The organism is Paraburkholderia rhynchosiae (assembly GCF_002879865.1).
Classification (GTDB): Bacteria; Pseudomonadota; Gammaproteobacteria; order Burkholderiales; family Burkholderiaceae; genus Paraburkholderia; species Paraburkholderia rhynchosiae.
Genome location: NZ_PNXY01000020.1, coordinates 57,672 through 144,794, shown reverse-complemented (window position 1 = coordinate 144,794; position 87,123 = coordinate 57,672). Strand labels below are relative to the sequence as shown.

70 protein-coding genes and 6 pseudogenes (1 of these 76 cut by a window edge) are annotated in these 87,123 nt (G+C 60.1%); 19 read left to right on the top strand and 57 right to left on the bottom strand.

Translation table 11 applies throughout. The features are described from left to right. Nucleotides 1–117 (top strand): annotated as a pseudogene (locus C0Z16_RS25065) (IS5/IS1182 family transposase); the annotation flags it as partial. A 699-nt stretch (nt 118–816) separates the two neighbouring features. Further along, the gene (locus C0Z16_RS25060; protein WP_102634741.1) at nt 817–1,482 is read left to right on the top strand and encodes a GntR family transcriptional regulator; all 666 of its coding nucleotides are present in this window, start codon (nt 817–819) and stop codon (nt 1,480–1,482) included. Nucleotides 1,483–2,057: 575 nt separating this feature from the next. On the opposite strand, the gene C0Z16_RS25055 is transcribed toward C0Z16_RS25060, so the two are convergent. The 5 genes from C0Z16_RS25055 to C0Z16_RS25035 all read right to left on the bottom strand — a co-directional run bounded on the left by C0Z16_RS25055 (nt 2,058) and on the right by C0Z16_RS25035 (nt 6,340). Next, nucleotides 2,058–3,413 (bottom strand): MFS transporter, encoded by a 1,356-nt coding sequence (locus C0Z16_RS25055; RefSeq protein ID WP_102634763.1) that lies wholly within the window; start codon nt 3,411–3,413, stop codon nt 2,058–2,060. Nucleotides 3,414–3,508: 95 nt separating this feature from the next. After that, complete coding sequence (dctP, locus tag C0Z16_RS25050; RefSeq protein ID WP_244201360.1) at nt 3,509–4,585, bottom strand: TRAP transporter substrate-binding protein DctP; 1,077 nt, start codon at nt 4,583–4,585, stop codon at nt 3,509–3,511. Nucleotides 4,586–4,663: 78 nt separating this feature from the next. Then, a complete protein-coding gene (locus C0Z16_RS25045) occupies nt 4,664–5,161 on the bottom strand; it encodes a porin (RefSeq protein ID WP_102634740.1) in 498 nt (165 codons plus the stop codon). Between the two features lie 111 nt (nt 5,162–5,272). Further along, entirely contained in the window at nt 5,273–5,785 is a 513-nt protein-coding gene (locus C0Z16_RS25040) for a DoxX family membrane protein (protein ID WP_102634739.1), read from the bottom strand. A 60-nt stretch (nt 5,786–5,845) separates the two neighbouring features. Further along, nucleotides 5,846–6,340 carry a hypothetical protein gene (locus tag C0Z16_RS25035; RefSeq protein WP_102634738.1) on the bottom strand — a complete coding sequence of 165 codons (495 nt, stop codon included), beginning with the start codon at nt 6,338–6,340 and terminating at the stop codon, nt 5,846–5,848. Between the two features lie 421 nt (nt 6,341–6,761). On the opposite strand from C0Z16_RS25035, the gene C0Z16_RS25030 reads away from it, so the two are divergent. Continuing rightward, nucleotides 6,762–7,862 (top strand): porin, encoded by a 1,101-nt coding sequence (locus C0Z16_RS25030; RefSeq protein ID WP_244201359.1) that lies wholly within the window; start codon nt 6,762–6,764, stop codon nt 7,860–7,862. A gap of 812 nt (nt 7,863–8,674) precedes the next feature. Here C0Z16_RS25030 and C0Z16_RS25025 read toward each other — a convergent pair. From C0Z16_RS25025 to C0Z16_RS24950, 15 genes are all read right to left on the bottom strand, one after another. Further along, nucleotides 8,675–9,628 carry a Bug family tripartite tricarboxylate transporter substrate binding protein gene (locus C0Z16_RS25025; protein ID WP_102634736.1) on the bottom strand — a complete coding sequence of 318 codons (954 nt, stop codon included), beginning with the start codon at nt 9,626–9,628 and terminating at the stop codon, nt 8,675–8,677. 191 nt (nt 9,629–9,819) lie between these two features. Further along, nucleotides 9,820–10,008 (bottom strand): hypothetical protein, encoded by a 189-nt coding sequence (locus C0Z16_RS25020; protein WP_102634735.1) that lies wholly within the window; start codon nt 10,006–10,008, stop codon nt 9,820–9,822. Between the two features lie 14 nt (nt 10,009–10,022). Further along, complete coding sequence (locus C0Z16_RS25015) at nt 10,023–10,526, bottom strand: hypothetical protein (protein WP_244201358.1); 504 nt, start codon at nt 10,524–10,526, stop codon at nt 10,023–10,025. Nucleotides 10,527–10,850: 324 nt separating this feature from the next. After that, nucleotides 10,851–11,375 carry a hypothetical protein gene (locus tag C0Z16_RS25005; RefSeq protein WP_102634733.1) on the bottom strand — a complete coding sequence of 175 codons (525 nt, stop codon included), beginning with the start codon at nt 11,373–11,375 and terminating at the stop codon, nt 10,851–10,853. 57 nt (nt 11,376–11,432) lie between these two features. Next, nucleotides 11,433–12,569: a mandelate racemase/muconate lactonizing enzyme family protein gene (locus C0Z16_RS25000; protein ID WP_102634732.1), complete on the bottom strand. Its 1,137-nt coding sequence runs from the start codon at nt 12,567–12,569 to the stop codon at nt 11,433–11,435. Between the two features lie 103 nt (nt 12,570–12,672). Further along, nucleotides 12,673–14,016 carry an MFS transporter gene (locus tag C0Z16_RS24995; protein ID WP_244201357.1) on the bottom strand — a complete coding sequence of 448 codons (1,344 nt, stop codon included), beginning with the start codon at nt 14,014–14,016 and terminating at the stop codon, nt 12,673–12,675. Between the two features lie 45 nt (nt 14,017–14,061). Continuing rightward, nucleotides 14,062–15,633 (bottom strand): FAD-dependent oxidoreductase, encoded by a 1,572-nt coding sequence (locus tag C0Z16_RS24990; protein WP_244201356.1) that lies wholly within the window; start codon nt 15,631–15,633, stop codon nt 14,062–14,064. Nucleotides 15,634–15,668: 35 nt separating this feature from the next. Next, on the bottom strand, nt 15,669–16,736 hold the full coding sequence (locus tag C0Z16_RS24985; protein WP_244201355.1) for an aromatic ring-hydroxylating dioxygenase subunit alpha: 1,068 nt from the start codon (nt 16,734–16,736) through the stop codon (nt 15,669–15,671). Between the two features lie 243 nt (nt 16,737–16,979). After that, complete coding sequence (locus C0Z16_RS24980; protein ID WP_102634729.1) at nt 16,980–17,828, bottom strand: amidohydrolase family protein; 849 nt, start codon at nt 17,826–17,828, stop codon at nt 16,980–16,982. 44 nt (nt 17,829–17,872) lie between these two features. Then, on the bottom strand, nt 17,873–18,976 hold the full coding sequence (locus C0Z16_RS24975) for a zinc-dependent alcohol dehydrogenase (protein WP_102634728.1): 1,104 nt from the start codon (nt 18,974–18,976) through the stop codon (nt 17,873–17,875). A 25-nt stretch (nt 18,977–19,001) separates the two neighbouring features. Further along, on the bottom strand, nt 19,002–19,796 hold the full coding sequence (locus C0Z16_RS24970; protein ID WP_102634727.1) for an amidohydrolase family protein: 795 nt from the start codon (nt 19,794–19,796) through the stop codon (nt 19,002–19,004). Nucleotides 19,797–19,803: 7 nt separating this feature from the next. Next, nucleotides 19,804–21,057: a Rieske 2Fe-2S domain-containing protein gene (locus tag C0Z16_RS24965; RefSeq protein ID WP_102634726.1), complete on the bottom strand. Its 1,254-nt coding sequence runs from the start codon at nt 21,055–21,057 to the stop codon at nt 19,804–19,806. A gap of 55 nt (nt 21,058–21,112) precedes the next feature. Next, nucleotides 21,113–21,418: a hypothetical protein gene (locus C0Z16_RS24960; protein ID WP_102634725.1), complete on the bottom strand. Its 306-nt coding sequence runs from the start codon at nt 21,416–21,418 to the stop codon at nt 21,113–21,115. A gap of 8 nt (nt 21,419–21,426) precedes the next feature. Further along, the gene (locus C0Z16_RS24955; protein ID WP_102634724.1) at nt 21,427–22,614 is read right to left on the bottom strand and encodes an acyl-CoA dehydrogenase family protein; all 1,188 of its coding nucleotides are present in this window, start codon (nt 22,612–22,614) and stop codon (nt 21,427–21,429) included. Between the two features lie 70 nt (nt 22,615–22,684). After that, entirely contained in the window at nt 22,685–23,827 is a 1,143-nt protein-coding gene (locus tag C0Z16_RS24950; protein ID WP_102634723.1) for a WD40/YVTN/BNR-like repeat-containing protein, read from the bottom strand. A 277-nt stretch (nt 23,828–24,104) separates the two neighbouring features. On the opposite strand from C0Z16_RS24950, the gene C0Z16_RS24945 reads away from it, so the two are divergent. The 8 genes from C0Z16_RS24945 (at nt 24,105) to C0Z16_RS24910 (ending at nt 31,132) form a co-directional block, all read left to right on the top strand. Beyond that, complete coding sequence (locus C0Z16_RS24945) at nt 24,105–25,064, top strand: PDR/VanB family oxidoreductase (RefSeq protein ID WP_102634722.1); 960 nt, start codon at nt 24,105–24,107, stop codon at nt 25,062–25,064. 57 nt (nt 25,065–25,121) lie between these two features. Then, entirely contained in the window at nt 25,122–26,135 is a 1,014-nt protein-coding gene (locus tag C0Z16_RS24940; RefSeq protein ID WP_102634721.1) for an amidohydrolase family protein, read from the top strand. 27 nt (nt 26,136–26,162) lie between these two features. Then, nucleotides 26,163–27,161, top strand: a complete 999-nt coding sequence (locus tag C0Z16_RS24935; protein WP_102634720.1) for a DODA-type extradiol aromatic ring-opening family dioxygenase — start codon at nt 26,163–26,165, stop codon at nt 27,159–27,161. A 19-nt stretch (nt 27,162–27,180) separates the two neighbouring features. Then, nucleotides 27,181–27,843: an RraA family protein gene (locus tag C0Z16_RS24930; RefSeq protein WP_102634719.1), complete on the top strand. Its 663-nt coding sequence runs from the start codon at nt 27,181–27,183 to the stop codon at nt 27,841–27,843. Nucleotides 27,844–27,845: 2 nt separating this feature from the next. After that, nucleotides 27,846–28,523, top strand: a complete 678-nt coding sequence (locus C0Z16_RS24925; RefSeq protein ID WP_102634759.1) for an RraA family protein — start codon at nt 27,846–27,848, stop codon at nt 28,521–28,523. Then, nucleotides 28,520–29,188, top strand: a complete 669-nt coding sequence (locus C0Z16_RS24920) for a 4-carboxy-4-hydroxy-2-oxoadipate aldolase/oxaloacetate decarboxylase (RefSeq protein ID WP_102634718.1) — start codon at nt 28,520–28,522, stop codon at nt 29,186–29,188. Before C0Z16_RS24925 ends, C0Z16_RS24920 begins: the two co-directional genes overlap by 4 nt. Before the next feature lie 158 nt (nt 29,189–29,346). Next, the gene (locus tag C0Z16_RS24915) at nt 29,347–29,859 is read left to right on the top strand and encodes a flavin reductase family protein (protein WP_102634717.1); all 513 of its coding nucleotides are present in this window, start codon (nt 29,347–29,349) and stop codon (nt 29,857–29,859) included. Between the two features lie 88 nt (nt 29,860–29,947). Continuing rightward, nucleotides 29,948–31,132 (top strand): porin, encoded by a 1,185-nt coding sequence (locus tag C0Z16_RS24910; protein ID WP_102634716.1) that lies wholly within the window; start codon nt 29,948–29,950, stop codon nt 31,130–31,132. Nucleotides 31,133–31,181: 49 nt separating this feature from the next. Here C0Z16_RS24910 and C0Z16_RS24905 read toward each other — a convergent pair whose 3' ends face one another. Further along, nucleotides 31,182–31,832 carry a GntR family transcriptional regulator gene (locus C0Z16_RS24905; RefSeq protein WP_244201354.1) on the bottom strand — a complete coding sequence of 217 codons (651 nt, stop codon included), beginning with the start codon at nt 31,830–31,832 and terminating at the stop codon, nt 31,182–31,184. A 564-nt stretch (nt 31,833–32,396) separates the two neighbouring features. Here C0Z16_RS24905 and C0Z16_RS24900 point away from each other — a divergent pair. From C0Z16_RS24900 to C0Z16_RS24890, 3 genes and pseudogenes are all read left to right on the top strand, one after another. Next, nucleotides 32,397–32,562: pseudogene (locus C0Z16_RS24900) on the top strand (methyl-accepting chemotaxis protein); the annotation flags it as partial. A gap of 176 nt (nt 32,563–32,738) precedes the next feature. Further along, a complete protein-coding gene (locus tag C0Z16_RS24895) occupies nt 32,739–34,649 on the top strand; it encodes an FAD-binding monooxygenase (RefSeq protein ID WP_102634758.1) in 1,911 nt (636 codons plus the stop codon). A 20-nt stretch (nt 34,650–34,669) separates the two neighbouring features. Then, nucleotides 34,670–35,110, top strand: coding sequence for a MarR family winged helix-turn-helix transcriptional regulator (locus tag C0Z16_RS24890; RefSeq protein ID WP_102634713.1), 441 nt, complete (start codon nt 34,670–34,672; stop codon nt 35,108–35,110). A 402-nt stretch (nt 35,111–35,512) separates the two neighbouring features. On the opposite strand, the gene C0Z16_RS24885 is transcribed toward C0Z16_RS24890, so the two are convergent. The 6 genes and pseudogenes from C0Z16_RS24885 to C0Z16_RS24860 all read right to left on the bottom strand — a co-directional run bounded on the left by C0Z16_RS24885 (nt 35,513) and on the right by C0Z16_RS24860 (nt 42,221). Next, a complete protein-coding gene (locus C0Z16_RS24885; RefSeq protein ID WP_102634712.1) occupies nt 35,513–36,721 on the bottom strand; it encodes a vWA domain-containing protein in 1,209 nt (402 codons plus the stop codon). Then, a complete protein-coding gene (locus tag C0Z16_RS24880; RefSeq protein WP_102634757.1) occupies nt 36,718–37,626 on the bottom strand; it encodes an AAA family ATPase in 909 nt (302 codons plus the stop codon). The genes C0Z16_RS24885 and C0Z16_RS24880 overlap by 4 nt, the downstream gene beginning before the upstream one ends. Nucleotides 37,627–37,685: 59 nt before the next feature. Next, on the bottom strand, nt 37,686–40,049 hold the full coding sequence (locus tag C0Z16_RS24875) for a xanthine dehydrogenase family protein molybdopterin-binding subunit (RefSeq protein WP_102634711.1): 2,364 nt from the start codon (nt 40,047–40,049) through the stop codon (nt 37,686–37,688). 12 nt (nt 40,050–40,061) lie between these two features. Further along, the gene (locus C0Z16_RS24870; RefSeq protein WP_244201353.1) at nt 40,062–40,526 is read right to left on the bottom strand and encodes a (2Fe-2S)-binding protein; all 465 of its coding nucleotides are present in this window, start codon (nt 40,524–40,526) and stop codon (nt 40,062–40,064) included. Next, entirely contained in the window at nt 40,523–41,401 is an 879-nt protein-coding gene (locus C0Z16_RS24865; protein WP_102634710.1) for an FAD binding domain-containing protein, read from the bottom strand. Before C0Z16_RS24865 ends, C0Z16_RS24870 begins: the two co-directional genes overlap by 4 nt. A gap of 48 nt (nt 41,402–41,449) precedes the next feature. After that, nucleotides 41,450–42,221, bottom strand: a pseudogene (locus C0Z16_RS24860) (XdhC family protein). Between the two features lie 146 nt (nt 42,222–42,367). On the opposite strand from C0Z16_RS24860, the gene C0Z16_RS24855 reads away from it, so the two are divergent. Next, nucleotides 42,368–43,546 carry an AraC family transcriptional regulator gene (locus C0Z16_RS24855; protein ID WP_158244517.1) on the top strand — a complete coding sequence of 393 codons (1,179 nt, stop codon included), beginning with the start codon at nt 42,368–42,370 and terminating at the stop codon, nt 43,544–43,546. Nucleotides 43,547–43,863: 317 nt separating this feature from the next. Then, nucleotides 43,864–45,255: an aminotransferase-like domain-containing protein gene (locus C0Z16_RS24850; protein WP_102634708.1), complete on the top strand. Its 1,392-nt coding sequence runs from the start codon at nt 43,864–43,866 to the stop codon at nt 45,253–45,255. Here C0Z16_RS24850 and C0Z16_RS39370 read toward each other — a convergent pair. The 13 genes from C0Z16_RS39370 to C0Z16_RS24780 all read right to left on the bottom strand — a co-directional run bounded on the left by C0Z16_RS39370 (nt 45,210) and on the right by C0Z16_RS24780 (nt 64,377). Further along, a complete protein-coding gene (locus tag C0Z16_RS39370; RefSeq protein ID WP_102634707.1) occupies nt 45,210–46,499 on the bottom strand; it encodes a methyl-accepting chemotaxis protein in 1,290 nt (429 codons plus the stop codon). The genes C0Z16_RS24850 and C0Z16_RS39370 overlap by 46 nt on opposite strands. A 137-nt stretch (nt 46,500–46,636) precedes the next feature. Further along, complete coding sequence (locus C0Z16_RS24840; RefSeq protein ID WP_167403558.1) at nt 46,637–47,773, bottom strand: porin; 1,137 nt, start codon at nt 47,771–47,773, stop codon at nt 46,637–46,639. 144 nt (nt 47,774–47,917) lie between these two features. Then, on the bottom strand, nt 47,918–49,273 hold the full coding sequence (locus tag C0Z16_RS24835; protein ID WP_167403557.1) for a purine-cytosine permease family protein: 1,356 nt from the start codon (nt 49,271–49,273) through the stop codon (nt 47,918–47,920). A 142-nt stretch (nt 49,274–49,415) separates the two neighbouring features. Beyond that, on the bottom strand, nt 49,416–51,506 hold the full coding sequence (gene capA / locus C0Z16_RS24830) for a caprolactamase subunit alpha (protein WP_102634706.1): 2,091 nt from the start codon (nt 51,504–51,506) through the stop codon (nt 49,416–49,418). 9 nt (nt 51,507–51,515) lie between these two features. After that, the gene (gene capB, locus C0Z16_RS24825; protein ID WP_102634705.1) at nt 51,516–53,282 is read right to left on the bottom strand and encodes a caprolactamase subunit beta; all 1,767 of its coding nucleotides are present in this window, start codon (nt 53,280–53,282) and stop codon (nt 51,516–51,518) included. 635 nt (nt 53,283–53,917) lie between these two features. Further along, nucleotides 53,918–55,195: a 4-aminobutyrate--2-oxoglutarate transaminase gene (gene gabT / locus C0Z16_RS24815; RefSeq protein ID WP_102634703.1), complete on the bottom strand. Its 1,278-nt coding sequence runs from the start codon at nt 55,193–55,195 to the stop codon at nt 53,918–53,920. Nucleotides 55,196–55,942: 747 nt separating this feature from the next. Continuing rightward, nucleotides 55,943–56,269, bottom strand: a complete 327-nt coding sequence (locus C0Z16_RS24810; protein ID WP_102634702.1) for a type II toxin-antitoxin system RelE/ParE family toxin — start codon at nt 56,267–56,269, stop codon at nt 55,943–55,945. Between the two features lie 305 nt (nt 56,270–56,574). Beyond that, on the bottom strand, nt 56,575–57,126 hold the full coding sequence (locus tag C0Z16_RS24805) for a DUF421 domain-containing protein (RefSeq protein WP_208638641.1): 552 nt from the start codon (nt 57,124–57,126) through the stop codon (nt 56,575–56,577). A gap of 504 nt (nt 57,127–57,630) precedes the next feature. After that, nucleotides 57,631–58,962 (bottom strand): c-type cytochrome, encoded by a 1,332-nt coding sequence (locus C0Z16_RS24800; RefSeq protein ID WP_244201352.1) that lies wholly within the window; start codon nt 58,960–58,962, stop codon nt 57,631–57,633. 2 nt (nt 58,963–58,964) lie between these two features. Beyond that, a complete protein-coding gene (locus C0Z16_RS24795) occupies nt 58,965–59,441 on the bottom strand; it encodes a hypothetical protein (RefSeq protein ID WP_102634699.1) in 477 nt (158 codons plus the stop codon). Beyond that, the gene (gene ctaD, locus C0Z16_RS24790; protein WP_102634698.1) at nt 59,441–62,041 is read right to left on the bottom strand and encodes a cytochrome c oxidase subunit I; all 2,601 of its coding nucleotides are present in this window, start codon (nt 62,039–62,041) and stop codon (nt 59,441–59,443) included. The genes C0Z16_RS24795 and ctaD overlap by 1 nt, the downstream gene beginning before the upstream one ends. Nucleotides 62,042–62,051: 10 nt before the next feature. After that, entirely contained in the window at nt 62,052–63,116 is a 1,065-nt protein-coding gene (gene coxB, locus C0Z16_RS24785; protein ID WP_102634697.1) for a cytochrome c oxidase subunit II, read from the bottom strand. A gap of 523 nt (nt 63,117–63,639) precedes the next feature. After that, nucleotides 63,640–64,377, bottom strand: coding sequence for a DUF4396 domain-containing protein (locus C0Z16_RS24780; protein WP_244201351.1), 738 nt, complete (start codon nt 64,375–64,377; stop codon nt 63,640–63,642). Nucleotides 64,378–65,223: 846 nt separating this feature from the next. On the opposite strand from C0Z16_RS24780, the gene C0Z16_RS24775 reads away from it, so the two are divergent. After that, a complete protein-coding gene (locus C0Z16_RS24775) occupies nt 65,224–65,781 on the top strand; it encodes a hypothetical protein (protein WP_102634695.1) in 558 nt (185 codons plus the stop codon). Between the two features lie 249 nt (nt 65,782–66,030). On the opposite strand, the pseudogene C0Z16_RS24770 reads toward C0Z16_RS24775, so the two are convergent. Continuing rightward, nucleotides 66,031–67,671: pseudogene (locus C0Z16_RS24770) on the bottom strand (phospholipase C); the annotation flags it as partial. A gap of 832 nt (nt 67,672–68,503) precedes the next feature. Here C0Z16_RS24770 and C0Z16_RS24765 point away from each other — a divergent pair. Further along, the gene (locus tag C0Z16_RS24765; RefSeq protein ID WP_102634693.1) at nt 68,504–69,109 is read left to right on the top strand and encodes a hypothetical protein; all 606 of its coding nucleotides are present in this window, start codon (nt 68,504–68,506) and stop codon (nt 69,107–69,109) included. Nucleotides 69,110–69,413: 304 nt separating this feature from the next. On the opposite strand, the gene C0Z16_RS38945 is transcribed toward C0Z16_RS24765, so the two are convergent. The 3 genes and pseudogenes from C0Z16_RS38945 to C0Z16_RS24745 form a co-directional block, all read right to left on the bottom strand. Continuing rightward, nucleotides 69,414–69,665: a site-specific integrase gene (locus C0Z16_RS38945; protein ID WP_244201350.1), complete on the bottom strand. Its 252-nt coding sequence runs from the start codon at nt 69,663–69,665 to the stop codon at nt 69,414–69,416. 158 nt (nt 69,666–69,823) lie between these two features. After that, nucleotides 69,824–70,304, bottom strand: a pseudogene (locus tag C0Z16_RS24750) (ketopantoate reductase family protein); the annotation flags it as partial. A 188-nt stretch (nt 70,305–70,492) separates the two neighbouring features. Continuing rightward, entirely contained in the window at nt 70,493–71,416 is a 924-nt protein-coding gene (locus C0Z16_RS24745; RefSeq protein WP_407070699.1) for a sensor histidine kinase, read from the bottom strand. Nucleotides 71,417–71,708: 292 nt separating this feature from the next. Here C0Z16_RS24745 and C0Z16_RS39615 point away from each other — a divergent pair. Continuing rightward, nucleotides 71,709–71,862, top strand: a pseudogene (locus tag C0Z16_RS39615) (DDE-type integrase/transposase/recombinase); the annotation flags it as partial. Here C0Z16_RS39615 and iolG read toward each other — a convergent pair. The 13 genes from iolG to C0Z16_RS24670 all read right to left on the bottom strand — a co-directional run. Further along, a complete protein-coding gene (gene iolG / locus C0Z16_RS24730) occupies nt 71,863–72,885 on the bottom strand; it encodes an inositol 2-dehydrogenase (protein ID WP_102634692.1) in 1,023 nt (340 codons plus the stop codon). A gap of 190 nt (nt 72,886–73,075) precedes the next feature. After that, nucleotides 73,076–74,197, bottom strand: coding sequence for a porin (locus tag C0Z16_RS24725; protein WP_244201348.1), 1,122 nt, complete (start codon nt 74,195–74,197; stop codon nt 73,076–73,078). Between the two features lie 105 nt (nt 74,198–74,302). Then, the gene (gene iolB / locus C0Z16_RS24720) at nt 74,303–75,124 is read right to left on the bottom strand and encodes a 5-deoxy-glucuronate isomerase (protein ID WP_102634691.1); all 822 of its coding nucleotides are present in this window, start codon (nt 75,122–75,124) and stop codon (nt 74,303–74,305) included. Then, complete coding sequence (iolE, locus tag C0Z16_RS24715; protein WP_102634690.1) at nt 75,121–76,062, bottom strand: myo-inosose-2 dehydratase; 942 nt, start codon at nt 76,060–76,062, stop codon at nt 75,121–75,123. Before iolE ends, iolB begins: the two co-directional genes overlap by 4 nt. After that, complete coding sequence (gene iolD / locus C0Z16_RS24710; protein WP_102634689.1) at nt 76,059–77,963, bottom strand: 3D-(3,5/4)-trihydroxycyclohexane-1,2-dione acylhydrolase (decyclizing); 1,905 nt, start codon at nt 77,961–77,963, stop codon at nt 76,059–76,061. Before iolD ends, iolE begins: the two co-directional genes overlap by 4 nt. Beyond that, complete coding sequence (locus C0Z16_RS24705) at nt 77,960–79,924, bottom strand: bifunctional 5-dehydro-2-deoxygluconokinase/5-dehydro-2-deoxyphosphogluconate aldolase (RefSeq protein ID WP_102634688.1); 1,965 nt, start codon at nt 79,922–79,924, stop codon at nt 77,960–77,962. The genes iolD and C0Z16_RS24705 overlap by 4 nt, the downstream gene beginning before the upstream one ends. A 41-nt stretch (nt 79,925–79,965) precedes the next feature. Further along, the gene (locus C0Z16_RS24700) at nt 79,966–80,985 is read right to left on the bottom strand and encodes an ABC transporter permease (protein WP_102634687.1); all 1,020 of its coding nucleotides are present in this window, start codon (nt 80,983–80,985) and stop codon (nt 79,966–79,968) included. Nucleotides 80,986–81,057: 72 nt separating this feature from the next. After that, nucleotides 81,058–82,620, bottom strand: coding sequence for a sugar ABC transporter ATP-binding protein (locus C0Z16_RS24695; protein ID WP_102634686.1), 1,563 nt, complete (start codon nt 82,618–82,620; stop codon nt 81,058–81,060). 61 nt (nt 82,621–82,681) lie between these two features. Continuing rightward, complete coding sequence (locus tag C0Z16_RS24690) at nt 82,682–83,611, bottom strand: sugar ABC transporter substrate-binding protein (RefSeq protein WP_102634685.1); 930 nt, start codon at nt 83,609–83,611, stop codon at nt 82,682–82,684. Between the two features lie 127 nt (nt 83,612–83,738). Then, a complete protein-coding gene (locus C0Z16_RS24685; RefSeq protein ID WP_102634684.1) occupies nt 83,739–84,596 on the bottom strand; it encodes a TIM barrel protein in 858 nt (285 codons plus the stop codon). Between the two features lie 43 nt (nt 84,597–84,639). After that, nucleotides 84,640–85,638, bottom strand: a complete 999-nt coding sequence (locus C0Z16_RS24680) for a xylose isomerase (RefSeq protein WP_102634683.1) — start codon at nt 85,636–85,638, stop codon at nt 84,640–84,642. A 31-nt stretch (nt 85,639–85,669) separates the two neighbouring features. After that, complete coding sequence (locus C0Z16_RS24675) at nt 85,670–86,908, bottom strand: NAD(P)/FAD-dependent oxidoreductase (RefSeq protein WP_102634682.1); 1,239 nt, start codon at nt 86,906–86,908, stop codon at nt 85,670–85,672. 2 nt (nt 86,909–86,910) lie between these two features. After that, a protein-coding gene (locus C0Z16_RS24670; protein WP_102634681.1) for a non-heme iron oxygenase ferredoxin subunit crosses the window boundary here: on the bottom strand, nt 86,911–87,123 show its 3' portion. Its footprint extends 117 nt past the window's final position; the window shows 213 of its 330 coding nt (coding positions 118–330); its start codon lies beyond the right edge, outside the window; its stop codon occupies nt 86,911–86,913.

Genomic DNA, 87,123 nt, shown 5'->3' with positions numbered 1-87,123 from the left:
TTTCGCCGCCTTCGCACTCGATATGAGCGTCGTGCCGACATCCATGAAGGGCTCCTTAAACTCGCATGTTGCCTGATCTGCTGGCGAACGCTTCAGCGCTCGGACGACTCTTTTTGAAACATTCTCTAAGTCCAAGTTGACCAGTAAGACCTTGATACGGGCCAGTAGCGAGGGATGCCACTGGGTGTCGGCGACTAGCGACGAAGAAGGAAGGCCCGTGGCCGAGTCGCGCGTGAATGCCCAGATTGCCTTGCGGCGCCGCGGAGATCCTGCCTGGCTATGCGGGTGTGAGGATCCCAATCCGGCCGCAGGTTCAGGCAAGTTTGCTTTGGAGACAAACTCTTTCCGGAATCTAGCTCGTCTCTTGCGGCAACAAAGCAGGGTTTGTCCCGGAACACCGTCGCATTGGACGGCTTATCGGTTTTCTTTCTTCAAGCTCGATTCGGCTGCGCGTTGAAATGTTGCGCTACACGCAAGCGAGAAAATGATAATGCCACAGCTAAGCAAAGGGCCGGTCTCACTTGTAGGTTGCTTGGCCCACGGTGTATCGGTCGCCGGTAATTGACGGCGCGAGGAGGTCGATTTCGCACACGAGGTTAGGGACATTGATAAACATCGTTAGCCTGGATGGACCAAAAACGCTGATAGCCTCCAAACCGGAACGTAGCAGAGTTGCCCTTATAAGATGGCGAGGCTCCATTTCGACCCGTGCGCCGTTTTCAGGGGTGGGCCCCAGATCGCATACAATATGGAGGGAATTTGAACTGAGAGAACCGACAAACCAGGTCGGGCACGGCGAGCTATACGACGGCACAAGTGAGCAAAATCGAACTCGATGATATCGATCTTCCGGCGCAGATTGCTGATGAGGTGCGCAAGCTGATCAACAGAGGTGTCCTGTCGCCAGGGCAACAGCTGCGCCAATCGGAACTGGCGGACGGCTTTGGCGTCAGTCGCGTGCCTGTACGCGAGGCATTGAATCTGCTCGCAGCGTGGGGCGTGATCGTGCATGATCCGAACCGGGGATTTTTTGTTGGGCCCCTATCGTCGGATGAGGCGGCGCAGCTCTACCGCTATCGCTATTTGGTAGAGCGCGATTTGTTTCAATCAATAGAGTGGCCTGGTCGCAGTCAAACGGCCGCGCTCAATGCGATGCTTGCCAAGCTCGACGAGTACCTCGAAAGCCATCAGCGCGCCGAATGGCTTGATGAATACTACGCATTCTATGGGCTGCTCTTTGATCTTTCACCCCATAAAATCATACGCCGCGAAGCCCTGCGGTTGATTCGATTGACAGAGCGATACCGGGCACTAGCCACCGAGGCGCATCGGCCGGGCGAACGTCTGAAGGCGCATCTCGAGCACCGGCTCATGACTGCAATTCGCACCCGCGAGCGCGACAAAGTCATGCAGGTCTACGAACTTGAGCGAAAAAAAATAAACCAGTCGATACTGGCCGTGCTTGCCGCGCGCGGACTTTAAGCGTCACAACTTCGCGTTTACATCGGTAGACAGACTGTCGGTCAGTACATCACACGACGTCTATGAACGGTGAATGTAAATCCTCCAGTCATATTCCCAGGTCGGCATCATCCGAGCCCGGTTTGCTGAGTTACTGATCGCACTCGTTTTGCGTGACGTCGCTTCGTCACGTAGACGATTGACAGACGTGCTTTCTGTGACAGCAGGTTGCTTCGACGCACCGGCTCTACTTATTTTTCACCTCCGCCAATAGAAAATCAATCTATGCTCTCGAATTTTCTATGTATAAAACAAGCTTGATGACTGCCGAAGTAAGCCGCCATATCACGACCGTAGTCATTTTTAACTGGGCAATCGTTTTTCGACACTCCCCTTGAATGCTTCGACAAAGAAACGGCCGATGTTAACCTTTGATCGTCGTCGTACGAATTGAGATACGGGATAGTCGTCGAAGTGCGCTCCCGCGATACCTGATTGTCATTTTTTCGGGCATTCAATTTATGATCTCCCTGTGTCTATCCTGCTAGCGCAACTTGTCTTCGAGGTCGCAGACAAGTCGTCGCGCGTATTTTTTTCTATCGCAACTCCGCGCCTTCATCAGCCGCGAGTCGCGAGAATGCGAATGCTGACAGGCAGGTCAAAGCGCCGACGATGAAAAACGTCATCGGAAAGTCGTTTATCGTCAGATGATCCGCACCATGTCCATGAATGTGTGCCGTGACCGTCAAGCACGTTGCGCAAAGCGCGACGCCAAGACTAATCGACGTCTGTTGCATCATCGTTGAGAGCGCGGTTGCTTTGCTCATCAGATTCTTCGGCACGCCAGAGAAGCCAATCGTATTCATCGAGATCATTCCCAAGGCATTAACGACGCCCGCGATGAAGAGGACGGCGAACATGAAATAGCGTGGGGTCTCGCTCGTGAACAATCCATACGAGGCGAAGGTAGCGCCCGTGAATAGCGTAGCAAGGATCATGATCGGCCTGAATCCGATCGCGCGAATTGCATGCTGCATGATCGGACGTACGCCGAACGCCCCAACAGCCAACCATGCGCTCATCAGACCAGACTCAATCGGCGTGAATCCCAAGCCGAGTTGCAGCAGCAGCGGAACGACAATGGGAGAGGAGCCCACCGCGAGTCGAAGAGGAATACCGCCAATCGTCGCAGCGCGATATGCTTTGTATCGAAAGAGCTTCAGAGGAATGATGACATCGACACGTGCCCCGCCGTAGACAGCGTACGCGGCAAATGCCAGGACTCCAATGGCGGTGACGCACACAGTAGCGCTCATCGGCACCAAATTGCGACCGACCGTCTCAAGGCCACAGACGAGTCCAACAAGTCCAACGGCCATCAGAATGAACCCTGCAGCATCGAATCGATCGACGCTATCTGAGCGTGAGTCAGGTACGAACATCAGCGACAGAACTATGCCGAGAACACCAAACGGGATATTGAGTAAGAAGATCCAGCGCCACGATGCTACTGTGACGATGAAGCCGCCAAGAAGCGGCCCGATGACACGCCCGATGGCCCCGGGAACAGTGAACCAGACCATCGCGGCCACCAGGTGCGCTGCCGGAATACTACGCAGCAAAATCAGGCGCCCAACAGGCACCATCATCGCGCCCCCAAGGCCTTGCAAAACCCGAAACAGAACGATCTGAGTGATCGAGGTCGCGACGCCGCAGAGCGCGGATGCCAACGAGAAAATTGCGATCGCCGAACAGAATACGCGCCGGGTCCCGAATCGATCAGCGAGCCACCCACTCGCAGGCAGAAACAGCGCTAGGCTCAGAAGATATGCGGTGATGGCAAGGTTGAGATGCAGCGTCTCAACTTGTAGAGACGCTGAGATCGACTGCAGTGCCGTGCCAAGAATCGACGTGTCGAGGCTTTGCAGAAACATCGGCACGGCAACGATCATCGGAATCAACCGATAGTGCCTGAATACATATGGACTTGACGACTCCGAAATCTGTTCGGAGTCTCGCGTGTCATTGACTTCTGAATTTGTCTCAATCATCGGGCTGTCGAGAGTTTTGCTGTCTCACGTTGGTAGATGTCGAGAATTCCTCGATCGTAGTTGACGAAGAACCGCTTTCTGATCGGGTCAGTCAGTGCTTCCATTTTTGCAAGCTCTTCGGGCGAAACGTGATAGACCGTCATTCCGTGGCGTACGAGCTCGGCACAATCGGCTATCGCCTGTTCTCGAATCAGGTCACGTTCATAGCGCCCTGCCTCGACCGCAGCGTGTTGTAAAGCGTTCCGATCCCGAACCGTCAAGCTCTTCCACAGTGCTGAATTGGCAACTAGAGCGATCGCACTGTACGAATGATTCGTGACCGAGACGGCCGATTGCACGTCATACAGATGCCCGACCAGTATCTGTGAATAAAAGTTATCCTCAGCATTAACACGCTTGCTCTTCAGCGCATCGTAGAGTTCTGGATAAGGCAGTCCGACGACGTTTGCACGCAGTGCTTTGAACGTATCGACAAATGCCTCCGTGGGGATCACACGAACCGTTCTGTTTGTCAAGTCAAGCGCATGTATAAAGGGCTGGCCCGACGTCGTGATCTGTCGGAAGCCGTTTTCCCACCAGGCCAAACCGGTCAGCCCATGACCGTGGAGACGCGACATTAGCGTCTGGCCGAACGGTCCGTCGAGCAGCGCGTCCGCCTCTCGATTGCTGTGGACGATAAACGGCAGATCCATGAGTTCGAAGTTGCGATCCACATTGCGCAGCGCGGGCGTGACTAACAGCATCAGATCCGGAACACCAGCACCGCCCGCTTGCAACCTTTTGATCTGTACATCAGGCAAACCGGGGATCGTATTTCCGCTCACTCTGACAGCTAGATGACCGTCGCTTTGTGCGTTCACGAGCTCTGCGAATTTCTTCATGCCGCGCATCGTAGGCTGATCTGAAGAGAGGTCCGGTCGATATTCTGCGATCGTGAGCGTTCGAACAGCATCAGTCTGCGCAACGACGGGCTGCACGACACATAAAGACAAAAACAGCGCGACCGTGATATCGCTACAACTTTTCGTCAGCGGCCATCCTGATGTTAGACGGCGTGCAAATTTCTTCATCATGTCTTTCCGATATTCCCGGAATTCCTTCAATGCGAAAAAGCTACGCTGCCACGCTTTCACGCAGCAGCGCAGTTCACCTCACGCTACGTCACACCGAGATCGTGCGCCACGATCGTAGTTCAGGCCGGCAACGGTATAACTCGACGAGTTGGCCGTGTTTGCCGAACCGAACGAGTACGAGGTTTGAAGATTGAATCCGCCTATGCTCTTCGATTCATACCGAATGGTGCCCGGCAGACGGCCCGGATCGCGCTCGTTATTGTCAACGAAGGGACGCGGCTGGTCGGCAACCAAGGAGCCGAGAACAGACGCGGGCGCAACCAACATGACGTCGTAACGGTTCGCCCCGTTGTAATCTGCGGGCTCGATGAGACCCGTGTTGACAGTACCGAGCTTATGATCGGACATGCCGACGAATGCTCGACGACTAAACAGAGCCCCCGACGTGTGTGAGTCCGACTGACCGCTGCTCGCCAAAAAACCAGCTTCAACATTGAAGACGGCCTTTCTGCCACCGCCGGCATCTTCGCTGCCGATCAAGCTCCAGCGGTTGTCGTGAAGACCTGTGTACCGCACAGGACAGCAGCGACAGCGCTGCCACTGCTGTTGCCTGCGTAAAGATCTTCACCCCTTGAGTCTCCATCGTTGATTGACTCCGTATGCTCACTTCAACACCTGTCGAACAACTTAAGCGACGTCCGACTTGAAGATGGTGCCGAGTCTTCTACAATCGCTGATGCTTCCGACGGTTGCCTTGAATGTCATCATCGGCAAGTAGTAGCGGATGTACCAGACCATCAGAATCAGGTTCATGTAGAGGCAGCCTACGCCCATGTACGGGGTGAACATCTTGTCGAAGCGATGGTTCAGCACGATCGCGTTGTACCAGACGACGAACGACACCGGCAGAAGCATGAGCAAGCCAACTGGAACGAAGACGCCAAGAACCAGGGAGAGACCACCAAGGATTTCGCATGTCTTCACGATATGAAAGAAGTGCGTGTGAACCATCGTAACTAGCAGTTCGTTCGACGTAGGCAGGGTGCCGAACGGCTGCGGAAAGATTGGGGAGAAACCGAGAACTGTACGCCAGTAGCTTGTTCCACTGACACACATCCAGCCGCCGAGATACAAGCGACAGAATATGAGAATGGCCTTGCCCAGAAGCTGTAGCATCGATTTACGATCGTCGTTACTCATGAGTGTGTGCTTTCAAGTTTCGTTGTTTGTCCGAATCCGAAGATTTCGACGGAGATCCGATCAGTGCGCCGACTGCTGCGCAGCCACCGACGCGATCCGGTCGCGCCGTATGATCCATCCGGATCCGCTGAGCTCGAATATGTCGACGACGTCTTGTGCAGGCTGGTCACGCGTCGCGCCGATCGTGTGATAGACCGCAACGTCCATTCCTTCAACGATGACCTTCTTTACCTGATCCGGAATCGGTGCGCCGTCCTCGTGATCGATCGTGTGCGGCGCAGTATCGATCGCCTTATCGGAGAAGTACGTCTTGTACGCATCGACGCCCTTGCCTTGCGTATATGCCTCTTCCATGAACTCGTGAACAATATCACCCGGAAGCTTGCCCGTGCCTGCGTGCCAATGCCAGCGCGGATCCGAGTGCAGACCGTAAGCGATCCAGCCGATGAACACGAATCCGAGCACCGCTGTAGCGATGCGCCCGGGCGCGCTATCCAGCCACGCATCGACTTGCGCTGCGGTATCTAGTGGAAGACTCCCTTGTGTTTTCAGCATCCTGCCCCCTTGAAAGAATTATGAAAGATGAAGCGCGTTGCCCCGTGATGGTTTTGAATACTTGTTATGTATTCAATTTAGCCTGCTAAAAAGTATAATTTGAGTCGTGGCGCGGTCATAGCACGGGTAATCCCCTACATTGACTCTACGTCGCTACCTGTTAGCGCCATGGGCAACGCACCTGACTGCCGAAGTTAGCCGGTCTTTCCAGGGAGGCACCAGACAGCATGTGCCAGAAGTTTCGCAAGTCGTTCGCTGACCGACGGACATCACCGAAGCCAGGTTGTCATCCAGGGAAACTCACGATACAACTTCTTCTCAATTTATTCAGACTGCTTAGTCAACAAAGAATATTATTATGCATTCTTAGAGCTGCATCCCGGCGTAGGCAGCTGCCGCTTACGAGTGAACACAACCAAACTTGGAGATTCCTGAATTGCGTAAATTGATTGTAGGTTGCGCCGTTGTCGTAACACTGCTCCCGTGCGGAGCGCACGCGCAGAACAGCGTTACGTTGTATGGCGTTGTAGACGTGTTCATGGGCTACTTCAGGAATTCCCAAGGTCAAAGCGTTGTCAGTATGAACAGCGGTGGCATGGGTGGTTCGCGGTGGGGTCTTCGCGTGAAAGAAGATCTTGGTGGCGGTCTCGACGCAATCGCGGTGCTGGAAAGCGGCTTCAACGTCAATAATGGCACGTCGGGTCAAGGCGGCCGTCTCTTCGGCCGGCAAGCCTACATTGGCATCCAAAGCAATCAGTATGGCTCCGTGATCGCCGGTCGGCTGCAAACCATCGGCTACTACTGGGCTGCTCCATTTGACCCGCTCCTGATGGCATCGGGCTCGGTGCTTGCCATGATCGGCGAGAACAACCGTCCCTGGATGTTCAATCTGCTGCAAGATCCGGCACGCCAGGACAATACGATTCAATACACGGCCCCGGCTTGGCGTGGCGTGAATGCAGCCGCATCGTATTCCTGGGGCAATAATCAAGGGCTGCAAAACGCAACGCACTATGAGCTTGCGTCGGTGTCCTATGAAAATGGCCCCATATATGGCAGTTATGGTTTCGGTCACAGCCTGCAACCGTCTGCTGTCATCGCCCGGAATACGTACGAACACTCATTCGGCCTGAAGTACGATCTCAAGTGGTTGTCCCTCACCGGCACGTATCAGATTCGCCTGAACAATCCGGGCCGCACCGACCATGCATGGCAGGTTGGATTCTCGGTTCCAACAGGCGTACGCGGTGCATTTCATGCGTCCTATGGCGGCCAAAGCGATGAGAACACAGTCTATGGCGCCGGCCAGACGACCCCGAATGGCAACTGGAACACTCGCTCGTGGGCTATCGGCTACACGTATTCGGTCTCGAAATCGACCACCATCTACTCGTTCTTCAAAAAGCTTCAAAACAACGGAGTCGCTCGCCAGTCGATCTTCCCACCCGGTGGCCTGCCGTTGCCGACTGCCAACAACGTGAACGTCTCGGCATTCGGTCTGGGGCTGGCGACGCGCTTCTAAGCGGTCGCCACCAACGCAAAGGGACGTTGCGCGCGTCCTTTTGCGTTACTGGGCACTTTCAAGCTGAGCGGCGCTGATCGAGGTCAGCGTTGAATAGATTCCCACCTGGCTAGAACGCGGTGTCAGAGGAGTCCATTACTGGCGCATTGCGAGCCGAGCGGTGAGATGTCCATGATGGCAACTGGCGTCCGTCCGATGCCCTGCTAAGGCGTAGCGCCGACGGATGGGACCGGAGCCGCACCAGCACCTACGTGTGCTGCCGGCCACGAAATCTGCACTGAGGCTCACGGCGGCGAGTCGGTCGATGGCTGCTCCCGGCTCTGTTGTTTGCCCCAGCGGACACCTTCACCGAGACTTCCTTCACGCCGCCGACTGCGGCCGCTCTTCCTTCGGCGGCGGGCAACTGCGGAACGCTGGCGCATGAAAATCTCCGGCCCCCCGTGCACCCCGTCAGCCCCTAAAAAGGCGCTTTTCTGCGGACCGGGTTATCGCCACGCATTTGCAGCAGCACGTCCCTATCGCAAGCCGTAGTATGTTCGGCTCGCCACGCAACTGACGAGCAGTTCATCGACGTCCCATACGACACCTCATGATGGCCACCAGAAAGGACCTTCGGCATCAGTTCGCGGGCGTTCCGATCTCGTGTTCCTACTCTCAGGCCTCAGCTCTTTGCGCTTGAAACGACAAAGCCCAGGTTGAGCCCCTGGGCTTTGTCAGCAGTCGGAGAACGTTGAACTAGCGACCTTGTTTATCGAACTGAGCGCCCGGCGCGAATGTGATAAGACCGCACACAGGAGATAATCACAAAACCGTTACTTCGCGGCCAACTTGTTGTGGTCAGCGGCCACAACTTTCGCGTAGTCGTCGGCCCCGAGATACGCTACCTCGCGACCGTTTTCGTTCAGCGCCTTCTGGACGCTCGGGTCTTGCAATGCTGCCTTCACCGCCGCAGCAATCTTATCGCGGACGGGCGCCGGAAGATTCTTCGGAGCGAGGACGCCAGTGTGCGATGCGAAATCGAAGCCGGGGAACTTCTCACCAAGTGCCGGAACATTCTGGATTTCGGGGATACGGTGCGTGCCCAATACAGCGAGCACACGCATCTTGCGGGTCTTGATGTATGGCACAGCGAGTTCGTACGGAATCTCGATTATCTGCACCTTGCCCCCCAGAAGCGACGAAATCTGCTCGGAGTCGGTCTGGTATGCAGTGTGGATCAACTTGACGCCCGCGCGTTTTTGGAAAGCTGCCATCGCGAGGTATTCGCGCGACGTCGCGCCGGTCGAACCGAACATGTAGCAATCCGGGTTGTCCTTCAAACGGCTGATAAGATCATCGTAATCTTTAATGTCGGTACCACCTAGACCTGCACCGTTCCCGGTGACCAGAACCAGCCCCGAGTGCGCCGTAACCTGCGCGACGGGCGTCAAATCGAGGCGCGCGGCATCAACTTGTTCCGTGTCGCCGACAAGCAACGTCAGACCATCTGCCGGTGCCATCTTCGCAACCGACGCAGAAGCCGCGTGGTTCTCCACGGTGACGTCGCTACCCAGTGCCCTGCCCAACGCGTGTGCCAGTGCGCGGCCCACGATATCCGAGTTGTCGCCCGGCGCGCCGACGATCAACTTGACCGGCGCTGCCTTTGCTGCCGGCGCTTTGACCGGAGCTTTAGGCGTGGTATTCGATGCCCCGAATGCTGGGATAGCAATCGCAAGCACGACAGCAGTCCCCGCGGTGGTCAAAACGTTTCTGCGCTTGATCTTCAAGTTGCCTCCAATGTTGGGTGTCGCATCGCGGCAGCGTGCTCACGACATCGCGTTGCGTATCTTGTGAGCGATCGGTGCCGGTAGATCGCTTCTGTTCGATCTCTTCTCCTCGCCATGCACCGGCTCCAAATAAAAAGTCCGGGGAGAGTTCTTCCTGGACCTCCTCGAATCGCGTACTCGCGGACCTGGCCTCAGGCTTCGCCCTTCATCTTGTCGCGCACAAGCACGAAGATGAAGAGAAGCCAGGAGATGCCGAGGCCGAAGTAGTCGAAATTACGCAGCGGGCGATAGTCTGCCCAACCGAGGCCGGTCGAGCCGTCCATAGCCACCAGCGTTAGGACGATACAGATGACGATAGCGATCCAGGTATCCTTTTTCATTGCGAGCTCCTGCCTCAAACCTTCTCTTGCTGTTCGAGAGCTGGCATACCCACCAGGCTCCCACCTTTTCCCTTCAGACCAAAACCCTTCCAGCCATCCCACAGCCACATTGGATTGAGTGTCGGACGGAAGCAAGCAGCCATATAGCCGCTATATGCGAAAAGCAAGATCCCATTCATTAGCAGTTCTTGCGGTCCAGAGAACAACTGGCGCGGCGTTGCCGAAATGAACGTGTTCAACCAGAAAATCGTAACCGTCGTCGGCATTTCAAGTATCAGCGTCAGCAGCACGAAACGGTTGGTCAGCAGCAGCGCACCGTACACCGCTTCCATGTATTTGACCCAGTGGTACATACCGATTGCATCGGCACCCGCGACGTACTGGCCGGCAAGGCCTGGAATCATCGGAACGTAGCCGTCGATTACGAACCGGATGCCTGAAAAGAAAAGGTGAGCGCCGAAGTACAGACGCAGCCACGTAATGACGTACTTCCATGGGGAAGAATTTGCGCTTTGCATGGGAAATATTTCCGTAAACGGTTTACGCTTAACAACATTGATATGGAGTCTTAATCAACCAACGCCAGGTTATGACGATGATAGAGACCCGAAACGATCAAACAACTACAAACCTGTGATGCCTCGGAGCCAGTTATACGATGCCTTTACGGCGATCTTGTATCAACACGGCGATGACGCAGATCCAGGGAATTGCCAGGCCGAACATATCCCGCGCACGCAACGGGCGATATTCCGTGTAACCCAATCCTGTCGAGCCGAAAAAGACCCAGCACGTCATGACGATGCAGATCGCCAAGCCGATATAGACATTTCGATTACGCCTCATTGCTGCGCCTCCGACTCAAGGGCGTTGCTCTGTTCCAGGACCGGCTTAGACGCGCTGCCGAGTCGGAGATGCTCTTTCCAGACATCGACTTTGAAGCCCTCCCACAGTGCAAGAGGCTGCGCCCTGGGTTTGAACACGTTTGCCATGTAGCCGCTGTAAGCCAGAATGAGGAGGCCGTTCATCAGCAACTGGTTCGGGCCAGAGAACAACTGGCGAGGCGTCTGAACGACGAACGTATTAATCCAGAAAATCGACACCGATGTCGGGAATTCGAGGATCGCTGCGAGCAGCACGAAACGGTTGCTGAGCATCAGGATACCCAGCGCAAATTCCATGTACTTGACGGCAGGGAACATGTGAATAGTAGCCAACGCATGCACATACGCCCCGCCGATGCCGGGAATGAAGGGAACCCAACCCGTGGAGATGTACCGGAAGCCCGACCACAGCAGGTCGGCACCGAAATAAATCCCGAGCCAGAGAACAGCATACTTCCACGGCGGCGAATTGATGCCTTGCATCGGAGTCTCCTTTGATTTTGCAGCGCGGCGCAATCGAGTCCGCCGCTGAGTGCTCGATTACACCGCGACGGTGCGTGGTGCCTGGCCCGGCGTCAGAATATTGTTTAGCAATCCCTCGTTGAGCTCGAGTCCGAAGCCTGGTCCTTCACTCGGATACGCGCGGCCGGCTTTAAAGCGTTGCCCGCCGATTGCAAGGTCACGCTCCAGAGGGATGTCATCGCTGTTCCAGGCCGCGTGTATTGCCAGAGGACCCATACTCTCGCTCATGAACTGACATGCCCACTGGTCCGACACCATCAGATGAGTGCTTGGTCCAGATTCGACACCTGAGCCGATCAAGGTACTGCAAAACACAGGGATGTCGTACATACGACACACGGCCAGGTAACGCTGCGCCTTGATCAGGCCACCAACTTTCTGAATCTTGAGGATCACCCCGTCTGCCGCACGTTTCTCGGCGATTTGACGCAGATCGCCCAGTTCTTGAGCGCCCTCGTCCGCATAGATCGGCGTGTTGATGCGCTCGCGCAGTTTCGATAGGCTGTCGTGGTATTGGTGCGCCAGCGGCTGTTCCATGAACGCCAGGTCGTATGGGTCGAGACGACGAATCGTCTTCAGCGCCTGCTCGTAATTCCAGGAACCGTTCGCGTCGAGCGTGATCCTGGCGTCCGGTCCGAGCGCTTTGCGCACTTCGCGAACCGTCGCCACGTCGTTGTCGAAGGTATGACGACCAACTTTGAGTTTGAACGCCGAGAAGCCTGCGTCGCGAACCTGGATAGCCAGTTCGGCGACCTTTTCCGGCTCACCTGCCGATAGAACCCAACCCAGAGGAACCGATTCACGCGTGCGACCGCCCAACAGATCATAGACGGGCCGGCCGAGAATCTTGCCCTTCAGATCATGTAGCGCGCAATCGACGAGCGCCTTCGCCTGATTATTGTCGCGTGCGAGTTGATCCATCATGCCGACGATCTTCTCGATGTTGCCCGGATCTTCGCCGAGCAGGATACGCGGAGCGAAAATATCCCCAATCATCGCCGTCATCGACGCCTGACTTTCACCCCGATACCACGACGACGTATCGCCGGATTCAGACATGCCCACCATACCGTTGTCCGCGGTAATGCGCAGCAACAACGTGTTCAAACACGTGATTGTCACATTCGGAAGCTTGATCGGCTTTGCCAATGGCATCGAAATCGGGATGCACTCAACGCGCGTAATCTTCACTTGACTTGACCTGTTGAATTTTGGAGAAGGGGGGCGCGCTTAAAGACGCCCTGGCGACAGAAATGCATCAGCTATTGCCCGCAGCCCGGCGCAGCGCGCCACACACGCGAATCAGCAGAATGACTGCCAGCGCAACCGAGATCACATAGCACACGACGAAAGAGGCGCCCAAGGCATTCGGACCCGAGAAGAACAGTCTAGCCACGAGTGCCACAACCGTAGGCCCGAGTGCAAAACCGACGAGATTGGTGATCAGGTAATAGATCGCCGTCAGTTTGCCCATCATGTTGCCGGGCGTGAAATTGGCCATCGTCGCGCCACCAGCTACCGCGAACATGGCGAACATGAAGGTCTGCACGAAGTACGCGATCAAACCGACGCCCACGGTATGGATCAGCGGAAAACATGCGGTGACAATTGCAGCAATTGACGTCGTGATGGCCGCCACGCGCACCGGTGCATCGATCATGCCGCGCTTGCGTAGCCAGTCAGCAATGCTGCCCAGGATCAGAAGCCCGAGCGGCGATGCAAGGAGTGCAATCCCACCGAGTGACTTACCGATCTCCGGACGAGCGACATGCAGCGTCCGGAAGATGATTTCCGGCAGCCAAGCCATCTGAGAGCCAACCGCAATGCCGTACAGACAAATCGCCAGCCAAAGCTGAACATAGACCGCCCTGTTCGTCCACGCGAAGCTCAGTGCCTCTTTGTACGTCACATCTGTATTGGCCTTGACGTCACGACGTGGTGGCTCGCGGACCAGCCACAGCAGAACGGCGAACAGAATGCCGATCAGGCCAGGCACCAGCAACACGAAGTGCCACGGCTTCAGACTCCCTACCAGCGGCAGGCCAGCGAACGCGCCCGCCGACGCTACCTTCAACAGAAAGCCGCCGAGACCGAGCGCGAGCCCGGTGCCGAGAAGCGGCCCGATATTGTAGATACCGAATGCAAGACTGCGGCGGTGCGGCGGAAACGCGTCACGAATCATCGAGGCGGCCCCTGGCGACAGTGCAGATTCGCCGACACCGAGACCGACACGCGTAAGGAAAAGCTGGAGGTATGTCGTGCTCAGGCCGCAGACAATCTGGACCGCGGACCATGCCAGGATTGCGCCACCGAGTATACGTTTGCGCTGATACTTATCGACCAGTGCCCCCATAGGAATACCCAGCACGCTATACAGCAGCATGAACGAGAGGCCGAGCAGCCAGCTGACTTCAAGATCGGATATCCCAAGGTCCTGCTTGATCGGCCCGACCACGAGTGAAAGCGCACCCCGGTCGATAAACGAAATGACGTAGGTTGCCGTCAAAACGACCAGCATCCACCATGCCCCCTTGAACGTCTTCGAATCCGAAGCGACCTCGGTCGGTACCGACGCCGATCGCATGTCTGTGATCTCACTCACTACGCTGTCTCCTTATCGATTGTCCGTACAACTGCCTAGCGGCTTTTACTGACTCTCTCTGTCGGTCAGTGCGGTTTTCGCCGCAGTTATGCCCGATACGATAAGTTCAGCGATATCGCCCATCGAGTTGTAATACGGCCCCCATAAAGATCCGCACTCTCCGACTGCATAAAGACCCGGAATCGGCTTGTCTTCATGGTCCAGAACACGTTGTCCCGCATCGTGCTTCGGCCCGCCGTGAGTATTCAAGTACGTCGGGAACATCGGACCTATTGCGTAGTACGGCCCGGTATCGTCGAGCGGCACCAGGAACGTTTCGCGTCCAAAATCCGGATCTACACCTTGACGGCATTGCTCGTTGTAACGCTTGACCGTTTGGACGAGGGCTTGCGGATCGAGGTGGCCTGCCTTGCAGACGCCCTGTATTTCCGGCCACTGGCATTTCAACGCCAATTCCTCGAACGTATCGGCCTTGATGATCAGCCCTTCCTCAAGTTCGCGGAGGTTATCCTGACTCCACGGCGGCACACGCGAATTCAGCGTTGTCATCGCCGCACCACCCGCACGAACCTTTTCATCGAAGATGTGAAAAGCCGGAACGTTGGTGAACTCCGGGATTCCAGCTGTCGTCGCCAACCACGTGTCGCGATTGGCCAACCCGTGCTGAACAACCGAAGTATCGACCGTCTCGTTGTGGAAACGCTTTCCTTGCCGGTTCACCCACAGCAGACTGCCGCCGTCCTTGAACGCACCCGACTTGTAACCGAAACCAGCAATCTTGTTGAGGTCATATGTGACGTACACGTAGCCTTCCTTCGACTTGATCCCCATGTTGAGCGGACCCGCCACGGCGTTCATGTGCCACAGTTGCGCGCCGACTTCCTGCGCCATGCGAATGCCGTCGCCAGTCAGATTCGGGCTGCCGAGAAAATAGGTTGGGCATGCGGTGAGAAACTGCCTGCACATGGCTTCGTTTGCTTCGAAACCACCACTGGCTAATACCACGGCCTTGCGAGCGCGGATCGCGATTGTCGTCCCGTCCTCGCGTTCTGCCTTGACGCCGAGAATGGCGCGACTTACCGGATGCTGAACCAGTCGCGTGGCCCGCGTGCTGTACTTGATCCGCGCCCCGGCCTTTTCCGCCTGCGCCGAAATCGCGTTATAGAGGCCAGCACCGCCCGGTGCGGCCACGACGCTCATGCCCTTGATGCTTTCGCTGCCGGGAGCACCTGCGAACTCTGGGAAGAAACCGGGTGCCGAGAACGGCTGCGGATTGTCTTTGAGCGGCAATTCCAGTTTGTGCTGAAACGCCGGTATGTCTTTGAGACTGGAAACGAAATGACGAAGAACGCCCTCCTCGGTCTGACCGGCGCATAGCCAATTCAGATAGTTGAATGACTCTTCTTCGTCGACCGATGTCATGATCAAACCGCCAGCCACACAGACCGAGTTGCCACCGCCCTGCTTACCCTTTTCGAGGATGAGCACATCAGCGCCCTGCTCAGCGGCCGCAAACGCAAATGTCGCACCAGCGCCGCCATAGCCGACAACAACCATATCGGCTTGCTCATTCCATTGAGGTTCGGTCCAGTTCACTTCCATCTCTTCGTTGTTCATCGTTCTCTTTAACGTACCAGCGCTTATTGACCTGCTTAAACTGCGGCAGCGGGTGCTTGCGCTGCCTCGGCCGCTTCCTTCGTGCGAAGGCCGTCGTAGATTTCGTTGTAACGCAGCACCGGCTGATCCATTGCCAGCATGATCATCTTGCGGCCTGGCACCTTCTTGATCGTCGCCTGCTGTGCTTCGATGATCGCCTTGTCTTCGGCAAATGCAGCGTCGGCGATCGCGAATGCGTGTTCCTTCAGATCAGAGCGTTCGACACCGGGACCGAAGTTATAAAAGAACATTGATTCCGTGTCGTTGATCGGCGTAATCATCTGGCACGTGCAGCGGCGGAAGATCGGCTCTTCTGCGGGCTCACCGTCAACGAGGCGATCCTGCACGCCCGGAGCGTATGAGTGAATCGTCAGGATAAAAACGCCCGGCACCAGGAAGGTACTGATCACGCGATCGTCGGACGGCACTTCGCCGAAGTACGGGTTCGACTGGCGTCCCGCGTGCCAACGATCTGCGCGAACACCGCGTTCGAGAACTGCCGTACCACGCTTCGTCTCGCCTTCCTTCATCAACTTCAGGCTCTTCATATTCGAGGCGCCGAAAGTCGACTCGTGAATGAACGGTGCGTGAGACAGGTCGAGCAGGTTGTCGGCCACGAGTTCAGCGTTGCCCTTCATCACAAACTTCGCACAGACCATCGCGAATTCGGTGCTGTCGGGACCCGAGATTGGCGGGATCAGCGAGACGTCGGCTTTTTCCGCGTCGCCCATCCAGACCCATGCGGCGCCGTGTTTTTCTTCGATCGGGTAGCTACGCACGCAGACCTTCGACGAGATGCGCTCCTGACCCGGGATTTCCGTGCAGCGACCATCCGCTGCAAACTTCAGGCCGTGGTACATGCAGCGCAGTTCGTCGCCTTCCTTGCGGCCAACCGTCAGCGGAGCCAGACGGTGCGGGCACAGATCTTCGAGAGCGGCCAGCGTGCCGTCTTCTTTACGATAGATCGCCAGCGGCTCGTCCATGATCGTGAAGGGGACGATATCAGTAGCCGAGAACTCGCTCGACCATCCAGCCATATACCAGCAATTCCGAAGGAACTTCACTTCCAGTCTCCTTAGAGAGAACCACGAACGGATAAATCGGGCGCACGGTACGACACAGCAGACCGACCGACTATTTTGCGCATCAACCTCCTTGCCAAAGGAACCCGACTGACCCACTGAGATAGTATTCAATTAAGTATTCTTCATCTTATCCTGATACATGTCACGACAAGACTCGGAGATACCCTTAAATGAGCAAAAACGGCGTCCCGTTTGCGCAGAACGCCGTTCTTGGCTTACCTGCTATTGGCCGAAGTACACGCGCTCAGCTGTCGTGTGAAGCACGTTCTGCTGATCTGCTTCCGACAGCGACGACACTGAGTCCTTTGCCAACTGGACCATGTCCCGGTACTCGCCCTTCGACTGCGCGATGTCGGAACCCCACATCACACGGTCCCCACCGAAAGCGCGAACCACGCGCTCAACGACGGGCGCCGAAGGCAGATCCAGTCCTCTCAGTTTGCCGAGGTTGATCATCGAATACAGCAGGTAGACATTCGGCGAATCGACGAACTTCAACAACGATTCGTCCACGCCGTAATCCGGCGCGCCGGACTCGCCGACGATGTTCGAGAAGTGGTCGAGAATGACCGGCGTATCGGGGAATTCCTTGACGACCTCTTGCAGTGCTTCGAGTGCTGCGACACGGTTCCAGCGGTAGAAGTGCAGACGCACCGAACCACCGAGATCCGACACAGCGGACCATGCACGATTGGCCTCCTTCGATGCAAACCAGCTGCAGTCCGCGCCCTTCCGCGGCTCCGTCAAACGAATTCCCACCGAACCCCGTTCGCCAACCCAGTAACGCACCGTCGCTTCGACGTCGTTGGCCAGCGCGTCGATCATGCACAGCGAACGCAGGCGGTCCGGATACTGCTGTGCCGAGTCGACAACATAGTCGTTGTGGAAGCCATAGAGGTGAGCGCGCTGGACGGCCAATGCGCGTTCGACGCCGTTCGCATCGAGCAACTCGATCAGACGCTCTGCCGTAACCGGGTTGTCAAAAGCATTGTCTTCAAGGTTGCCGCTCAACGGCGACGGTGGGTACTTTTCGCGGTTGGTCGAAATCAGGTGAGCGTGACTGTCGATCATGACATTCCTTAATCAATGAAGTTCGGGTTCAGTAAGCGCTCGGCTTACTTCCAGGGATCCACGCAAACGTGAATGGCACCTTCGACACCGCGCCCCGCCGTCGCCAGAATTGCTTCGTGCGTTTGGGCCAGACCGAACGTATGCGAGCACACTTCGTCGATGGGATAGCGGCCCGAGCCGATGTAGCGCAGTGCCAGTTCGACAGCGGCGTAGCTGCGGCCCCGCGGCGCACGAACCGTCAGATAGCGCTTCTTGATTTCTCCGATGGGAACATGCCGTTCCAAACCGTTCAGGCTCAGACAGGCGCCCTTCGCTGCCAACGCGATCGACTGCCTGACGACATCGCCTCTGGGGTCGCCGGTCGTGTCGACAACGACGTCAATGCCGCGGCCCTTCGTGATGCCCATCACTTCCGCTTGAAGATCTTGCCGCTCGACGTCGATCGCGTAGTCGGCGCCCAGACTGAGCGACAGATCGAGACGGCTACGATCGCGTGTCATTCCCGCGAGGATGACGGTGTAGGAGCCAGCCGCCTTTGCTGCCAATACGCAACCTAAGCCTTGCTGGCCGGGGCCAAATACGAGCACGACCTTACCGGGGCCTGCGCCACCGTCGAGGCACGCCCACTGCACACCGTTGCCGAATGGCACGGCCAGTGTGGCATGCGTGGCCGGCATGTCTTGAGGAATCCTGTGCATCACTGTGTTGAGCGGCAGATGCATGTACTGCGCGTAACCGCCCCACAGGTGCGGTGGCTTGTTGGCAGTGGACATCCCGAAACGGTCAGTGTTCAGGCGATCTTTCACGTTGAAGAAATCGACTTCCATGCAAAGACGGAAGTCGCCCTTCATGCACCATTCGCAGTTCCAGCACGGCAGATATTCGTGGAGAGCAACACGATCGCCGACCTTGACGCCCCACCTCCTCCTAGCGATTTCGCCGATCTCTTCGATGGTGCCGACATTCTCGTGACCCATGATCACAGGAACGTGTCCGGCCTTACGATACAACTCCGGATCACTGCCACCGACGCCGCTGGCTTCGATGCGCAAAATGCCGGTTTCCGGCTTCACGGCCGGATAGTCGAATTCGCGCAGCTGCGTCGTTTCGACATCTGTCTTGACTGCGGCGAGTACCTTTTTCGTCATGTTTGTCTCCTGCTGGTTTTCGATCTCAGGTCTTCGCAAATACGCGTTTGGCGTTACCACCAAAGATCGCGTCGAGATCGTGATTCGGCAAGCCGTTGAGCGCGATGCGTGCGAGCTTCAGAGCGTTCCCGTAACCCTCCCGGGAACTGACTACTGGGAAGTCAGAGCCCCACATCAGCCGATCGGCACCAAAAGCGGTGACGGCCTCGTGAAGAAGCGGTGATGTGGAGTCACCGAAGGGGCGGCCCGAGTGCCATGTTTTGGGGTTACGGGGCATCAATTCACCGAGCCCCGGCACCTTTAGCATGACATTCGGAAATGCCGCGAGCTTGAAGACGTCGCGACGAAGTGCCATCTGCTCATCGGACGTGACAGGCGTGCTGGTACCGCCCAGGTGCTCGAGAACGATCGTCGTTCCTGTCAACCTGGCGATCAGCTCGGCGAATCCCGGCGCATTGAACGTCTCGGCGGACCCCACGCAACTGACGGGCAGTCCAGTTGCCTGGACCGCACGCCACGCCTCGGGAAGACGACCATTGGCAAGAGACGCCGACGGCCGCAACCGGATACCTGAAACGCCTTCGCGTGACAGATTCTCGATCGTCATCGCGACGTCCGGAGCCTCGACATCGACCCAGGCCACGCTCCACAGACGGCCGGGAAATCGCTTAACGCAATCCTGCTGATATCGGTTATCCGTCTGTCCGATCATCTGCGTAAGCACCGCACCGTCAACACCGTGCCCGTTCATCTGATCGACCAGCGTCTCAACGGGCTCATACCAATGAGGCGATATGTGAGCGTGGCTATCAACGATCATGTGAATCTCAGGCCTTGAGAGCGACGCCCGGGTTGAGCGGCACTTCTTCTTTCCACGTGCGGTCGTTCGGGAAGATCACCGTCGACGCGTGAATCTGATTCCAGGGAATCGTATTCGTCAGCACGCTCGGCAGTTCGCCGCTTTCGGCGTATGCACGCGCCGAGCGGATCATCTGACGGCGCCATGCGACGACTGCGACGTCCGACGTGCCGAGGTGTTCCTTGGTGCGGTCGAGGATGCGCCCTTGAGTTTCGCTGACTGCGTGGTCTTGTGTCAGGATGCCCTTGATGCCTGACATCGACGACGTCTTCATCGCTTCACGGTCCTGCTTGTACCAGTTGTCGATGTTCAGTTCCTTCCGGAAGTTTTCATCGAGCCAGTGACCGCCTTCCTGAATGCGATATTCGATATCCACCGGTTGCGTCTCGTCGAAGAACCACTGGATATGCCAGGTCGACTGGTCGTCTCGCGGAACGAACGCGTTGGCCATGCGACGGTTCTTGCGAACGCCAAATCCATCGGGCGGGATCAGCGTGAAGAACGGCAGGATCACCTCCGTGACGCGGGCGTGCAGCTTGCCTTCTTCGCAAAAGTTACGGACGCCGGCGTAGCGCAGACCGTACAGCGTGTATTCGACTTCGATTTTCGGACGGAGATCGCGCTCGTGTTCGTACTTCGCCGGCTCCGACCACGGGAGTTCGCGGTGCAGAACCCCTGCGTGTGCCGAGTCGATCGTGCCTTCAACGGCCTGAGCGTAGTTGCAGTCTTCGAGCACCTTGAACGCTGCGACCTTTTCTGCCGGGTACGACAGGAAGTCGAATTCGGGGAATTGCGGAACCTTCGCCGGGTCGCCCATGTATGTCCAGATCACGCCCGCAACTTCTTGCACCGGGTAAGCCACCGCCTTGATACGGGAACACAGCTTCGAATCTTCCGGTTCGGTCGGCGTATCCAGGCACTGACCATCGACGGCGAACTTCCAGCCGTGGTAGAGGCATCGCAGGCCACCATCCGAATTGTCGCCGAGAGCGAGCGATGCGCGACGGTGCGGGCAGTTTTCTTCCAGCAGACCGACCTTGCCGTCGCTGTCGCGGAACGCAACGAGGTCCTCACCGAGCAAGCGCACGCGGACGGGCTTGCCGCCCGGCTCCTTGATTTCCGACGCAAGCATCGCCGGAATCCAGAACTGACGGATCATGTCGCCGTTCGGGGTGCCTTTGCCAACCTGGGTCAAAACGTCATTATCTTCACGGGAAAGCATGTTTGCTCCTGGTCTTCATATCTGTGATGTGGGCGGTGATCCTTCTCCGCCGTCCTTAAACGAGTGCGAGGGCTCGCAGCAGTCGTTCGCGAGCGCCCATGGTGTTGCTGTCGTTGCCAATCAAATCGTGCGCCTCGATGATCAACTTTCGTACTGCTACGAGCTTCTGCGCCTCCACGGAATTAAGTGCTTTCCGTGCGGCTGCGGCGATATCGCCATCGAGCAGTCGCCAGACTTCATCCAGTTCGGATTCGCGGTAAATTATCTGTTCAAGCGCACGCGAGTTCTCCACCCGCCCGATCAGTTCGCGCAGCGTTCCTGGCGAGTAGTCTTCAATCGGATGCAGATCATCGACGTTCATGAAAGCTCCTATTTTTTTGGACCGGGGCCGAAGTTCGAAGGCGGGAGATCGAGCGCCTGACGACCATAATTCGTCAGTGCGCTGTCCCAGGTGAATGCGAAATGCTGCGCGGCTGAATTAACGTCCCGCCAGATTCGTTGGAGTTCCGAGGCGTTATAGATGCTGGTACCGCCTGCGGCTTCGAACAGGCTGTTGGCTGCACGACGAGCAACCTGTGCCGAATATGCCCAGTCGCGCGGAATGCGCGCCCATTCGAGAGGCGTCAACGAATCCGCGCTCCCGGCCGTGTCAATGCGACGCGTGTCTTCGAGAATCAGCGCACGAGCTGCGTCAACATCAGCCACCGCGTGCGCAAGACGCTCGATCGTTGCTGATTGTTCTGCCGCCTGTTCGCTGGAGAATGCCTTCAGACGCGGCGACAAGCCTTCCGTGAATGAGCGGATAGCCGCGCGGGCGATCCCTAGCGGAGCGCCGATGAGCGAGAACGGCGTGACGTTCTGAAACGGCATACGGTAGATCGGCGCACGCATTGCATCGGCGCCTTCGACGTTGCCCGTCATCATGTTCTTGACGGAAACGGACCGGTGCGCGGGAATGAATGCGTCTGCGACCTTGATCGTGCGGCTACCAGTGCCACGGAGGCCAGCGGTATGCCAGTCGTCGACAATTTCGATGTCCGAGCGCGGGATGACGAAGAAACGCGGCTCAGGCGGACCGTCCAGCCGTTGCACAGCGTTGCCGATGATTACCCACTGCACATGGTCGATACCGGAACAGAAACGCCCTTCGCCGCCGACGAGACGATACCCGCCATCGACTTCAGTGATCGTACCGCCGAGACGGAACACGGTGGCCGTCAGCGCGTGACCTTCGCCGAGGACGTCACGTTGTGCTTGCAACGGGAACAGATTCAGCATCCAGCTATGACCGGCGAGAACGCCGAAAACCCAGCCGGTCGAGCCGCAAGCCGATGCGATTTCCGCGGTCACTTCGACCAGCGTGGTGAATCCCAGTTCGGAACCGCCAAACGACTTTGGCGTGATGATATTAAACAGACCTGAATCGCGCAGAGCGTCGATGGTTTCTTTAGGCACCACGCGTTCGCTTTCCGTCTGCTTGACACGCGAACGGATCGTGTCATGCATACTCCGGGCGAGGGCGAGGGCTTCCTCTTGACTATCGATAGGACGACTCACAAACTTCTCCTGTAAGACTTGCCGCGTCAGGGCGATGCCCCGCCGTGCAGATAATCTGTTTAACTGCCGGTCAGTGCTGGTTGCGAGCGTAACGGCCTTCGACGTTCATGCGCTCCTTGGCGTCGAGGAACCAGCGATAGTGCCCCCCCTTTGAAATCGGCGGCACGTCATCGGAAATCGTGTACCAGCTCTCGCCGTCGTTTTCCGTCGCGTAGATCTCACCCGTCGCCGTACCGGCGATGAGCATGATCTTGTCGTCCCAGTGGTACAGACCCATGCCTTCGATGTTGCCGATCACTTCTTCGGGCATACCGTTACGCATGTGTTCCCAGGTAACGCCGCCATCGGTGCTGCGCAGAACCGTTGCGTTCGCCGACTTCCGCGCTCCCCAGTCACGCGGGGCATTACCCGGCCCGCCGAGGTAGATCACGTTTTCGTTTCGCGGATCGATGAACATTGCGTCGGGATAGCCGATGGCGTCTTGACGCGTCATCAGGTGAGCCCAGGTCTCGCCCCCGTCTGCGCTGTAGTGCAGGCCTTCACCGCCGCACATGAACATCTGCGCAGGATTTGACGGGCGAATCTGCACGCGGTGGTTGTCGTGGTAAAACTTGTCGTTTTCCGATTCGTAGCTGCGCGGCTCGGTCCATGTCTTGCCGTCATCGACCGTCTTGAGAAGCGCGCCCTGCTCGATACAGACATAGAGTGTTTCGGGTTCGGCAGGGTGAAACGCGATGTTCTTCACGTGTGCCACATGCGGGGGCGGTGGAAACGTCCACTTGTCCTGATCCGGGACCTTCATCATCTCGCGGATTTCGACCCAGGTAGCTCCGACGTCATCGCTTCGATAGAGTGCGGACGGCTCAGTGCCCAGAAATAGCACCGTGCGACCATCACGCTCTTGCTGAGCCATCGTATAGATGTGCGTGCTGTCGATGCCGTTATTGCATGCTTCCCACGTCACGCCCAAATCCTTGCTGACCGACAGGCCCCCTTGTCCGTGCGCACCCGCGAAAAGCAGACCGGCTTTCGGCACATAGAGCAGCGCGCTCACATGGCGATCTTCGAGCGCCTTGCGCGTCAGGTTCCACGGCGCGCCGGCGTCGACACGCTCGAACACCAGCATGCCCCGAATCGTTGCGACCAACAGTGTCGTTGCCGGACCTTCACCGTGCGTCACGGTTCCACCGTTGGTGGTCAGAACTGCGATCATCTCTCCTCCTAGGGGAATACCCTGTTATCTCGCCGGTTTTCGTCAGAAACACAGTCTTTACCGCCTTCGCCGTTGCACCTCAGTGCGGTTCGCGCCGAAGAGTCTTTGACTTTTTTCTGGCTAGACTAAATAATATGCAAAAAAGAATTACGCGTCAATGCACAGCAGCGTTCGTGCAGCGTAATTCGGGCGCAAGGCATTTGTGACGAGGAAGCGTATGTGTATTACTTGCGCACCGTTTGCGCCGTTCTCCGCGTTCTACGATTCTGGAGGTGACATGAACGAGCATCTGAATGAAGTGATGACGCTGCGTCTGACGGCGATTAACTATCTGGCCCGGAATACCTCGGCCTTCACATTCGAAGACCCACAGGGCAATCTGCTGCCTGCGGCTGAACCCGGCTCACACGTTGGAGTGGTGTTAGCGAATGGTCTGATGCGTCAGTACTCGCTGCTGGAATCGAGCAACAGCCTGACACAGCGTTCGTATGTGATCGGGGTCAAACTGGATCCGCAATCGCGGGGTGGCTCGAGTTACATGCATCAAACGATGCGCGTTGGCGATCTGGTGACGGTAGAAGCACCGCGCAATAACTTCCCCCTCAACGAAGACGCCGCTCACACAGTTCTCGTTGCCGGTGGTATTGGTATTACCCCTATCCTGTGCATGGCGCGCCGTCTGAAAGAACTCGGACAATCACCGCGTATCTATTATTCGTGTCGTGAACGTGTTGACGTCGCTTTCGCTGAAGAACTGAAGACGTTCGAGCACGCCCTCGTTCACGTCGATGCTGAAACCGGCAGGTTCCTCAATATCGCAGATATCGTGAAGCGCGAAGGCAGGAACGCTCACTTCTACTGCTGCGGCCCCGGCCCGATGCTCGAAGCGTTCGAAGTCGCGTGTGCCGCGCTTCCTCTCGAGCAAGTCCACGTCGAATATTTCACCGCGAAGCAAGCAGCGGCGCTTGATGGCAACTTCGTCGTCGAATTGCGCAAGAGCGGAAAAACGCTGACGGTGCCGCAGGGTAAAACGATTCTCAGCGTCGTCCGCGAAGCGGGCGTATCAGTTTCGTACTCCTGCGAAGAAGGCGTATGCGGAGCGTGTGAAGTTCGCGTGCTCGAAGGTGAGCCAGATCACCGCGACGCCATTTTGTCAGAGCCCGAAAAGGCTGCTAACAAGACAATGATCATCTGCTGTTCCGGCTGTAAGAGTGATCGCCTCGTGCTCGATCTCTAGGTAAAACACCGGGCGACCTGTTCGCCATCATCTCACGTTAAGTTAGGAGACATCTAAGTGATTATCGATTGCCACGGCCACGTCAGCCCGCCCGCCGAACTCTGGGTCTACAAAGCGCACATCCTCTCCCATCGCGGCGAGCACGGTCGCAAGATGCCCGAAGTGACCGACGAAGAAATCCTGCACTATGCCAACCGCAAGGAAATGGCGCCCGTCGGCCACATCGACATGCTTGACCGCGTGGGCACGAACGTTCAGTTGCTGTCGCCGCGTCCGTTCCAGATGATGCATAGCCAGAAGCCGGGCAAACTCGTGCACTGGTTCACCGAAGAAACGAACAACATCATCTCGCGCACGGTCAAACTTCTCCCGAAGCGCTTCATCGGTATCGGCGGGCTGCCGCAAGTCGCGGGTGACCCGATTGAAGTCGTGCTGCCGGAACTCGAACGCTGCGTCAAGGAGCTAGGCTTCAAGGGCGTGCTGCTCAACCCCGACCCGTTCGAAAACAACGGCAGCGAAGCACCGGCTCTGGGCGACCGCTACTGGTACCCGCTGTACGAAAAGCTGTGCGAACTCGACGTTCCCGCGCACATCCACGCAACCGGCTCGCACTCGGCCCGCACGCCCTACACCGTTCACTTCATCAACGAAGAAACTATCGCCGTGTTCGGCCTCGTCAATTCGAACGTGTTCAAGGATTTCCCGAATCTGAAGGTGATGGTCTCGCACGGCGGCGGTTCGGTGCCCTACCAGATTGGCCGCTTCCAGTCGGGCGCTTCGCGCGCCGGCCGGAACTTCCTCGACGGCATGCGCAATCTGTACTACGACACCGTGCTCTATTCGGAAGAGTCGCTGCGTCTGCTGATCAAGACTGTTGGTGCGGATCGCTGCCTGTTCGGCGCCGAGTGCCCGGGCGTCGGTTCGGCGATCAACCCGGCAACGGATACCACGTTCGACGACATCAAACCGTTTATTCAGGGCTTCGACTGGCTGTCGCAGGAAGAGAAAGACAAGATTTTCTTCGGCAACGCCCGCGATCTGTTCAAGCTTGATCTTGCGGATTACGAATAATCCCCGGCGCACACAGGACTAGAAATCATGGCAAGAATCGTACTCGGAATGGGAACGTCGCACGGCCCCATGCTGGTGACGCCGCCCGAGACATGGGGCGCTCGCGTGTCCGACGATCGACTGAGCAAGCATCACTTCGAAGGCCGCGAGTGGTCCTTCGATGAACTTGTTGACTATCGGCGTGCCGAAAACCTCTCGGAACAGGTCACGCTCAACGTCTGGAAGGCTCGACACGCCCAATGTTTGGCCGCGATCGAGGAGATGGCGCGGGTTCTTGCAGAAGCCAGGCCGGACGTCGTTGTGATTGTGGGCAATGATCAGATGGAGATTTTCGACGCTGATTGCATCCCGGCACTCAGCGTCATGTGTGGTCCGACCATCGTGAATAACATGATCAGCCACGAGAAGCTTCAGACCATGCCTCCGGGCGTCCGTCATGCGATGCCTGGCTATATGCCGGACACCGCAAGCTACGACGGCGTTCCCGAACTCGCGAAGCACATTATCAAGAGCGCCATAGCCGACGACTTTGACGTTGCCGCTCTCCAGCGCCTGTCGGAACATGAAACGCCCCACGCGTTCGGGTTCGTCTTCCGTCAGTTGATGAAAGATCAGGTGATCCCGACTGTGCCGGTGCTCGTCAACACGTTCTACCCGCCGAATCAGCCCACAGTCAAGCGTTGTCACGCGTTCGGCCGCTCGGTCGGTCGTGCCATTCAGTCGTGGGATAGCGATGCACGAGTTGCTGTCATTGCATCGGGTGGTCTGACGCACTTCGTCATCGATGAGCGCGTTGACAACTTGATCCTCAACGCCATGAAGAACCACGACTTCGCGCCAGTCTTCGCCCTTGGCGAAGAGATTTTCCAGGCTGGCACATCGGAGATCAAGAACTGGATTCCTGTCGCGGGCGTGATGGACGAAATCGGTTTCGACATGACGGTGGTCGATTACGTGCCCTGCTATCGAAGCGAAGCCGGCACCGGCAACGCGATGGGGTTCGTGTACTGGAAGCCGCAAGCGTGAGCAGAGGATAACTGAATCCATGAAAAGCAAAGACGAATTCGTCCATCGCCTTCGTAGGCTGGACTGCTGCGCCGTGTCCGATGCGCTAGACAAACTCGGTTTGACGGGTGTAGTGAGCGGTGTCGCACAGGCATCGGGCACCAAGCGTATCGCAGGGCGCGCCATCACCATGAAGCTCGGCGTAGGCGCCCCGCCGCCGGGACCGCCGCGTCACCTAGGTACGACCGCCATCGAACTCGGTGGTCCGGACGACGTGATCGTGGTGGAGCAACGCACGGGCGTCGAGGCCGGTAGCTGGGGCGGCATGCTCTCGCTGGGTGCCAAGGTTCGCGGTATCGCTGGCGTGATCGCTGACGGCCCGGTTCGCGATATCGATGAGTCACGCGAAATGGATTTGCCGGTGTTCACAAACGCATTCACCGCACGCACTGCCCGTGGTCGCATCGTCGAAAAGGGTGTGAACATCCCAGTTGAAGCCTTCGGTACTGCAGTCGAGGCCGGTGACTATGTGATCGCTGACAGCAGTGCCATCGTCTTTATTCGTGCCGCCGACGTTGCACGCGTGGTTGAAACCGCCGAATCGATCGTGGCCCGCGAAGCCCTCATGGCGAAGGCTGTCCTGGCAGGTACCCCCATCAGCGAAGTGATGGGTGGCAATTACGAATTCATGCTGGAGGATTGATGATGTCTGAAACCCCACAAGACCAGAACGTTGCGCGCGCAGCGAAACTCGAAACGGCGACCCTGAGCGACGCACTGGATCGCCTCGGCCTGAACGGTCAGTGCTCCAGGATCAAGGCCCGTGATTCGTCGTTCAGCATGGCTGGCCGCGCATTCACGATTCTCTACGGCCCCGCCGCATCGCCCGCTGGCACCGTGGGTGACTTCATCGACGACGTGCCGCCGGGCAGCGTGATCGTGCTCGACAACGGTGGCCGCACCGACGCGACCGTCTGGGGCGACATCCTGACGGAAATTGCACATCGACGCGGCATTGCCGGTACCGTAATCGACGGTATCAACCGCGACGTTCACCTCTGCCTGTCACTAGGCTATCCGGTGTTCTCGAAGGACAACTGGATGCGCACGGGCAAAGATCGAGTGCAGGTGGAGGCCACCAACATACCGGTCAACATCGGCGACGTGCGCATTGCGCCGGGCGACCTCCTACGTGGCGACGCTGATGGCGTGGTTTCAATTCCTAAGGAACATGAAGAACGCGTGTTGGCCGCCGCAGAAGAAATCGACGCAGCGGAAAGAGCAATTCGTGCAGCGGTCGCCTCAGGCATGCGACTCGACGAAGCGCGTAAGCAGTTCAAGTACCATCAACTGCAAACACGCAACATCGAGGGTGCAGCATGACTGAACCGCGCTTCAATCCTGAAGAGACCACGCGTCCCGATATGCAGCGGCCGAACATCGAACTGATCCAGGCGGCAGGTAAATTGCCGTCTGCAACGCTGCACGAAGCGGCCGGAAAAATCGGCGCGCTTCCTGCTGCAATCCAGCCTGTGGCTCCGGATTTCAAGATTTGCGGCCCCGCCGTGACGGTTCATTCGCCGGGCGGCGATAACCTGTGGCTTCACCGTGCGATTTATTTAGCGAAACCAGGTGATGTTTTGGTCGTGTCCGTGAGCGATGTATATGAACATGGCTACTGGGGCGAAATCATGTCAACGGCCGCGAAGGTTCGCGGCCTCGCGGGCCTCGTCATTAACGGCTGTGTTCGTGACCGTCGGTTGCTGTCCTTGATCGGCTTCCCGGTATTCGCCCGTGGACTGTGTATCAGGGGCACCGGCAAGGACTTCGGTGCGCGTGGCTGGATCAACGCGCCTACCCGATTTGGCGAGGTGACTGTGAATGCGGGTGATCTCATTGTCGGCGACGAAGATGGTGTCGTCTGCATTCCTCGCGAAGATGTATCTCGGGCTATCGCGGCCTCAGAAGCGCGCGAAGCGGCAGAAGCAGATCAATTGAAACGACTTAAGGCTGGCGAAAGCACGCTCAGTATTTTCGGCTGGCAGTAATGCCGAAGCTGAGACGTAATTGTGTCTCACAACGTGTTCACGAGGTGCTCACAAGGGGTGGTGGCGTGTAGAGTCGCCACTCCTTGTGCTTCCTGTCCGAACAATTTTCATGGTTAGTGACGAAATTGAGCATCGAAGAAGCTGAATTCAAACGTGCCATGCGATGTCTTACCGGGCACGTATGCCTGATCACCACGGGCTCTGACGCTGACGGTCCGCTTGCTGGCATGACAGCAACGGCAGTGACATCAGTAAGCGCAGTCCCCCCCTTCTTGCTCGTCTGTATCAATCGAACGAACTCATCACTTGCTCACATACAGGCGACCGGCCACTTCGTTGTCAACGTTTTGCCGCGAACCGAACAGGACCTTGCGCAGCGCTTTTCGCGCCCTCTTTTGCCTCACGAAAAATTCCAGGCTGGGACCTGGAGCCGGCTCAGGACTGGCGCCCCGGCGCTTGCCACGGCTATGGTGAACTTCGACTGTAGCGTTGAGCGAGTGATGCAAGTTGGCACGCATGACGTCATTTTCGGGCATGTGGAAGCCGTCGCATCGAATGTAGGATCTTCGACCCCCTTGTTGTATTCGCAAGGCTCCTACGGCGAATTCCAGACTAATAAAGCCGTCGATTTTCATGATCTTCTCTGGATATCTAACTGGGGGTACGACTAATTTCATAATTCCAGGCGTAGGAGACATCAAAAACAAATGCCATCCGCATAAACAATAGGTGTACTAATAAACAACAGGAGAGGTGAAGATGAATAGGGTATCAACGAAACGGTCTCGGAGGGTCGCAATTTCCGCGGTCGTCGGTCTTTGCGTTCTCGCCACGGGTAGCGCTCACGCACAGAGCAGCGGCAGCGGCAGCGTCACGATTGGTGGACTGCTCGATGAAGGTGTTGCTGTGTACAGCAACTCGAACGGCAGTCGTCTCCTCCAGATGCAGGACTCGGCGATCTTCCCGTCGAAGTTCTTCTTCCGTGGGCGGGAAGATTTGGGCAATGGAATGCGCGCGACGTTCAGTCTCGATTCGATGATCAGTCTCAGCACTGGGGGCCTCGATCCACAATCGCGTGGCGCGATGTTCGAGAACTCCTCATGGGTCGGCATAGGCGAAAGCGGCATCGGTGATCTGCGTCTCGGTCGTCAGAACGATTTCGCCTTTGACGACTTCCTGATCACCGGCATCGACCCCGCCACCGGTATCGCGGGTGGGATGCTTAACTTCCGAACGGGATCTTTCGGTGCGGATCTGCTCGGCGTGCGCGGCGCAGCCATTGCGGGCTCGATCGTGAATGGACCGTTCGCGCCCATCAATAACGCGACGGGCCTTGCCGCGATCGACTGGGATCGCGTCGGTGGCAAGCGTATGGGAAGTGCCGTCAAATTCGTGAGCGATGACTTCCGTGGTTTCTCTGGCGGGCTGATGTACAGCTTCGGCGGTACACCTGGGGACTTTGACAACAGCTCGGGCAAAAGCGCGTCGCTGATGTACCGTCGCGGCGTCACGCGCGCAGCCGTCGTCTATACGGTTCAGAATTATCTGCCGGTCAATGGCGGTCACAGTGGATTGGCCAACCTGACGGCAGGCATCCGCTCGAAATTCGGTGAACTGGCGGTTACGGGTCTGTACGCTCAGGCACGCAACACGTTCACAGGCGCGCGCATCTCGGCAGCGGCGGCTGGCGCAGGTTACGACATCACGCCGGCGTTAAATTTGGGAGCGACGTACACATACGAATTCGGCAACGATTTGCTAAAGAATGTTCGCGTCAATCAGGCCGCGCTGCAAGCAACGTACTCGCTCAGCAAGCGCACGAAGATCTATCTGACGAGCGTGTATCAGCACACGAACGGCGCGTACGCTGCCGAAATCGGCAACATCGTGTCCAGCGGAAAGGTACAGTCTGTGACCCAACTCGGCATGCTGACGTCGTTCTAATCGCTTCAGCGTGAAGGGGCGCACGAATGCTATACGCCCCTTCTATCATTTAGGCCTCTCTGGCGGCAAGCACCGCCATCAATCCCTCCAGCACCACCGTTCGCCCCTTTTCGTAAGTCGCGAGCAGCAAATCTCTGTCTTTGCTTTCCAGCGCCTTCAACAGTTGCGTTTCGATATTCGCGCTCCGATGTTGCGGATGTGCGGAGATATCCGCGGCCAGCGCACGATAGCGATCAGTCAACCGCATCATGCGCAGCACCTCGCGCTTAATCACCTTGTTGGGCGACAGATCGAAGATCATGTCGTGAAAAGCGCGATGGTGTTCGATCCAGCCCTCTCGATTGCCGGCCGAGAGCAATTCCTCAAGCCGCGCAAGCATGGCTTTAAGACGCTTCATTTGTGCGGGTGTAGGCCACTCGATAGTGATTAGCAATTCTGCTTCAAGCAGCTGACGCATGCGATACAGTTGCCGTGCTTCCTCGCTTGACAACTGGGCGACGAAGAATCCACGATTCGGATCGTGCTCGATGATGCCCTCAGCCGCCAACAGTTTCAGCGCTTCGCGGATCGGCACGCGACTAATGCCGAATCGCTCAGCGAGATCAGACTGTCGCAGTTGAAAGCCGGGCGCTAGCGTTCCTCGATTGATCAGCTTGCGCGTCTCTGCTGCAACCTGAGCAGGAAAATCTATGGTGTCCATTTCGCGAAATCTCGTAAGCATCTATCCCTCTTGCAGAGAAGAAATACATTTTTGTATTATATACCAAGAGTCGTTGTTGGCCGGCAATATCATGCACGCTCTGACTCAGCAAAAAACTAACCGTTATTTGATTGAATTGAACCCCCGGATTCGGAAATCGACACGTATTGCCCCAAGACCGCCATTTTCGACGCCATGGGTTGCGTGGTGACGATTTTCCGTCGGTGCTCCTACGAGAGTGTCGGGGCCGCGCATCGCGGGGCCGTTGATTGGGGAGTCCAGATGCATACACAAGCGGGACCTGCGCTTACACAGATCTCACGGTCTCGCAGTCGTGCTTATCCCGTTCACCTTTGCTGGAATCGCGCCAGTATCCGCAGGCAGTCAATCCGTTCAGTAAGAACGCGTGACCCTACTTCTGCGCGGCTTCAAAATATGCAATCGATTGTTTCCCAACTTCTCAATCGTCATTGTGCTGCTCCGCGCTGCGGCTGACTTTGCGCTCTTCCAGGCCCACCACATTGAGTCGCATCTGCTGCACGGCGGCGGTCGGGTCACAGGACAGTCGTTCAGACGATGACTGGCATTGCCGATCGGTCCAAGAAAGCCGACGACATTATCACGACCATCGAGAGCATCGCATTTCATCAACGTTCTCGCGCTGAACGCAGCGGTTGAAGCCGCCCGAGCGGGCGACGAACGCCGCGGCTTTGCCGCCGTGGCACTAGAACGATCAGGTGACACAACATCGGATGACCGCATAAGGTAGCTACTTTCGCAAAATAGCCCGGATTCGCCAACGTGACAAACCCCAAGCTGTAACCGATAGACGAAGTGCTTTTAAATAGTTGGCATACGGAGTATATTTGCAGCCACGGTCACGTGTACAAAATGGAGGAAGACATCATGCAGTTTCATCTCAACGGTTTCCGGGTTGGCGACCCACTGATCGAACCCGCCGTCGAACCGGTCGCCGAGGGCGCGTCGCGCGCCGGAATGCCCGAGACGGTGGATGTGCTCATCGCCGGAAGTGGTCCGGCAGGGCTCGTGCTTGCGGCGCAACTGTCGCAGTTCCCCTCAATCACCACGCGGATTGTCGAGCGTCGCGGCGGACCGTTGTTGATGGGACAGGCGGACGGCGTCGCGTGCCGCACCGTCGAGATGTTCAACGCATTCGGGCTTAGTGAGCGCTTGTTGCGCGAAGCTTATTGGGTCAATGAAACGGTATTCTGGCGCCCCGATCCCCAGAATCGTGGCGCAATCAAGCGTACCGGCCGCGTCCAGGATACAGAACAAGGCATGTCGGAGTTTCCGCATGTAATCGTCAATCAGGCCCGCGTACAGGACTATCTGCTCGACGCTATGCGTCGTTCCGCGCGACGCCTCGAGCCGGATTACGGTCTCGAAGTCGTCGACGTGCAGCGCGACGACAATGCCGGTGAATATCCGGTGCGTGTCACGTTGCGCAGCACCGATCCGTCGCGACTCGACGAGCTGGTCACCGTGCGTGCGCGCTATGTCGTCGGTTGCGACGGCGCGCGCAGCCGCGTTCGCACGGCCATTGGACAAACGTTGCGCGGCGACGCGGCCAACCACGCATGGGGCGTGATCGACGCGCTCGCCGTCACGGACTTTCCGGATATCCGGCTGAAAGCGGCAATTCAGTCCGCGACCAAAGGCAACCTGCTGATCATTCCGCGCGAAGGCGGATTCCTCGCGCGCTTTTACGTCGATCTGGGCGAAGTCACGCCGGACAACCGCGACAGCATCAAGCGAACCACCGTCGAACGTATCATTCAGACCGCGCAAAGTATTCTGCACCCCTATTCACTCGATGTGAAAGAAGTCGCATGGTTCTCGGTCTATGAAGTGGGACAGCGGCTGACGGACCGCTTCGACGACGCCGTCGCGGCCGATGGAACGTCTCGCGAGCCGCGCATCTTCATCGCCGGGGATGCATGCCATACCCACAGCGCGAAGGCTGGCCAGGGCATGAACGTGTCGATGCAGGACGGGTTCAACCTCGGCTGGAAGCTCGGCGCCGTGCTGCAGGGACGCAGCGGCGTCGACGTATTGCGCACGTATTCCGACGAGCGTCAGCCCGTCGCACGGGAGTTGATCGATTTCGACAAGGAATGGTCCGCAATGATGGCCGCTCCCCCGAAAGACCCCAATCGTCCGGAAGCGGGCGGCGTCGATCCCGCAGAGTTACAGGCATATTTCGTTCGCGCGGGTCGATACACGGCGGGCGTGGCAACGCGTTATCGCCCGGGCACGTTGACGGGCGAGGCAACTCATCAGGCGCTCGCCAAGGGCTTCGAGATCGGGACGCGCTTCCACTCGTCGTCCGTTATTCGTCTCGCCGATGCCAAGCCGGTTCATCTCGGGCACGCGGCACTGGCGGACGGTCGCTGGCGCTTGTACGCGTTCTCCGATGCGAACGGAAGCGCGCTAGAGGCGCTGTGCGAACATCTCGCGACATCGTCCGATTCTGTTCTGCGGCTCGCCACAGCAAATAGTGCCGACATAGACAGCGTTCTGGATTTGCGCGCAGTGCTGCAGCAGCCGCATCGCGAAGTCCGCGTCGAGGCGCTGCCCTCGGTCCTGTTGCCGCGCAAGGGACGCTATGGCCTGATCGACTACGAGAAAGCATTTACGAGTGACGCAGCGACTGATATCTTCGACGAGCGCGGCATCGACCGCGAACGCGGCGCACTCGTCGTGGTCCGACCGGATCAGTACGTTGCGCATGTTCTTCCACTCGATGCATACGCGGAATTGAACACCTTCTTCCGGCCGATCTTGCGCATGCGCTAGCCCACTTCGACACTGCGAAATTGCCGATCAAACACGACCACCCCGACGCGCTTTCGAAATTCACCGGCGGCCTCGTGCGCCGCGCGCAGCAGCGCCACGTTGCGGTGTGGCTCAGCGAAGTCTCCGCCGAGATCACGAGCGTCCAGTACGCGGCGCTCGAGATCCTGCGCGCAACGCCCGGCGTGAATCAGCGGCAACTCGGCGACGAACTCGACGTGGACCGTTCAACAATCGCCGACCTTGTCGCGCGCATGGTTCGCAACGGTCTGATCGAACGGTCCGACGATCCCATCGACAAGCGCAGTTACGTGCTGTTCCTCACCGCGGCGGGTAAGAAGCAGCTTGCGAGCTTGCGTCCGCGTGTCGAGGAAGTGGAGCGCATTCTCACGGCGAGGCTCACTCAGCAGGAGACGCTGCAATTGCGGCGCCTGCTTCTGGCGCTGTTGCCGCCGCAGCCATAATGCTCCGTTACTTGTGGGGACGTTCCCCAGACTCGAGGTTCCTGTGACCTCTTCGGTGCGTGCGCGAAACAGTTCGCGAAAGTCTGCTTCAGAGCGATCCCAAGCTGGTACCTCGACGTCCGTTCCTGGCCCGCGCGCTGACTCTGATCCGGTTCCACATATGGCACCCTCTTGCACTGCGATTGACCTCACGAATGGCCACTAGCAGACGGCCGTTGAACAACCAGTCAAAGTCTGTCAGCGTACTCATTGCGGGCTCGCGCTCGCCAAAAAGCCTAGGGTATCGCACCACCCCCTCCCATTTTGCAACAGAGCCGCCGCGATTAAATTCAAAGAATCCGAATTGTCCTGCGTCGTTGCACAGTAACGAGCTACGCGTCTGTCAGCCACGGCGAAGCGACGTTATGGCGACGACGCCAACAGTTGCGCGAGATGCCCAGCCACCTGCTCGAGCGCGCTAAGGTTATAAGCGGCAAGCATCGCGTCCGCGTACCGGTGCAACGCGCTCGCCCCGCAGGCGGCCGGAGCATAGCCTTCAAAGCGCATCATGGGATTGAGCCATAGCACGCGCCGCGCGCGGCGTTTGAGCCATTGCAATTCGTTGTGCAGCACCTCGGGACTTCCGGTTTCCAGCCCGTCGGTGATGAGCACCACAACGGTACGTCCGCCTATGAACCGATGCGGATAACGTCGGCGCAATTCCCCAAGCGAGCCACCGATTCGTGTCCCTCCCGCGAAGTCGTCGATCGCCGCGTTCGCAAGCAGTAGCATCTCGTCGACATCGCCGCGCTGAAAAAACGGCGTCAAATCTGTAATGTGCGTGCCGAATGCGAACACATCCGTTCGCGACTCACGCGGTATGGCCGCGTGCAGGAAGGCGAGCAATACCCGCGCATACCGCTCCATGGAACCGGAGACGTCGACCATGGCAAGCAAGGGAAGCACTTGCCTCCGGCGCTTCGATCGTGGGAGGCGAATCAACTCGCCGCCGGTACGCACGCCTTCCCGCACTGCTTGCGGCCAATCGATCCGGTGGTCCCCCCTGTGACCAAGTGTCGTTCTGTAGCGCCTTGTCTGTTCGGCGGGAAGCGCCAGAGTAATGTCGCGCGCCAACCGCTGGACCTCACGATATTCACTCGCGTCGAGCGTATCGAAATCCGAATGCCTCAGCCGCTCCTTGTCGCTGGCCGCCATCGGGCCATCGAATCTGATGTGGTACTCGATGTCTGGTTTTGTTCGCAGTCCGGACCATTGCGGTGCCGAATCGCGGATCCGTCGACGTTCCTTCGGCGACTCCGCGCCTATGGCTTCACACGAAGCCTCCTGCCCATAGAGCAGATCACGCGAATCGCCGGCGCTAAACCACGCGGCAAAGAGCGCTCGAAAAACGAGCCGGTCCGCTTCCCGGCTGATCAAAACCGATTCGAGCGCCGCGCTAGCGTCTTCGCGTGCTGCGATTCCCACAAGCGAAATCGCCTTGACGCCAAGCGCTATCTTCGATGCATCCGTGCATACGCCGGCGGTGCGCAAGGCCCGTGCAAACGCAACGACGTGCTGTAAGAGTTGCGTGCTAGAGGGCCCGTGACGTTCAGGAACGGATGCTTCGCTCATCTGGCGAAGGCTCCGCTGGCTTGAAGGAAGCCTTCGACACGCTGGCGAGTCAACTCGTTGATGTCGTCAGGATCTTTGAAGAGCACGCCGGCCGTGTCGACGACGATGTCCGGATCAAGTTCGACAATGCCCAGCGCATTCAGCGCGCGAGCCCACTCCACCGTCTCCGCGACGCCCGGCACGCGATGGAAATCCGCCGTGCCCTGTGCTTCACGCAAATGCCGGGCAAACGCGGCGATCCGCTCGCCGAGAACCTCGCTTGTCTCAGGCACCTGTTGGAGAATGATCGACAGCTCACACTGCGCGTCCGGGAAATCGAGCCATTGATAAAGACAGCGGCGCTTGACCGCGTCGCTCAGGTCGCGTGTCCGGTTTCCAGTAAGAATCGTGACCGGCGGCACCTCCGCCTTGATCGTGCCGAGTTCGGGAATCGTCACTTGATATTCGCCGAGATACTCGAGCAGAAAAGCTTCAAACGGCTCATCGGCACGATCCACTTCGTCGATGAGTAATACCGTCCCTGGCGTTGGGGCCTGCAGCGCCTGCAGCAGCGGTCGCCGCAGAAGGTAGCGGCTGTCGTACAGCGTCGCTTCGCTGCCGCTACCCTTGCCTGCCGCCTCCGCCGCACGAATGTGCAGCAACTGTGCCGCGTAGTTCCATTCATACACGGCTTCGCGCTGCTCGAGCCCGTCATAGCATTGCAGACGAATCAGGCTGCGCTGCAGCATCTTTGCGAGCGCTTTGGCCAGTTCTGTCTTGCCCACGCCGGGCTCTCCTTCGAGCAGCAGCGGACGATTCAGCTTCAGTGCCAGAAACACCGCCGTGGCAAGGCGGCGGTTTGCGTAGTAGCCGACGTTGCGCAGGTTATCGACCACGCTGTCGATCGTCTGAAACCTCGCGCCCATCGCATCGCGGCTTTCGTCAGCGCGCTCATACCTGTCGATTGCCGCCCCTTCCGAATCCGTTACGCGCATTGCGCTTTCTCGAGCACGTTATCGGCCCAGCTCTCGCGTATATGCGGGAAGGTCAGTGGCAAGCCGTCGCCGAGCATTAGCTCGAGCACGCGCGGCGGCGTCAGCGGCAATTCGTAGACGCTCTTTCCGATGGCGTTCGACACCGCACATGCGACGGCCGCCGCCACATTGAGGATCGGCACTTCGCCAGCGCCTTTCACGCCCAGCGGCCCGATCGACGGTGCGCCTTCGTGGAGGTGAATATCCACGGGGACGACGTCTTGCGCTAGCGGAACCCGGAATGTGTCGAGCCCGGTCTGCCGAACGCGCCCTTCGCGGTCGATGCTGATCTCTTCGTGAAGCGCATAGCCGAGCCCTTGCACGACGCCACCCTGGATCTGGCCGCACACCGCACGCGGGTTGAGCGCACGGCCGACGTCCTGGACGACCGTGTACGAAAGCACCTCGACCTGCCCGGTATCCGGATCCACTGCGATCTCGCAATCGTGGACGGCGAACACGGGGATGTCGATTGCATCGAGGAAATGACCCGCGGCGCAACCGGGCATCGCCGCGACGCCCGGCCGCGTGAAAGCGCCGCTGCCCGCGAGCGGACCGACGGTCTTGTGTGCCCGTTCCACGACTTTCGAGATCGCGGTGCCTGAACCCTTCGCGCCGACGATCTCGACGCGCTCGTCGCGCAGAATCAGGTCGTCGACCGCCACTTCGAGCATTTCGGACGCCACATCGAGCAGTTTTTTTCGCACCTCTACGCTCGCCGCAAGGCTCGCCGCGCCGAGCGACACTGTCGTTCGCCCGCCGCCCACACCTACGTCGTATCCGGCCGAATCGGTGTCCGCTGCGCGAACGACAACGTTCTCTGGCTTGATGCCAAGCGAATGCGCGACGATCTGCGGAAGGGACTGCATCATCGATCCAGAGCCAAGCTCGACACCTGACGTCACGAGCGTCGCGCTGCCGTCGGCGTTGAGATTGACCGTGGCAGCCGACGGACCGACGAAGATGAACCAGGTGCCGACCACGGTCGCACGCCCGTAGAGGCGACCCGCAGCCAAGTGTTTTTTCGAGCCCTGCTCGTTGACGGCGTTCGCCATCTTGTCGAGCATGGGACCAAGGACGTTGCCTTGGAAGACTTGCCCCGTAGAGCCGCGATCTCTGTCGCCGATCACGTTGCGCCGGCGAAATTCGAACGGATCCATGCCGATCGCGGCGCAGATCTCGTCGGTATGCCGCTCGAGCGCGAACGTGTTGTACACGCCGTTACAGGCCCGGAACGCGCCGTTGGGCGGCGTATTCGTATAGACCGCGCGCGTCGAAATGCGCACCGAGCCGAGCCGATAGTTTCCGCCGAGCGTATGGGCGGTCATCGTCGTCAGAAAGATCTGCTCGCCGCCATAGGCGCCGCAATCCATGAGAACGACCGCTTCGCGCCCGACGATCTCGCCTTCGGGGGTCACGGCAGACCGAATCCGGATGTCCGCATTCTCACGGCACAGGCAGATCTGCATCTCCTCCTGGCGCGAATTCACGATGCGCACGGGTCGCCCAGTTGCGCGCGCGAGCAACGCGGCAAACGGCTCGAGCGCGCAGTCGAACTTGAGTCCGAATGCGCCGCCGACAGGTGGCACGGTGACGCGAACCTGACTCGGCGGAACGCCTAGCACGCGCGCCGTCGTATTGCGGATCGTCCACGGCACCTGGGTGGACGTTTCAATGTGGAAGCGCCCGTCCTCGTATCGGGCTACGACGGCGCGCGGTTCGAATGACAGGTGGTTCTGGCGGCCAACGCGAAACGTCGTATCGACGATCCGCACATCGGGACGCGCGAATGCCGCGTCGGTATCCCCGCGAACCACGGTCGCTTCCCATGCAATGTTGCCGCCGCGTGCGCCACCGTCGAACAGGACTTCGTAGCCCTTCCAGTCCGGATGGACGAGCGGGGCATCGTCCGCCAACGCCGCTTCCATCGTCAGCACGGCAGGCAGCGCCTCCCATTCGACGAGGATGGCGTCGGCGGCGGCGCACGCCTGTTCGAGCGTGTCCGCCGCTATCGCCGCAATCGGCTCACCGACGAAGCGGATCTGGTCGGTGGCGAACAGCTGCTCATCGGCAATGCCAATGCCGTGCCGAAACGGCGCATCGTCGCCGATAACAATCGCTCGAACGCCTGGCAACTGGCGCGCCTGTGTCACATCGAGGCTGACGATGCGCGCGGACGTCACCGTCGAGCGCAACACGAATCCATGCAGCATTCCCGGATGCACCTGATCGATCGTATAGCGCGTACGGCCCTGCAACTTGTCTCGCGCATCCCGTCTCGGGAAGTTCAGCACCGCGGTGGTTGGGTCGGACATGTCGGGTGATCCTTATTTGACGGTGGCGAGCGACACGGCCGCTTCGACGATGCGCTCGTAGCCGGTGCACCGGCAGAGGTTTCCGGACAACGCTGCCCTGATTTCCTCGCGCGTGGCGCCGGGAACGCGCGCCAGAAAGGCGGTCAACGTCATGACCATGCCGGGAAAGCACATCCCGCACTGCACGGCATCATGCGCTTCGAGCGCCGCTTGCATCGCGGACAAGTGCCCGTCTTTAGCCAGCGATTCGACCGTGACGACTTCGTGGTCCGCGAGCACGCCGATCGGCATCAGGCACGACACGGCTGGCTTCCCGTCGACGAGCACCGTGCAGGCGCCGCAAAAGCCTTCGCGACACACCGGCTTGACGCCGGTCAGAAAGAGCTCGTCGCGCAATACATCGATGAGCGGCGTCAGGGGGCCGCCGCGTACCGCGCATTCCTCGCCGTTGACTTTCAGGCAGATCGACAATTTCACCTCCCCTGTTGTTTCTCGAATTGCGCCTGAATGTCGGCGATCGCGCGATGGAGGAGCGCCGGAAGGACCTGGGTACGGTACCAACCCGGCGCCTCAACACCATCGCGACCTTTGAAGACGCGCAGATGCTGCGCCCCGATGAGCTTCGCGCGATCCGCGTCCAACGGACCTCCCACGAGCGCATTCTCCAGCTCGGGCCATCGGCGGGGCCTCGCTTCGACCGAGCCGACGGCGACAGTCGCGTGGCTCACGCGGCCATCCGGAGCGGCTTCGAGCGCCGCGCTGACGATAGCGACCGGATAGTCGCCCGCCTTGCGCAAAGGAAGCCTCGCATGCGCCGAGCAGTGAGCCCGCCGCGGTATCGATACGCGGCGCACGATGGCACCCGGCTCGAGCGACGCCTTCGCCTGCAGGAACGCTTCAACGGATGTTCTCGACGATCCGTTCACGGTCGCCAGTTCGACCTCGGCCGCGAGACTTATCAACGCAGGCACGAGATCGGCCGAAGGGAAGCCGGCCGAGCACAGGTTGCCCCCTATCGTCGCGACACCACGCACGGCAGGATTCGCCGATTTCTCTGCCGCATCGGTCAATACTTTCAACGACGGAACGCTGCCGAGCATCGCTGCCAACGCCTGATGGGTCACGCTGGCGCCAATGCTGATTTCGCGCTCGGTGACATCGATGGCGTTCATCTCCCCGATCGCCATAAGCGACACGTAGGCCTTCTTCAGCGGCTCGCGCCTGACAGGCGCTCGCATGATCCACGTTGCGCCAGCGATGGGCTCGCCATCGTGACCATAGTCGTGCAAAGCCGTGACTGCCTCTTCGACCGTCTTGGCCACGTACAGGTGAGGGGCGCGCTTCGAAACCATGCGGCTGTGTCCTTTAATGGGCTATGTTTTGCAAGACGAGCGCCCGGTCTACGACGGCTGACCGGCATCGACACCGCACACGTGTTCGAGATATCGCTTAGCGGTCACGACGCCTGCGATAGGCGGTAACTGCACGCCGTTCCTTGCAGCAGTCACCTCCGCCAGGATCGATACCGCAATCTCCGCTGGCGTTTTGCTGCCGATATAAATGCCGGCCGGCCCGCGCAACCGTGCTATTTGCTCGCCAGTCAGATCGAACTCGGCGAGACGTGCGCAGCGCGCAGCGCTATTGCGCCGCGAGCCGATCGCACCGACGTAGAACGCCGGCGTTTTCAATGCCTCCATCAGCGCCAGGTCATCGAGCTTGGGATCGTGCGTCAGCGTGATCACCGCGCTTCGCGTGTCGAGCTTCATGTCAATCACCGCGTCGTCCGGCATCGTGCGAACCACTGCCGGCTTCCAGTGCTCCAAGCACAAGCTCGATGCCGCTTCGCACACTTAACGGCTCGAGCACGAGCTCGATGGTGCCGCCGCATGGCAGGCCGAATCGATGTGCGTCGTCGGCGCTCACACCGTAGCGGCACACGACCGGAAGCGCTGGCTGAATTTCCGCGGCCCGCACCTTGCGGATCAAACCATCCTCGATACATCCGCCCGAGACCGAGCCTGCCAGCGCACCGTCTGCACGGATCGCGAGCATCGCTCCCTCCGGCCTCGGCGACGAGCCCCAGGTCCTCAACACCGTGACGAGCAGTACAGGCCATCCTTGCTTCAGCCACAAGGCGCTGCGCTTCAGGACTTCGAGATCTACGCTATCCATGGTTGAAGATCAGATCGTCGACGCGTTGCACCGACCGGATGGGTCACTACCGCTCCCTCGCCGGTGCCAAGGGGCAGCCGAATTCAGCTTACGAGTCGAAAAATGCCGCTGCCAGATACATGCGGAGCTTCTGATGCGCGCATTGTGTGGTTGCTGGAAGCAGCACAGCACCCCGTGTTTCGGCAAACGCTTCATTCCCCGACCGCTCAAACCCTTATTGTTCAAGGGTTTTCGGCGTTGTAGAGTCAGTCCAGCTGCTTTTTGGCGCCGCGAAAAATGATCTGTTTCATCTGTTCCTGATCCGCAAGCCTGCAGTGCCCATTCACCGTTCGAGGTTCGCGAGCATGAGGAGTGATACCACCAAGCCCGCGCCGGTTGCGCCAGCTTCACGGCAGACCTTCAATTTCGAAGTACCGGCGTCCGCGCTACGCGGTCGCAAGGCCCACGAGTGGGCCGATATGGTTCAGAGCAGCTACTTTCCGATGGACGTGAAGGTCGGTGCGGATTTTCGCGGCGGTTCGATCGAGAACATCGATGTCGGCGAGCTCAGAGTCTGTACCTTGCATAGCGATCCGATGGTGACGGAGCGCCATCAGTCCTATGCCCGTGCGGAGGCCGAGGAGTTTTACGTCATCGAAATGCCCGAGTTGAGCCCCGTGCTTATCCAGCAACGCGGACGCGACGCGCTGGTTGCTCCGGGAAACTTCACGCTGGTGAGCGGCGCGGAGCCTTACCGCTTCGCGAACCCGGAGCACCTTTGCCTGCGAACGTTGCGCATCCCGTGCCGGTCGCTGAGGTCGAGATTGCCCAGCGTGGATGACCGCGTAGCGCTCGTGGCCTCCGCGGCCGAACCTTGCGCGGGACTCTTTCTGGATTTCGCCGCGTCCTACTTCAGGCATGTCGCTGTGTTACCGGTCGAGGTCAGTGCGCGAGTCGAGCAGCAACTGCTCGACCTGCTCATCCTGGCTATCACGGGCGACGCGTCAACCAGCAACGAGACTTCAGTGCGCAGCGGTCACCGGCTTCGCGCGACGAGAATTATTGAACAGCGTTTCTCCGATCCGACCTTGCAGCCGGCCGACGTTGCGCGCGCGGTCGGCGTGTCGGAGCGATATCTGCAGAAGATATTCGGCGATAGCGGACAAACGATCACGAGCGTCATTCGCAATCGGCGGCTCGCCGAAGCCAAGCGGCTTCTCGCCAACCGGAAACAAAGCAGGCTCGGCATCACGCAGATCGCGCTGACCGTGGGGTTCTCCGATCCGGCCTACTTCAGCCGGATCTTTCGGCAGGACTGCGGCCATTCCCCCATCGACTATCAGTAAACGGCAGGGCTGAACCGCGACGACGGCCTTAGCCGGATCGATCGTTCCGCTTTCCTCGGCCGCCAGACGACCATCGGACCTCTTAGCGGGCGGCTCCAAAAATGAGCAATTGAGCGCCGGCTCGCGCCGAGCCGGCGATTCGTCCATTCCGCCTCAACCAGGCCGGTCAGGTCCAACACATTGGACGCTCGGGGACAAGACCGATTCTTTTCGACTTCGTAGAGTAGTGACAGGGCGGCGCGCCGTCATGGAGACCGGACGCGCGCCGTGCATAGCTAACCGCTGTCCGTCACATCGTAGTCGAGAGGATCCGTATCATGCTTTCCTTGTCCGCTGACCCGGCCAAATCCCTGACGCAAAAAATCGCCGATCACTTTCATACGCTGATTTCCGACGGCAAACTCCAATCCGGCATGAAGGTGCCATCGATCCGCAGCTTCGCGGAATCGCACGGCGTCAGCGTCTCGACCGTCGTCGACGCCTACGATCGCCTCGTGGCCGACGGCTCGCTCGTGCCCCGGCAAAACTCGGGGTTTTTCGTTCGAAGCTTCCAGCATGCGTCGTATCTGAATCAGGAAGCCGTTGCCAAAGAAGGCACTTCGTTCGACTCGCTGTGGATGCTGAACCGGATCTGGCAAAGCCACTCGGCGGAGATCAACCCAGGCTGCGGATGGCTGCCCGCGCGCTGGCTCGACGAGGAGGGTCTGCGCCGCACGCTGCGCAACTTGACGCTGCATTCGACAGGGTCGCTCGCCAGCTATGGCGCGCCGAAAGGTTACCTTCCTCTGCGCTGGAAGATATCCGACTGCCTGAACCAGCACGAGATCTACTGTCCGCCGGAACAGGTGCTGATGACGAGCGGCGCGGCCCATGCGCTGAGTCTGCTCATTCATCATCTGATCAAGCCCGGCGATACCGTGTTCGTCGATTCGCCCGGCTACAGCCTGCTGTTCGCGCATCTGAAGCGCATCGGCGTCAACCTGGTGGGTGTGCCGCTGACCTCCACCGGAGCCGACCTCGACGCGCTTGCGGAGTTGCTGGCCAAGCACGAACCGAAAGCGTACTTCACGAACCCGCGTCTTCACAATCCGACAGGCATCTCGTGCTCGCCCGCCACTGCGCACAAGATCCTGCAGCTCGCGGTAAAACATGACTTCCTCATCATCGAGGACGATGTCTGCGCAGACATCGACGCGGCGGTGCGCCGGCCGCTCGCGAGCCTCGATCAGCTGGAACGCGTGATCTATGTCGGCAGCTTCTCGAAGACGATATCGCCCAGCCTGCGGGTCGGCTACATCGCGGCCCACCCGGACCTGATCGAGGATCTGGCGCAACTTAAGATGGCGATGGGATTGACGAGCTCCGAGATCGGCGAACGCATCGTCTACCAGGTGCTCGTCGACGGACGCCATCGCAAGCATCTGAAGGGCCTTGGGGCGCAACTCGCGCAAGCGCAATGCACCGCGCGGCAGAAGCTCGGCGAAGCGGGCATGGTCATGTTCAACCAGGCGCCAGAGGGGCTCTTCGTCTGGGCCCGCCATCCTCACTATGAAGACTCCCGGGCGCTCTCCAGTCGCGCGCTGGACAAGGACATCTATCTCGCACCCGGGCATCTGTTCATGCATGACGAAGAATGCACTCCATGGTTGCGATTCAACGTCGGCTATTGCGACAGCAATGCGCTATTCGAGTTTCTCGCCGCCGCGTAAGCGGTCCTTTCTGGAGCGTGTTTCGCACCTTGCCGGCGCGCGAGTTCGGACTGGATCTTCATGACCGACTCCGTTGCCTCGCGGGTGCGTGTCGATAACAGCCGCACCTCGCCGGCGATCACGGAGAAGCCGCGTCCCGCCGTTCCGGCTCGGGCGGCCTCGACTGCGGCATTCAACGCAACCAGATTCGTCTGACGCGCAATGTCGCCGATGGTCGATACGATCTCGCCGATCTCCTTGATGCTCTCGAGCATGCTCGCCTTGAATACCTCCTCGGCGGCGCCGAGCTCCTGCGCAATCCTGGCCGAATGAATGTCCGTCAGCACCCCGACGGTCCTCAATGGCGCGCCATGCTTGTCGCGAACGCTCTGGCCTCGCGCGCGCACCCAACGGTATTCGCCGTTCTTGCAGCGCAGGCGATATTCGACTTCATACCCGGTACGCCCTGAACGGTCGGACAGATGCGCGATGAACGCCTGTCCGGCGCGTTCGCTGTCTTCCGGATGAAGCCTCGACGTCCAGCTCTCGGCAACATCGGGGAACTCCTCGATAGAAGAGAAGCCGAGTAGCTGCCGGACCTGATCGGACCACCAGAACACGTTCTTCGGATTAAGAGGATCGCCGGCGATGACCTCGATATCCCAAATGCCATCGGCGAACAGCTTCCGCGACAGCTCGAACCGGGCCCGCATTTTCTCGAACTCGTGATGGCGCTGCGAGGCTTCGTCGATATCGGCAAGCGTGCCGATCAGCGTGAAGCCGCCTTGGCCGTCCCCGTCCGCAGGCCGTTCGTAGCATCCGGCGATGCGCATCTCATACATGCGATATCCGCCGCGGCGATGCTTGGCCCGGTGAACCACGGTCGTCGTCACGTTGTGCTTCCCTTCGGCCGCAGATCGCCATGCCGCGAGCAACGCGATCTGGTCATCCGGATGCACGCACGCGATCCATGCGTCGAGCAGGGGATAAAATTCGTCGTGGCCATACCCCAGCAATTCGCAGAACCGCTCGGACCATGCGCTCGCCGTTTTGCCGATTAGCGACGCATCGTCGGTCAGGTGAACCTCCCACCACCCGCAATCCATCGCCCGTTGCATCGCTTCGAGCCGGACCCTGAGCGCGTCGTTCTCCCGCTCGAGCAGTTCGCCCTGCTCTCGCAACGTTGAGATGCTCGAAATCAGCAGGTCCTCGTGATTGTCGTTCTTTGCCGACTCAGGCCCACTACGCTGACCGAACCATTTCATGCATTCCTCCGTCGATGATTGCAACCCGGCCTCGCGAACCTGCACGTTGTTGACGAGGCATCACACTGCCTATCCATTCGAAACCGGACGCATGCGCACCGAAGCAGCATGCGTCCCGCCGCGGGGAAGAACCTCGATCAGAACGAATGCGTGATCCCGACGCGGGTCGCGACTTGCCGCTTCGAGCCCGACGGATTGAAGCCCGCGATCTGCGCAACCGTCGCATCGCCCTGCGCGTTTTGGCCGGCCGCCATCGCATAGACCGACGTGCGCTTCGACAACGCATATTGAGCGATCAGGTTGATCTGCTCGTACTTCGGCGACTTGTCCGTCGCATCGTCGTGGCCGACGGTGTAGGTAAACCCGCCGCCAACCAGGAGCGCAGCCGTCACCTGATACGTTGCGGACAACTCGTAGTTCTGGAACGTCAGGTTGGCGCCGCCGGCTTTCGGACGAAACACCGTGTTCGAAAAATCCGCGGACACCTTGAACGCCCCCTGTTTGTAGGCCGCGCCCAAAGCAAGCACGGATTGACTGCGCGCAGCGGCCAGCGCATCGCCGTAGACCGCGTTGGCGAAGCCGCCGCCCGACACGTAACCCGCAACCGCCGTCGAGGGATCGTTGATATGCAGGTAGCCGACAGCGGCGCTAGCGTTCGTGCCGTTGTAGGCAACCGCGGCGCTGTAAGTCGAGTTTGTCGAGAACTGCCCTGCGACGCCGCCCGGCGAGTAATGGCCTTCGAACGTCACCCCGCCGAGCGTCGGACTCACATATTTGATTGCGTTGGGTACGGAGAACCCGTTGTCGAGGTTGTCCATGTCGTTTGGGTGCGAGAAATACCAGCCGCCGTATTGACCGTTCAGCGTGAACGACTCCAACAAATCGACGTTCGCATCCCACTGCCGGCCGAACGTGAGCGTCCCGAACCGGTCCGACGACAAGCCGACGTATGCGTTGCGCGAAAACGCGAGCCCGCCGCCCAGCCCACCGGTCGCCGCATCGAAGCCGCTCTCGAGACGGAACACCGTCCGCAGGCCGCCGCCGAGGTCTTCATCGCCCTTCAGTCCCCAGCGGCTCCCGAGCGGCACCCCGCTTTGCATCTGGACCAGCCTGGCACTGGTTCCCGCGATCGCCCTCCCGCTCGACGCTTTGCTCACATTGTTCGCGTAGTCAATGCCGAGATCGACGATACCGTACAACGTCACCGTGTTTTGCGCGCGTGCCCCCAAGGAGATCAGCGCAAGCGTTGCCCCTACCACTGCAGCCTTTTTCATCACTTTGTTTCCCATCGTTGTCGGTTTGCGTCCCGAAATGGACGCGATCTAATTGTTTGACGCCCGCTCCGACCGTCTTCAGACGGCCGAAGCTCGAGCTAGATGTCTTATCGTTTTGCCAGGCGGGCCGGTGCTGGGTTCGCGTTACGCGAACTCGCGCACGAAATGCCGCTTGCTGGCGAGCGAGAGTCCGATGCGATAGATGATCGCGGAGGACACGGCTGCCGCGGGTGCGGAGAACGTTGCGGTGGTGCCGCCGGCTTCGAGCAACGCAATGCCGAGCGCCGACGACGCGAGCCACGCAACGAGGCCGCACGGGTTGAACGCGACCACGTGTTCTGACCGGTACTCGATCTCTTTGCCGAAGATCGCCTCGTAGTGCGGAGACAAGATATGCATGACGGCGATCCCGACCCACGCGACGACGAAGATGCCTTGAAACGCCAATGCCTGGAGGATGAAGCTGAAGACGTTCGTCAGCATCAGGAAATAGACCATCACGCCTGCCACCACGGACCAGAAGAATTTCGGCAGATGCAGGCCGAACACGGCGGTGAAGAACGAATGCATGTTGGTCGACGCCAGATAGAAATTGGCAGTATTGATTCTGGTCTGGCTTACCCAGACAAACATCAGCCCGACGAAACCCATCAGCTTGAGCAGCGCGAAGACCACTGACACTTCGCTTAACGCAACATTGCCGGCCAACGTGCTCGCCAGGAAGATTCCGGCGATGCCGTTGATCACGAACGTGAATGTATAGAACGCCCAGCCGAAGTTGAATTTCGCGTGGTACTGCGCATCCGACGCGCGTCCGAAGCGGGCGTAGTCCCACGTGTACATCATCATGATCCAAACGCCCATGAACGCGGTAAAGCAATTCCACCAGCCGTAGGGCTTCGCGCCGCTTGCCGGGCCCAAATGGAGCCAGGCCGTATGGTCGCCGCCGCTCAACAGGGCGGTAACGACAGCCCCCACCAGCCCGAGCAGGTAGAACGGCAGCAGTACGCCGTTGAACTTGTCGAGCCACGTCTGCACGCTGCCGAACACGAGCAGCACGCTGTAGACGACGACGATCAGGTAAGCGAGCTTCACGGAGACGGCCGGGAAGTAGGCATTGATCGCCACGGCGATGACCGACCCCTCGAATAGCGCGTAGTAAATGGCCGTGGCAAAGAAGATCAGCGTGGCCAGTGCGGCGCCCGCCCTGCCGAACAGCACGCGGGAAAACAACGCGACCGACAAGCCGTTCGAGATCACGTACCGCACGATGACCTGATTGACCAGCGCATAAACCACGACGGAAAGCCCAAGCCCGATCAGGGTATTGACCGTGCCGAAATTGATCGCGAGCGTTGCGGACACCACGAGCCAGAACATCGCGCTGCACGTCGCCCACCATGCCATCGTCAAGGACAGTTTCGACATCCTTGCATTTGCCGGAACGGCGCTCGCCGAGTACCCATCGTCCTGGCCGTCCTGTTGTGCCTTCAGTTCCATATGCGCTCCACGTAACGAATGAATTCGGCCCGGCTCGATTACCATGAAGCCAGGACCAGTAAGAACTCAAATCAACCAGCTTCGGTCGCCGACGCGGCGATCAATCCGTCCGCGTCGGCGTGGTCTCCTTTGTTGTAGAAATTCAGCTCATGTCGGTCAGCACGTAGACGCCAGTGGCGTCGAGGCGTGCTTGCCACTTCGGCGGCAACACGATCGAAGTCGTGACTTCTTCGATCACCGCCGGACCCGCGACCACGTCGTCGGCACCAAGACGCGTGCCGTCGTACACGGGCGACGACAGCGTTTCGATGTCCAGGCCGTTGCCGAAGATCATGTCGCGGTGCGCCTTGACGACGACCGCTGGGTCGCCGACGCCAGGCGGAATGGCCTGCGGCGGCGGTTGGTCGAGCTCGCCGTACACGGTGCTTTCCAGGTTGACGATCTCCACCTGGCTGTCATGCTCCGCATACGTGTAAAGGGCCTTGTGGCGGGCGTCGAACATCTCGCGGATGCTGTCGATCGTGTCGACATCCACGTTCATCGAACCGATCGTGACCGAGCATTCGTGGACCTGGCCGCAGTACCGCATGTCGAGCTGGCGCTCGATGCGGATGCGCTCGCGGGTGAAGCCCTCGTTCTGCAGTGCCGTGATGGCATCCGCTTCGAGCCGTTCGAACTGCTGTTGAACGCGTCCAAGCGCGGCATGCTTTTCCACCCGCATCGGGCAAGCCGCCATGTAGTTGTATTTCACGTCGGACAGCAATTGTCCGAATGCGCACAGCCCCGATGCAAGCTTCGGCACGAGCACCGTCTTGACGCCGATCTCGCGCGCGAGCGCCGCAATGTGCAGCGACGTCGCGCCGCCGGCCGCGATCAGCACGAAGTCGCGCGGATCATAACCGCGTTCGATCGACACCCGGCGGATGCCGTTGATCATGTTGACGTTCACGATGTTGTAGATGCCGTACGCGGCCTTCCCGGCGGTAAGGCCCAACGGCCTGGCGATCTTCGCGTCGATCGCCGTGCGCGATGCATGGCCATCGATTTTCACGCGGCCGCCGAGCAGCGATACTGGATTCAGATAGCCGAGCGCGACATTCGCATCGGTCACGGTGGGCTGCTCGCCGCCACGCATGTAGCAGGCCGGTCCCGGGATGGCTCCCGCACTCTGCGGGCCGACTTTGAGCAGCCCCATCGGATCGATCCACGCAATCGAGCCGCCGCCCGCGCCGAGGGTCTCGACCTGGATCATCGGGGTACCGATCCGGTAGCGCAGGAAGTCGATGTCCTTGTTGACGTTCGTCACGCCGTCCTTCGTCAACGTGATATCGAACGACGTGCCGCCCATGTCGACGGTAATGAGGTTGCGGTAGCCAAACGGCTTCGCGGCGAACAGTGCGGCCTGCGGCGCGGACGCCGGGCCCGAGTTGATCGCGTTGACCGCACGCGCGCCCATCGCCCTGGGCGACGCCATCCCGCCGTTCGATTGATAAAACCGCACTGGTGCTTTCAGTCCGTTATCGACGTAGAAGTTCTCAATACGGCTGACATAGCGTGTGAGCACGGGCCCGAGATACGCGTTCACCACCGTGGTCGAGGTCCGCGTGTACTCGCGCATCTGCGGGAATACTTCGAGGCCGACCGATACGTACACGTCGGGCAGCATCTCGCGAACGATCTCGGCCGCGCGCCGCTCGTGCACGCCGTTCGACACCGACCAGACGAACGAGATCGCGACGGCCTCGACGCCTTGCGCGCGGAACAGCTCGCACGCGTCGCGCACGTCGTCCTCGTTCATCGGCGTATGAATCGTGCCGTCCGCGAGGACTCGCTCACGAATTGGCCGGCGCAAATAGCGCTCGACGAGCATCGTTGCAGGCGGGTACCTGGCGTCGTAGCGATGGCCCTCTTCCTTGTGGCCGAGGCGGATTTCGAGCGAGTCCTCATGACCCGACGTGCAGATCAGCCCGGTTTTGACGCCCTTGTGCTGAATCAGCGCGTTCAGTGCGACGGTGGTGCCGTTCACGCACAAATCCAGATTCGCGAGGATTTCGCTGACCGGCTTGCCGAGCGCCTCGGAGATTTGCGCGAGACCGTCCGCAATCGCGCGTGTGCCATCTTCCGGCGTCGACGTTGCCTTGAAGAGGCGGGTCTGGCCTGCGCCATCGGCGAGGACGAAATCGGTGAAGGTGCCGCCCGCATCCACACCCAGGCGGTATCGTGTATTCGTCATGTCAAAACCTCATTGATGTCGGGACGATTGGCGTTCGGCGCGCAATGCTTCGGTAGCGGGCACGTCCACCACAAGGCTTTCGGCATCGATGACGACGCCATACTCCGCACGCGCGGCCTCGATCGAGACGATGCCGCTGCGCACGTCCTCGCGAACGTGCTGCGGCTGGCGGCGCAGCGGCGAGCCCCAGCCGCCGCCGCCCGGATTGAAGGTGGCGAGCGAATAGCCGTCACGCACCGTCATCACTGCGTTCTCCTTGTACGTCTCGATGACCTTGCCATGGCGCTTCAGCTCGACGCGTCCGAGCTTGCGCTCCGGCATCGCGCTCGCCGCGTCGTTGGCGCCAATCGCCGGCAGCTTGCGGCCTTCGCCGAAGCTCACCACAGTCATCTCGTGGCCGATCGGCTCGACCTCCCAGACGGTGCCGCTGCCGCCGCGATATTCGCCGGCGCCGGCACTGTCGGTGACAAGACCATAGCGATGAATGACGATCGGGTAGGAATACTCGAGCGTCTCGATGTCACCCGAATAGAGCGCGCCAAAGCAGCATTGCGGCCCGCATGCGTGCCAGCCGTCCATATAACCGGTCGCGCCCGCGCCCGAGACGAGCGACGCGAGCACCATCGTCACGTATTCATCACCGGTGCGCTGATCGTGGCCCGCGATATTGACGCCGCTCGAATGGCCCCAGGAGCCGACGGCCCGTTCGCCTTGCGCCTTTTCGAGTGCAAGACGTACCGCGTCCGCGAGCGTTTCCATCGGCGTGGTCGTGCAGTTCACATGCGGTGCGGGCTCTTTCGCGTTGCAGAGCGTGCCGTGCGGACCGAGGTCCACGCTGATGCATCGATAAAGACCTTCGTTATAGGGCGGATCAAGCTGGGCGAACATCATCAGGCCCAGGTAAACGCCTGAAATCGAGTTGCCTTCGTAGGAGTTGATGAAGTACGGAATCTGCGGCGGGCTTTCGATCTTGATGTGACAGGTATCAGCGTTGATCTCGATTGTCGCCTTGATATCGATCTCGCCGAAGCCATGCCCGGAATCCTCGAGCCTGGCGCTGGCTTCGTAGGTGCCGTCAGGCACCGCACGGATGATCTGGCGCATGTGGCGGTCGGCCATGTCCATCAGTTCGTCCACACACGTGCGGACCGTCTCCACGCCGTACTTGTCGAGCAATGCGCACAAATTGCGGGCGCCCACGTTGACCGCGCCGAGCTGCGCCCTGAGGTCGCCCTCCTGATCGCGCCGCGAGCGCATATTGGTCAGCATGAAGTTGATGACGTCGTATCGCTCGATGCCTTTCTCCCATAGCTTGACTGGCGGAATACGCAGGCCTTCGGCGTAAATCTCACGTGCGTCGGGGTTGTAGCCGGCAGGAACCGGTCCGCCGATATCGGTGACGTGTCCCTTGCAGACCGTCCAGAACACGAGCTCGCCGCGGTAGAACACCGGCTTGTACATGCAACAGTCGACGATATGGCTGCCCTTGTATACGGGGTCGTTGTGATAAACGACATCACCATCGTGAATATCGTCGCCGAAGAAGCGGGCCACTTCCTTCATCGCGGGAATTAGACCGCCAAGGTGAATCGGAATGTCCTGTCCTTGCAGGATCATCTCCGGGCGACCATTGAAAATGGCATTGCTGTAATCGTGTGCGACATTGAACACGCTTGAGCGAGCCGTCTTCTCGAGCGTCATGGTCATCTCGCGCTGAGTGGTTTCCAGCACCCCTCGCACGACTGCCAGCGTAATCGGATCGACATCTCGTGACATCACGTTCTCCGGTGGTTAACTTTCATTCGTCAGGCTACGCGGCTTGCCGTAACCTGATTCGATGTCACGCAGGTTATTAACGCCAAAATCGGCAGGCAATGCACAGCCACGCAGGTCATCGAGCATGCTGTGTTGCTCGCGAAGGCCGTACACGCACGCGCGAGATTCGATTACATGTGACGTAACGCGCGAGCGGAAAACGCGCTATCGGCGTGTTCCATCTCGCGGCAGGCACGACAAGGGAGAATTCGAAAAAATGAAGGGGCGAAGGCAACGAACGCGTCGTTTCGACGCCTGAGGGAAATGGATCGCCGTGAGCTTGCAGCGGTGTGGGCTGGCCGCCCAACCTGAGGCGAGATGGAGTGGCGAGACGTCCTTCCTCGCGCGAGAGCAGTTCGCCCAGTTCACAAGCGCGCGATAAGCTCGCTTCCTACTTTGTCGAACGCATCTGCGCGGGCTTGAATGCCGGGCGTGCGCCTGCTCTTGAACGCATCGAATGCGGCGTCGATCGCGAGGTTCGCGAGCGCTTCGTCAACAAACGAAAACTCGTCGACGATTGCTCGAGGTATCGGACGGGTTAATGTCCCGATGAGCCTCGCTGCCCGGCACCCATTTCGCGCCGATGTAGCTATGCTTCATGCAAGGACTCCATTAGTTCCTTCCTTGCACGTTTGGCTCAGCAGGATCTCCTCGATGATGTCGAGGCCTTCATCGACCAATTCGTTCGAAACTGTCAGCGGCAGCATGATCCGAAGTACGTTGCCATACGTCCCGCTCGTGAGAAGCAACAAGCCCCGCTTGAACGCTTCTGCTTTCACTGCGTTGGCAATTTCGGGCGCAGGCTGGCCGCCTTTGAAGAACTCCACTCCCGTCATTGCGCCAAGGCCACGGACATCGGCGATTTCAGGAACGCGCTGCCGTAAGGCGTTCAGGCGATCCCGCAGGCGCTTGCCAAGCGCCTCGCTGCACGCGCAGAGCTTCTCCTCCTCCATCACGTCGAGCACGGCAAGCGCTGCAACGCATGCCATCGGATGACCCGCGTAGGTGCTGCCAAGTCCGCCGGCCGGAATGGAATCGAGAACGTCGGCGCGACCGACGACGGCCGAGATTGTCATACCACCGCCCAGCCCTTTGGCCAGCGTCGTGAGATCGGGCACGACGCCCGAATGCTCCATCGCGAACATGCGCCCCGTGCGACCGATGCCGGTTTGAATCTCGTCAGCGATGAGCAGAATCCCTTGCTCATCGCACAGTGCCCGCAACTGCCTCAGAAACTCCGTCGGTGCCGGGATATAGCCGCCCTCGCCGAGTACGGGCTCGACGATGATGGCAGCCACACGGGCCGGGTCCACCGTATATTTGAACAATCGCTTGATGCCTGCGATCGAGTCCTGGATGGAGATGCCGTGCAGCGCCGACGGATACGGAGCCTGGTAGACATCCGCCGGTGTCGGGCCGAAGCCTACTTTGTACGGAGCGACTTTTCCCGTGAGGGCCATCGCCATGAAAGTCCGGCCATGGAATGCCCCGTCGAACGAGATGACCGCGGTGCGCTTCGTATAGTGGCGTGCCACCTTGATCGCGTTTTCAACGGCCTCCGCCCCCGTGGTCATGAAAAACGCCTTCTTTTCGAAGTCGCCCGGGGTCAACGACGACAGCCGTTCCGCGAGCTCCACATACGACTCGTAGGCCACGACCTGGAAGCAGGTGTGCGTGAACTTTCCGGCTTGCTGCGTCACAGCGTTCGTGATTTTCGGGTGGCGATGTCCCGTGTTCAGCACGGCGATGCCGGCGCAGAAGTCGATGTAACGCCTGCCCTCTACATCCCAGATTTCCCCGTTCTCCGCGCGCGCGGCAAACACCGGATGCGCGTTGCCGATACCCTGCGGAATAGCTTTCAAACGGCGAGCCATCAAAGCCCGATTGGTTTGCTCATTGTGCGGCACGTTGAACTCCTGGTCCTTGAGGTTTGAGGCAGTCGTCGCGAGCCTTGATTAACGACAGGATCACTGGCGCCACACCAGTGACACCATCCATCGAGGAGACAGCAGCCGCTCACTGGCGCTACGCTGTGCCCCTGCCGAGCGTTTTTGGATCAGCCTGTCTCCACACGCTAACTACGTGTGAAAGCCTGACGGGCAGTCGCATCGGTCGTATCGGCGGCCGCCGCGCTTGGTAGCAAGTATCTATACGCGCCTTGCTCGATCGCCGGACGACTGACCGTCAGAATAAGTCCCAGATGAATGGTGGCGCCAGACACATTCGGAGAGCGCTATTCGGACACTGTACGGTTTGCGGGGGCAACACACTCATGGGCTCTCGATCTGTGCCTGAGGCCCCCGCACGGGTGGTTGTCCACGCGAATATCCGCCAATGGACCCATCGCACGGCAATTTCACGAGTTGATGCAGCGTGTAACGCTTGCCCACAACCATCGCGGCGATAAGGTCACCGACGGCTACAGTGACAGATCGTTGCGGGTTTGTTTTCTTCACGGCATTCATGGTTGGTCTGTACTTTCACGCGTGCATCTGCAGCGACAACGTCGGCAGGGGCAGGACTGCGCGATGGTTTGCTATGGCATCTTGCCTGCAAAGAACGGCCAGTCGTCACGCAGCTCAGTTTTGCAAAAATGTCCGAAGATCGGTCTGGGTGACCATTTAGATTATTTCAAATCCGGAGCGACTGCATGAGATTCCCATTCCGGCTGAAAGCTGCGGGCGGTCGTCCACGATGCCCTTAGCTATCGGCAAGCGAAGCGCTAAAGTGCTAGATAGCCATGCGCCCCATTGGAAATAGCCAACTTGCGCATTGCGTGAGTGCCACCGACCGGTCTGTCCGATTTGCGGACTTGATTGAAGGATGTCGAGCGCGCGAACGATATCATCGATCTGCCTTGCCGCCGTCTCCGGGGCGCGCTCGAATAGGAAATCGAAGATACGGTCAAAATCGGCGTGGGTTTCACGCTGGAAAATTATCTGCGCCATTTCTTGACAGTGGGTCCAACGTGAGCGTGTCCCGCGGCGCCCTCACCGAGATAGTATTCCCCAGTGATGCGAGAGAAAGTGGTGAAGATGCGATCCTCGCAGCGACGGCGATCGCTTTGAAGGTCTGATCAAACTTCTGCTGAGTCTTTGCGGCAAGCTGGGCGCCGGAACGAGTGAACGGGTTCCGACCTTGGAATGCCGCCCGATTGCCCGGCGCGAATCATCCAATCGAGCGGTTTTGCCGGTGCGCGGGGCATCTCGCAGTAACATCGATTAGTTCGGCAACTACGACTCTGCTTTGCAGCCTACTGTCGGCCGACGGTCGACGTCGGTGTCGCGTTGATCTTGCCGCTCGGCTCGAGTGTTATCTGCTCTGCCTCGGTTATGTCGTGCAGGTCTTTTTGGCTCGGCGCCTCGTTGATGTCGTTCCCTGACACGCCATAGCGCATAAGGGTCCGCTTGCAAGGCGTTCCACGTATCACGAGCGTAACGGGCCCTCCTTCGGCAAGGAACGACCAGAAGCGCGAACGTGACGCAAGATGAGCGATGATCCAGTGCATCGCGATCATGAGCGTGGTAGCGAGAAGAGTGCCGATGAATGGCGCGCCCCCAGTGAGCGCTCGACTGAGGTTGGAGCCGACTATGATGGCGACCACGATGTCGAGCGCAGCCCATCTGCCGAAGATCCGTCGACCCGCCACTCTGACGAGAAGCAATCCCCAGAAGAAGACAACGGCCGCGCGGACGCATTCCTGCATAGGCGTCACGTGCCCGAGCGTACCGACCAGATCATCAAGCGCAGTCATCGCATCGTCCGGCTGTTTGGGCCCATCAAAGCGGCAATAGGACTTTGTCACGCCGCGCGCTTGCAGCCGCGGGAGCGTGAGCTCTAACTGTGTTGGACAGAAGGAAATTTTCGCGGAGTAACCTAGTGTGCTCCGAGCAGCAAGTCGCGTTCCGTCGGCCGCAAAGGGTGCCTAGGGGCTAACCGGCCCACTGACCTTCTGTTGGGTCGGTCGGCCTTCAGTGCGACGTTTTTTACCAACCACGGTTCCGTTCGCGAACCTAATGCGGCTGCGCCAGTGCTTGACGCATCATAATAAAGCGGCGCTTCCGCCTCGCGGCCAATTGACGCGACGGTAGTCCTTCCAGCCTCCAGCGATTGGATCTCCGGCATATATCACAACGACCCATGACACAGAAGACGGGCTTACAGGCGTCGAGGGTCGACGCATGGACATTATCATGAATGAAGCGGGACGGCTTCGCACGGTCTGCAGGACGGGCAGGAAATCGCATTGCATACGACACTGATCGCCAATTGGGAGGTTCGAAGGCAAACACTCTACGAATCGCTGCGGCTATTGGTGAATCTGTGTACGCAGCCGTTCGACCTCACGGTCGGACACCGGAGCCGCGTGATTGCCCCATGTATTGCGAATGAAGCTGACGACCTGCGCAATCTGAGCCGAGGTCAGTTGCCCGTGAAATCCCGGCATTTTCTGCGGCGCGGGACCTTTCTCCGTCATCGGGCTTTTGCTGCCTTCGATCACGATACGCATGACGGAAGTCGGATCGGCTGCCAACACTAGCGGATTTCCCGCGAGCGCCGAGACTTTGCCGGGCTGCCCCAGCCCGCTCGCCTGATGGCAGCGCGCACAGAACGACAGGTAAATACCGGCGCCGTGGCGCTCCACTTCCCCCGTTTCAATGCTTCGCGCGGTAAGCGCTCTCGCGTGCTCCGTATTTGCGAAGGTGCCGTAGGTTTCGTGCGGCGGCAGCGCCTTCAGATAGGTGGCAATTGAACGCAGGTCCTCGTCGGACATGTACTGGGTACTCTCTCCGACAACGGGCGCCATCGCGCCGAAAGCGATAGCCCCGGCGCCGTGGCCCGTGCGCAGGAAGCTGACGATGTCGTCCGTAGACCATCGTCCGAGGCCGCTTGCCGGATCGCCGGTCAGATTCGGCGCCAACCAGTGATCATTGACGCCCCCGGTCAGATACCAGGGCGAGCTCTCGCTGTAGCCGAGCTCGTTGTACGCTGGTCCACGCGGCGTGTGACATGCGCCGCAATGCCCGAGCCCCTGCACGAGATAAGCTCCGCGATTCCATTGACTGCTGCGCTTCGGGTCAGGGACGTACTGGTCGCGGTTGCCTACAGTCAATGTCCAGAAGAGCATTCCCCATCGAAGATTGAACGGAAAATGCAAATGCGTATCGGGGGCGCGTTTCGCCACGGGCATCACTCCATGCATCAGGTACGCGTAAAGCGCGGTGACGTCGTCGTCCGTCATGTTGGCGAACGACGGATATGGCATGGCGGGGTACAGCCGCTTGCCGTCCCTACGTTTGCCGAAACGCAAGGCGTCAGAAAACTCTCGAAGCGAATAGCGTCCGATGCCGTACGTCGGGTCGGGCGTAATATTGGTGGCGTAGATGGGACCAAACGGAGAATTGACCGGCAGTCCGCCGGCGAGCGGCGCATGATCCGCGGCATCATGGCAGGCACTGCAATCGCCCGCTTTCGCAAGATATTCGCCGCGCGCCACGAGCTTCGGATCGCTCGCGCTGGGCGACCGCGCCGTCACGTTGGCAGGAACATTGTCCGAGTCGCCGCCAGAGCATCCGCCGAGCGCGGCGACGATGCCGAGAATACAGGCGGCAAGCCGGCTCGTTGTTCCTATGGTGTTCATTGTCAGTGCCATTGATTGCAGGAAGTGACAAACACTTCGGCGAGAATCGTAAACACCAGGCCGATGAAGAACCCCCAGCCAATCAATGCACTGCATGCCGCGATGAAGCGCATGTGGGCCACCTGTTCTTCATTGCGCGAGGGTTGCTCCTGCGCGTTGCCGTTTCCGCGGGCGGCTTTGATTCGCTTCTGCTTTCTTTCAAGAAAGATCAAACCGTGCGTTGCCAGCGCCGCACACACGATTGAAATGAGCACGGCTGCAGCGGAGACCCCGTAAAGCAACGCATGAAAATGAGTAAACAGTGACCTCGCTCGCGGTGCCGATATTTCATAGCAACCTTGGGCCGAAATGGTCTCGGAGATCATCACCTGCAAGAGCCACGCGCCTGGAGATAGAAAGAACCCGGCGCACGCGCACAAGATGAGCCGCCGCTTTTCGCCGCTCGTCATCCGCTCCTCTTTCTGCGGACGAGCTTCCATCAATGGCCCCTTAGCCAGAACGGGGAGACGTACAGCGCCGAGAAGATGAAAATCCACACCACGTCGACAAAGTGCCAGTACAAGCCGCCAATTCGCATCGCTGCACTGCGGTTTTCGTCGAAATAGCCGAGAGCAATCCACAGCGCCAGTAGAACGAGGATAACAAGGCCGACCACCACGTGCAGCAGGTGAAAGCCGGTGATCGTGAAGTAGAGCGAGCCGTACAGATGTGCGGAGATGCCATACGGGTGATCGCGCCATTCCTTCATCTGAATACCAACGAAGATACAGCCGAGCACGATCGCGATCAGCATCCAGGCAAACGCCTTCCACTGGCGGTTCTTTCTGAGAGTCCGCTCCGAAAGCCACGCAAATACGCTACTCAAAATGAGAACGCCGGTACTGAGGCCACCGATGCCGATTTTCGGCATGCCTTCCGGCGGCCACGCCAGCGTCGTTTGCGATTGCGAGTAGAAGTAGCAGAAGATCAGATAGCCGAATAAGCTCGCCTCGGTCAGTACGAGCGCGAGTACGCCCCACCATCCGCCCGAATGCTCGCCGGCACTGCCAACGGGCAGCAGATCGTCGTTATCCTCCGCGCGCGCAGGCACCGTCTGCTTCGGCGTGGGCGGCTCGCGTTGCGCGAGCGAGCGCCGCGGCCAAAGCCACGCAATCAGCGTGGCGCCGCACGCAACGAGTGCCGCGACGGTAAGAGACGGCGAATGCAGCAGCATCGCAAAGAACATGATGGCGGCGAAGAGGCCGAGAAAGAACGGCGACCACGCGTCTTTCGGCATCTTCAGAATTACATCGGCTTTGCCGCTCAACGGATTCACGCCGAGCGCCTCGCGTCCCTGATGCAGCAGATACCCCGATTCAAGGCTCGAACGACGCCCGGACGGTTGCAGACGGTCCTCCCACATCGGATGCCGCGACTCGATAACCGGCAGCACCGCGAAGTTATAAGGCGGCGGCGGAGATGCCGTGGACCATTCGAGACCGGGGGCATCCCACGGGTTCGGCGGCGCCTTACGTCCACGCCTTGCCGAAACCAGTGCGTTGATGGCGAACAGCAGCACGCCGATGCCAAGCACGAACGAGCCGATCGTCGTGACGAGATTCGACGTGTCCCATCCCATGCCGTCCGGATACGTATACACACGCCGCGGCATGCCGAGCAGGCCGGAAATGTGCATCGGGAAAAAGCCTGCGTTGAAGCCCACGAACACTATCCAGAAGGCGAGCTTCCCTACTCGTTCGTTCATGAGGCGCCCGGTGAACTTCGGAAACCAGTAAGTGATGCCCCCCAGCACCGGGAATACATTGATACCGAGCAGCACATAGTGCAAATGCGCGACTACAAAATAGGTTTCGTTGAGCTGCCAGTCGAGCGGCACGGCCGCGGTCATCACGCCCGATACGCCGCCCACCACGAACATCAGCACGAAGCTTGCAAAGTACAGAAAAGGAACCGTGAATACCGGGCGTCCCGTCCAGATGGTCGCTATCCACGCGAATACAGCGACCGCGCTCGGAATCGAGATCAGCATGCTCGCCGCGCCGAAGAATGCCAGCGCGAGCGGCGCAATGCCGGTCGCGAACATATGGTGGATCCACACCTCGAAGCCGATGATCATGGTGGCGACCGTGGACATCGCGACTGCCGCGTAGGCTACGAGCGGCCGCCTGCAGAACGTCGGCAGCGCATCGGAGACAATGCCCATTGCAGGAAGCACGACCACGTACACCCAGGGATGCGCGAACATCCAGAACAGGTGCTGCCAGAGCAGCGGCCGACCGTCGCTTGCGACGTCGAAGAAATGCGTGCCAATGTTGCGGTCCATCCACAGCAGCAGGAACGCGAGGCTGACGGCGGGAACCGCAAGCAGGTTGGCGAAAGAGATGGTCAACGTGCCCCACACGATAATCGGCAGTCGGTCCACGGACATGCCGACGGCGCGCATGCGAAACAGCGTCACGACGAAGTTCACCGCGCCCACCGTGGTGGAAATGCCGAGCAGCACCATACCCAGTGAATAGACGTCGATGTTGGGCCCTCTGTTGTATTCGAGCGATGCAAACGGCACATAATTGAACCAGCCCGCATTGGGCGCTTCGCCGAGCGGAAAGCTGCTATAGAGAAAGATGCCGGCGAACAGAAAGACCCAGTAGGACAGCGCATTCAACCGCGGAAATGCCATGTCGCGCGAGCCCAGCATGAGCGGCCACAGGAAGTTTGCGAAACCACTCAATACCGGCAGCGCATACAAAAAAATCATGGTTATGCCATGCATGGTGAAGAGTTGCGCGTACTGATCGGGCGAGAGCAGCGTCTCGTTTGGCCGGGCAAGCTGCATGCGCATCACGAGCGCCTCGGCACCTCCCATCAACAGGAAGACAAAGGCTGTCACGATGTAGCGCATCCCAATCTTCTTGTGATCGACCGTCGTGAGAAAGCCGCGCCAGCCGGACTCCCCCTCCCATATCTCATACAGGCGCTTCTCCGCCTCCGAGCCTTGCGGAACCGTGCCAAAGTCGGGCGCTCGTCGGAACGCGATCCGGCCTGATTGCCCAATGCTTCGATCACCGGTCGCGGACATCGTCTTTTCCTTATCTGAGAGTAGCGAGATAGGCGGACAGATCGCGCGCCTCCGCCGACGAGAGCTTCATGTCGGGCATGAGCGTGCCGGGCTTGATCTGCTGCACATGCTCGATCCAGTTCATCAGGTTCTCCGGCGTGTTGACCAGCGTGCCTGCGGCAAGTAGCCTGCGCGACATGACATGCGTGAGGTCCGGTGCCTGCACGCCCGCAGCCTTGCTGCCACGGACCGCATGGCAACCTGCGCAGCGCTCTTCGAAAAGTTTGCTGCCGCGCGCGGCCTGAGCTGCAGTCGGTGCGGGGGCCGAGCGCTGCTGCGCGGCGCACCAGCGCTCATACTCCGCTTGCGGTTGAGCGTAGACCTCGAACGCCATATGCGCATGCTGCACGCCGCAGTACTGCGTACACTGACCGCGGTAAATGCCCGGCTTGTCCGCCTGTATCCACTGACGGTTGACGACACCCGGAATGGTCTGCGTCTTCCCCGAAAGCTGTGGAACCCAGAACGCGTGGATGACGTCCGCGCTTTTTAGCATGACCAGTACTGGCACGCCTGTTGGAATGTGCATCTCGTTCGCAGTGGTGAAGTGCTGATCTCCGTCGCCATAGTCGACCTTCCACCACCAGTCGTAGGCCGTGACCGTGACGGTAAGCGCCGGCTCGCGCGGCGGGTCCGCCACCTGTGCAAGCACTATCAGCATGTACACCGCAATACCGAGTAGCGCGACCGTAGATATCGTCCCGCCGACGTACACGAAACGCATCCCGCCGCCCGCCGTAAGCGCCCGGGGATCCTGACGCTGTCGGCGACGAAAGAGTGCAATGCCGAGCATCACTGCGATCACAATGCACACGAAGCAGCAGATGGCTGTCAATGCCCAGCCCAGGTGCAACACCGGTTTCGCGGCAGGGCCGACACCACGCAGGAAGTAAGCGAGCGGTGGGGTATCGTCCGCCGTGGCGCCCGCAGCGTTCGCAGCAACGGCATCCGCCCAGGCGTACCGCGCACATGGCGCAAGCGCAGAGGTCAGCGCGGCACGGCCAAGCTGCAGCGAAAGTCGGCGCGCGCAATTCACATCTTCTCCTTCAGGCGATGCCGGATGCAGCGTGAAGCATCCATGTAGGTTGACCGCACCGTGCGCCGGCCGAAAACCCGGTGGGCTTCCAGCATCAAAGCGGCCCGTCTGGCGGCCTCAATGCAGGCGAAAGCAAAACGTTGGCAAACGCGCCACGCGCATTGCATTCATTGAAGAACGCGTGGCGCGCGCATACGGCTCGGCTCGGCAGCTTTTGCACTGCGGCGCTCTGCGCAACGTTATTGAAATGCGCTCCGCGCCGCAGCCCTTGTGCGCTGCTGCGAATCCCCCCGCAGCAATGCCCGTTCCAACCGGGAAGTTGATCAACGATAGCGAGCACCGGCTCTTGCGGCTGGGCGTCGCGCGTGCCTGGCCTATATGTCACGTCATGCCACTTTTTCAAATGACTTGTAATTGAGACCGTCAATCTGTTTGTCGGGCAGCAAGCCTCAATGTCGGCTGACACACCATGCCGAGCGACAAACAAGGCCCACGCGCCGGGTCCTTGCGCCACGGCATCGCCTCACATCTTTTCCTTCACGCCCGCGCGGATAAGCCACCAGTTGACCGGATAGCTGGTCGCAAAGCCCGCCAGCATCGCAAGCTGCATTGCAAACCAGAACTCTGTGCTGTCGACCTTCGCGACCCCGCCATAAGCCGGCTTAAACCACGAAAACTGAATGACCGCCATCAACCCGTACATGCCTATCTGCCATGCACTTATCGAGGCAATGTCCGCTTTGAGCGCATCAAACACACCTTGCCGCACGGAAAGGTCGCGCATTGGCTTGATCGTGAAGTACTGGAACAGCACGCCCAGCAGAAACGCTACGACGAAGTCGATGATCCAGACTGCGAATGTCTTCTCGGCAAAGAGCGTATGCCAGCCGAACCACACTGCTACGTTGGGGAAAGCGAACGCCGTCCATTCCGCGATGATGTCGCCCAAGGTGCAACCGGCACCGCAGTGGCTAGTGCCCTTTAGCACCATTGGTGGAAAGGCTGGGTTGCTGTTGCTGTCGCCGACTGCCGGTGCGTTACGTCCCCACGCATAGTAAGCAGCGAGCCAGAGGAAGGTGCCAAATAATGCGGTCACTGGCCACACTATATTCATGACCCACATTTTCTGTGGTCGCCGGAATTCATCAAGCGCGATCAAAGCGGCGCAGAGCGCACCGAGCGCTAGCCATGCGATTGAAAGGCTGTGCAACCAGGGCGGAAGTATTCCGTAGCTCATGGAAACTGTCTCATGGGGAATCAAGGGAAACCGCGTTGCGGAAGACGAGCAACTCTGGGCATGATCGTCAGCAGCCGGTGTTCCTGTTCCTGGGGAGAGCTTTGCCGGGACGATGCGGCGCTACTGGGCGGTAAAGAGGGACGCTTCCCTATTCACTACCCGGACGCCTGTTCGACTGGTAGGGAGGTCCGGCGGACTGTTGAGACCTCGCCCTTGTCAGGTCGATCCCGGCCAAGGCCGAGGAACTCATCGGGCCGCCTCGACGCATCGGCGGACGCATTCCGCGCGGCACAGGTCGTTGATGTCCGGCATCGGAGCGCGTTCGAAATCCCCAAAACGTAGAAAATGCCCGCCCCCCTTGCCCCTGCACCGCTGCCACGACAAAATTGCCGCATAGTGTTGCTTTGACTATCGCCTCAAACCGCTCACAGAGCTCGAACGTGTCGCCGCGCTCAATCGGGACGAGGTCAACGATGAGTGGTGGCTTCGCGAGCCTGTCGATTCCGGAGCTGGTCACGGAAATGTCACGCTATGCCATTTTTTCAAGCATTTTGAGCAAAGGAAGCGAGACGTCCGTTTTTTTGTGACCGAACGACGGGGCGCAACCGGCAGTGATCCTGTCGCTTCCTTAGAGAGGCGCCCGTGCCGCTGACTGGCAACCAGAAGGACGATTTCCCCTTGGGAGGGCATGCGATTGCTTGAACATAGTCGCCCAGGTCGCGATGCTGAATTCGGACGGTCCGCGGACCCTCTCGGCGAATCAGTGTTCAGGCCGCATGATGCCGAAAACTTCGAATGGGATTCGCGGCCGTACCGCTCTCCTGTCTCGGCCAAATCGCATACGGACGCCTGCACGAAGCCGTATAGGCCATGCTAATCATCACGCCCCTTCGATGCATCACAGATATTGACGCCGGACTACTGCTGCTGGATCATGGGTCACTAAGAACAAACGGGGCTACCATGGGAGAGCAGTCAAAAATCTGGCTCAGCGGTGTCGCGCTGATTCCATATCTGGGGATAGCTGGCCTCTACACATTGCTGGCAGAGGGCCACGACCGGGATTTTTGGTTATCGGCCGCAGTACTGGTTGGCGGACGTGTCCTGTATGCGGTGCTGGACGGCGTTGTGTCTATCGTCATTTGGCGCTGGTATGTGAGAAAGCGCACCACCGACAGGATGCACAGTCTGTTCATCAAAAACCGCATGCCTCAGCGGGAGTATGCGAGCGAGACGCTGGTTTCATACCTGCAACGGGTCCAGACTGGCGACGACGAGTACCCTGTTGGCGTCCAATGCGCTGCCCGCCAACTCAGCACGCTCATTGAGCAAGCCCGGCGTGAGGGGCTCCTTTCGGGCGGCCGTATGAAGCACGCAATTACCGACGCCTACAACCGCTACACTCGACGAAGCAGCGGACAGATCTGACAAGGTCAAAAAGAGAAGGAAATGACCCCGATCGCACCGACTTGCGCTGTCGCTTTGTGTCCCATCACCCGCTCGCGCGAAGCCTCCTGTTCCCGCACACTTTCGCTGAATCTCAGATAACTGCAGGAAGTCCTTCTAGTCTGAGTGCGCCGGACCTGAAAGGTCGGGATCGAACCATCTGTCCGCTGCCGCGGACGCGGCGTCGCTGGCCCTGAGAGCGCTCGTCAATGCGACGGACTCGATGACGATACCGGTTAGCGGGTTGAGAAAAAGCCTGGCCGAGTGAGGCTCGCCACGGAAGTCGAACATGCCCATGATGCTGGCCGCCGTCGCGTCGAATGAACCTCCGCCCAGACGCCGGCCATCAAGCCAGTTGTCTTCAATGAACCGGATGACAGATGAAGCGACAATCAGCGTGTGGTCAACGAAGTTCTGCCTGGCCCATGGTGAGATCACGACGAAGGGGATCCGCGTTCCCGGCCCACACCGCCCGTTGACCGGCGCGCCAGTGACACCGGCCGGCGCGGTGCCGCGTCCGCACCTTCCGCGGCCATTCAAACGATCGGCCTGTAGATCGAACGACGGATACGTCGGACTAACGTAGGCGTGGTCATACCAACCACCCGAGTCATCCCAAACCACAATAACTGCCGTGCTCTCCCACTCGGGCTGCTGCTGCAGAAAATTGATGACCCGCGTCGTGAAGAGCTGTTCGTCCAGCGGATCTGAGTAGCCGGCATGCCCGTCTTGCGCCCCGGGCGCCTTCAGAAAACTGACAGCGGGAAAATTGCGCACGTTCACTGCGGCGAAAAAGTCGTTGATATCGTACTGGTGATTCGCCGGATCGGTTTTTCCATCGACCGACAGGCTGTGTCCAATGGCACTGACCGAACCCGGTCGCAGATGCTTCGGGTTGGAAGTGGACCGGTAGTACTGGAACCAGTTGTGATGTGGGAGATAGTCCGCCGTGGCTGCGCCCACGGCTGTCGCAACCGTTGTCCTGTTGCACCCGGTCGTGCCATTTCCATTGATTCGTGTGAGGTCGAAACCGCCCATGAATCCGCCCCAGCTGACGCCGCGTTCGTTCAGCAAATCACCAATGTTCCTGCCGGGCATGGTCACCTGGGTTTCGCCAGAGCACAGATCATAGGCGGGATCAACATCGCCGATCAATGTGAAGCCGCCCGCGCCGTCGTCCACAAAGTAGCCAGCCACCTGGTGACGGAACCACCGGTGCCCGGGCGTAACAACCCTCATACCGTTGGTTTGCCCTGACACGAGGTTCAGGGCGCCCGGCGTCGACGGACCGTACGTCGACGTGTACGCGTTGTCGCTCATTGCGAAATGCTGGGCATAGTTCCACAGAGCCGTCACCGTATTGCCGTCGAAATAGCCCATCACCTGCCCGGCGGTGCCGAATGCGCCCGCGTCACCGCCGGAGCCCTCGCCGGTGTACTTCGGGAACAGGTCCATGGCGCCGTCGTGGTAAGCCTGCTGCTCGGCGGCGTAGGTGTGATTCTGGTCCGAGGTCGCCGCCTGACTTCGATCAAGCCGGAACGGATTGCTCGCAGCCCGGCCATTGGCCGCGTTGCGGTTCGGGTTACTCATTCGCAGTTGACGCGAAAGTCCATTTACGGGAGGCGTGTCCGGTGCTGCAATGAACTGCGGCTCGCCCGGGGGATTTGCCGCCGTGGGGTAGGTCCCGAAGTAATGGTCGAACGACACATTTTCGTTGATGATGACAACGAGGTGCTTGATCGGCGTCGCTGTATTTGCGCCCCTTTCGCTGCCGCCCTGAGAAGGGGACTCTCTCCCGCCGGCAGCAATACAGCAAAGCAGGGTAAGCGTCACAACTGAGCATGAAATCACCAGCAGCGCTTGCCGCATAATGACGTTTCTCCACACGGCGTGGGCGGATCTGAGACGCGGGGGCGCGTCGGCGCAGCCCGCCGCGGGCCGGCGGACACCGGACCGGCTACGGCGTTGGCCGGGCAGGCCTGCAAACGTGAGCCAGAAAAGACGTGCGTTTGAAACCAGTTCCCAAACCCTCGGATACGCTACTGGTCGCCTGTCGTCCCCGAAAAATCAACAGTAGCGGCAGCCGTGCGTGTACCGCCCCAATGCGGCGTCAGAACGGCGCACGCGTGTCCGGGGTCCAGGCACGCTCGACACGAGGATAGCCGCCGAGCGCCTGCGCTCTGTCCGCTACCGCACAATACTCGGCGTTTGGTCGTGAAGACCTGTCGAGCATGGGCCGCTTCTCCTGCCAGTCAAGCACGCACGCACTTTCTCGGCGCGATTCTGAATGCGCCTGCCTTTTGTCCGATATTCATTTGGCATTCACAAATATTGTGGATTACGCTGCATTTTGCTATGCGACCTTAAAGCGTGGCTGACTCACGAAGTCACAATTGGGCGGACTTTCGTGCACCCGTTCTGCACCTGCCTGCCAACACCGAGCAAAAAAGACTGCTTGGTGAAGCGTTTCGCCAGTTAATTGAATGGCCTGCGCGGAGGCTTTCTCGCATCGGTTGCGCGAAAACCCATAGCATTCACGGCCCTCCTTCCTTCATCGCTGTTTCTGCAAACAGCGGCAGGCAGGTATCACTGCACCGAATGTTATTCCACCATTTTGTTTGAAAGTGGGCGCCTCATCCCGCCAGGCAATGGGCTCCTGCGCGCCGCGATGTTTCGCGCCTGACTGGGTGACAAGGAGATTATCGTGAAGATCAAACGAGTCGGCATTCTGTCAGCAACCGCAGTGGCACTCCTCTTACTCAGCGGCGCCGCGCAGGCTGACGGTCCGGGTGGACACGACGGACACGGCGGCTCACGCGGCCTTTGTTCGAACGCAACGCTCAGAGGACCGTATGCATTTACCGGTCACGGAGAAATCATCGGATTGATAGGACCGAACAATAAGGTTTTTCCGTATGCGTCCACGTCGATTCTTGATGACGTCGCCCTCGTGACGTTCGATGGCACAGGCGGCTTTACGCGCACCGACTTCGGCATGATCGGCGGGCTGCCGAAAGGGGGCCTGACGACCTTCAATCCGAACCAGAACGGAACATACACGGTCAACTCCGATTGCACCGGCACCATGAAGATCGTCTATACCGCTGGCGGAGCGGTGCCGGCGGGTGTCGAAACTGACCTGAACATGGTCGTCGCTGCTGACGGGACGCTCGTCGAATCCGTGGTCTACAGGGCGGTCACCGTCTCAGGCGCGAGCGGGGACGGCTCGGTAACGTGCCCGCAGTTTTGCGAGCAGGCTGTGCAAGAAAGTTTCGAGGGGAAGAAGATCGTTGTCTACGGCTTCCGCTAGTGGAATCCCAGATCGGGGCTCACGCTCGCTGAGGCGCTTGTCAGTGCGCGCTCAGTATCGTGAAGTGAGGCCACGTCACCGCGACCGGCGAACTTCAGGAACGCGCGAAGTGCAGTCAGCCTCAGATTGCGGCTGCGAACCGAGTTCTTCCGATCCTGCTCCAGATGATCACCGTGTGCCCGACGTAGGTTGACAGCGACAGCATCGCCTCACCAAATGTCCACGTCCCCGGGCCTGCCACTGCACGATGCGGCGCACGACGAAGGTGTGCTGCAGATTATGAATGCGCGCAGCATGGTGCGCTTCACGGTTGCCCCCCGGCTGCTCGCCCAAGTCGCGGAAGACCCGATGCACCTGACGCTCGCCGAGCGGGAGACCTCGTCGGCGCCCGCTCGGCCAGGTCACGCAGCCGGCGATAGCGGCGCAAGGCATCCCCGGTGCTCGGGTGCACGGGGATCTGCCGCGACTTGCGGAACTGGGTCCGGCGGATGGTCAGCATCCCGTCCTTGAGATGAAGGTCGCCATTGCGCAAAGACAGCGCCTCGCCGATCCGCACCCCCGTGGCGGCGATCAGTCCGAACAGCGTTTCTTGGACGGCGCCGCGTAGCCCCGGCGGAGGCCCGAGTCGGCGCGCGCGAGCATGTAGGTCGACGATCTCTTCCTCGCAGAAGACGTGTGGCGCTTCCCAGGATGTCGCCCCGGGGATGTCGAAAGAACGATGTGGCCGTTCAGATGATCGATTTCGCTGCGCCGGTTGCGCGCAACGTCTTGCGCTGTCGACGAATACTGTCCCGCCGGAATCGTGCTCACGATGCTTCGCACCATAGCGTCCGCGTCGTCCGGCATGGCGACGCCGTCCGCACGCCCCACGGCAATGCACTCGGCGACGATATCGCGCATGGCTGTTTCCACGCCCGCGCCGCCCAGCCGGCGCAACTCGCCTAACGGCAACTGCCCTGGCGCGGAGATAGCGTTGTATGCGCAATTCAGTATGAGCTTCTCCCATAGCGCGCCGCGCACGTTCGGCGATAGTGCCATGTGGATGCCGGCGGCGTTGACCGCGCGCGCCATGCGCTCGCGCGGCGTCGCCCGGCTCCACGATCAGTTCGCCGCGCCCGTGATGGCGCACGTGCGCCGGCCCGGCCATCTCACACGCGACATACACCACTGCCGCGCAAACTTCCTGCGTCACGACGCTATAGCAACCCACGGCGCCCGCGCCCATCACCGCAACTTTCATTCACATCCTCGAAAGAGGTTGATGAATGCCTTGTATCGACTTGGTTCTGTCCTGCACATGAAGCTCCAGCTACAACACGCGAGACCGCTCGCTTATTCCGCGAGTTCGCGTAGTCGCTTTTTCTATCGAGCGCCGTTTGATGCTCACGCCACCGTGAGAGGCAGCGTCAATCTTGCTTCGAGTCCGCCGTTACGGCGGTTCTCCAGTTGCAGTTCGCCGCGCATCGCGAGCGTGAGACGTCGCGCGAGCGTGAGGCCCAAGCCGGATTCCTGCGCGCGCGCTGTCGTGCGCGGCGCACGATACCAAGGCGCGAACACGGTCTCCATTTCGGCCGGCACGATGCCCGGTCCCGAGTCGACCACAGCCAGCACCACCCGCCGTGCATCGACGCGCACGCACAAACGCACGGCGCTGTCATAGCGCAACGCGTTGTCGATCAGATTGACTAGCACACAGCGCAGCGCATGCGGGCACGTCATGACTGGACGCCCTACCTCGCCTTCGAGTTCGACCGAGCGGCCGGCGTCCCCGTAGTTATCGACGAGCGCGCCGATCAGTCCGTCCGCATCGAAGCACCGCAACGGTTGCCCGGCCCAGCATTGCATTCGTGCGCAAGCGAGACTTGCCTCGACCAGTTCGCCCATCTCGGCGAGATCGCGCTCGATTGCGTCGCGCAGTTCGCCGTCGTCGAGCCGCTCACAGCGCAAAGCCATGCGTGTCAGCGGCGTTCGCAGGTCGTGCGCATACGCTGCGAGCACGTCGAGCACCTGGGCGACGCGTTCGGCGTCGTAGCGCTGCGCGCCGTTGATCGCGCGCACCAGGCGCGCGACCGTGGGCGGCCCGAACTCAGCCAATGTTTGCGGCAACGTGTCCGTGCTGCTGCGCTGCTCGATCGCGGCGGCGAGGCGCGCGATGCTCGAACGCTGATCGTACGCATATCCCCACAGCGCCACCGCGAGCAGCCCGAAGCTGATCGCGACGAGCCAGGCGATCGCCAGCAGGTTGTCAGCGGCAAGCGGGGTGCCGTCGCCTTGGGAATTCGATCGGGGGACCGAGAGGTTCAACATGGGCGTGCCGGGCACGTTGGTACTCGATGCGCCCATTCTGATGCGCGAGGCCGTACGACAAGGCGTGGGGCTGGCGCAGAGGAGTCATAGGCGGCGTAGCCGCCGGAGACGACGAGCCACCGGCAGCGCCAGGTCGACGGGGCTTTAGGATGGGCTGATCGAAGCTTGAAGAAGAAGCGGTCAGCTCATGTCTGGAACCCGCATTACCGACCAACAGGTTCATCTCTAGCGTGACGATCGGCGGCGCCCCATTCGGTCACCGGCTGTATCACTTCGTGCTGGCGTTCTCGGCGACAAGTTCGGCGCTCGATTCGCCCAGTGCGCGAAAGCGGCGCGGCGCAAGCCGGGCAGCACCTGGCATCTGGACGAGCTGTTCGTGACGCTGCGCGGCGAGCCGTATCTGTTGTGGCGTGCAGTGGACGAGCATGGCGCCGAACTCGATGTGATTACGCTTCCGTCATTGCTTCGATTTCCCCGTCGGATCGCAGCTCCAGCGCCATTCCCTTTTTCCACGACAGCGTGGCCAGTTCAGCGAGTTCGAGCGCCCTTACTCCGTCTTCGATAGTGGTGCGAACCGGCGTACCCTTCGTCAGCGCCTCGACGAAGTGCGCCATTTCGGCGGCATAGGCTTGCCGGTAACGCTCGAGGAAGAAGGGCTCCGGCACGTCCACCGATATCCCACCCGCGGACCATGCGCTCACTTCGGTCGGACGCACGTTGCCAGCCTGCAGCATGCCCTTGCTGCCGAGCACTTCGAAACGCTGATCGTAGCCGTACGCGGCGCGGCGCGACGTGTTGATCTGACACAGCAGGCCATTCTTCGTGCGGATCGTGACGGCAGTCGAATCGATGTCGCCCGCCTCTCGCACCGCAGAATCGGTCAGGCAACTGCCCGTCGCGTGCAACGTCTGTGCGTTGTCGCCCATGATCCAGCGGAACACGTCCAGATCGTGGATCAGCATGTCCCTGAAAATGCCGCCCGAACTCCTGATGTATTCGGCAGGAGGCGCGCCCGGATCCCGGCTGGTGACGATCAGCATTTCTGGGTCGCCGATTTCACCGCGTTCGATGCGCGCCTTCAGTGCCGCGAAAGTCGGATCGAAGCGGCGCTGAAAGCCGATCATGCAGAGCACGCCGTTGCGTCGAACGGCCTCGGCGCTTTCGCGTGAGCGCGCGACCGTCAGATCGACCGGCTTTTCGCAGAACACAGCCTTGCCCGCATTCGCCGCCGCGATAATCAGATCCGCATGCGTGTTCGTGCTCGAGGCGATTACGACAGCGCCCACTGCCGGATCGCCGAGTGCCTGCACAACGTCGGCTAGCTGTGCGCCGTGCATCTGCGCGAGCGCCTGCGCCGAAGGCACATGCATGTCGACCACATACTTCAGGCGCACGCCAGGCTGGCGCACGAGGTTCGACGCATGGATCTTGCCGATACGCCCCGCGCCGAACAACGCAAACTCGATCATCCTGTTTCTCCCGTTTCATTGGTTTCATCGAAATAAAGCTCCTGCCGGCCGGCAGGAGCGGCAACCAGCGCCTCGCACATGCACATCGTGCAGGCGGCTGAATCAAAATCGGCGCCGCACCGTGCGGCCAGGCTGCAACAAGGCGTTGCGTCAGGCCGCTGCCGGCGGCTATACGGATTGCGTCAAACCGTCAGAACGAGTGGTTGATGCCCATGTACGCACCCGTCTGCGAACGTCCCGGCAACGGATTGTCGAGGTTGCTGTTGTTCGTGCCAGGGTTGTTGTTCGCAACCGAAAAGTTCGAGCCGCTCGCGTTGCGCACATGCGCGACGGTCGCGTACAGCAGCGTGCGCTTCGACACGCTGTACGTGGAGCCGAGCACGAACATGGCCGCGTGTCCGGAAGGGTCATGCGTCGCATCGCCCGCCCCTGAGCCGACATGGACGTAATAGACAGCGCCGTCGAACGCCAGCGCCGGTGTCACCCGGTACTGTGCGCCGGCCCAATAGTGATCCGCGTTGCGTGCGAGGCCCGCTGCCGTGTCCGGTGCGCTCAGGTGCGTGTAGGCGGCCTGCAATGTAAGCGCGTTCAGATAGACATTGGCGCCCGCGAAGAACTCGCGCGAGCTGACGAACACATTGCTCATGCGCCCGTTCGCATCGCGGATCTCGTCATACATGCCCCGCAGCATGAACAGGTAGTTCCTGTACGTGATCTGTATGCCGTCACTGCGGCCGACTTCGTTGGCGGCCCCCAGATTGAAGCCGCCCGCCTGGTTGCCGAGTGTGTATTGCGCATGCAGACTGAAACCACCCCATGAAGGCGATTGATACTCGATGTTGTTGCTCGTGATAGGCACATTTCGACTGCGTACCAGTGCGGTCGACGAATACGCCTCCTGCAGCATCGGGTCCAGGCCCCACTGGTCGTTAGCGATGAACAGATTGCGGCCCATCGTCAGCTTGCCGTAGCGGTCGTTCTGCACGCCAACCAGCGCCTTGCGGCTGAAAAGCCGGCCGTTGCTTTCGCCCGCGGTGCCGGACATCAGGTTGGTGCCCGATTCGAGATTGAACACCACGCCATAGCCCCCGCCGATATCCTCGCGCCCGAGCAGGCCGAACCGGCTCGCCCCCCAATCGCTGCTTTGCGCGCGCAGGCGCGATGCGGTCGTGCCGTTGCCGGTCTGGACCTGGCTAAGGTAGTCGAAGCCCGCGTCGGCCACGCCATAAAGCGTCACCGAACTCTGCGCGAGAGCACTCGCGCAAGCAAGCGCACATACGCCTGCCAGTCCTGCAAGCATTATCTTTTTCATTGCGTCTCCATCCATGTGTTTGCTTTTAATTGAAAAAACCGCCCCCCCACCACGGCGAGCCGTGGTGCCTTGTCATCACCTGCAGGGGCGAGGTACTGAAAAGCTTCAGGTCGCTGGCTTCGCGGCCTCTCCTTGTTTCGACAGCATCCACTCGTGCGCGGGGTCGTTCCTGAAGTGCCAGGCGCGCCTCGGCCCCGCCATGACATTCAGGTAGTAACCGTCGTAGCCGTGTGGCATTACCACCGGGTGATAGCCGCGCGGCACCATGACGACATCGTGATCCTCGACGGCCAGCGCCTCGTCGATATCGCGCGAATCGGTGTAGACCCGCTGAAACGCGAACCCTTGGGATGGATTGAGACGGTGGTAATAAGTCTCTTCGAGAAAGCTCTCGGCGCGAACCGCATCGACGTCGTGCTTATGCGGCGGATAACTCGACGAGTGGCCGGCGGGCGTCAACACCTCCACCACGAGCAACGACTCGGCGAGTTCGCTTTGCGGAAGAATGTCGCACACGTAGCGCGTATTCGTGCCGCTGCCGCGGACCGAACGGGTCATCTTGCCGGGATCAATCAGCCGCGCGCGATGCAATCCTTCGGCCGGTGCGCTTGCGAGCGCGAGTTCGGCAGTGTCGTGCGCGTCGATGGAAACCGCCGTGCGCGGCGGCAGATAAACCGCATACGGCGATTGCGTGTCGAAGACGCTGCGGCGCGCGCCGATGTCTCGCCACGTATCGTCCGCAGTGCGAACGCTTACCACGCCCGTCAACACGACCACACAGACTTCGGTGGTGCCGGTGTCGAACTTCAGCGTCTCGCCGCGTGCCAGACGCCGCGCGGCAAAACCGACATGACGCCATTGCGCGCTTTGCGGCGTGACCGTGACGATGTCGCGGCCGCTGCCGGTTCCCTTGACGATCAGGCTCATGCGGCCTCCCGCCCGAAACTCGCACCGTCGGCGAGCCTCCGCAAATGGCGATAGCCGGCCTGCGCATACGCATGGCTCGGCGCCACCGCCGGATCCTGCTCCGCCTCGACCACCAGCCAGCCGCGATAGTCATGCGTTCGCAGCGTCTCGATCAACGGCGCGAAATCAATCGCGCCGTCGCCCGGCACCGTGAATGCGCCGTTCATGACCGCGTCGAGGAAGCTCCATTGGCGGTTGCGAGCCGTCCCGATGACTGCGGCGCGAACGTCCTTGCAATGCACGTGGCAGACGCGCGAAACATGCCGGCTCAGCAGAGCGAGCGGCGCGGCGCCATCGAATGCCGACCGGCTTGCGCCAAACGCGGCATGACCGCTGTCGAACAACAGTCCGACGTCGCCCGAGGTCAGCGCCATCAACCGGTCAATGTCTTCCGGTGTTTCGACATACGCGCCCATGTGATGGTGATACGCGAGACGCACGCCGCGCGACAGGGTGTAGCGCGCGAGCGTTTCGAGCCGCTGTGCATAAGTGCGCCACTGTTCGTCGGTGGCGAAGCGCGGACGCTTGAATAGCGGCATGCCGCGCTCGCCCTGGATCGAGCCGGACACTTCGCCGTAGACCATCACAGTCGCGCCGCCTGGCGCAAGCAGTTCGAGATGCGCTCTGAGTGCGGCGATTTCCTCGTCGGCCGAACGCTCGGCGAGCTGCCCCGAATACCAGCCCGAAACGAGTTCGAGCTGGTGGCGCGACAGCACCTCGCGCAACGCGCGCGGCTCACGCGGAAACTTGTTGCCCAGCTCGAAACCTTGATAGCCGATTGCGCGGCCTTCGCTCAGCGCGACTTCGAGTGGCGTTTCGCCGCCGAGCGAGGGCAAATCGTCATTAAACCAGGAGATCGGATTGATGCCGATTTTTACATCGAAGGAGGCGTGGGTCATAACGGGCTCTTTTGCAGTTGCTTGTGCTGTTCATAAGCGGCGCGCGCGATGCGCACCTCGTCGCGCGGCGACACTTCGGGCACCGCCACTTCCCACCAGCAGCCGCCCTCGGCGGTAGTGCGAGCGGGATCGGTATCGATGCAGATCACGTATGTGCGCGCCGCGGCTCGCGCGCGTTGCAACGCGGCTTCGAGCTCCGTCACGTCCGCGGCATGCTCGGCGTGCGCCCCCAGCGAGCGCGCATGCGCGGCGAAGTCGATGCGGGGCGCGCCGAGAGGGCCTTGCAGGCAATCGTCGAGGAGGTTGTTGAACGGCGCGCTGCCGCACGCCTGCTGCAGCCGGTTAATGCAGGCGTAGCCGCGGTTGTCCAGCACGACGACGATCAGCTTCATGCCGAGCATCACCGACGTGGCGATTTCGCTATTCATCATCAGATAGCTGCCGTCGCCGACCATCACGATCACCTCGTGATCCGGCTGCGCCATCTTCACGCCGAGGCCGCCCGCGATCTCGTAACCCATGCATGAGTAGCCGTATTCCATGTGATAGCCGCCGGGCCGCGCCGCGCGCCACAGCTTGTGCAGCTCGGCGGGCAGCGTGCCGGCCGCGCACACGACGATGTCGTGCGACGGCGAATCGGCATGCGAACGCTGTACTGCCCCAATGACTTCGCCGTCGTACGGCAGTTCGCCCGGCGCCATTTCGCGCCGGCCGGTAATGCCGGCAACCGTCGCGCGCCAGCCGTACGCCGCCGCATGAGCCCTGTCGTGCCACGCGGCAGGACTTTGCCACGCCGCACCACTATCCGCGCCGCCGTCGCACAGCGCGCGCGACAGCGCCTCGAGCGCGAGACGCGCATCCGCGAGCAGCTCGATGCCGGCCGCCTTGTCCGCATCGAAGCCGTTCACGTTGATGCTGATCACGCGCGCCTGCGGGAACAGCGAATGCGAGCCGGTCGTAAAATCCTGCAAGCGCGTGCCGATCGCAATCACGACATCGGCGTCACGCGCCAGCGCATTCGCCGCGGACGAACCGGTGACGCCGACGGAGCCAAGTTGCAACGGATGATCCCAGGCGAGCGCACTCTTGCCCGCCTGCGACTCGCACACCGGCACGCGATGCCGTTCGCAGAACGCGCGCAACGCAGCGCAGGCCTTCGCGTAGAGCACGCCTCCGCCGGCAACGATCAGCGGACGCCGCGCGACACGCAGCGCTTGCGCGGCTGACGCGAGCTGATCCGGCGCCGCAGGCAGCGCGCGGAACGTAACGGCGCCAGGTTCGAAGAAATCGGCCGGATAGTCATACGCGTGCGTCTGCACATCCTGCGGCAGCGCGAGCGTGACCGGGCCGCACAGCGTGGGATCGGTCAGCACGCGCAGCGCCCGGGGCAAAGCACTCAGCAACTGCTCAGGTGCGACGATGCGGTCGAAATACCGAGACACGGGTTTCAGGCAGTCGTTCGCGGAAATCGTCGCATCATGAAAGTCTTCGATCTGCTGCAACACCGGATCGGGCGCGCGCGATACGAATGTGTCGCCGGGCAGCAGCAGCACCGGCAGACGGTTCACATGGGCCAGCGCCGCGGCGGTAACGAGATTGGTCGCGCCAGGACCGATCGAGGTCGAGCACGCCATCATCCGCCGGCGCATGTGCGCCTTCGCGAACGCGATGGCCGCATGCGCCATCGCCTGCTCGTTATGTGCGCGGTAAGTGGGCAGCGTGTCTCGATGCTGATACAGCGCTTCGCCGATGCCCGCCACGTTGCCGTGCCCGAAGATCGCGAAAACGCCGCCGAACAGCGGCACGAGCGGCGCGCCCTCCGCTTCGTCGGCACGCGTGTGCAACGCGGCCAGATATCGAACGAGTGCCTGCGCGGCCGTGAGTCGAACAGTGCGCGTCATGCGGCCTCATCCTCGTGCACGGTTTGCGCGGCATCGCGGCGCGACGCTCTCCATTGGCCGATCAGCGACTCAAAATTGCGGCGCACCTGGGCGACGAGCGCGTCGTCGTCGATTTCGCCGTTGAACCACGCGCGGCTCGGTTCCTGGAAGATGGTGCGCCCCACCGTGAAACCCCGGCAGGTGGTGCTTGCGCGTGCCGCTTCGAAACCCGCGGCGAGTTGCGCGGCCGGCGCGTTCAGGCCCAGCAGCACGACACCCCGGCAATAGGGGTCGCGCGCTTCGATCAACGCGTCGATCTCCCGCCACGCATCGGCGTTCATGGGTTCAAGCTTCCACCATTCCGGGCAGATGCCGAGGTTGTAGAGCCGCCTAAGCGCACGGCATACCGCATCCGGCGCGAGTGGACGGTCTTTCGGCGGAATCACCTCGAGCAGCAGTTCGTGACCGCTCGCCTGCGTCGCGTCGTACAGTGCGCGCAGTTGGCTTTCCTGTTCGAGCCGGTGCAACGGCTCATCGTCCGGATCGTATTGAATCAGACACTTGACGATGTGTTCGGCGGGCCAGCTCGCGAGCGCGCTGCCGACCGAGCGGCCATGTTCGAATTGCAATGGATTGGAACCCGGCAGCTCGACCGGCCGTCCGATCCACCAGCCGCGCCCGGTGGCCGCATTCAACGCGTCCTGGCCGTAACGGTCGTCGATCAGTACCGCCATCTTGCCGACGTGGCCGCCCGCCGTTTCAGTCTCTTCGACCGCGCGCACGAACAGCTGCTTCAGTGTTGCGATGCGCGCCTCGTCCACACCCGACTCCCGCGCAAGCGCGAAGAACTGAGGCCGATGGTCGAACGCGAAGCCGAGCACTTCATCCCAGTGCTTCCGCGGCACGCTCACCCGATGCAGACGCGCGAGCGCCGCGTCCTGGTCCGGACGGCGCAAACAGGCTGCATTGGCAAGAAAGTGATCCAGTTCGGCGGGCGTCGGCATCGCCGGTGCGCACGCATGGCGTGATACGACGAGCGCGCCACAGGCATTCGCATAGGTGCAGCAGGTGGCATAGTCAGCGCCTGTCAGCCACCCTTTGAGAAAGCCGGAGATGAACGCATCGCCCGCGCCGAGTACATTAAGGACCTCGACCTCGACGCCGCGAAAATGCCGGTCGCCATCGAGGTCCGCCGGAATCGGGCCATCGATCACGGTGCAGCCCAGCGGCCCGCGCTTGACAACCAGCGTGGCTGCGCTCACGGCGCGCACCGAGCGCAGTGCTTGCAGCAGATCTTCGGACCCGCCAGCAATGCAGAACTCCTCTTCCGTGCCGACGATCAGATCGAATTTCGGCAGGATGCCATGCAAATGCGCGCTCACGCTGCCGTCGGCGATAAAACGCGTTTCGCCGTCCGACTTGCCCGTCAGGCCCCATAACACTGGCCGATAATCGATATCGAGCACGGTGCGCACACCGTTGCGGCGCGCATAGTCGAGCGCCGTCATGCTCGCTCGATGCACCCCTTCAGTCGAAAAATGCGTGCCGGTGATCAGCAGCGCCTTGCTGGAAGCGATGAACCCTTCGTCGAAATCCGTCTCATCGAGCGCCATGTCAGCACAGTTCTCGCGATGAAACACGAGCGGGAATGTGCTGCGATCTTTCAGACCGAGCAAGACAAGCGCAGTCAGACGCTCCATGTCGGTCTTCACATGGCTCACGTCGCAGCCTTCCTTTGCCAGCGCGTCGACGAGAAAGCGGCCCATATGGTCGTTACCGACGCGCGAAAGCATCGCGGACTTTAATCCGAGGCGGGCACAGCCGAACGCGATGTTGGCCGACGAACCGCCCAGATACCGCGAAAAGCCGGTGACGTCTTCGAGCCGCGCGCCGATTTGCTGCGCATAGAGGTCGACCGCGAGCCGGCCCAGACAGACGATGTCCAGCGGCCGGTCCGCAGCGAAAAAGGTGGATTGGGTCATATGCGATTGCACCGAAATAGATAACGGGTCGTTAGTTATGCTTAGCGGGCACGCCGCTTGCGGTATTGATCGGCTATCACGGCAGCGACGATGATCAGTCCCTTGACGATTTCCTGGATGTACGAATCGATTCCCAGAAACGTGAACCCGCTCGAAATTACCCCAAGGATCAATGCGCCGATCACCGCGCCGGTGATCCGCCCCACGCCCCCCGCCAGGCTCGTGCCGCCGATCACGGCCGCCGCAATGGCGTCGAGTTCGTATGACATGCCCATGCCCGACTGGCTCGTCTGTGCGCGCGCCGAAACGACCACGCCGGCAAGTCCCGTCAGCAATCCGGCGATCATGTAGACCGCCACCAGATTGCGCCCGACGCCGATGCCAGACACGCGTGCGGCCTGCACATTGCCGCCGATCGCGTACAGACACTTACCGAAACGCGTATAGCGCAACACGACGTGGAAGACGAGCGCGGCCAGCAGAAAGATCGCTACCGGTTTTGCGCCGCTGCCGATTGCCGAGTAGGCGTCAGTGAACATGCTGATGGGCTGGCCGTGCGTGTAGTAACGGGCGAGTCCGCGTGCCGACACCATCATGCCGAGCGTCACGATGAAAGGCGGCACACCGGTGCGCACGATCAACGTCCCGTTGATCAGGCCGCACATGCCGCCCGTCAGCACGCCCGCCGCAACCGGCGCGAGCAGCGGCAGATCGACGAGCCCTGGAAACACGGTGCGCCCGAAACCAGAGGTCTGCGCGAGGCTGCCCGCAATCATCGCCGACAGCGCAACCACGGACCCGGAAGACAGATCGATGCCACCCGCAATAATGATCATCGTGACGCCGACAGCAATCAACCCGATTTCGGACACGCGCAGCACCATGATCAGCAGGCCCTGCGGGTTATAGAGAAACGACTGGCCGCGCTCGATCCAGCCGAGCGCTTCGAAGACCAGCGCGATGCCGAGCAGCACGAGCAGGATGCTGGTCTCCTGCGGTACGCGCCAGTTACGTGGAGCAGGACGCTGAATGTCGGGAGTGAGGATTGCTGAGTCACGCATAGTTATCTCCTGTGTCGATCGGAGTTAGCGCTTCAGCGCTGGCTCCTCTCCAATGCAAGATGGTCGTTGCCGTTACGCCAGTTCAGGCTGCTCGCCGGAAGCGAGGGACATGATGTTTTCCTGTGTTGCGTTCGCGCGAGGCAGAATGCCGCTGACGGTGCCCTCGTGCATCACCACGATCCGGTCGCTCATGCCCATCACTTCGGGCAGTTCTGACGAGATCATGATGATCGCGACGCCCTCCCTTGCGAGCTGCGTGATCAGCGTATGGATTTCCGCCTTTGCGCCAACGTCGACGCCGCGCGTCGGTTCATCGAGGATCAGGATCCTGGGTTTGTTCAGGAGCCAGCGCGCGAGCAACACTTTCTGCTGATTGCCGCCGCTCAGGTTCTCGATGACTTCGTGCAGACCGGGGGTTTTGACCTTCAGTTGACGACACATATCGGCGCATGCATCGTTCACACGCTTTTGCCGAACGAAGCCCAGCGCACAATTGCGGCGCAACGCCGAAATCTCCATGTTTTCACCAACGGAAAGCTGAAGGAACAGCCCCGTGCTTTTGCGGTCCTCAGTGAGAAACGCGACACCCGCAGCGATCGCCTGTTGCGGAGAACGAATCGCCCGGCGTTTGCCGTCGAAAAGCAACTCGCCTTCGTCGGACGGATACATACCGAAGACCGACTCCATCACCTCCGTGCGCCCGGAACCCATCAGACCGGCCACGCCGAGAATCTCGCCGTAGCGCAAGTCGAAGCTGACATTCGAAAATGCGCCGCGGCGGCCAAGGTTGTGCACGGCGAGCGCCACGTCACCGATCGCGACCTCCGTCTTGGGAAAGACCTGCGTGAGCTCACGGCCCACCATCGCCGCAATCAGCGATTGCTTGTCGAATTCTTTCGCCGTGCGCGTCACGATATGGTGGCCGTCCCGGAAGATCGAAATATCGTCGGCGATCTGGAACACCTCATCCATCTTGTGCGTGATGTAGATGATCGCCTTGCCTTGCGCCTTCAGTTCGCTGATGATCCGGAACAGATGCTCGACTTCCTTGTCGGTGATAGCGGAGGTCGGTTCGTCCATGATCAGCAGATCGGAGTCGAACGACACAGCCTTGGCAATTTCCACCATCTGGCGGTTCGCAATGCTCAGGCTGCCCAATTGCACCTGCGGATCGATCTCGATGCCGAGTTGCGCAAACAGTTCGCCGGTGCGCCGGTGCAGCGCGCGATGGTCGATCAGCCCCAGCAGATTGCACGGTTCGCGGCCGATCCAGATGTTCTCCGCCACCGTCATGTAGGGCAGCAGATTCAGCTCCTGGTGAATCATCGCGATACCCCGGTCGAGCGCGTCGCGCGGTGACTTCAAAGCAATCGGTTTGCCTTTGAAATGCAGCGAGCCCTCATCGGGGAAATAGACACCCGCGATGATTTTCATCATCGTCGACTTGCCAGCGCCGTTTTCGCCCATCAGCGCATGCACCCGGCCAGCGTGGATGTCGATCGACACGTCGTCGAGCGCGATTACGCCGGGAAAGGCTTTACGAATCTTGTGCGCGGCGAAGACCGGCCCGTGCGCGGCCCATGCAGCGACGTGTTCCGGCCGAGCGGCGTGCGCGCTCGTGGTAAGACCTGACATAGTGGCACTCCCTCAGTGGATGAAGCGGGGCGCGCGCGGCGCCGCCCCGAGGTCATGCAGACTATCTGTTCAGAAACCCCTTGTAGTTGTCCGGCGTGACCAGTTGATAAGGAATCCAGTCTTCTTTCGGCACACTCTTGTCGCCGCCAGCGAGCTTGATGGCGGCATCGACCGCAGCCTTGCCCTGCCCTCGCGCGTCCTGGAACACGGTGACCGCGAGATCGCCCTTGGCCATTGCGTTCAACGCTTCCTTGGTCGCATCGACCCCGCCGACCAGCACGCTCTTCGGCGAGACGCCAGCCTGCTTCATCGCAATCAACGCGCCGAGCGCCATCTCGTCGTTGTTCGCCGCGATCGCATCGAACTTCTTGCCGGAGCTCAGCCACTGGCTCATCAGGTTGATGCCCTGGCTGCGGTCAAAGTTCGCGGTTTGCTCCTCGGCGATCTTGATGCCGGGATTTTTCGCGACGATATCCTTCACGCCGCGCGTGCGGTCCCGCGTGGCGTCGGTCGACAGCTCACCAAGCATGATGGCGATATTGCCTTTGCCCTTGAGTTGCTTCGCGAGGTAATCCATTTGCAGATGCCCGGCCACGAGACTGTCCGAGCCGACGAAATAGGCGCCGTTGCCCATCGGCTCATCTGGCTTGCGATTGACGTAGATGATCGGGATACCGGCCTTGCGCGCGGTGTCGGTCATTCGCCTGGTCGCCGCCGCGTCGGCGGGATTGACGATGATCGCCGCCACCCGTTGCGACACGAAGCTCTCGACCTGGCTCACCTGCCGCCCGACGTCGCCTTGCGCATCCTCGAAGTCAAGGTTGATGTCTTTGTGCGCTTGACCTTCGGTCACCATTGCGTCGCGTACCGTGGTCAGGAAGTTGTCGTCGAAGTGCGCCATCGAGACGCCAATCGTCGTGCCCGCCATGGCGGAGATCGGCAGTGCCGCCGCGAACGATAACGCGAGCAGCGAACGGGTAAGAAATTTCATTGACATGTCTCCTTTCAATTGATTGAACCAGCGCGGCCTATGGGTCTGATGCCAAGGTCCGCGCGGCACACTTTCATGCAGCGTTCACGTTCTCTATCTCTTTCTATGGGTGACGTCGCAACGCCTGCTACGCGGCCTTGCGTACTCGTGCCGACTCAACGTTCGTTCGGATGTAAGCGATACTCTCGCGCAAGCGGCTTTCGATGTCGTCAGCGCCAGCGATTTCCTCGGCGAACGGCTCGAACGACACATGACCTCGATAACCACGCGCGAACAATGTGTTCAACTGCCGGATGTTGCCGAGCCGATCGTCCGCGCCGACCAGCACACGATGCCCGTCGCGCATCTGGTCAACTGGCAGGCCGCTATCCTCGACGCCCGAAACGTGGATCAGGCCCGTGAGGTCCGGAAAGAAAATGTCTTCGCCCGACAGGTGGTGATGAAACGTGTCGTGTACCAGCCGGAAATGGTGCTCGCCAGCCGCGTCGTAAATTGCCCTGACCGCGTCGGATTTGCAGCGCAACGCGCATTCCTCGAAACCCAGCGGTTCGATCAGACCGAGCAGGTTGTGATCGTCGAGGATCGGCTTCAGTTGCCTGAGCGCATTCACCAGATCGGTGTGACGCTCGCTTGGCGTGCGCTGATCCTGGCGGCTGTTGGTCGGGCACAGGACAATCGCGCGCGCTCCGCAGTCAGCGGCGTAGCGCGACAACGCCAACGCTTCCTTCGCGCGGGTAGCGTCGAAGCGTTCGCAGCGCTGCAGTGCATTGATCGACAGGATGGTCAGGCCCGCCGCCGCGCTCAGCGACTTGATATCGGCGGCGGGTGTGCCGTCGTTGATCTCGACGCCTTCGAGGTCGTTGCGGATCTCGATCGCATCGACCGAGAGGCGCTGGCAAAGCGCCGCATAGTCGGCGAACGCCAGCCGCGGTGCGCTCATACGGTTTAGAGAAAATCGCAGCGCTTCGTCACTCGTCAATGTCATTTGTGTCTCCAGTTATCGCCAACGAATGGGTTGTCTTTCAGGTTCACGCCGTGATGGCGGCTTGCTCCAGCCAGGTACTGCGCAGCCATGCGGCGCATGCAACGTTGTTCTCGAAGATCGAATACCCCGCACCGCCGCCGTAGTCGGCAAACGGGATGAACTCGCAGCTGATCTGCTGCGGCGTGGAAACACCGCCCTCTACGCGCGCGTTCAGCAGATGCCGTATCGCGCTCTCCCACGGCAGGAGCGCTGCCTCATCCCAGCTACCATCCCATTGATCCGCAGCGGGACGCACGAACGGGTATTGAATGCCGCGACCTGGTCTGCCGTCGGGACGACGCATGCGGGAATTGCGCGGGTTGTTCGGTATGACACTGCGCGCGTGGGCGTGATGAACCCAGCCGCGTGCGATCCACTGTTTAAAGATCGCATCGGGTGACACGGGATCGAGCACGATCTCTCCCGCCTCGACCAACACACGAATCCGCGATGCGTCCAGCTCTTCGTCATTGCCAATCTTGAAGATCAGATGCGAATGGTCGAGCGTGAGGCGCAGTGCCAGGCCGTCGCGCGCCAACAGTTCGCCAACCCGGTTGACGCGCGTGAAATCTTCGTTCCACATGTCAACGTGCACTTCGAGGCTCGGCATGCAGCCAACCGGAGCGGCCCACTCGCACGCCTGCACGTAGAACCTCGCGACCTCCACATCGGTGAGGCGATGTCCGTCGGCATGATTTGCGTAGAGCTGGCAATTCAGCACCTTCGAGCCGAAGCGCGGCGCCCACTCGATCACGTGCCGCAGACGCGCTTCGTCGCGGCCCGCGCAAAAGACGCCGCCGATTACGCGAACCGGCAAAGCGTAGCGCTCGCTAAACTCGACGTATCGTGCGAGAGCAACGCCTTCTGGCGGATTCATCTCGACATAGTCGAACACGCCCGTGTCGGCGATCATCCGGAATTGCGTTTCGGCGTCGACGGGCGGCAAGTCATCGCGATGCAGCACGCCGTCGATATTGACGCCAATGAGAAGAGTGGGATTCATGATCTCTTTGTGTTGGAGCGATGAGTCCTGCTCACGCCGTTTCGGCGGCAAGCAGCGACTTGAGCTTCACTGACGGATCCGCGAGCTCTTCGGTCGAAATACGAGCACGGCGGCCGATCAGCATCTGCGCAATCCGGATATCGCGGCCCACCGCCCGGCCAACGCCGCTTGCTGCAATCAACGATCCGTCTGCCGACAGATGAAACAGCAACAGCGCATCGGCTGTTTCGCGAATGACGGTCTCGCGGCCGAATGCAGGAAGCCCCGCGATCTGGATCGACAACTCATACTGATCGGACCAGAACCACGGCACTTCGCGATAACGAAGGTTCTCGCCGAGCATGTTGCGCGCAGCAATGCGGCCTTGATCCTCAGCGTTCTTCCAGCATTCGAGGCGCACACGGCAGCCATACAACGGGTGCGGGAACGAGCAGACATCGCCCGCGGCGAAGATGGCAGAATCACTGGTGCACAAGCCGTCGTCGACCACGATACCGTCCGCGACGTCAAGTCCCGCTGCCTGCGCTAACGCGGTGCGGGGTGCAGCGCCGATGCCGACCACGACCGTGTCGCAGCCGATAACTTCCCCGTCGGCGAGACGAACCTCTTCAGCGGCACTCGCCCCCGCGATCGCAGCCAGCCGCGCATCAAAGCGGAACTGCACACCGGCGTCGCGATGCCGCGCGTCGATACGCTCAGCGATTTCCTGCGGCACAGCGCGCATCAGCAGACGCTCGCCGGCTTCGATGAGCGTGACGCTGCATCCCGCAGCGACAGCACTTGCCGCCACTTCGAGCCCGATAAAGCCGCCGCCGATGATTGCAATACGTTGTCCGTAATGGAGCCGCGCCGCGAGATCGCGGGCATCATCAGCAGTGCGCAGTGTGACCACGCCAGGCAGTTCCGACCCGGGCGCGCTCAATACTCTTGGCGACGCGCCGGTCGCGATGAGCAGCCGGCTATACCCGATGCGCTCACCGTTGTCGAGAAGAACCGCGCGGGCCGCACGATCGATCTCGACCACACAGGCCGAAAGCTTCAGGTCGATCGCATGATCGGCAAAGAAGGTATCGCCGAATAGCGCACAATCGTCGGGCGATTTTTCGCTGAGCAGCACCGCTTTGGAGAGCGGCGGCCTGTCATATGGCGCATGCGGTTCGCTGGCGATGAGCGTAATCGGCCCCTCAAAACCCGCCTCGCGCAGCTCGGCGCTGGCGCGGGCGCCAGCCAGGCCGGCTCCGACGATAACCATGTGGGCGTCGCTTGCCATGATCACTCCGCAGTCGGCATGCCGATCAGGACCGCATCGCCTTCAATGCGGACCGGATGCGTTCTCAGCTGTTGACAGACCGGCGCGCAAAGCGGCTTGCCGCTTGCAATGTCGAAGCGCCCCTGATGCCGCGGGCATTCAATCGCGTTATTCAATACGAAGCCATCTGCAAGATGAGCCTTCTCATGCGTACACCAGCCGTCCGACGCGTAGAA

Excerpts from the sequence above, each read along its gene's own strand:
- C0Z16_RS24690 (WP_102634685.1), bottom strand. The coding sequence starts at position 83,611 with ATGAAATTTCTTACCCGTTCGCTGCTCGCGTTATCGTTCGCGGCGGCA.
- C0Z16_RS24725 (WP_244201348.1), bottom strand. The coding sequence starts at position 74,197 with ATGAAAAAGATAATGCTTGCAGGACTGGCAGGCGTATGTGCGCTTGCT.
- C0Z16_RS24800 (WP_244201352.1), bottom strand. The coding sequence starts at position 58,962 with ATGAACACCATAGGAACAACGAGCCGGCTTGCCGCCTGTATTCTCGGC.
- C0Z16_RS24975 (WP_102634728.1), bottom strand. The coding sequence starts at position 18,976 with ATGACGAAAAAGGTACTCGCCGCAGTCAAGACAGATGTCGAAACGACG.
- C0Z16_RS24850 (WP_102634708.1), top strand. The coding sequence starts at position 43,864 with ATGCTTTCCTTGTCCGCTGACCCGGCCAAATCCCTGACGCAAAAAATC.
- C0Z16_RS24795 (WP_102634699.1), bottom strand. The coding sequence starts at position 59,441 with ATGGAAGCTCGTCCGCAGAAAGAGGAGCGGATGACGAGCGGCGAAAAG.
- C0Z16_RS24970 (WP_102634727.1), bottom strand. The coding sequence starts at position 19,796 with ATGATCGTTGATAGCCACGCTCACATATCGCCTCATTGGTATGAGCCC.
- ctaD (WP_102634698.1), bottom strand. The coding sequence starts at position 62,041 with ATGTCCGCGACCGGTGATCGAAGCATTGGGCAATCAGGCCGGATCGCG.
- C0Z16_RS25005 (WP_102634733.1), bottom strand. The coding sequence starts at position 11,375 with ATGCAAGGCATCAATTCGCCGCCGTGGAAGTATGCTGTTCTCTGGCTC.
- C0Z16_RS24965 (WP_102634726.1), bottom strand. The coding sequence starts at position 21,057 with ATGCTTTCCCGTGAAGATAATGACGTTTTGACCCAGGTTGGCAAAGGC.
- C0Z16_RS24880 (WP_102634757.1), bottom strand. The coding sequence starts at position 37,626 with ATGGGCGCGAGGTTTCAGACGATCGACAGCGTGGTCGATAACCTGCGC.
- C0Z16_RS25035 (WP_102634738.1), bottom strand. The coding sequence starts at position 6,340 with ATGCTGAAAACACAAGGGAGTCTTCCACTAGATACCGCAGCGCAAGTC.
- C0Z16_RS25000 (WP_102634732.1), bottom strand. The coding sequence starts at position 12,569 with ATGCCATTGGCAAAGCCGATCAAGCTTCCGAATGTGACAATCACGTGT.
- iolG (WP_102634692.1), bottom strand. The coding sequence starts at position 72,885 with ATGATCGAGTTTGCGTTGTTCGGCGCGGGGCGTATCGGCAAGATCCAT.
- C0Z16_RS24895 (WP_102634758.1), top strand. The coding sequence starts at position 32,739 with ATGCAGTTTCATCTCAACGGTTTCCGGGTTGGCGACCCACTGATCGAA.
- C0Z16_RS24945 (WP_102634722.1), top strand. The coding sequence starts at position 24,105 with ATGAACGAGCATCTGAATGAAGTGATGACGCTGCGTCTGACGGCGATT.
- gabT (WP_102634703.1), bottom strand. The coding sequence starts at position 55,195 with ATGGCTCGCCGTTTGAAAGCTATTCCGCAGGGTATCGGCAACGCGCAT.
- dctP (WP_244201360.1), bottom strand. The coding sequence starts at position 4,585 with ATGATGAAGAAATTTGCACGCCGTCTAACATCAGGATGGCCGCTGACG.
- C0Z16_RS25015 (WP_244201358.1), bottom strand. The coding sequence starts at position 10,526 with ATGCAAAGCGCAAATTCTTCCCCATGGAAGTACGTCATTACGTGGCTG.
- C0Z16_RS24700 (WP_102634687.1), bottom strand. The coding sequence starts at position 80,985 with ATGCGTGACTCAGCAATCCTCACTCCCGACATTCAGCGTCCTGCTCCA.
- C0Z16_RS39370 (WP_102634707.1), bottom strand. The coding sequence starts at position 46,499 with ATGAAATGGTTCGGTCAGCGTAGTGGGCCTGAGTCGGCAAAGAACGAC.
- C0Z16_RS24950 (WP_102634723.1), bottom strand. The coding sequence starts at position 23,827 with ATGATCGCAGTTCTGACCACCAACGGTGGAACCGTGACGCACGGTGAA.
- iolE (WP_102634690.1), bottom strand. The coding sequence starts at position 76,062 with ATGACCCACGCCTCCTTCGATGTAAAAATCGGCATCAATCCGATCTCC.
- capB (WP_102634705.1), bottom strand. The coding sequence starts at position 53,282 with ATGTCACGAGATGTCGATCCGATTACGCTGGCAGTCGTGCGAGGGGTG.
- C0Z16_RS24930 (WP_102634719.1), top strand. The coding sequence starts at position 27,181 with ATGAAAAGCAAAGACGAATTCGTCCATCGCCTTCGTAGGCTGGACTGC.
- C0Z16_RS25040 (WP_102634739.1), bottom strand. The coding sequence starts at position 5,785 with ATGAGTAACGACGATCGTAAATCGATGCTACAGCTTCTGGGCAAGGCC.
- C0Z16_RS24980 (WP_102634729.1), bottom strand. The coding sequence starts at position 17,828 with ATGATCGACAGTCACGCTCACCTGATTTCGACCAACCGCGAAAAGTAC.
- C0Z16_RS24920 (WP_102634718.1), top strand. The coding sequence starts at position 28,520 with ATGACTGAACCGCGCTTCAATCCTGAAGAGACCACGCGTCCCGATATG.
- C0Z16_RS24835 (WP_167403557.1), bottom strand. The coding sequence starts at position 49,273 with ATGGAACTGAAGGCACAACAGGACGGCCAGGACGATGGGTACTCGGCG.
- C0Z16_RS24925 (WP_102634759.1), top strand. The coding sequence starts at position 27,846 with ATGTCTGAAACCCCACAAGACCAGAACGTTGCGCGCGCAGCGAAACTC.
- C0Z16_RS24935 (WP_102634720.1), top strand. The coding sequence starts at position 26,163 with ATGGCAAGAATCGTACTCGGAATGGGAACGTCGCACGGCCCCATGCTG.
- C0Z16_RS24960 (WP_102634725.1), bottom strand. The coding sequence starts at position 21,418 with ATGAACGTCGATGATCTGCATCCGATTGAAGACTACTCGCCAGGAACG.
- C0Z16_RS25020 (WP_102634735.1), bottom strand. The coding sequence starts at position 10,008 with ATGAAAAAGGATACCTGGATCGCTATCGTCATCTGTATCGTCCTAACG.
- C0Z16_RS24695 (WP_102634686.1), bottom strand. The coding sequence starts at position 82,620 with ATGTCAGGTCTTACCACGAGCGCGCACGCCGCTCGGCCGGAACACGTC.
- C0Z16_RS24905 (WP_244201354.1), bottom strand. The coding sequence starts at position 31,832 with ATGGACACCATAGATTTTCCTGCTCAGGTTGCAGCAGAGACGCGCAAG.
- C0Z16_RS24685 (WP_102634684.1), bottom strand. The coding sequence starts at position 84,596 with ATGACATTGACGAGTGACGAAGCGCTGCGATTTTCTCTAAACCGTATG.
- C0Z16_RS24915 (WP_102634717.1), top strand. The coding sequence starts at position 29,347 with ATGCGATGTCTTACCGGGCACGTATGCCTGATCACCACGGGCTCTGAC.
- C0Z16_RS24775 (WP_102634695.1), top strand. The coding sequence starts at position 65,224 with ATGCTAATCATCACGCCCCTTCGATGCATCACAGATATTGACGCCGGA.
- capA (WP_102634706.1), bottom strand. The coding sequence starts at position 51,506 with ATGACGAATACACGATACCGCCTGGGTGTGGATGCGGGCGGCACCTTC.
- C0Z16_RS24875 (WP_102634711.1), bottom strand. The coding sequence starts at position 40,049 with ATGTCCGACCCAACCACCGCGGTGCTGAACTTCCCGAGACGGGATGCG.
- iolD (WP_102634689.1), bottom strand. The coding sequence starts at position 77,963 with ATGACGCGCACTGTTCGACTCACGGCCGCGCAGGCACTCGTTCGATAT.
- C0Z16_RS24990 (WP_244201356.1), bottom strand. The coding sequence starts at position 15,633 with ATGAACAACGAAGAGATGGAAGTGAACTGGACCGAACCTCAATGGAAT.
- iolB (WP_102634691.1), bottom strand. The coding sequence starts at position 75,124 with ATGAGCCTGATCGTCAAGGGAACCGGCAGCGGCCGCGACATCGTCACG.
- C0Z16_RS24840 (WP_167403558.1), bottom strand. The coding sequence starts at position 47,773 with ATGAAAAAGGCTGCAGTGGTAGGGGCAACGCTTGCGCTGATCTCCTTG.
- C0Z16_RS24810 (WP_102634702.1), bottom strand. The coding sequence starts at position 56,269 with ATGGCGCAGATAATTTTCCAGCGTGAAACCCACGCCGATTTTGACCGT.
- C0Z16_RS25055 (WP_102634763.1), bottom strand. The coding sequence starts at position 3,413 with ATGATCGTTGCCGTGCCGATGTTTCTGCAAAGCCTCGACACGTCGATT.
- C0Z16_RS24910 (WP_102634716.1), top strand. The coding sequence starts at position 29,948 with ATGAATAGGGTATCAACGAAACGGTCTCGGAGGGTCGCAATTTCCGCG.
- C0Z16_RS24675 (WP_102634682.1), bottom strand. The coding sequence starts at position 86,908 with ATGGCAAGCGACGCCCACATGGTTATCGTCGGAGCCGGCCTGGCTGGC.
- C0Z16_RS24705 (WP_102634688.1), bottom strand. The coding sequence starts at position 79,924 with ATGACCCAATCCACCTTTTTCGCTGCGGACCGGCCGCTGGACATCGTC.
- C0Z16_RS24680 (WP_102634683.1), bottom strand. The coding sequence starts at position 85,638 with ATGAATCCCACTCTTCTCATTGGCGTCAATATCGACGGCGTGCTGCAT.
- C0Z16_RS24745 (WP_407070699.1), bottom strand. The coding sequence starts at position 71,416 with ATGTTGAACCTCTCGGTCCCCCGATCGAATTCCCAAGGCGACGGCACC.
- C0Z16_RS24865 (WP_102634710.1), bottom strand. The coding sequence starts at position 41,401 with ATGGTTTCGAAGCGCGCCCCTCACCTGTACGTGGCCAAGACGGTCGAA.
- C0Z16_RS24885 (WP_102634712.1), bottom strand. The coding sequence starts at position 36,721 with ATGAGCGAAGCATCCGTTCCTGAACGTCACGGGCCCTCTAGCACGCAA.